Annotated in this window: 104 protein-coding genes, 1 pseudogene and 1 riboswitch (1 of these 106 running past the window's edge); of the genes and pseudogenes, 81 read left to right on the forward strand and 24 right to left on the reverse strand. The window is 32.5% G+C overall.

What is annotated here, in order from left to right; translation table 11 throughout:
- Window positions 1-112 precede the first annotated feature (112 nt).
- The 21 genes from B3040_RS12180 to B3040_RS12280 all read left to right on the forward strand — a co-directional run bounded on the left by B3040_RS12180 (window position 113) and on the right by B3040_RS12280 (window position 42,379).
- Window positions 113-787 (forward strand): S24 family peptidase, encoded by a 675-nt coding sequence (locus B3040_RS12180; protein ID WP_291573662.1) that lies wholly within the window; start codon window positions 113-115, stop codon window positions 785-787.
- Between the two features lie 151 nt (window positions 788-938).
- Window positions 939-2,882: a S8 family peptidase gene (locus B3040_RS12185; RefSeq protein ID WP_291573663.1), complete on the forward strand. Its 1,944-nt coding sequence runs from the start codon at window positions 939-941 to the stop codon at window positions 2,880-2,882.
- Between the two features lie 169 nt (window positions 2,883-3,051).
- Window positions 3,052-4,998 carry a S8 family peptidase gene (locus B3040_RS12190; protein ID WP_291573665.1) on the forward strand — a complete coding sequence of 649 codons (1,947 nt, stop codon included), beginning with the start codon at window positions 3,052-3,054 and terminating at the stop codon, window positions 4,996-4,998.
- A 14-nt stretch (window positions 4,999-5,012) separates the two neighbouring features.
- Window positions 5,013-7,307, forward strand: coding sequence for a S8 family peptidase (locus B3040_RS12195; protein ID WP_291573667.1), 2,295 nt, complete (start codon window positions 5,013-5,015; stop codon window positions 7,305-7,307).
- Between the two features lie 15 nt (window positions 7,308-7,322).
- Complete coding sequence (locus B3040_RS12200; protein WP_291573670.1) at window positions 7,323-9,224, forward strand: S8 family peptidase; 1,902 nt, start codon at window positions 7,323-7,325, stop codon at window positions 9,222-9,224.
- Between the two features lie 292 nt (window positions 9,225-9,516).
- Window positions 9,517-11,490: a S8 family peptidase gene (locus B3040_RS12205; RefSeq protein ID WP_291573672.1), complete on the forward strand. Its 1,974-nt coding sequence runs from the start codon at window positions 9,517-9,519 to the stop codon at window positions 11,488-11,490.
- Window positions 11,480-13,414 (forward strand): S8 family peptidase, encoded by a 1,935-nt coding sequence (locus tag B3040_RS12210; protein ID WP_291573674.1) that lies wholly within the window; start codon window positions 11,480-11,482, stop codon window positions 13,412-13,414. The genes B3040_RS12205 and B3040_RS12210 overlap by 11 nt, the downstream gene beginning before the upstream one ends.
- A gap of 12 nt (window positions 13,415-13,426) precedes the next feature.
- A complete protein-coding gene (locus B3040_RS12215) occupies window positions 13,427-15,493 on the forward strand; it encodes a S8 family peptidase (protein ID WP_291573676.1) in 2,067 nt (688 codons plus the stop codon).
- A 16-nt stretch (window positions 15,494-15,509) separates the two neighbouring features.
- Window positions 15,510-17,531: a S8 family peptidase gene (locus tag B3040_RS12220; protein ID WP_291573678.1), complete on the forward strand. Its 2,022-nt coding sequence runs from the start codon at window positions 15,510-15,512 to the stop codon at window positions 17,529-17,531.
- Window positions 17,532-17,562: 31 nt separating this feature from the next.
- Window positions 17,563-19,608 carry a S8 family peptidase gene (locus tag B3040_RS12225; protein ID WP_291573680.1) on the forward strand — a complete coding sequence of 682 codons (2,046 nt, stop codon included), beginning with the start codon at window positions 17,563-17,565 and terminating at the stop codon, window positions 19,606-19,608.
- A gap of 95 nt (window positions 19,609-19,703) precedes the next feature.
- The gene (locus B3040_RS12230) at window positions 19,704-21,641 is read left to right on the forward strand and encodes a S8 family peptidase (protein ID WP_291573683.1); all 1,938 of its coding nucleotides are present in this window, start codon (window positions 19,704-19,706) and stop codon (window positions 21,639-21,641) included.
- Window positions 21,642-21,706: 65 nt separating this feature from the next.
- Entirely contained in the window at window positions 21,707-25,444 is a 3,738-nt protein-coding gene (locus B3040_RS12235; protein WP_291573685.1) for a S8 family peptidase, read from the forward strand.
- 190 nt (window positions 25,445-25,634) lie between these two features.
- Complete coding sequence (locus B3040_RS12240) at window positions 25,635-27,554, forward strand: S8 family peptidase (RefSeq protein WP_291573687.1); 1,920 nt, start codon at window positions 25,635-25,637, stop codon at window positions 27,552-27,554.
- A 198-nt stretch (window positions 27,555-27,752) separates the two neighbouring features.
- Complete coding sequence (locus B3040_RS12245) at window positions 27,753-29,702, forward strand: S8 family peptidase (RefSeq protein ID WP_291573689.1); 1,950 nt, start codon at window positions 27,753-27,755, stop codon at window positions 29,700-29,702.
- Between the two features lie 216 nt (window positions 29,703-29,918).
- Window positions 29,919-31,397 carry a peptidoglycan-binding domain-containing protein gene (locus B3040_RS12250; RefSeq protein WP_291573691.1) on the forward strand — a complete coding sequence of 493 codons (1,479 nt, stop codon included), beginning with the start codon at window positions 29,919-29,921 and terminating at the stop codon, window positions 31,395-31,397.
- A 722-nt stretch (window positions 31,398-32,119) separates the two neighbouring features.
- A riboswitch (cyclic di-AMP (ydaO/yuaA leader) is annotated at window positions 32,120-32,354 on the forward strand.
- A gap of 6 nt (window positions 32,355-32,360) precedes the next feature.
- Window positions 32,361-33,140: a hypothetical protein gene (locus B3040_RS12255; protein ID WP_291573693.1), complete on the forward strand. Its 780-nt coding sequence runs from the start codon at window positions 32,361-32,363 to the stop codon at window positions 33,138-33,140.
- Between the two features lie 331 nt (window positions 33,141-33,471).
- The gene (locus B3040_RS12260) at window positions 33,472-35,763 is read left to right on the forward strand and encodes an MASE3 domain-containing protein (protein WP_291573694.1); all 2,292 of its coding nucleotides are present in this window, start codon (window positions 33,472-33,474) and stop codon (window positions 35,761-35,763) included.
- A gap of 209 nt (window positions 35,764-35,972) precedes the next feature.
- The gene (locus B3040_RS12265; RefSeq protein WP_291573696.1) at window positions 35,973-37,772 is read left to right on the forward strand and encodes a S8 family peptidase; all 1,800 of its coding nucleotides are present in this window, start codon (window positions 35,973-35,975) and stop codon (window positions 37,770-37,772) included.
- A gap of 298 nt (window positions 37,773-38,070) precedes the next feature.
- Window positions 38,071-38,769, forward strand: coding sequence for a response regulator transcription factor (locus tag B3040_RS12270; RefSeq protein ID WP_291573698.1), 699 nt, complete (start codon window positions 38,071-38,073; stop codon window positions 38,767-38,769).
- The gene (locus tag B3040_RS12275; RefSeq protein WP_291573700.1) at window positions 38,766-40,259 is read left to right on the forward strand and encodes a sensor histidine kinase; all 1,494 of its coding nucleotides are present in this window, start codon (window positions 38,766-38,768) and stop codon (window positions 40,257-40,259) included. Before B3040_RS12270 ends, B3040_RS12275 begins: the two co-directional genes overlap by 4 nt.
- A 320-nt stretch (window positions 40,260-40,579) precedes the next feature.
- Window positions 40,580-42,379: a heme NO-binding domain-containing protein gene (locus tag B3040_RS12280; RefSeq protein ID WP_291573702.1), complete on the forward strand. Its 1,800-nt coding sequence runs from the start codon at window positions 40,580-40,582 to the stop codon at window positions 42,377-42,379.
- A 170-nt stretch (window positions 42,380-42,549) separates the two neighbouring features.
- On the opposite strand, the gene B3040_RS12285 is transcribed toward B3040_RS12280, so the two are convergent.
- A complete protein-coding gene (locus tag B3040_RS12285; protein WP_291573704.1) occupies window positions 42,550-43,464 on the reverse strand; it encodes a radical SAM protein in 915 nt (304 codons plus the stop codon).
- Window positions 43,465-43,803: 339 nt separating this feature from the next.
- Between B3040_RS12285 and B3040_RS12290 the strand changes: the two genes are divergently transcribed.
- Window positions 43,804-44,256 (forward strand): hypothetical protein, encoded by a 453-nt coding sequence (locus B3040_RS12290; protein ID WP_291573706.1) that lies wholly within the window; start codon window positions 43,804-43,806, stop codon window positions 44,254-44,256.
- 67 nt (window positions 44,257-44,323) lie between these two features.
- Here B3040_RS12290 and B3040_RS12295 read toward each other — a convergent pair whose 3' ends face one another.
- Window positions 44,324-44,518, reverse strand: a complete 195-nt coding sequence (locus B3040_RS12295) for an alpha/beta-type small acid-soluble spore protein (RefSeq protein WP_291573708.1) — start codon at window positions 44,516-44,518, stop codon at window positions 44,324-44,326.
- A 325-nt stretch (window positions 44,519-44,843) separates the two neighbouring features.
- Here B3040_RS12295 and B3040_RS12300 point away from each other — a divergent pair, with 325 nt between their 5' ends.
- Both B3040_RS12300 and B3040_RS12305 read left to right on the forward strand, forming a co-directional pair.
- Window positions 44,844-45,284 carry a hypothetical protein gene (locus B3040_RS12300; protein ID WP_291573710.1) on the forward strand — a complete coding sequence of 147 codons (441 nt, stop codon included), beginning with the start codon at window positions 44,844-44,846 and terminating at the stop codon, window positions 45,282-45,284.
- A gap of 158 nt (window positions 45,285-45,442) precedes the next feature.
- On the forward strand, window positions 45,443-45,919 hold the full coding sequence (locus B3040_RS12305; protein ID WP_291573712.1) for a hypothetical protein: 477 nt from the start codon (window positions 45,443-45,445) through the stop codon (window positions 45,917-45,919).
- Window positions 45,920-45,990: 71 nt separating this feature from the next.
- On the opposite strand, the gene B3040_RS12310 is transcribed toward B3040_RS12305, so the two are convergent.
- The 3 genes from B3040_RS12310 to B3040_RS12320 form a co-directional block, all read right to left on the reverse strand.
- Window positions 45,991-47,061 carry a transporter gene (locus tag B3040_RS12310; RefSeq protein WP_291573714.1) on the reverse strand — a complete coding sequence of 357 codons (1,071 nt, stop codon included), beginning with the start codon at window positions 47,059-47,061 and terminating at the stop codon, window positions 45,991-45,993.
- Window positions 47,062-47,283: 222 nt separating this feature from the next.
- Window positions 47,284-48,507 (reverse strand): ABC transporter permease subunit, encoded by a 1,224-nt coding sequence (locus tag B3040_RS12315; protein WP_291573716.1) that lies wholly within the window; start codon window positions 48,505-48,507, stop codon window positions 47,284-47,286.
- A complete protein-coding gene (locus B3040_RS12320) occupies window positions 48,507-49,418 on the reverse strand; it encodes an ABC transporter ATP-binding protein (RefSeq protein WP_291573718.1) in 912 nt (303 codons plus the stop codon). The genes B3040_RS12315 and B3040_RS12320 overlap by 1 nt, the downstream gene beginning before the upstream one ends.
- A 428-nt stretch (window positions 49,419-49,846) precedes the next feature.
- Between B3040_RS12320 and B3040_RS12325 the strand changes: the two genes are divergently transcribed.
- The 7 genes from B3040_RS12325 (at window position 49,847) to B3040_RS12355 (ending at window position 56,675) form a co-directional block, all read left to right on the forward strand.
- Window positions 49,847-50,563 carry a CBS domain-containing protein gene (locus B3040_RS12325; RefSeq protein WP_291573720.1) on the forward strand — a complete coding sequence of 239 codons (717 nt, stop codon included), beginning with the start codon at window positions 49,847-49,849 and terminating at the stop codon, window positions 50,561-50,563.
- Window positions 50,564-50,977: 414 nt separating this feature from the next.
- Window positions 50,978-51,883, forward strand: coding sequence for a putative selenate ABC transporter substrate-binding protein (locus tag B3040_RS12330; RefSeq protein WP_291573722.1), 906 nt, complete (start codon window positions 50,978-50,980; stop codon window positions 51,881-51,883).
- Window positions 51,884-52,213: 330 nt separating this feature from the next.
- Complete coding sequence (locus B3040_RS12335) at window positions 52,214-52,981, forward strand: phosphonate ABC transporter ATP-binding protein (protein WP_291573724.1); 768 nt, start codon at window positions 52,214-52,216, stop codon at window positions 52,979-52,981.
- Window positions 52,974-54,614: a PhnE/PtxC family ABC transporter permease gene (locus B3040_RS12340; protein WP_291573726.1), complete on the forward strand. Its 1,641-nt coding sequence runs from the start codon at window positions 52,974-52,976 to the stop codon at window positions 54,612-54,614. Before B3040_RS12335 ends, B3040_RS12340 begins: the two co-directional genes overlap by 8 nt.
- A 307-nt stretch (window positions 54,615-54,921) precedes the next feature.
- A complete protein-coding gene (lepB, locus tag B3040_RS12345) occupies window positions 54,922-55,449 on the forward strand; it encodes a signal peptidase I (protein ID WP_291573728.1) in 528 nt (175 codons plus the stop codon).
- 98 nt (window positions 55,450-55,547) lie between these two features.
- A complete protein-coding gene (locus B3040_RS12350; protein WP_291573730.1) occupies window positions 55,548-56,117 on the forward strand; it encodes a flavodoxin domain-containing protein in 570 nt (189 codons plus the stop codon).
- Window positions 56,118-56,129: 12 nt separating this feature from the next.
- A complete protein-coding gene (locus tag B3040_RS12355; protein ID WP_291573732.1) occupies window positions 56,130-56,675 on the forward strand; it encodes a flavodoxin domain-containing protein in 546 nt (181 codons plus the stop codon).
- 103 nt (window positions 56,676-56,778) lie between these two features.
- On the opposite strand, the gene argS is transcribed toward B3040_RS12355, so the two are convergent.
- The gene (gene argS / locus B3040_RS12360; RefSeq protein ID WP_291573734.1) at window positions 56,779-58,548 is read right to left on the reverse strand and encodes an arginine--tRNA ligase; all 1,770 of its coding nucleotides are present in this window, start codon (window positions 58,546-58,548) and stop codon (window positions 56,779-56,781) included.
- 569 nt (window positions 58,549-59,117) lie between these two features.
- Here argS and B3040_RS12365 point away from each other — a divergent pair.
- The 4 genes from B3040_RS12365 (at window position 59,118) to B3040_RS12380 (ending at window position 65,516) form a co-directional block, all read left to right on the forward strand.
- Window positions 59,118-60,395 (forward strand): hybrid sensor histidine kinase/response regulator, encoded by a 1,278-nt coding sequence (locus tag B3040_RS12365; RefSeq protein ID WP_291573736.1) that lies wholly within the window; start codon window positions 59,118-59,120, stop codon window positions 60,393-60,395.
- Window positions 60,396-60,412: 17 nt separating this feature from the next.
- Window positions 60,413-63,334: a response regulator gene (locus B3040_RS12370; protein ID WP_291573738.1), complete on the forward strand. Its 2,922-nt coding sequence runs from the start codon at window positions 60,413-60,415 to the stop codon at window positions 63,332-63,334.
- Between the two features lie 371 nt (window positions 63,335-63,705).
- Window positions 63,706-64,839: a CheR family methyltransferase gene (locus B3040_RS12375; protein ID WP_291573740.1), complete on the forward strand. Its 1,134-nt coding sequence runs from the start codon at window positions 63,706-63,708 to the stop codon at window positions 64,837-64,839.
- Between the two features lie 203 nt (window positions 64,840-65,042).
- Complete coding sequence (locus B3040_RS12380) at window positions 65,043-65,516, forward strand: hypothetical protein (protein ID WP_291573742.1); 474 nt, start codon at window positions 65,043-65,045, stop codon at window positions 65,514-65,516.
- Window positions 65,517-65,580: 64 nt separating this feature from the next.
- Here the strand turns inward: B3040_RS12380 and B3040_RS12385 are convergent, their stop codons facing one another.
- The gene (locus B3040_RS12385) at window positions 65,581-66,504 is read right to left on the reverse strand and encodes an alpha/beta hydrolase (RefSeq protein WP_291573744.1); all 924 of its coding nucleotides are present in this window, start codon (window positions 66,502-66,504) and stop codon (window positions 65,581-65,583) included.
- Between the two features lie 354 nt (window positions 66,505-66,858).
- Here B3040_RS12385 and B3040_RS12390 point away from each other — a divergent pair, with 354 nt between their 5' ends.
- Window positions 66,859-67,128: a hypothetical protein gene (locus B3040_RS12390; protein ID WP_291573746.1), complete on the forward strand. Its 270-nt coding sequence runs from the start codon at window positions 66,859-66,861 to the stop codon at window positions 67,126-67,128.
- Between the two features lie 36 nt (window positions 67,129-67,164).
- Entirely contained in the window at window positions 67,165-67,416 is a 252-nt protein-coding gene (locus tag B3040_RS12395; protein WP_291573749.1) for a hypothetical protein, read from the forward strand.
- 64 nt (window positions 67,417-67,480) lie between these two features.
- Here the strand turns inward: B3040_RS12395 and B3040_RS12400 are convergent, their stop codons facing one another.
- Together B3040_RS12400 and B3040_RS12405 are read right to left on the reverse strand one after the other, a co-directional pair.
- Window positions 67,481-67,786 (reverse strand): spore coat protein, encoded by a 306-nt coding sequence (locus B3040_RS12400; RefSeq protein ID WP_291573750.1) that lies wholly within the window; start codon window positions 67,784-67,786, stop codon window positions 67,481-67,483.
- Window positions 67,787-67,844: 58 nt separating this feature from the next.
- The gene (locus B3040_RS12405) at window positions 67,845-67,982 is read right to left on the reverse strand and encodes a hypothetical protein (RefSeq protein ID WP_349679178.1); all 138 of its coding nucleotides are present in this window, start codon (window positions 67,980-67,982) and stop codon (window positions 67,845-67,847) included.
- A 358-nt stretch (window positions 67,983-68,340) separates the two neighbouring features.
- On the opposite strand from B3040_RS12405, the gene B3040_RS12410 reads away from it, so the two are divergent.
- From B3040_RS12410 to B3040_RS12435, 6 genes are all read left to right on the forward strand, one after another.
- Complete coding sequence (locus B3040_RS12410) at window positions 68,341-69,276, forward strand: TIGR01212 family radical SAM protein (protein WP_291573756.1); 936 nt, start codon at window positions 68,341-68,343, stop codon at window positions 69,274-69,276.
- The gene (locus tag B3040_RS12415; protein ID WP_291573757.1) at window positions 69,277-70,005 is read left to right on the forward strand and encodes a 2-phosphosulfolactate phosphatase family protein; all 729 of its coding nucleotides are present in this window, start codon (window positions 69,277-69,279) and stop codon (window positions 70,003-70,005) included.
- A 380-nt stretch (window positions 70,006-70,385) separates the two neighbouring features.
- Window positions 70,386-71,144 (forward strand): threonine/serine exporter family protein, encoded by a 759-nt coding sequence (locus tag B3040_RS12420; RefSeq protein WP_291573759.1) that lies wholly within the window; start codon window positions 70,386-70,388, stop codon window positions 71,142-71,144.
- On the forward strand, window positions 71,141-71,590 hold the full coding sequence (locus tag B3040_RS12425; protein WP_291573761.1) for a threonine/serine exporter family protein: 450 nt from the start codon (window positions 71,141-71,143) through the stop codon (window positions 71,588-71,590). Before B3040_RS12420 ends, B3040_RS12425 begins: the two co-directional genes overlap by 4 nt.
- A gap of 690 nt (window positions 71,591-72,280) precedes the next feature.
- Entirely contained in the window at window positions 72,281-72,883 is a 603-nt protein-coding gene (locus tag B3040_RS12430) for a DNA-3-methyladenine glycosylase family protein (protein WP_291573763.1), read from the forward strand.
- A gap of 506 nt (window positions 72,884-73,389) precedes the next feature.
- Window positions 73,390-73,947 carry a 4Fe-4S binding protein gene (locus B3040_RS12435; RefSeq protein ID WP_291573766.1) on the forward strand — a complete coding sequence of 186 codons (558 nt, stop codon included), beginning with the start codon at window positions 73,390-73,392 and terminating at the stop codon, window positions 73,945-73,947.
- Between the two features lie 279 nt (window positions 73,948-74,226).
- Here the strand turns inward: B3040_RS12435 and B3040_RS12440 are convergent, their stop codons facing one another.
- A complete protein-coding gene (locus B3040_RS12440) occupies window positions 74,227-75,666 on the reverse strand; it encodes an MATE family efflux transporter (protein ID WP_291573768.1) in 1,440 nt (479 codons plus the stop codon).
- Between the two features lie 741 nt (window positions 75,667-76,407).
- Here B3040_RS12440 and B3040_RS12445 point away from each other — a divergent pair.
- From B3040_RS12445 to B3040_RS12565, 25 genes are all read left to right on the forward strand, one after another.
- Window positions 76,408-76,629 (forward strand): DUF1659 domain-containing protein, encoded by a 222-nt coding sequence (locus B3040_RS12445; RefSeq protein WP_291573770.1) that lies wholly within the window; start codon window positions 76,408-76,410, stop codon window positions 76,627-76,629.
- A 2-nt stretch (window positions 76,630-76,631) separates the two neighbouring features.
- Entirely contained in the window at window positions 76,632-76,805 is a 174-nt protein-coding gene (locus B3040_RS12450) for a hypothetical protein (RefSeq protein WP_291573772.1), read from the forward strand.
- A gap of 12 nt (window positions 76,806-76,817) precedes the next feature.
- Window positions 76,818-77,036 (forward strand): DUF2922 domain-containing protein, encoded by a 219-nt coding sequence (locus B3040_RS12455; protein WP_291573774.1) that lies wholly within the window; start codon window positions 76,818-76,820, stop codon window positions 77,034-77,036.
- Between the two features lie 431 nt (window positions 77,037-77,467).
- Window positions 77,468-78,001: a methyl-accepting chemotaxis protein gene (locus tag B3040_RS12460; RefSeq protein ID WP_291573776.1), complete on the forward strand. Its 534-nt coding sequence runs from the start codon at window positions 77,468-77,470 to the stop codon at window positions 77,999-78,001.
- A 263-nt stretch (window positions 78,002-78,264) separates the two neighbouring features.
- Window positions 78,265-78,429 (forward strand): hypothetical protein, encoded by a 165-nt coding sequence (locus B3040_RS12465; protein ID WP_291573778.1) that lies wholly within the window; start codon window positions 78,265-78,267, stop codon window positions 78,427-78,429.
- Between the two features lie 86 nt (window positions 78,430-78,515).
- On the forward strand, window positions 78,516-78,680 hold the full coding sequence (locus B3040_RS12470) for a hypothetical protein (RefSeq protein WP_291573780.1): 165 nt from the start codon (window positions 78,516-78,518) through the stop codon (window positions 78,678-78,680).
- 494 nt (window positions 78,681-79,174) lie between these two features.
- Entirely contained in the window at window positions 79,175-80,890 is a 1,716-nt protein-coding gene (locus B3040_RS12475; protein WP_291573781.1) for a sensor histidine kinase, read from the forward strand.
- Between the two features lie 767 nt (window positions 80,891-81,657).
- A complete protein-coding gene (locus B3040_RS12480; RefSeq protein WP_291573784.1) occupies window positions 81,658-82,005 on the forward strand; it encodes a hypothetical protein in 348 nt (115 codons plus the stop codon).
- 41 nt (window positions 82,006-82,046) lie between these two features.
- Complete coding sequence (locus B3040_RS12485) at window positions 82,047-82,607, forward strand: hypothetical protein (RefSeq protein WP_291573786.1); 561 nt, start codon at window positions 82,047-82,049, stop codon at window positions 82,605-82,607.
- 37 nt (window positions 82,608-82,644) lie between these two features.
- On the forward strand, window positions 82,645-83,076 hold the full coding sequence (locus B3040_RS12490) for a GNAT family N-acetyltransferase (protein ID WP_291573789.1): 432 nt from the start codon (window positions 82,645-82,647) through the stop codon (window positions 83,074-83,076).
- Window positions 83,077-83,120: 44 nt separating this feature from the next.
- Window positions 83,121-83,567, forward strand: coding sequence for a hypothetical protein (locus B3040_RS12495; RefSeq protein WP_291573792.1), 447 nt, complete (start codon window positions 83,121-83,123; stop codon window positions 83,565-83,567).
- A gap of 66 nt (window positions 83,568-83,633) precedes the next feature.
- Window positions 83,634-84,266 carry a hypothetical protein gene (locus tag B3040_RS12500; RefSeq protein WP_291573794.1) on the forward strand — a complete coding sequence of 211 codons (633 nt, stop codon included), beginning with the start codon at window positions 83,634-83,636 and terminating at the stop codon, window positions 84,264-84,266.
- 44 nt (window positions 84,267-84,310) lie between these two features.
- Complete coding sequence (locus B3040_RS12505; protein ID WP_291573796.1) at window positions 84,311-84,490, forward strand: hypothetical protein; 180 nt, start codon at window positions 84,311-84,313, stop codon at window positions 84,488-84,490.
- A gap of 53 nt (window positions 84,491-84,543) precedes the next feature.
- A complete protein-coding gene (locus B3040_RS12510) occupies window positions 84,544-84,759 on the forward strand; it encodes a hypothetical protein (RefSeq protein ID WP_291573798.1) in 216 nt (71 codons plus the stop codon).
- A gap of 209 nt (window positions 84,760-84,968) precedes the next feature.
- Entirely contained in the window at window positions 84,969-85,256 is a 288-nt protein-coding gene (locus B3040_RS12515; RefSeq protein WP_291573800.1) for a hypothetical protein, read from the forward strand.
- Window positions 85,257-85,318: 62 nt separating this feature from the next.
- The gene (locus tag B3040_RS12520) at window positions 85,319-85,690 is read left to right on the forward strand and encodes a hypothetical protein (RefSeq protein ID WP_291573801.1); all 372 of its coding nucleotides are present in this window, start codon (window positions 85,319-85,321) and stop codon (window positions 85,688-85,690) included.
- Between the two features lie 152 nt (window positions 85,691-85,842).
- Entirely contained in the window at window positions 85,843-86,043 is a 201-nt protein-coding gene (locus B3040_RS12525) for a hypothetical protein (protein ID WP_017414947.1), read from the forward strand.
- Between the two features lie 57 nt (window positions 86,044-86,100).
- Window positions 86,101-86,472: a DUF5412 domain-containing protein gene (locus tag B3040_RS12530; RefSeq protein WP_017414946.1), complete on the forward strand. Its 372-nt coding sequence runs from the start codon at window positions 86,101-86,103 to the stop codon at window positions 86,470-86,472.
- A gap of 115 nt (window positions 86,473-86,587) precedes the next feature.
- Entirely contained in the window at window positions 86,588-86,944 is a 357-nt protein-coding gene (locus tag B3040_RS12535; protein ID WP_291573805.1) for an SdpI family protein, read from the forward strand.
- 173 nt (window positions 86,945-87,117) lie between these two features.
- Complete coding sequence (locus tag B3040_RS12540) at window positions 87,118-87,411, forward strand: hypothetical protein (RefSeq protein WP_291573808.1); 294 nt, start codon at window positions 87,118-87,120, stop codon at window positions 87,409-87,411.
- Window positions 87,412-87,450: 39 nt separating this feature from the next.
- Entirely contained in the window at window positions 87,451-87,651 is a 201-nt protein-coding gene (locus B3040_RS12545) for a hypothetical protein (protein WP_291573810.1), read from the forward strand.
- Window positions 87,652-87,721: 70 nt separating this feature from the next.
- Entirely contained in the window at window positions 87,722-88,732 is a 1,011-nt protein-coding gene (locus B3040_RS12550) for a methyltransferase domain-containing protein (RefSeq protein WP_291573813.1), read from the forward strand.
- 149 nt (window positions 88,733-88,881) lie between these two features.
- On the forward strand, window positions 88,882-89,472 hold the full coding sequence (locus tag B3040_RS12555) for a hypothetical protein (protein ID WP_291573815.1): 591 nt from the start codon (window positions 88,882-88,884) through the stop codon (window positions 89,470-89,472).
- Window positions 89,473-89,608: 136 nt separating this feature from the next.
- Window positions 89,609-89,950 (forward strand): hypothetical protein, encoded by a 342-nt coding sequence (locus tag B3040_RS12560; RefSeq protein ID WP_291573816.1) that lies wholly within the window; start codon window positions 89,609-89,611, stop codon window positions 89,948-89,950.
- Between the two features lie 79 nt (window positions 89,951-90,029).
- Window positions 90,030-90,536, forward strand: coding sequence for a VanZ family protein (locus tag B3040_RS12565; protein WP_291573818.1), 507 nt, complete (start codon window positions 90,030-90,032; stop codon window positions 90,534-90,536).
- A 139-nt stretch (window positions 90,537-90,675) separates the two neighbouring features.
- On the opposite strand, the gene B3040_RS12570 is transcribed toward B3040_RS12565, so the two are convergent.
- From B3040_RS12570 to B3040_RS12580, 3 genes are all read right to left on the reverse strand, one after another.
- On the reverse strand, window positions 90,676-91,185 hold the full coding sequence (locus B3040_RS12570) for a hypothetical protein (RefSeq protein WP_291573821.1): 510 nt from the start codon (window positions 91,183-91,185) through the stop codon (window positions 90,676-90,678).
- A gap of 378 nt (window positions 91,186-91,563) precedes the next feature.
- Window positions 91,564-92,586 (reverse strand): PTS transporter subunit IIC, encoded by a 1,023-nt coding sequence (locus B3040_RS12575; RefSeq protein ID WP_291573823.1) that lies wholly within the window; start codon window positions 92,584-92,586, stop codon window positions 91,564-91,566.
- Window positions 92,587-92,865: 279 nt separating this feature from the next.
- Window positions 92,866-93,666, reverse strand: coding sequence for a rhomboid family intramembrane serine protease (locus B3040_RS12580; RefSeq protein WP_291573825.1), 801 nt, complete (start codon window positions 93,664-93,666; stop codon window positions 92,866-92,868).
- 435 nt (window positions 93,667-94,101) lie between these two features.
- Between B3040_RS12580 and B3040_RS12585 the strand changes: the two genes are divergently transcribed.
- The gene (locus B3040_RS12585; protein WP_291573827.1) at window positions 94,102-95,109 is read left to right on the forward strand and encodes a hypothetical protein; all 1,008 of its coding nucleotides are present in this window, start codon (window positions 94,102-94,104) and stop codon (window positions 95,107-95,109) included.
- A 115-nt stretch (window positions 95,110-95,224) separates the two neighbouring features.
- Here the strand turns inward: B3040_RS12585 and B3040_RS12590 are convergent, their stop codons facing one another.
- The 4 genes from B3040_RS12590 to B3040_RS12605 form a co-directional block, all read right to left on the reverse strand.
- Window positions 95,225-95,596, reverse strand: a complete 372-nt coding sequence (locus B3040_RS12590; RefSeq protein ID WP_291573829.1) for a pyridoxamine 5'-phosphate oxidase family protein — start codon at window positions 95,594-95,596, stop codon at window positions 95,225-95,227.
- A gap of 363 nt (window positions 95,597-95,959) precedes the next feature.
- Complete coding sequence (locus tag B3040_RS12595; protein WP_291573831.1) at window positions 95,960-96,166, reverse strand: zinc ribbon domain-containing protein; 207 nt, start codon at window positions 96,164-96,166, stop codon at window positions 95,960-95,962.
- A 20-nt stretch (window positions 96,167-96,186) separates the two neighbouring features.
- Window positions 96,187-96,717, reverse strand: a complete 531-nt coding sequence (locus B3040_RS12600) for a DUF5673 domain-containing protein (protein ID WP_291573834.1) — start codon at window positions 96,715-96,717, stop codon at window positions 96,187-96,189.
- Window positions 96,718-96,754: 37 nt separating this feature from the next.
- Complete coding sequence (locus tag B3040_RS12605; RefSeq protein WP_291573837.1) at window positions 96,755-97,210, reverse strand: hypothetical protein; 456 nt, start codon at window positions 97,208-97,210, stop codon at window positions 96,755-96,757.
- A 211-nt stretch (window positions 97,211-97,421) separates the two neighbouring features.
- Between B3040_RS12605 and B3040_RS12610 the strand changes: the two genes are divergently transcribed.
- Window positions 97,422-97,673: a TIGR03905 family TSCPD domain-containing protein gene (locus tag B3040_RS12610; RefSeq protein WP_291573840.1), complete on the forward strand. Its 252-nt coding sequence runs from the start codon at window positions 97,422-97,424 to the stop codon at window positions 97,671-97,673.
- An 82-nt stretch (window positions 97,674-97,755) separates the two neighbouring features.
- Here B3040_RS12610 and B3040_RS12615 read toward each other — a convergent pair whose 3' ends face one another.
- Window positions 97,756-98,427, reverse strand: coding sequence for an HD domain-containing protein (locus B3040_RS12615; protein ID WP_291573842.1), 672 nt, complete (start codon window positions 98,425-98,427; stop codon window positions 97,756-97,758).
- A 574-nt stretch (window positions 98,428-99,001) separates the two neighbouring features.
- On the opposite strand from B3040_RS12615, the gene B3040_RS12620 reads away from it, so the two are divergent.
- Together B3040_RS12620 and B3040_RS12625 are read left to right on the forward strand one after the other, a co-directional pair.
- The gene (locus B3040_RS12620; protein ID WP_291573844.1) at window positions 99,002-99,466 is read left to right on the forward strand and encodes a hypothetical protein; all 465 of its coding nucleotides are present in this window, start codon (window positions 99,002-99,004) and stop codon (window positions 99,464-99,466) included.
- Window position 99,467: 1 nt separating this feature from the next.
- Window positions 99,468-99,923, forward strand: coding sequence for a hypothetical protein (locus B3040_RS12625; RefSeq protein WP_291573846.1), 456 nt, complete (start codon window positions 99,468-99,470; stop codon window positions 99,921-99,923).
- 173 nt (window positions 99,924-100,096) lie between these two features.
- Here the strand turns inward: B3040_RS12625 and B3040_RS12630 are convergent, their stop codons facing one another.
- Window positions 100,097-100,951 carry a SagB/ThcOx family dehydrogenase gene (locus tag B3040_RS12630; protein WP_291573848.1) on the reverse strand — a complete coding sequence of 285 codons (855 nt, stop codon included), beginning with the start codon at window positions 100,949-100,951 and terminating at the stop codon, window positions 100,097-100,099.
- An 85-nt stretch (window positions 100,952-101,036) separates the two neighbouring features.
- Between B3040_RS12630 and B3040_RS12635 the strand changes: the two genes are divergently transcribed.
- A complete protein-coding gene (locus tag B3040_RS12635; protein ID WP_291573849.1) occupies window positions 101,037-101,816 on the forward strand; it encodes a VIT1/CCC1 transporter family protein in 780 nt (259 codons plus the stop codon).
- Between the two features lie 128 nt (window positions 101,817-101,944).
- On the opposite strand, the gene B3040_RS12640 is transcribed toward B3040_RS12635, so the two are convergent.
- From B3040_RS12640 to B3040_RS12650, 3 genes and pseudogenes are all read right to left on the reverse strand, one after another.
- The gene (locus B3040_RS12640; protein WP_291573851.1) at window positions 101,945-102,616 is read right to left on the reverse strand and encodes an ABC-2 transporter permease; all 672 of its coding nucleotides are present in this window, start codon (window positions 102,614-102,616) and stop codon (window positions 101,945-101,947) included.
- Window positions 102,616-103,476: pseudogene (locus B3040_RS12645) on the reverse strand (ABC transporter ATP-binding protein). Before B3040_RS12645 ends, B3040_RS12640 begins: the two are co-directional and overlap by 1 nt.
- A 60-nt stretch (window positions 103,477-103,536) precedes the next feature.
- Window positions 103,537-103,914 carry a GntR family transcriptional regulator gene (locus B3040_RS12650; RefSeq protein ID WP_291573853.1) on the reverse strand — a complete coding sequence of 126 codons (378 nt, stop codon included), beginning with the start codon at window positions 103,912-103,914 and terminating at the stop codon, window positions 103,537-103,539.
- 215 nt (window positions 103,915-104,129) lie between these two features.
- Between B3040_RS12650 and B3040_RS12655 the strand changes: the two genes are divergently transcribed.
- Window positions 104,130-104,615 carry a hypothetical protein gene (locus B3040_RS12655; RefSeq protein ID WP_017414915.1) on the forward strand — a complete coding sequence of 162 codons (486 nt, stop codon included), beginning with the start codon at window positions 104,130-104,132 and terminating at the stop codon, window positions 104,613-104,615.
- Between the two features lie 403 nt (window positions 104,616-105,018).
- Here the strand turns inward: B3040_RS12655 and B3040_RS12660 are convergent, their stop codons facing one another.
- Window positions 105,019-106,455, reverse strand: a complete 1,437-nt coding sequence (locus B3040_RS12660; RefSeq protein WP_291573855.1) for a C39 family peptidase — start codon at window positions 106,453-106,455, stop codon at window positions 105,019-105,021.
- Between the two features lie 278 nt (window positions 106,456-106,733).
- On the opposite strand from B3040_RS12660, the gene B3040_RS12665 reads away from it, so the two are divergent.
- The 7 genes from B3040_RS12665 (at window position 106,734) to B3040_RS12695 (ending at window position 114,370) form a co-directional block, all read left to right on the forward strand.
- Entirely contained in the window at window positions 106,734-108,557 is a 1,824-nt protein-coding gene (locus B3040_RS12665; RefSeq protein ID WP_017414913.1) for a peptide ABC transporter substrate-binding protein, read from the forward strand.
- Window positions 108,558-108,782: 225 nt separating this feature from the next.
- Window positions 108,783-109,727 (forward strand): ABC transporter permease, encoded by a 945-nt coding sequence (locus B3040_RS12670; RefSeq protein ID WP_017414912.1) that lies wholly within the window; start codon window positions 108,783-108,785, stop codon window positions 109,725-109,727.
- Entirely contained in the window at window positions 109,727-110,689 is a 963-nt protein-coding gene (locus B3040_RS12675; protein ID WP_291573856.1) for an ABC transporter permease, read from the forward strand. The genes B3040_RS12670 and B3040_RS12675 overlap by 1 nt, the downstream gene beginning before the upstream one ends.
- A gap of 10 nt (window positions 110,690-110,699) precedes the next feature.
- On the forward strand, window positions 110,700-111,752 hold the full coding sequence (locus B3040_RS12680) for an ABC transporter ATP-binding protein (RefSeq protein WP_291573857.1): 1,053 nt from the start codon (window positions 110,700-110,702) through the stop codon (window positions 111,750-111,752).
- A complete protein-coding gene (locus tag B3040_RS12685) occupies window positions 111,739-112,929 on the forward strand; it encodes an ATP-binding cassette domain-containing protein (RefSeq protein WP_414632538.1) in 1,191 nt (396 codons plus the stop codon). Before B3040_RS12680 ends, B3040_RS12685 begins: the two co-directional genes overlap by 14 nt.
- A gap of 571 nt (window positions 112,930-113,500) precedes the next feature.
- Window positions 113,501-113,716: a hypothetical protein gene (locus B3040_RS12690; RefSeq protein WP_291573858.1), complete on the forward strand. Its 216-nt coding sequence runs from the start codon at window positions 113,501-113,503 to the stop codon at window positions 113,714-113,716.
- 246 nt (window positions 113,717-113,962) lie between these two features.
- A complete protein-coding gene (locus tag B3040_RS12695) occupies window positions 113,963-114,370 on the forward strand; it encodes a hypothetical protein (RefSeq protein WP_291573859.1) in 408 nt (135 codons plus the stop codon).
- A gap of 103 nt (window positions 114,371-114,473) precedes the next feature.
- Here the strand turns inward: B3040_RS12695 and B3040_RS12700 are convergent, their stop codons facing one another.
- Window positions 114,474-115,343: the 3' portion of a serine hydrolase domain-containing protein gene (locus B3040_RS12700; protein ID WP_291573860.1), read on the reverse strand. It continues 267 nt past the right edge of the window; 870 of the gene's 1,137 nt are visible here — the last part of the coding sequence; the start codon falls outside the window, past its right edge; the stop codon is at window positions 114,474-114,476.

Consider the following 115,343-nt stretch of genomic DNA (forward strand, 5'->3'; position numbering starts at 1 on the left):
CAACTTTAACTTGACTCAAACTCTAGGGGACTTTTTTATACTGATTAACCAAATTTATGATATAATATAATAATTAAAAACTTATTACTTAAGCTTATGAGGAGAAGATATTATGAGTGGAATAGGTGAAAGAATAAAAAATGCCAGAAATGCTAAGGGTATGACACAAAAACAATTAGCTAAGAAACTAGGAGTTGCTGAAAGCTTTATTAATGAGGTAGAGAGTGGAAGAAAAGTTGTAAATGAAAACCTTATGGATAGAATAGGTAAAGTTTTAGGTGGAGACCTAGAAGATATGAGCTCCATGATGAATACTCTTATTATGGAAGAAGAAAAGGTAAAGACAGCACCTAAAAAGGTTAATAAGCCAGCGGAGGCAATTAATGATGTTTGGAATGATGCTTTAGGCTCAGTTTTAAAATCTGTTGGAATATATGGCTATGATTTAAGTAAATCATCAGGAAAAAAAGAGTTGCCTATAATTTCAAATAAGGTTGAAGGTTTTGCACAGGATAAGGTTCTATATCTTCAAATAGAAAATGATGATTTAATTGGATTTAGAATAGCTAAAGGAGACTTAGCTTTTGCAAATCTTACTTCAGAAATAGAAAACAATGCAATTTGCTTAATTGATCACAATGGAGAAAGAGTGTTAAGACAAATCAAAAAATTAGATGCTAATAAGATATTGTTAATTAGTAACAGAGGGTCTTTAAGAACAGAAACAGTAAGTCCCAAGGATATAAAGGTTATTGCAAAATTAAACAGACTAGAAATAAAGTTATAGATAAAGTAACTTAAGAAACATATTAATAAAACTATAAGAGTTATATAAAAATAAAATATAAATATAACCTAAAATTTCATAAAAATCATGCACAAATTTTCACTCCCTATGATAAACATATCATAGGGAGTTTTTTCGCTGGGAGGATTTTATGGAAGAGTTCAATCTAAATATAGAAGACTTAACACCAGGAACAATTGAAAGAGAGAGTTCAAATAGCCCAATATGTAATGAAGCCTATTATAGTGAAGATTATCTTAATTATCTAGTTGAATTTGAGGGAGATATATCAGGTCAAATAGAAAAGTTGGATTATGTTTGTGCCTTTAGATTCTCACCCTTTTATTATGTGGCAGCAGTTAGAAATGGCATGCTTCCAAGACTTTTTCAAGATGTTCCCGGGATTATTAATGCAGATACTAGTTTGCCCTACACACTAAGTGAAGTGGAGCCTGTGGTTGCAGCTAATATTACAAAGTTTCATGGAAATGCGTTCTTAAACCTAAGGGGCGGTGGCACAGTAGCAGCAATTATTGACACAGGAATAGATTATTTAAATCTACAGTTTAGAGATGACAATGGTAACACAAGAATAATGGCTATTTGGGATCAAAGTATTCCAGGAACGACTCCAAATCCAGATGTAGGTTATGGCACAGTATATACTAGGGAGCAGATTAATGAAGCAATTAGAACCTATGAGAATGGAGGAGATCCTTACACCATAGTTCCTCATAAGGATGATATTGGACATGGTACTCATATCGCAGGTTTAATTGGAGCAAAAGGGTTAAATGGAGTTGTTGGAGGGGCACCAGATTGCAGTTTTGTTGTTGTCAAGCTAAAGGAAGCAAAAACAGTGGCCTTAAAACTTGCTGGCATCGATGAGCGGAAGGGTGCTATATATGAAGGCTTAGATTATTTAGAAGGTGTTAGATATGTATCTAACTTTCAATCGAGAATAGATAGACCTATGGGAGTACTACTAAGTTTAGAAACCAACCTCTCTGGCCATGATGGAGTTTCTTCATTAGAGAGATTTATAAATTATTTTGCATCTAGAAAGGGGTTGGTTTTTATAGGAGGGTCAGGAAACCAAGGTGACAGTGATACTCATGCAGGTGGTATTTTCACTAAGAGTCAACAGTTAAGAACCGTAGAGATCTTTGTGGATGAAAATGAAAATAATTTAGTATTTGTTATTTGGGTAGGCAAGCCTGATAGAATTTCTGTGGGGTTGGTATCACCTAGCGGCGAAATTATAGCCCCAGTTTCCCCAAAGATAAAAACAGAGGAGAGCTTTAATTTAGTTTTTGAGGGAAGTACAGTGCTAATAACAAATAACATACCAGAGGACTCCACAGGAGATCAATATATCTTTGTAAATATACAAAGACCTAAAGGAGGAATATGGCAATTAAGACTCAGAGGAGAGTATATAGTTATAGGGGATTATAATATATGGCTACCACAAAGACAGCTTCTTCAACCATTAACTAGATTTTTAGATGCAAGTCCTTATATAACAGTAACTACCCCTGGTACTTCAAGGTCAGTAATAACAACTGCATTTTATAATCAAAATAGCAATACTATTCTTCCGGCTTCTGGAAGAGGGCCTACAAGATTAGGTGAAATGAAACCTGATATTGCGACAGGAGGATTTATGGCGACCACTGTAGGACTAAGTAATACTACAGTTAAAGTTAGTGGTTCTAGCGTAGGCTCCGCTGTACTTACTGGAGCAGTTTTGCTTCTATTAGAGTGGGGTATTATAAGGGGAAATGACCCTGCTATGTATGGACCAACAGTGAAGTCTTATCTTACAAGAGGAGCAAGAAGAAGGCCAGGGGATGTATATCCCAATAGGGAATGGGGGTATGGACTTCTAGATTTAGAAGGAACCCTTGAGAGCTTAAGAGGTGGAGATAGTATGGTAGCTTATAGGGAAACAGCAGAAAATCAAATGAAGTTATGGAACTTAAACAAAAATATTACTTATAGTTTAAACAAAGTTTATTATAGTGAAGAGTTATCTGTGGATATGTTTTTAAGTGTACCTATTAGCTTGTATTCAAGGGTTACTCATAAGTGAAATTCTTATATTTAGGGATCTAAGGGCATTATTCCATTTATAAAGGGATTCATATTTATACTCTTATAATTTTTGGTGGTGAATAAGATGGCTTTTATTCTGAAATTTATATACAAAATTAAGTACTATAAAGATTATTTTTTCATTAATAATAAGCAGGAGGTGAAAAATGAGTACACAGGAAAAATATAGTGGAGTTAGTAGCAGAGAAATATTTTTTAGCTCTCAACTAGGAAATCCTAAGGAAATTTTACTGTTAACAGTTGAATATATTGGCGATATTGAAGAAGAACTTGCAAGGCTTGGTTTTGCGCGAGCACTACCCATAAGTGATTTTAGTGCTATTGTATTTGTGGAGGCTGGTAGAGTTCAGGAGTTAATAAGATTAAGTGAAACTATACAATATGTAGATCCATTAGCACCATATACATTAACTCAAATATCACCTATAGAAGCCGCTAATATTCTTGAGTTTAGTCAGGGAGGAACCTTAGATTTAAGGGGTACTGGAGTAGTAGTAGGGATAATTGATACTGGAATAGACTATCTTAATAGGGAGTTTATGACTGAGGATGAAAGAACTAGAATAGATAGAATCTGGGATCAAACCATAGAAGGTGGAAGGGCACCCTTTAATATTGGGTACGGTAGTGAATATACTAGGGAGGATATAAATAGGGCTATTGAAACTCAAAAAAGTGGAGGAGATCCATACTCCATAGTTCCTTCTAAAGATGACAATGGTCATGGCACTGCAAATGCTGGAATCATTGGGGCAAGAGGTTATAGTGATATGGTAGGAGCTGCTCCCGATTGTGAATTTATAGTAGTTAAACTAAGAGAAACTACAAGTCCATATCTTCAAAATTTAGGAATATATGATGAACCAGGTGTATATAGAAGTTCAGATATAATAACAGCTATGTATTATTTAACTGAGGTCCAAAGAAGTTTATTAAAACCTATGGTAGTTTTTATACCATTAGGTAGCAATTTTGGTGGTCATGATGGAAGCTCTGCAATAGAAAGACTAATTGACTTACTGTCTATAAGAAGGGGATTAGTTTTTGTAACTGGCACAGGAAATCAAGGGAATACTGAAACCCATACAGCAGGGGTTATAGCTAGAACAGGAGATACAGCTATCATAGAAATAGATGTGGACCCAAATCAAAGAGGATTAGCGCTTAATATTTGGTGTAGTTATCCTGAACGAATATCTATTGGAGTTACTTCCCCTACGGGAGAAGTTATGGAAAGAATACCAGCCAGATTAAATGGAAGAGGAAGAAAAACCTTTCTTTATGAAAAAACCGTAGTGAATGTGATATATTATTTTCCAGAAAACACCACTGGGGATGAATTAATTTTAGTAATATTTAATGATTTGAAGCCCGGTATATGGAGGATAATCCTATATGGTGACTATATTGTTAATGGCAAGTATGATATTTGGATGCCTCAAAGGCCAATTGCAAAGCCAGGAACTAGATTTCTAAGTCCTACAAATGCAATGACTTTGACAATTCCATCCACTAGTGGAAGTGTTATTGCTACTGGGTATTATGATCAGAGCAATAATGTACTTGGACCTTCTTCAGGAATAGGATATACAAGAGATAATAGAATTAAACCAGATTTAGTAAGTGGGGGAGTAGAAGTGCTCACTACAGCGGTAGGTGGAGGAACAACAATAGTTACAGGGTCTAGTGCTGCGGCAGCAGTATTATCAGGAGCTGTAGCTTTGTTATTACAATGGGGTATAGTAAATGGAAATGATCCCAAAATGTATGGAGAAGAAATAAGAAATTATCTTATAAGAGGAACAAGGAAAAGACCAGGAGATGTGTATCCAAATCCAGAGTGGGGATTTGGAATGCTGGATCTCGCTGGAGCCTTTGATGCTATAGCAGGACAGGAAAATACTAACTTAGCTAGATTAAAGCATTATGAGAAGGAAAAGATTCATTTAAATGGTAGAGTAAATGGTGAAGAAATTTTCCAGGGCCAACAGGAAAAAGAGATAAAGGAATCGTATACTAATGTGTTATCCTCTCAAATATACAAAAGAATTCCGAGGGAATTATATAATAGATTAAAACCTAGTAGGTTTTGAGGAGGTAATTAGGTGTGATAAGTAATCGAGAAATTACACAGCCTACTCAACAGGAATTGCCGATAACAAATGGGGTGGTAGAAACACCATTAATATCAAATGGAGGTATATCAGAAGTTCAAGGTGCTCCAGCTACGGCAAATCAAGGAGGCGAGGAAATTCCAGCGATACCAACTGAGCTATTACAACAGATTGAAACACAACAGGAAAACCAACAAGTTCAAACAGAAATTACAACTGAACCAATTCAAGTAGAAGGGCAGGGCCAAGCAATAACGGCACAGCCGGCAGAAATAACAGAAATACCGCAAACAACTCAGGTTCCAACTTCTATATTAGCAAGTTTAGATGAGCCACCAGCAGTAGAAGGCATACCATTACTTGGAGTAACAAAAGATGCTGAAGGAAATATAACTGAATGTGGAGATTTATTTCTAAGTGAGTACTATGAAAGTTATTTGGTGGAAATAGAGCCGGGATTTTATGAGAGTATGAAAAAAATAAGTTATGCCTGTGCTTTTTCCATAAGCACTTTGATGGCAGCACTTTCAGTACAAAAAGGGAGGTTGCAGCAACTTTTACAGGAAGTACAGGGGCTAGTTTATATTGAAAGAAGCTATCCTTATACATTATCAATTTTATCTCCAAGTTCTGTAGCTAATATAAATCAGTTCCATGAAAATCAGTTTTTTAGATTGACAGGCAAAGGTACAATTATCGGGATTGTAGATACAGGTATAGACTATTTAAATGAAGAATTTATGACCTTAGACAAGCAAAGTAGAATCCTAGAGCTTTGGGATCAAACAATACAGTCAGGAAATTCACCTGCAGGGTTTAACTTTGGAAGTGTTTATAACCAACAGCAAATTAATCAAGCTATACAGGCAAGAAGAGAGGGTGGAGATCCTTATACTATTGTCCCCCAAAGAGATACTATAGGTCATGGCACCTCTATGGCTGGGATTGCAGCAGCAACTGGGGTGAAAATTCCACGAGGAGCAGCTCCAGACTGTGAAATTATATCTGTAAAGCTAAAGTATGCGAAAGCTAGTACCCTCCTTAGGAGTGGGATTGTAGACCCTATGGTCCCAGTGTATGAAGCTGCAGATATAGCACTAGGGCTTAGATACTTAATTGAGGCACAAATCAAATATGGAAGACCTATGGTGATTTTAATTCCTTTAAGCAGTAATTTTGGAGGTGCAGAAGGAAACTCTGCATTAGAGAGATTTATCGATTACTATTCTGTTAGAAGAGGAATAGTATTTATAACAGGCAGTGGGAATCAGGGAGATACAGGCACACATTCCAGCGGGTTTTTTAGGAAATCAGGGGAAGTAAGAAGTATAGAGGTAAATATTGATGAGGTAGAGACTATAGTCCATTTGGAGTTTTACGGAAATTCACCAGATAGATTTGGTATTGGAATAGTATCCCCTAGTGGAGAAATAATTGAAAGAGTACCAATAAAATTAAAAGGTGAAGAGATTTACAAATTAGTTTTTGAAGGAAGCACCATAAGGATTGAATATGCCTTTCCCGAAGAAAGAACAGGAAATGAAGTGATTCATATCTTTATTGAAAATGCACGAGGTGGTATATGGCAAATTCGTGTTTATGGAGAATATATTGTGGACGGGAGATATGATTGTTGGCTACCTCAGAGAGAACTACTAAAGGGAGATACTAGATTCATAAACCCCAATGCCTACACAACCATTACAGCGCCAGGTACTGCCTACAACATTGTAACCACAGCCTTTTATAATCAAGGCAATAACTCTATAGAGCCAGATTCAGGTAGAGGGTTTACCAGGGATAATAGGGTTAAGCCAGAAGTTGCAACGGGAGGAGTAGATGTAGTTACTACTTTTTTAAATGATGAAACTATTACAATAAGCGGTTCCAGTGCAGCGGCTGCGATTCTAGCAGGAGCTTCTTCACTACTTTTAGAGTGGGGAGTGGTTCAGGGTAACGACCCATCCATGTATGGACCCACTGTGGCAGCGTACTTCATAGCTGGAGCAATTAGAAGGGCTGGTGATATTTATCCTAATAGGGAGTGGGGCTATGGGACTTTAAATTTATTGGGAACCTTTGAAAATTTAAGAAGTAATAACATGAATTATAGATATGGAAATAAGAGAAAATCTTTAGAGTATCATGGAGAATTATTAGGAAAAAGAAGTCAGGAAGTTGTTGAAAGTAGTATAAGAACTGAAAACTTAGGAATAGAGGTTTTTACAAAAACTCCAATGAGCATCTACAGAAGATTAAAGGTTTATGAAGAAAATAATGAAGATTAGGGAGGGAAAAAGAGTATGAACTGTGAGCATTCAGCAGAAAAAAGAGAAACTATAGATATAGAGCAAAGTGAATTTGCTACTGTAATTCAAACCTCCCAAGGTTGTTCAGAAAAATACTTAAGTGATGAATACGTAACTTTAATAACTCAGTTTAGTGGTGATATTGTAGAAGCATTTTCAAAAATAGATTATGCTTGTGCATACACGTTTTCTAGGTCTTATGCCATAGTGTCTGTTAGGAAGGGAATGGAACAGCAACTTTTTAATGATGTAAAAGTACTCATAGCCACTGAATATAGTGGGGCATTTTTCCCTAATGCATTATCTCCAATAAATACTGCCAATATTTCTTTATTTCATGAAAATCCTCTTTTAAATCTAAGGGGAAGTGGTGTACTTGTAGGGATACTAGACAGTGGAATAGATTACTTGAATATTGACTTTATGACAGAGGATGATAGGACTAGAATTGTAACCATATGGGATCAAAGTGTTCAGACAGGACCAGCACCAGGAAACTATGGTTTTGGAACAGAGTATAATAGGGAACAAATTAACCTAGCTATTCAGGCAAGTTTAACAGGAGGAGATCCATATGCTATAGTAAACCAGAGAGATGATACAGGACATGGAACAGCAGTAGCTTCTATTGTTGGGGGGAGGGGTCGAGGAGAAGTGGTTGGAGGAGCTCCAGATTGTGAATTTGTTATTGTAAAACTAAAACAAGCAAAAAAGTCATCTTTAGAAGTTGCTGGTATATATGAAACAGAAATTTCTACACCTGTTTATGAAACCTCAGATATATTACTTGGTATGAATTACTTAGCAGAGCTTAGAGAATCCATACAAAGACCCATGGTTATACTAATACCTTTAGGCTCTAATTACGGCGGTCATGATGGTGGTACTGCAGTTGAAAGATATATTGATGTTGTTTCCTTGAGAAGAGGGTTAATAGTGGTTACAGGTACGGGAAATGAAGGTGCAGGTGAAGGTCATGCCAGCGGTATACTACAGAAAACAGGGGATATACAAATTGTAGAGATAAATGTAGATCCAGCACAAAAGGGTCTTGCCATATTTTTCTGGGCAAAAAAGCCAGATAAGGTATCGGTAGGGATTATTGCTCCTAGCGGAGAATCAGTGGAGCGAATACCCATTAGAAGAGGTCAAAGTCAACAGTTTAAACTTTTATTTGAACAAAGTACTATAAATGTAGATTATTTTTATCCTGAAAATATAACTGGTGATATTTTTATTAGAATATTTATCAAAGATGTAAAGCCTGGAGTTTGGCAACTTAGAGTTATTGGGGAATTTATTGCAAATGGAAGATATGACTTGTGGCTACCTAGTAGAGTGCTTCTGAGCCCTCAAACCAGGTTTTTAAATCCGGATCCTCTTGTTACTCTTCAAATTCCAGCTACTGGGAAAAGTGCTATAGTAACTGCAACTTATAATCAAGATTTAAATATATTATATCCAGCCTCAGGAAAAGGTTTTACAAGAGATGGAAGAATAAAGCCTGATCTTACCTCAGGGGGGGTAGATGTTTTAGCAGCAACAGTAGGTGGTGGAACAGCTACTTATACAGGTTCCAGTATGGCCGCAGCTGTTCTTGCAAGTGCAGTAGCCTTAATACTTCAATGGGGTATTGTGGAGGGCAATGACCCTAACCTTTATGCTAGAAAAGTGAGAACTTATTTAATAAGGGGAACTAGAAAAAGACCAGGAGATGTTTATCCTAATGAGGAGTGGGGATATGGGATTTTAGACTTAGAGAACACTTTTAATGTAATTAGAAATATTCAAACCAATGTACCAGTGATAAGAGAAAATAAAGAGGAATATGTGGAAGTCTTTAACCATAATGTTCACAATAGAATACCACCAGAGATTATTAATAGATTATTGTAAGTATAACAATAAAGTAAATACTTTATGAGAAGTAAGAATTATATTTAATTATTTAATCATGGGATAAAGTACAGAAATTAAATTGGGTGTTGACCAAGGGCTTATTTCAAGAGAAAAAAATTTAGATATAAGAAAATTTAAAGTAATAAGATTAAACTTTATAAAAACTATAAGAATTTTTAGGATTCTTATAGTTTTTTAGTTATAAATTTAATCTTAAAACACAGTAGCTATAACAAAAACCGTTAAGTGGCATAAGATGTATATATAGAATATTGTGGGAGGGGTAACATTGGAAAAAAGTGATGGATTACTAAACCTGCTTTTAAATCTACCACAAGGGATAAAATCCAAGTTGGCACCAGTATTTGGGGAAGAAACCCTGGCATCACAACAGATCGAGCTAGCGATTTTGTATGGAGACAATAGGGAGGCTGTGAATGCCCAAGTTCAAGCCTTGGGAGGAACCTTTGAGGATTTAGGTTTTGGCTACGGAATTGTCACAGTAAATATTAATGTGGTAAGAGATGTTGCAAATATAAGGGAGATACTTTATATAGAGCTACCTAAAAATTTATTTCTTACCTTTGAGCCAAGTAATAGAGCAGCTTGTGTTACTGAAGCTGCACAAATTTATGGATTGAACGGAAATGGAATTTTAATTGGATTCATTGATTCTGGAATAGACTATACTCATCCTGCCTTTAGAGATGCCAATGGAGATACCAGGATAGATTATATTTATGATTTAGATGATAATGGAAAAGTTTATAACAGAGAACAAATTAATGCTGCCTTAAAATCACCAGATCCCTTTGCAATAGTACCTCATGTAGATAGGGCTGGGCATGGAACCCATGTAGCAGGTATTGCCTGTGCGGGTGGAAACATAGAAAGAAGATATATAGGTGTGGCACCTCAAAGCTCCATTGCCATGGTAAAGATGACGAGAGAAGGAAAAATGAATTATGCTAAAAGCACTCAGCTTATGAGAGGCATAAGGTTTCTTGTGACTAGAGCAGATGAACTTAATAAACCTCTTGTTATTAATATAAGCTTTAGTACTAACGACGGTGCTCATGATGGAAGAAGCCTTTTAGAGCAATACATTGAAACTATAGCTAACTTGGAACGAGTAACCATAGCTATTGCAGCTGGAAATGAAGGAGATAAGGCTCATCACAGTGGAGGAGATCTAAGAGAAGAATTAAGAATAAATGTTAATATTGCTAATGAAGAGAGAGGGATAATTTTCCAATTATATAAATCCTTTTTAAAAGATGTAAGTTTAGATATTGTGGCTCCCAATGGAAGTAGAACAGGGGTATTGAGGCTAACAAGACCTTTTACTGAGGGAAGTATTAGAACAGATGCTTACTACATCTATAATAGTGGTCCTACTCCCTTTAATATTAATGGGGAAATTGTTATAAGTCTTGTGGCTCAGGCAGAATTTTTAAGTGCTGGGGTGTGGACTTTAATTATGACTAGTCCAGGAACTAGAATAAGGGGCAGATATGATATGTGGCTTCCTATAGCAGAAGGATTAAATCCAAATACTAGGTTTTTAAATCCTAGTGTCTATAATACTGTAGGTATTCCAGGTACAGTACCAGCTGCAATTACTGTAGGAAGCTATAACTATATTAATGGAACAATATCAAGTTTTTCAGGAAGAGGAAATGAGATTTTAGTTCCTGTAAAGCCTGATGTCATTGCCCCAGGAGAAAATATTGAAGCTCCAATACCAGGTGGGGGATATGATTCTTTATCAGGAACCTCTATGGCAACTCCAGCGGTGGCAGGAGGAGCAGCTCTTCTTATGCAATGGGGATTAATTATGGGAAGAGATCCCTATCTTTATGGACAGAGACTAAAGTATTTTCTTTTGAAAGGTGCTAGAAGGACTAGAACAGATGTAGATTACCCAGGTCCAACTTGGGGCTATGGAACCCTATGTGTAAGAAATGCTATAGAGGTTTGGAATGAGGAGGTTGCTTCAAGAAGTGTAGGAATTCAGCAGAGAACTACAACTTTAATAGATGAACCTTATAAGGAAGAAGAGGAAATAAAAGCTATAAATAGTACCCTAGAAAAGGAACTTATAGAGCTTGTTGATGAAAATAATAAAAAGAAAGATATGGTAATTAAGGATAAAAGACAACTGAAAAGTCCTAATAGTTTGTATTTAAGTATACCTCCTGAAATTTATACAACTTTTGTAGAAAGTATCAATGAAAAAGGAAGGAGTTTCCATGACAAATAGTTTAAGGAAAGAAGTTTATAGGGAAGTTGAAAATGGGGGCATGATTTTAAGCGAAGCTCTTGAAAAACAAGCCAGCAAGTTCTTTAAAGATTACTATGCTAATGAGGAGTATGAGAATTATTTTGTTGAATACTCAGGAAATATAGTAGAAGCTTTTGAAAAAATAAATTATGGAGCAGTGTTTGCAGAAAAATCTATGTTTGCAGCAGTATCAGTTAAAAAAGACATGCTTGGGAATCTAATTAGAGATGTTCCACAAATCGTAAATATAGAAAAAAGTAGCCCCTATAGTCTATCAGACCTAGTGCCATCTTTTAATGATCAAGGAAGAAATGTAGATAGTAGCAACAATTTAGGGCTAGATGGAGAGGGTGTAATAATTGGAATAATAAGCACAGGAATAGATTATTTAAATGAAAACTTTATGACACAAGATCGAAGAACAAGAATATCAGCAATTTGGGATCAAAGTTTAAGTTCAGGATCTCCACCAGTACCTTTTAGTTATGGATCCGAATTTGATAAAGAAGAAATAAATAAAGCAATCAGGACATATTTCTCAGGAGGTAATCCCTATGAAATTGTTCCACATAAAGATGATGTAGGGCATGGCACAGCCATTGCAGGAATTATAGGTGCAAGTAGAGTAAGAGCAACTGATGAAGTATTTGGTGTAGCTCCAAAATGCGAATTTGCCATAGTAAAGGTGAAAAGGGCCAAAAAAATCACCATGGAAGAGTATGGTATAGATCAAGGGTTGCCTAATGTATACGAATCAACAGATTTAGCATCTGCCATTAGTTACTTAGCTGAACTACAAAATACTTTGATGAAGCCAATGATAGTTTATTTAGCCCTTGGAAGTAACTTTGGAGCTCATACTGGAAGAGCTGCATTAGAAAGGTATATAGATTTTTTTTCACTTAAAAGAGGCTTTTCAATAATAACAGATACAGGCGATGAAGGTAATGGTAGCACTCACACTAGTGGAGAGGTATCAAGCACAGGAACTATGAAAACCATAGAAATTAATGTGGATAAGGAAGAGAAAAACTTATACTTATCAATTTGGTTTAGGAACCCAGATGTTTTTTCTGTTGGGGTAGCAGCGCCCAGTGGCGAGGGGATTAAGCGGATATCTATACCTGCCACTAATGGGTCTCAAGTGAAATTTACCTTGGGCAGTACTACAATTACCATTTTATACTCCATACAAGCTCAAGCTATGGCAGATAAAATGATTGGAATATTGATAGAAAATGTAAGCGGTGGAGTTTGGAAAATTGATTTGACTGGAGAATATGTAATTTATGGTGGCTATGACGTTTGGTTGCTTCAGAGGCCTCTTTTAAAGAAAGAAACTAGAGTATTAGTGCCTAATGAATATACTACTTTAACAATTCCCTCTACAGCTATAGGTACATTAACTACGGCTAATTATCAAGAACTAACTAATATTAGAACCCCTGAACCAGGGAAGGGATTTACAAAAGATGGAAGAGTAAAGCCCTCTGTTTCAACATTATCTAATAATATTATTACTGTAGGGTTAGAAAAAAAAATAGCAGTAGTAAGTGGGAGCGCAGCGGCAGGAGCAATATTGTCAGGATTATCAGTGCTTTTATTTGAATGGGGATTTGTACAGAGGAAGGATCTTAATATGTTTACTCAAAAACTTAACAGTTATATTATTCGTGGTACGGTAAAGGAACCTGGGGTTATTTACCCAAATCCTACCTCAGGTTTTGGATTGTTAAGTTTTAAAGCCGTATTTGAAAGCTTAAGCAACCATGGGGGAGAAGAGGTTGTAGCGGGACTTTGTGACCTCTTAAGGGGAGCGATATACCAGGAGAAAATCTACTGGAATATACCAACAGATTTATTTAAAAGGTTAATCTGGAGTTGTAATCAAGGAGAATTATAAGGAGGGGAAGCTGTGAAGGATAAAGATGGAGGTTATATTAGGAAAGAATATAAAGGACATAAAGATGAAGCTGATTTACTTAGGGAGAGAGAGAAAACTGGGGCCATAAAATGGGAGAGAACCTTTAATAGAGAGTTAAATCAGCAAGAAGGAACAGATACACAAAATACTCCAATTGAAGATTTATCTCCAACGGCAATAAATAAAAAAAGTGATAAAGAATATTACTTAAGTGAGGATTATGAAAGCTATTTTGTAGAATATATAGGAAATATTGAGGAGGCTATTGGTAAGCTAGACTATGCTGCGGTGTTCTTACCTGGAAAGTTCTTTGCGGTAGTTTTTGTGAAAAGAGGAATGCTAAATAGACTTCTACAGGATGTTAAGGAAATTGTAAATGTGCAAAGTAGTTTCCCCTATACCCTGTCGGAATTAAGGGTAGTTAATGATACTTATGACTTGAATGCTATTGATAAAGGAACTGTTACCTTAGAAGGAGATGGGGTAGTAGTTGGGATTATAAGTACAGGAATAGATTATTTAAATCCAAGGTTTATGACTAATCAAGGTGAAACTAGAATAGAGGTAATTTGGGATCAAAGTTTGCAACAGGGAGTTCCACCCGTTGGGTTTATTCAGGGTACTGAATTTACTACAGAAAAAATTAATGAAGCAATAAGATCTCAAGCAATAGGGAGAAATCCTTATGATATAGTCCAACAAAGAGATGAAGTTGGCCATGGAACTGCTATCGCAGGGATTATAGGCGGCAGAAGGCTTGATGAGAATGAGGAGTTTAAGAGTCTAGTGCCAAATTGCACCTTTGCCATTGTAAAGCTAAATAAGGCTTTAAATGTAGTGAAAGAAAGCGCAGGAATAAAGGCGGTAGATGTGGAGGTTTATGAAAGTATAGATTTAACTGCGGCCATTAGATACTTAGCAGAGTTACAAGAAAAATTAAAAAAACCTATGGTGGTTTATATAGCAATAGGAAGTAATTTAGGAGGACATGAAGGAGATACGGTTTCAGAAAGATATATAGATTTATTCTCCCAAAGAAGAAGTTTTTTAGTTGTAACAAACAGCGGAAGTCAAGGTGATAGTGATACTCATGTAGGTGGAAATCTTACTGAAAATGAGAAAACAGCAGTGATTAAATTACAAGTAGATGAGAAGGAGGGGGATTTACTTTTATCTGTTTATACCTTAAGGGTAGATACTTTTTCCTTTACCATCAAATCTCCTACTGGAGAAGTTAGTGAACCAATAGAAATTCCTAAGGAAAATCAGTTTCTTTCTTTTTCTATTGGTGAGACCCAAGTAAGTATTCAATTTTTTGTGGAAAGGCAAGGTTTTGGTGAAGAGCGAGGGGAAATTTTATTTAAAAATATAAAGGGAGGAATTTGGGAGTTTAATTTAACTGGTGAAATGATAACCACTGGAAGATATGACAGTTGGTTACTCCAAAGAGAACTTTTAGAACCTGGAACAAGGTTTTTAAATCCTGATCCTTATATAACAGTAATGTCCCCAGGAACTGCAAGAAATATTGTAACTTCTGCAGGGTATAATCAGCAGACCAATACTATACTTCCTCAATCAGGAAAAGGCTTTTCACGGGATGGGAGAGTTAAGCCTTCAGTGACTAATCCTGCAGTAAATGTTTTAACAACTGGATTAAATGACACTTTACAAGTGGTAAGTGGAATGGCAGTACCAGGGGCAATTTTAACAGGGATAGGTGCTCTTATAATGGAATGGGGAGTTGTGCAGGGAAATGATATTAATATGTATCCACAAAAACCAAGAAATTTCATGGTTGGAGCAACTACAAAGCAAGAGAAATTAGCTTATCCAAATCCAGAATGGGGATATGGTGTAGTAAATATAGAATTACTTTTTGAAAACTTACAGAAATCTATTAGTGATAGGGATTTTATTCAAGATAAGATAGAGGACAATTTATTCCTTGTACAAGAAGAGAGTGGATATAGAGAGAATTATAACATTGGGAAAATGTATGTAAACATTCCTATAGAAATCTATAAAAGGTTGGGATTACAACCAAAAGTAAGATAAGGGGATGAGGGAATTAATGTGGAAGGATAGTGTTATAACGCAGACTTTAAGTAACTATGGTGCTAAAACCTTAAGAGAAGAAGGTTCGATGAATGGAATACAGGAAGTAGTAACAATTCAACCAAATGGAGAAGACCAAGAGCAAATAAAAGAAAGTGTTAGTAATGCTGAAGGTTCTAGCAACAAGAAAACTCCTAGAGAGTACTACTTAAGTGAAGATTATGAGGTTTATTTTGTTGAATATATAGGAGATATCAAAAGCAGTATAGATAAAATTCCATATGCGGACATATATTCAACAGGAGAGTTTTATGGATTTTTATTTGTGGAGAATGGAAGACTTATGGAGGTTTTAGAGGCAGTACCTGAAATTGTTAGTACACAAAGAGGATTCCCATTTACACTTTCGGAGCTAAATGTAAGTAATAACTTGAACAATAGTATACCTTTAGATATACAACCTACAACTTTACAGGGGCAGGGGGTAATAGTTGGTATTATAAGCACAGGCATAGACTATTTAAATCCTAGATTTACAAACGCTGACGGAAGTACGCGAATTGTTGGGATTTGGGATGAAACTTTAAATGATGGAATACCGCCAGATACCTTTGTAAGAGGAACTGAGTTTAGTTCTGAACAGATTAATGAGGCATTAAAATTAGAGAGTGCAGGAGGCGATCCATATACTATAGTAAAGCATAAGGATGAAGTAGGACATGGCACTGCCATTGCTGGAGTTATCGGGGGAAGAAGACTGGGAGAAGAAGAGGGATTTGTTAGTGTTGTGCCTAAATGTGAATTTGCCATTGTGAAGCTTCAGGAGGCTAAAGAAAATACATTGAGGGCAGATGGTATAAAAAGAGGGGATAAGAATATATACCAAGATACAGATATATCAGCAGGAATAAGGTATCTTAGAATGGTTCAAACCAACTTAAGAAGGCCTATGGTAGTCTATGTAGCTCTAGGAAGCAACTCAGGTGGACATGGAGGGGAAACTGTAATAGAAAGGTATATAGATTTTGTATCACAAAGAAGGGACTTTGCAATAATTTGTAATACAGGAAATCAAGGAAATGCAGATGGGCACGCTAGTGGTACTTTTGAAGGTTCTGGTGATAGGGAGGTTGTACCTATAGGTGTTGCTAAAGGTCAGGGAAATTTGATATTTGCCATTTACATTAGTAAACCAGATAAAATAACTATTGGAATTACTTCACCTAATGGAGAAAGTGTAGAGCCTTTAACTATCCCTACAAAAAATGGAGAAAGTTTTTCTTCTGTTCTAGAAGGCAATAACCTCATAGTAAAGTATTCCGAAGAGAGTCAAAGTGGTGGGATTCAACGTGTAGATGTATTAATAGAGAATGCTGCAGAAGGAACTTGGAATATAAGTCTTAAGGCTGAAGTTATAACAAATGGAAGATATGATTTGTGGCTTTTGCAAAAGGAGTTATTAGAGAAAGAAGAACGATTTTTAAATCCAGACGAGGAAATAACTTTAATGACTCCCTCTACGGCACAAAGCTCCTTAACAACATCTTATTATAATCAAAGGGACAATAGTATAATACCTGAATCAGGAAAGGGTTTTACGAAATATGGATTGATTAAGCCATCCATAGCAGTTGGAACAGAAGGCATAATAACTCTAGGATTAAACAATGATTTAATTCTGGCTAGTGGAGCGGCTATGGCAGGGGCATTAATCACAGGGGCTGCAGCCATGATTTATCAGTGGGGAGTTGTAGAGAAAAATGATATAAATATTTACCCACCCAAGTTGAGGAGTTACGTTATTTCAGCAACTCTAAGGGAAGAGGAAGGAATATATCCTAACCCATCCTGGGGCTATGGAAGATTTAGTTTTAATAAGCTTTTGAATAATCTAAGTCAAGTAACTAAAAAAAACAAGAAAAGAAATATTTATCATGACTTAACCAAGAAAGCAAAAAATGAAACCTTTGAAGAAAGCTATGAAAACAACTTATATACAAATATCCCAGGGGAAGTATATAACAGGCTTATGAAATAGTTACTAGATGGAGTTAAGGGGGAAATAAGTTATGGTCAAGAATACTTTGGGATTAGTAGGTTTATCTAAGTATAAAGGAGAAGTTTTAAAGAAGGATAGTATACTTTCATCAGAGAAGTGTTTAAAAGAAAATATTAAGAGATATAGAGAAAATACAAATAACAGTATCACCATGAAAAGCCCTAGTGAATATTACTTAAGTGAGTATTATGAAGTTTATTTTGTTGAATATATAGGTGATGCTATTAGTAAAATAAAGAACATTAACTTTGCTAATATATTTTTAACAGGAAAGTTTTTTGCCCTTTTGTTTGTAGAGAATGGAAGACTTAATGAAGTTTTAAAATTAGTGCCAGAAATTACAAATATTCAAAAGGGCTTTCCTTATACCCTTTCAGAGCTGAGGATAAGTAGTAACTTATATAGCAGTAAGACAATTGATAAAGAAAATATTATGCTTCAAGGAGAGGGAGTAGTTGTTGGAATTATTAGCACAGGAATAGATTACCTAAATCCAAGGTTTATAAAGGCTAATGGAAACAGTAGAGTACTAAGTGTTTGGGATCAATCTTTAGACCAAGGACCAGTACCAAATGGGTTTCTTATAGGTACTGAGTTTACTGAAGAAATAATTAACGAAGCCTTGAGGAGAAGAAATATGGGGGAAAATCCCTATTCTATAGTTAATCATAAAGATATGGTTGGCCACGGTACTGCTATTGCTGGGATTATAGGGGGAGCAGCTATTGAACCGGGAGATGCCTTAGTTAGTGTAGTTCCTAAGTGTGATTTTGCAGTAGTAAAGTTAAAAGAAGCTAAGAGCAATACCTTAAGACTAAGTGGTATAGATAGACGGGACATTCCCATATATCAGGATTCTGATATAGCAGCAGCTATAAGATATTTAGCCGAGCTACAGGAAAAACTTAAAAGACCAATGACGGTCTACTTAGCTCTAGGAAGCAATTATGGAGGGCGTAATGGACAAACTGTGCTTGAGAGATATATAGATTACTTCACACAAAAAAGAGATTTTACTGTAGTTTCAAATACAGGAAGCCAAGGCAATGCTCAGGGGCATGCTAGTGGTATTATATCAAGAATTGGAGAAGAGAGGATTATTCCAATTAATGTAGATAATAGTGAGGGGAATTTATTCTTTTCTATTTATATCTTTAAGCCTGACAATATATCTATAGGAATATTAGCTCCAACGGGAGAAAGAATACAAACTTTAACAATTCCACAGGTAAATGGGGAAATTATAACCTTTAATTTGGGTAAAAGCACAATAATATTACAATACTTTAGTGATGGATATAGCAATGGGGATGAAAGAATTGATGTGTTAATTAGAAATGCAGTTGGAGGGGCATGGATAATTAATCTTTTAGGTGAATATATAGTTAAAGGGAAATATGATATGTGGCTAATTCAAAAGGAGTTATTACTGCAAGAAACTAGATTTTTAGAAGCAGATATGAATATAACCCTAATGACTCCAGCTACAGCAATAAATGCTTTAACTACCTCTTATTATAACCAAAAAAATAACACTATAGTTCCGGAGTCAGGGAGGGGTTTTACCAGAGAGGGAATTATTAAACCCTCCGTTGCAACGGCAGGAGTTGATATTTTAACTGTAGGGTTAAATAATCAGCTTATTGTAGCAACTGGAGCTGCTATGGCAGGTGCTTTACTTACTGGAGCAATAGCAATGATATATGAATGGGGAATTATAAGAGAAAATGATTTAGAGCTTTTCCCTCCAAAGATGAGAAGTTATATTATTTCTTCAGCTGTTAGAGACGAAGGGCAAATATACCCTAATCCAGAATGGGGCTTTGGAAGATTAAGTTTTAAAAAGCTTCATGAAAATTTAAGTCAGCTATCTAGAAGGAATGTAAAAGATATAGATTTTAAAGAAAAAGAAAAAGTTCAGACTATAAATATCGATAAACTAACGAAAAAATCCAATAGTAATGTTCAAGGAGAAGATGTTGATTATAAAGGAGTATACATTCATATACCCATAGAAATCTATGAAAGAATAGGTATGGATATAAAGCATATATAGATTAGTTGTTTCTTAGACTTATAGCTGATGAAAATATATAGAGTGTTAGTTGGATAAGTACTATGTAGATGCTACCAATAGAGGGGAGAGAGGTTATGGAGTTTAGGGAATTGGATTACTTAAATCATAGGGTTAGTCAGATTCAAGAAAAAGCTATTGAGAGTGGTGGGGATTTGTATCAGCTAAGCAAAGATAAAATACAGGAATTAAATAAGCTTTATCTTGATGAGGACTATGAAAGTTATTATGTTGAATATACAGGGAATATTAAAGAAGCAATAGACAAATTAGATTATGCAAAGATATTTTTTCCAGGTAAGTTTTTTGCAGTAGTTCTTGTAAGGTATGGAATGCTGGCTAGGCTCGTACAAGAGGTAAAGGAAATTACAAATATAATAAGATTCTTCCCTTTTACTTTGTCACAATTAAAGCCTTCAGACTTTCCACATGATCCAAAAGTGATAAATAAGGGAAGCATTGACTTAAATGGGGAAGGTGTAGTTGTTGGAATTATTAGTACAGGAATTGATTACTTAAATAAGAACTTTATAACATCAGGTGGTAAAAGTAGAGTGGTATCCATTTGGGACCAAACTTTAGATCAGGGGCCGATTCCTTATGGATTTGTTCAAGGGACAGAATTTAAAGTAGAGGAAATTAACAGAGCTATAGAAGAACAAAGGTTAGGAAGAAATCCATATGACATTGTAAACCATAGGGATGAAGTTGGGCATGGTACAGCTATTGCAGGAATTATTGGTGGAAGAAGTAATGAAAATCCAGAGGAACTTGTAAGTGTGGCTCCTACTTGTGAGTTTGCTATAGTTAAAATTAGGGAAGCTAAGAGAAGAACTTTGGAGACCATTGGTCTAGAAAACCCAAGGGAAAAAGTTTATGGATCCTATAACATAGCCTCTGCTATTAGGTACCTATCAGATTTGCAGCTAAGACTAAATAAACCAATGGTAATCTATGTTCCAGTAGGAAGTAATCTTGGAGGTCATGATGGAGGCACTATAATTGAAAGGTATATAGATTTATTTTCCCAAAGAAGAACTTTAGCTTTTGTAGGAGACAGTGGGAACCAAGGTAATACTGGTACTCATGCCAGTGGACAGTTAAACAGAAGTGGAGATAAAAAAAATATAGAAATTAATGTGGCTAATGAAGAGAAGAATTTAGAGGTTTCTCTCTACATCATCAGAGCAGATAAATTAAAAATTGGTATTACTTCTCCTACAGGAGAGCAACTGGAGAATATTAGTTTGCCAAATAACCTAGGAGAAGTAGCTTCAGCTAATTTAGGTGGAAGTAGCATTTCAGTGGAGTATTATCCTGAGAGTCAGGGAATACCAGATGGCAGATTAGATATTTTAATCAGGAATATAACAGGTGGAACTTGGAACTTAAGTCTTACTGGGGAATTTATTACCAATGGAAGATACGATGCCTGGCTTTACCAAAAAGAGTTATTGGCAGAGGGGACTAGATTCATTAATCCAGATCCTTTTACCACTATGATGACCCCATCTACAGCTATAAATATTATAACTACAGCCTCTTTTAATCAACAAACAGGTAAGATTCTAGAGGAGTCAGGGAGAGGTTACACTAGAGATGGAAGAATTAAACCTTCTGTTGCCACAGGGTGTGTTGATGTTTTAACTACAGGCTTAGACAATAAATTAATTGTAGCTAGTGGACCAGCCATGGCTGGAGGAATATTAACAGGCGCTGTGGCATTATTACTTCAATGGGCCTTAGTACAAGGAAATAACCCAGAAATGTATCCTCAACGACCTAGGAATTATATTGTTGGAGGAGCTATAAAACAACAAAACATGGCATACCCAACACCAGAACTCGGATATGGGCAGCTAGATATAGAAACTTTGTTTAGAAATTTAGTAGAATCATCTCTAAGAAATAATAAACAGGAAGAAAAAAAGGTTATTAGTGAAAAAAATATTACAGTGTTAGGCCTATATATAAATATACCTAAAGAAATATATAAGAAATTAAAAATTAATTAGTTATGCCTTATGCACGGAAAACACAGATGTATGAATCTTATCAATCCTTTGGGAGGTAAAGCCTTGTGAGTGTTAATAAAAATACATTTAAAAACATCTATAGAGAAGTTCAAGAGGGAAACCAACAAATAGGAGCTACAGTAGACCAGGCTAGTACTTACTACTCAGATGAGTCTTACGAAAGTTATTTTGTAGAATATACTGGTGATATAGGCGAAAATGTTAGAAAAACAGGCATAGGAGATATATTCTTTTTTAATAAATTCTTTGCACTTCTCTTTGTTAAGAAGGGGGAATTAAGTAATTTGTTGAAAATGGTTCCTGAAATTATAAATGTAGAAAAAAGTTTTATTTATACCTTATTACCTTTTAAAGTTGAAGAAGATCTTCCAGACTTAACCGTTATTAATAAGGAAAATACTTCATTAAATGGAGAGGGAGTTATAGTTGGCATTGTAGGCACAGGTATAGATTATTTGAATCCAAGGTTTCTTAATGAAAGAGGAGAAACACGAATCCTATCTATTTGGGATCAATCTTTAGATACAGGACCTAAGCCAGCAACTTTTTTTTATGGCACAGAAATTAATAGAGAAGATATAAATGATGCTATAAAAATAAAGGCAATTGGACAGAACCCTTATGGATTGGTTAATCATAAAGATGATGTAGGACATGGAACAGCTGTAGCTGGAATAATAGGAGGAAGAAATTTAGGCGGAAGAGATTTATTTAAGAGTGTAGCTCCAAATTGTGAGTTTGCAATTGTAAAGCTAAAAAAAGCTAAGAGAAGTAACTTACAATTAATAGGAGTTGAGGACTATGGTGGAAATGCATACGATTCAAATGATATAACAGCCTCAATGAGATACTTATCTGAATTACAACAGAGACTAAAAAGTCCAATGGTAGTTTATCTCACTGTTGGCACAAATTCTGGAGGACATGATGGAGGCACTGTTGCAGAACGATATATAGACTTCTTTACGAATAGAAGAGATTTTACCATAGTTACTAGCACTGGTGGAGAAGGGAATGCCGCCACTCATAGTAGCGGGAATCTCTTAGAGACAGGTGGAAGCAATATGGTAGAAGTGAAGGTGGCACAGGGAGAAAAAAACCTATTCATGTCTATCTATACTGCAAAATCTGACAGAGTTTATATTGGAATAACAAGCCCTAAGGGAAATACCATTGAGCGGATAGATATTCCCTTTATTAGTGGAGCAGAAGTAAATGTAGCACTAGAAGAAAGTAATATCTATATGCAATATTTTCTAGAGGAAGAAGGTATTGGAGACCAAAGAATCGATATACTCTTTAAAAATATATATGAGGGAATTTGGAAGATAAGTATTATTGGAGATACCTTAACAAGCGGGAGTTATAACTGTTGGCTGCAACAAAGAGAATTATTAGAAGCGGGCACTAGATTTCTTAAACCCAATGCAGCAATTACCTTAATGACTCCCTCTACAGCAAACAATAGTATAGTAAGCTCTTCTTATAACCAAATAGAAGGCACTATTTTACTTGAATCTGGGAGAGGTTTCACAAGAGATGGTAGAATTAAGCCTCAATTAGCCATAGAAGCTAAAAATATACTAACCCCAAGTTTAAATAATAGCACTATTGTTACTAGTGGACCTGCTGTGGCAGGGGCAATGCTTACAGGAGTGGTAGCATTACTTTTTCAGTGGGGTATTGTAAAAAGCAATGATATCAATCTTTTTCCACAGAAAATTGTAAGTTATCTAATAAAGGGAGTTGAAAGGAAAGAAGGGGCAACTTATCCTAATGAAAGAGAGGGGTTTGGTGTTTTTAATTTTCAAAAATTTTTTAATGGGCTGGGAATAGGGGCTAGAAGTGCTTTATTAGATAAGGGAAACAATAAGATGGGAACCAATGAAATAAAAGGTAATATGAGAGAAGTAAATACTAAGAATACTCAAGAGGATATATTTAAAAATTATTATCTTAACGAAGAGTATGAAAACTACATTGTGGATTACACTGGAAATATTTACGATAGTTTCAAGAATATAGATTATGGAGTAGTTTACTTTTCAGAAAATTTTGGGGCCATGGTATCTATAGAAAAGGGGATGGTTGGTAGACTTTTATCTGAAGTACCAGAAATAACAAATATACAAAATAGTTATTTATTCAATCTTTCCAATTTACAAACATCAAATGAACCTTATGTGCCATTAACCTTTGATAAAAGTGGATTAAACTTAGAGGGGCAGGAAGTTATAGTTGGAATTATAGGAACAGGTATTGATTATCTAAGGGAAAGGTTTATGACCCAGGACGGAAGAACTAGAATTTTAAATATTTGGGATCAAACTGTTGATACTGGAGAAGCACCTTTGGGAACTTTTGGAACGGAGTTTACTAGCGAAGAAATTAATAGGGCTATAAAGGTAAACAAGGATGGGGGTGACCCTTATTCTATAGTTAATCATAAGGATGATAATGGATATGGTACTGCCGTTGCCGGCGTTATTGGTGCAAGAAATTTAGGTGGAAATGATGACATAATAAGTTTGGTACCAAGATGTGAGTTTGCAATTGTTAAATTAAAGGAGGCAAAAACCAATACCTTAGAGTTAAGTGGTGTAATGGAGAGGAATGGTAAGATTTACGAGACTACAGATATTGCTATAGCCTTAAGATATTTAGCAGATATACAAGCTAAAGAAAATAAGCCCATGGCGGTATTTGTGCCTTTAGGAAGTAACTGTGGGGGTCATGATGGTTCAGATGCTTTAGAGAGATATATAAGTTTTTTAGTAAATCAAAGAGGGTTTGTAGTTGTAACCACTAGTGGAAATCAAGGTAATACTGATACTCATACTAGTGGAACACTGTTAGGTACTGGAGATGTAAAAACTATAGATGTAATTATTGCAGAGGAAGAAAAAAACTTTTGTATGGGGATTTATTTAAACTTAGCAGATAGAGTTTCAATAGGATTTATAACTCCTGACGGAACAATAGTAGAAAAAATACCAGCTCCTTTAGGTCAAGAAGATATAGTAATTATTAATGTGAAGGATACTTTGATTGAAATCCGCTATCTTATTCAGGAACAAAGTCAAGGAGATCAAGCCATAATCATTTCCATGAAAGGCGTAACAAGTGGAGTTTGGCAAATTCAACTTTTTGGTGATGCCATATTAGGGGGAAGATATGATGCATGGATGCATCAAAGAGAGTTATTAAAGCCAGATACAAAGTTTTTAAGATCAGATGAATATATAACCTTAATGACACCGTCAACATCAGAAGGAATTCTTGTGGGATCCTACTTTAACGAGATTAAAAATAAGATAGCACCAGAATCAGGAAGAGGCTATACAAGAGATGTAAGGATAAAACCTGGTATTGGTATAGGGGGCACAAACATACTTACTCTAAGCCTAAAGGGCGAAGCTGTGGTTGCAAGTGGAGATGCTATATCAGGAGGGATTTTAACAGGAGCTACTGCTATATTATTGCAGTGGGGAATTGTAGAAAAGAATGATATTAATATGTTTCCATCTAGAATAAGAAACTATTTAATTGCTGGAGTAGAAAGAGAAGAAGGAGTCACTTATCCAAACAGAGAAGTAGGTTATGGAGTTTTATCTATTAGTAAGTTATTTCAGATATTAAGTGAGATTTCCATAAAGCGTGGATCATTACATGAAAGTAAGAATGAAAATTTAACTTATCAGAATCTTTATATCAATATTCCCAAGGAAATATACCATAAAATAACAAAGGATTTAAGTAAGTGTTATAAATTAGAAGAATAAATTTTCACAAAGCATATTTTTTTTACAAAAACTTCAATTTATATGGTGAATGGATGAAAAATTTATTTAAGGTGACAAGTATCTAATTTAAGGTTTAAATCTATAATGATATTGAGAGGATAATGTAAGCACCAGGTTTACATTATGAATTATACGGGATTTGGAACTATTGTGAAAAGGTGTTGAGAGGATGATATTTGGGGAGGATAATTGGAAAAAAGATTACTTTGAAATCTTGTCAGAAGGTGAAGTAATAACTCACAATAAAAGGCAAATGGTTATAGTAGAAAATAAACAAAATTATTTGGATGAAAATTATGAAACTCATATTGTTGAATATTTTGGAGATATAAGAAAAGCTATTGAAAATTTAGATTATGCATCAGTAATTGAATCTGAAAGTTTTTATTCTACAATCTCTATAAAAAGAGGAATGTTACCAAATCTCCTTAAAGATGTAGAAGAGATAGTTAATGTAGAAAAAAATCATTTATATACTCTTTCAAAATTAGAAGTAGTGAATAATGCTTATGATAATAATGCTATTGACAATAAGAATGTGAATTTATATGGAGAGGGTGTAGTAGTAGGAATTGTTGGATCTGGAATAGATTACTTAAATGAAAGATTTATTACAGAAGATGGCGAGAGTAGAGTTATATCAATTTGGGATCAGACCTTAGAAGTAGGGACTGATTTATCTCAGTTAGCCATAGGATATGGAAGTTTGTTTAGTAAGGAAAAGATACAAGAGGCTATAGGAATAAAGAAACAGGGAGGTAATCCCTATGATATTGTGCCGCATAGAGATGAGGTAGGGCAAGGCACAGCTATTGCAGGAATAGTAGGGGCAAGAAATTTTGGAGCTTATGATGATATGAATAGTGTGGCTCCAAAATGTGAGTTTGCCATTGTTAAGTTAAAAGAGGCAAAAAAAATAAATTTAGAATTGAATGGTATAGGAGAAAGAACTACTCAAATCTATGAGGGAGCAGATATTGGCTTTGCTATAAAGTATTTAGCAAAGTTACAATTAGAGATAAAAAAACCAATGGTGGTATATTTGCCCTTAGGCACCAATTGTTCTGGCCATGATGGACATAGTGCTTTAGAAAGATATGCAGAGTTTTATGAAAGAAGAAGAGGTTTTATTTTAGTAACTGACTGTGGTGATGAAGGTAATAGTGAAACTCATACCAGTGGAACCTTAGCCCCTGTAGGAAAAAGTAAAGTAGTTGAATTATCTGTAGATGAGAAAGAGACAAATTTTTGTATATCTATTTGGATATCAAGACCCAATAAGGTTGGAGTTGGTATAATAGCGCCTTCAGGAGAAACTTTGGAAAAGCTTCCTATTCCAAGTTACCAAGAGGGTGAAGCCAATGTAAATATTGGTAGTTATCAAATAAGAATACAAACAGCTATACAGGAAGAAACAGGAGGAGAACAAGTAGTTTTTATTTATGGAAAAGGAAATGTTGGTGGCATTTGGCAATTTATAATCACTAGTGAATATGCAATTGATGGAAGATATAATTGTTGGATTCTTCAAAAAAAGTTATTAAAAGAAAATACCAAGTTTATAGTTCCAGACCCATATATAACTTTAACCATCCCATCTACTGGAGTGGCGATAGGAAGTACAGCTTATTATAATCAAAAAAACAATACTGTGGTAGCTGAATCTGGGAAGGGGTATACAAGAGATGGAAGAGTAAAACCCGGGGTGGCATCACCAGGGGTAGATATATTAACTGTAGGGAAAAACAACAGCATGATAGTGGCAAAGGGCGCCGCTGTAGCTGGTGGAATATTAACGGGAGCCACAGCGCTATTGTTAGAATGGGGAATTGTTCAAGGAAATGATGAAAATTTATTTGGCGCAAAAGCAGGTAATTATATAATTAGAGGCACGAAGACAATTGAAGGAGTAACCTTTCCAAATCCAGATTGGGGCTATGGGATATTATCTATTAGAAAGTTATATGAGGTTTTAATTAATACTTCAAATAATAAACTTATTGAAGCCACAGCTTCGAATAAAAGAGGTGAAAAGAAGGGGAACATTTATATAAGCATACCAGTAGAGCTATATGAAAGGTTAATATAACTCATTTATATATTGAAGTTTTTTTCTTAATAAAATTATATTCTTTATTTAATGGATGTTAATAACAAAAGCTTGAATATAAAAGTTAACCTATTATGAAGGTTTCAATGTTGCTAAAGAATAGTTTGATGAATGTTAAAGGCTTAGAACATCTGATTTAAAAATTTAATCAGTAAGGTATAAGGGGATGAAAGATATATGCACATTGACAACTTGAAGTACGAAGAAGAAAATTATGAGGGTTTAAATAAAAATATAGAAACTAAAGTAAGTCTGCTTAAAGATAGTATTTTAAATCGAGAAAATTACAGTACAGGTAAATCAAAATTTCTTGAGTTTTACATGAGTGAGGATTATGAAAATTATATTATTCAATACAATGGAGACATTTTAAAGGCTCTAGAACCCATAAGCTATGCTAGAGGGTATGCAGCAGGACAAAATTATTTTGCAGCTATAGCAGTAAGAAAGGGGAAACTTCAGGAGCTACTTAAGGCAGTACCACAAATTACTAATATAGAGAAAAGTTATCCCTTCACTCTTTCAGATTTAAAGATTATTAATGAAGGTAGTAGTACGAAAATTTTCACTAAAAAACCTGAATTTTTAAATGGGGAAGGGGTAATAGTTGGAGTAATTGGTACGGGTATAGATTATTTAAGTGATAGATTTATGACTCAAGATGGAAGGAGTAGGGTAATAACAATTTGGGACCAAACAATACAAACAGGACCTACCCCTGAAACTTTGAGATATGGAACTGTTTTTCTAAATGATAAAATACAAGAAGCAATAGAATTAAAAAAACAGGGAGCAAATCCCTATACTATAGTGAGTCATAAGGATGAAGTTGGGCACGGCACAGCCATAGCTGGAGTTATAGGTGCAACAAATTTAGGAACTAAAGATGAAATTGCAAGTATAGCCCATAAATGTGAGTTTGCAATTGTAAAGCTTAAGGAAGCTAAGAAATCTACTTTAGAAATGAATGGAGTTAGTGAGCGGTTAACAAATATCTATGAAAGTACTGATATAGCCGCAGCAATTGAATATTTAGCTTTACTACAAGAACGATTAAAGAAACCAATGGTGGTTTATTTACCCATTGAAAGTAATTGTGGTGGTCATGATGGTCAAACAGCAATAGAGAGGCATATAGATATTTATAATATGAGAAGAGGTTTTGTAGTAACTTGTAATACTGGTAATGAAGGAAATACAGCCACTCATACTAGTGGAACTTTAGCCCAAAAAGGGGACGTGGGTAAAGTAGGTGTAGAAATTGGAGAAAGAGAAAATAAATTTTGCTTATCTATTTGGATTACCAGACCAGACAAGATTTCCATGGAAATTATATCTCCAACAGGAGAAAAGTTAGAAAAAATTCAGGTCCCCAAATTAGATGAGGGACAAATAGAAATAAAACTAGGAGAAAGTACTATTGTTATTCAGTATTTCATACAGGAACAAAGTGGTGGAGAGCAGGTTATTATTCTTATGATGAAAAATATTAAGGGAGGAATTTGGCAGATAAATCTTATAGGAGATGTGGTGGTTAATGGGAGGTATGATGTATGGATGCATCAAAGAGAGTTATTAAAAGGAGATAGTAGATTTTTAAAACCAGATCCATATACGACTTTAACTATACCTTCCAGTGGAAGAAATATACTTTGTACGGGCTACTATGATAGAAAAGATACCACTTTGGTTGCTGAATCTGGCAAGGGATATACTAGAGATGGAAGAATAAAACCTACAGCGGTTATAGGAGGAACTAATATACTGACTACAGGGCTTAATAATAGCAATATTATTACTAGTGGAAGTGCAGTTGCGGGAGCTATCCTCACTGGTGCAGTAGCACTTTTGCTTCAGTGGGGAATTGTAAATAAAAATGACACTAACTTGTACGCTTCTAAGATTTATACTTATTTAATTCGCGGAACTATAAAAAAAGAAGGGATAGTTCATCCTAATCCAGACTGGGGATATGGAATATTAACCTGTGAGGAGTTGTTTAAGAATTTAGGAAGACTTCCAGACAATATTACTCTCGGGGAAAGCTTGAATTATTTTAAAAGTATAACCCTTGAGAATATGTATTTTAATATTCCTTGTGAAGTGTATAGAAGATTAATACTATAACAGAATGAAATTTAAGTTTCTTGTAGAGAATAAATGACTTAAGATAAGTTTATATATATTAAGATATTAAGATTTCAGGTAAAGAACCATATATATTATAAAAATCACTCACAGCTTTATAGGAAAGCTTAAGAGTGATTTTATTATTTTTATTATTGAACTTTTTTATATTAACACTCATATAATATTATGAAGCATTATGTTAAGGAGAATACTATGGCGGATGTTGGAAGACTTAAAGTTCAAGTTTTTCAAGGTAATACTTATGTTCCAATTAGGAATGCAAGGGTAACAGTTATTCCGAGAGAAAGATATAATAGGGAAACAGCTCAAATCCAAACGGATAATTCGGGGCAAACTCAAGTTATTGATTTAGTTGCACCACCGAAAGAACTTTCACTTGACCCAAACAATACTACTCAACAACCTTACAGCACTTGCGATGTAATTGTTGAGGCAGAGGGGTTTGAGAGATTTCAGGTTAATGGCTGTCAGATACTTCCTGATACTGTAGCACTACAAATTTGTAACTTAACACCACTTGGTGCTATAGGGGGAGCAGGTACAACTACTGGAGGAGCTGTAAATGGTGGAACAGGAGGAACAACTAGTGGTACAATACCAAATGGTGCTACTAATGCAATAGGCGGAAATGAAACTAATTTAGCAAGGAGTTGGTGGGGAAGAGAAATTCTTGAGCCTACCGAAATTATAGAAGTTCCAGCAAATCGGCTATTTGGAAACTTCCCACCTAAGATTCCAGAAGATCCAAATAAACCATTACCACCACCACCAAGCGGTTTTGTAGTACTTCCTGAACCAGTAGTTCCAGAATTTATTATTGTGCATGCTGGAGTGCCTACTAATACAGCAGCTCCTAACTATACAGTAAGGTTCAGAGATTATATAAAAAATGTGGCTAGCTCGGAGATTTATGCTACCTGGGATGAAAAAGCAATTAGAGCTAATATATATTGTATTTTGTCCTTTACTTTAAATAGAATTTATACGGAATGGTATAGAGGAAAAGGTTATAAGTTTGATATAACCAACTCAACTGCCTTTGATCATGCCTTTACTTATGGAAGAAATATATTCGATAACATTAGTAGAATAGTTGATGATCTATTCACCACTTATGTGCAAAGGACAGGGGCAAAACAGCCGTTACTTACGCAGTATTGTGATGGAAGGCAAGTGCAATGTCCGGGGTGGCTTACTCAATGGGGAAGCCAATCCTTAGCAGAACAAGGGAGGACACCATATCAAATACTAACTAACTTTTATGGAGCAAATATTCAGCTAGTTCAAGCAAAAGAAGTATCAGGAATACCACAATCCTATCCAGGATTTAATTTAAAGATTGGTAGCTCTGGAGCACCAGTAAGGACAATTCAAACCTTTTTAAACAAAATAGCTGAAAACTTTCCAGCTATTAAAAAAGTTGCAATAAGTGGAAATTATGATCAGGCTACCGCTGATTCAGTTAAAACATTCCAAAGTATATTTAACCTTCCACAAACAGGGATAGTAGATCTTGCGACTTGGTATAGCATTTCTAATATTTATGTTGGTGTAAGTAAAATAGCAGAACTTAGAAGAAGTGCACAGCCAACTATTGAAACCGCTAGATTTTATCCACCAGTGCCCTATGAAGGAATGATTAATGTTCCTAATATAAAGTATCCAATTTAATTGTGTTTTAAGATATAGCTTCTACAGCCTGTTCACCTGTGACTTTATGTAAAATTAGGGTTTGTAGAAGGAAAAGTTTTCTTTGAAAGTAATTAAATAAGTTTAATTTAGTCACTACTTAATATTCCTAAATATTACTAAGCAAGTCCCTTGAGGCAACAATGCCTTAGGGGATTTTTCGTGTATTAATTATGGGTAAGTGCAGAGAACTTTTGTGATAACTTGCAATTAAAAAAGCTAGACATGGGTAAGGTGGAATTGGGTTGTTCTGTGCTCCGACACAGAACTAAATAGAGGTGGGAAGGAATTGAATTATCTCGTGCGGAGACACGGGATTAAATATAGGTGAGAAGAATTAGGTTGTTCCGTGCTTTGACACGGGATATAGGTGGGGAGGAATTGGATTGTTCCGTGCTTTGACACGGAACGAGATATAAGTGAGAATTGAATTGGGTTGTTCTGTGCTCCGACACAGAACGGAATATAGGTGAGGATGAATTGAATTGTTCCGTGCTTAGACAGGTCACGGGATAGAGGTGAGAAGGAATTGAGTTATCCCGTGCGGAGACACGGGATTAAATATATGTGTATATTTTTTGTTTTTTTACTTATACTAAGTTTTGGATTTAATTTTTAGTAGTAATTGTATGAAGATATTCCACCAATTGGGGGTTTTAATCAAGAAACTTTTCCAGTATAATGTTATAGGAGTAGTTTATACAATTTTCAGTAGGCCTAATGCCATTTTGGCAAGGGAGGATTTTATTTTGGGGTGAATCCTAGAATTTGTAATGATAGTTTTAAGGTTAAACTTGGAGTCGGAGCTTTGTATACAATAAGCAAATACTCTTCAGTGGATAAGTTTAATTGTTTAACTTTGAACATTCTTTATAGATTTAGGTAGGGTATCTCTTTCCGAACCCGTCAACTAACTTCCTAGGCACTAAGAGAGGAGTAAGAAAAATGAAAAGAAATATTTTATGTGTTTTATTGGCTACATCACTATCCATAGGTGCAATGATTATGGCAGGTGAGAAAGCTTCTGAAAGAAAGGAAGTACAGCCGGTGGCACAGGTACAGGTGACTCAAGATAGAAGATTATCTAGAGGGGGAACCTTTAACGACAGTTTAAATGTTAACGCAGAAGAAAATATAGAGGCCGGAAAAACAGAACAAAGTTCACAGAAGGTTGAAACGCAACAAACAGAAAAAAATTCAAATGAGGCAGAAAGTGATGCAGCCTCGAAAGAGAAACAAAAACCTAAGATTGAAACTCTTGACTGGTGGGAAGAAGCTCAATACATATTTCCACGAGGTGCGGTAGCTGAAATCCAAGATGTTTATACTGGAAGAACTTTTAATATAAAGAGAACCTTTGGAACTAATCATGCAGATTGTGAAGCTTTGACCAGTGAAGATACTGAAGTAATTAAAGAAATCTGGGGAGGCTTCTCTTGGGAAAGAAGACCGATTATTGTTAATATAGAAGGTAGAAGAATTGCTGCATCTATGGCGGCTATGCCTCATGCAGGAAAGGATTCGGCACCAGCTCTAGCTGTAGCTACTAATTTATCAGCAGGTTATGGAACAGGTCAAAATCTTGACTTAGTTAAAGGTAATGGAATGGATGGAGTCTTTGATGTGCATTTCTTAGGAAGTAAGAGACATAAAGATGGTAAAGTTCAGGCAGTAGTTGACCCTCAGCATCAAGAAGCTATAGAAATTGCAGCAGGAACAAAGTAAAATCATTTTCTTATGTTTTAACCAAAAATAGCTTACTTAACTTTAAGAATGCTGTTTAGTGAAAGTATTAGCATAAAAAAAGTGTAAGATTTCAAATTTAATTTATATATAAACAAACAGAATACAACAAAAAATCCTCTGGAGACTTCAGGGGATTTTTTGTTGTATCTATATAGGTATAGGATGAAAGACAACTGTAGCAAATTATGCTGAAAATTCTTAATATATTAGTTCTATTTTTGTAATTTTGTAGTAAAATATGTTATATACGGTTAATATTTATATTTTATAGTAGATGCCATGGATTCTAGGCTTTTTTTGGGGGGGGACTATGAATAATATGGATTTAAAAAGGAAAGATATTCAAGAAATGCACAAAAAATCAGCAGTAATAATAACTTTTATAATTAGCTTTGCTTATATATTATCTTTAATCATATGGAAATTCTTATGGGTAGGAAATGAACACTTAATTCATTCTTTAATGGGGTTAACCTGTGTATTTGTAGGAATTTCTACTTTTTTGTTAAGCTGGAATACCTATGATTATGAAAATTTGAGTAATAGGATGATTGGGTTTGGATTTTTAATTATTTCTTCTTTTGATCTACTTCATATTTATTATTATGAGATTATCTATAAGTATAGCAATATTCCTAATGACTTGGCGCTGAAGTTTTGGATGATGAGTAGACTAGTTCAAGGATTAATTCTATTTATCCTTAGTTGTTTACTGGAATTACAGCAAAGTGTGAAATGTAGTTGTCTTGCTAGGCTAAGTAAAAGGCAGGCTAATCCTAATAAAGGAAAGCATATATCAGCTATCCTATCAATGGTATTTGTATTAGTTATTTGGTATTTGTTATATAATAAGCCTTTTTTTACTCTTTACACAGGAAATAGAGGTACTAGTACTAAAATTATTCTTGAAATAACAGTGATTGCTTTATTAATTTTAACTTTAATTAAGCTTCATAAAAATAAAGCCTTAGACGAAAGATTAAGTTTAAAGTATGTATTTTTGAGCTTATGTGTAATGATTGTCAATGAAGTGATATTTATATCAATGAATTCAGCAAATTCCTTTTTAATGTTATATGGACATGTTATAAAAATTGCAAGTTATCACTTCCTTTATAGGGGAATCTTTGAGAGTGCTGTAAAGTACCCTCACAGAAAAGTAGAAGAAGTAAATGACAAACTAATAGATATTTTGGATGCTATTCCCATAGCCTTAGTTACTTATGACGAAAGCAATAAATTATCTTTTGCAAATAAAAAGTTCCAGGAGGTAATTGGCTGGAGCCGTGATGAGCTTGTAGGATTAAGTCCAGAGGAGTTTTTTAAAGTTATTCCTAAGGATGAAAAAAATGAGGAACAAGCAATAGTTGAGCAAGTTCTGGAGAATGAGAGCAATATAAATGGAGTTATAAGAACCTATAGAAATTCTAAAGGAAATAATGTGAAGCTATTGGTTAATGCTCATAGAATAAATAGTGGGGCACTAGTATTCTTCAATGATGTAAAGGCAGAGCAACAAATTGCAAATTTAAACCTACAAACTCAAACAATTTTAAATTCTATAGGAATTCCTTCCGTGATATTAGATAATAAGAATAGAATCACTGCATATAATATGGCCTTCACAAATTTGATTCATAGAGAAGATATAGACATTATTAAAATGAGTATTGATGAACTTATAGAAATGCTAAATGGCAAGAAGAAATTATTGGATAGCAAGTATGAAAATAATATGTTAGTTGAAGAACTGTATGAAGGTTTTTTTGATTGTGAAAATGAATTACGAAAAAATATTTTAATCAAGGTCTCAATGATTTACAACATTGAAAAGGAAAAAGTTGGGGGAGCTTGTATAATTCACGATATAACTAACGAAAAGGAAAATCGACAAAAGTTAATTAACCAAGAGAAATTGGCTCTTTTAGGGCAAATGTCTGCCACCATAGTACATGAAACAAGAAATTTTCTAACCACAATAAAGGGCTGTAGCCAACTTATACAAGCCTATTCTAAAGAAGAGAAGATTAAAGAATATGCAGAAAAAATTAATAGCAATACAAATGAAGTTAATAAAATAATAAGTAATTTGTTAACTATGTCTAAGCCTAGTCAAGCTGTTATGGAGGAAGTCTCAATAAATGATTTAATAGTATCTTTAAAAAGTACTTTAGAGACTTCAACTATTACGAAGGGAATAGAGGTTAACTTTAATTTAAATTACGATGAAAGATATATACTTTGTGATGAAGGTCAGTTAAAGCAGGTAATGTTGAATTTGTGTAAAAATGCAGTGGACGCTATGTGCGGCAACGGAGAAGCTGTGTTAAACATAGAAATAGGATTAAAGGAAGAAAATGAAGAGTTGTTTATAAAAATATCAGATAATGGAGTAGGAATTTCTAAAAACAACTTATCGAAAATTGGTATGCCCTTTTTTACAACTAAAAAAAATGGCACAGGATTAGGACTAAATGCCTGTTATGAGATAATTAAAAATCACAAGGGCAAGATTAATGTGGAAAGCGAAATTGACAAGGGTACAATTTTTACCATTGTTATACCTTGTATAACACATGAAGATTTAGCAGAAATTATTTAGGTTAAAATGATTATAAGATAACTTTTATGGACGGTAAGGATTAATAAGAGTTAGGGAAGCTGTACAATTTTATTAATAATACAAAGAATAAATTCCAATAACTATAATATAGGGTACACTAGAGATTTTTTAACTCTAGTGTACTTTTTTATAACAAAAGTCTAAAGACCGCATAAAATAGATATATAGAATAAAGTGGGGGGATTGAAGTGTTTGTAGACCCTAGAAGTTTTAATAGAATGCAAGAACATAATTATACGAAGTCATACTGTAATAAATATAGAGAAAGTAATGATAAATTTACGGAATTTTATTTAAGCGATGATTATGAAACTTATATTATAGAGTATACAGGAGATATTTTAAAGGCCTTTGAAAAGATAGATTATGCTGCAATTACAGTTACAGGACCTGTATTTGCTTTAGTTGCTGTACCTAAAGGGGAACTAAATAGACTCCTTGATGATATTCCTGAAATTATTTATGTGGAAAATAGTTTTCCTTATACCCTATCTCCAAGTGAAGTCGTTGACACAAATAGCTACTATAATTTTATGGAGGGAACAAATTCAGGTTTAAACGGGGAAGGGGTTATTGTTGGAATTATTAGCACAGGAATAGACTATTTAAATCCTAGATTTACAGATGTTACTGGAAACACCAGGGTTATAGCTATATGGGATCAAACCTTGAAACAAGGACCTAAACCTAGCTCAATTGCTTATGGTACTGAATTTTCTAGTGAGAACATAAATGATGCAATAAAGTTAAAGAACAATGGAGGAGATCCTTATACAATTGTTAATCATAGAGATGAAAAGGGAAATGGTACTTCAATTGCAGGGATTATAGGAGGAAGAAAGCTAGACCCAAAAGATTTATTAGTAAGTGCAGCGCCAAAGTGTGAATTTGCTATTGTAAAATTAAAAAATGCCAAAAAGAGCACTTTGGAACTAAATGGAATAGATAAGGAGGGTGTAGACGTATATGAAAGTGCAGATATTCGCACCGCATTACTATACCTTTCAGAACTTCAAATCAAGGAGAATAAACCAATGGTAATATACACTCCCTTCGGAAGCAACATAGGGGGACATGATGGTGATGGTCCTATAGAAAGATTCATTGATTCTTTAATTCAAAGAAGAGGTTTAGAAGCAGTTGGAAATACTGGAGCTGAGGCTATGGCCCACACTCATACTAGTGGAGTGATATCGGCTACAGGAAAGGAACAGATAATTGAAATAAGTGTAGATCCAAGGCAAAAGAACCTTTACTTTATTATTTGGGCAAAGAGACCTGATAAGATAAGCATAGGACTTACACCACCAACTGGAAATGGAACAGGTAGAATCCCAGCAATTTTTACAGAAGGAGAAGAGGTAAGGATTCAAATCGGTAGTAGTGTGGCAACGGTAAGATACCAGGTATCATTTACAAATGGTGATCAGTATATTGGCGTATTGATTAGAAATGTACAAAGTGGAGTTTGGAAAGTAAATGTGTACGGTGATTATATAGTAAACGGAAGATATGATGTTTGGTTATTTCAAAGATATCTACTCTATGAAAATACAAAGTTTTTAATTAATGACCCATTTATAACTTTAAGGCTACCTTCTACTGCAGTAAATGTATTGGCTACTTCCTATTACGATAGCAAGACAAGAGTGCCAGTACCTATGTCAGGAAGAGGCTTTACTAGGGATGGAAGAATTAAACCGGATGTATGTACTGGAGGTACGGATATATTAACAACGGGATTAGAAGGAAAAGATATTGTAATTAGTGGAGCAGCAGCAGCGGGGGCTATTGTGTGTGGAGCAGTAGCTCTAGTTATGCAGTGGGGGCTTGTTCAAGGTAATGATAAAAATTTATTTACACCTAAAATAAGAAGTTACATTATAAAGAGTGTAATAGAAGTGGATGGAGTGATTTACCCTAATCCTCAGTGTGGGTATGGGATGTTAGATTTCAAAAAGTTATATGAGACTTTAGGGGTTTTATAAGATAAGTCCGACTTAATAATTTATCATAAGTACTCCATAGGTATACCTTTGGAGTACTTAATTTTTAGGTAATTATGAGTTAATAGGGGAAATGAGGATTTTGAAATACAATTTTATTAATTAACACGAATATGACATAAAAATAGTCTATAATTATAAGTGAAAATATTTAACTAAAAACTATATACTAATTTTAAAATACATTGATGTGTAAATGTTAGGAGACGTGGGGTCAATATAAGAGAATGGATAAAGTACTAATTAATTTATATTAATTATAATAGTAGAGGTGAGTTTATTGAATAAGTCAATTTTGATTGTGGATGATGAAGATAACATAAGAAATCTTTTAGCTGTGTACTTAAGAAAAGAAGGCTTTGAGATTTATCAGGCAGATAATGGAGTAGAAGCCTTAAATATAATTAAGAGTAATCAAATAGATTTTGTAGTGATGGATATAATGATGCCAGTAATGGATGGCTTCGAAACTTTAAAAATCTTAAGAAAAGATAGCAATGTTCCAGTAATGATGCTCAGTGCTAGGGCGGAAGATGAAGATAAGCTTTTTGCTCTTGGGTTTGGAGCAGATAATTATGAGACAAAACCTTTTAGTCCTAAGGTTTTGGTTGCTAAAGTTAAAGCACAAATTAAGCGGATTTATGAAAACGAAGATAAGGACCAGCATAAAAACTTAGAGGGTTTAATCTTTGGCAGTTTATACATTAGTGAAAAGGCTCACAAAGTGGTTTTGAATAAGGAAGAACTTAATTTATCACCAACGGAATTCTCCCTTCTTATTTACTTTGTAAATAATAAAGGTATAGTGCTCACAAGGGAGCAAATTTTAACTGCCATTTGGGGGTACGACTTTGAGGGTGATTTAAGAGTAGTAGATACCACAGTGAAAAGACTAAGAGAAAAATTAAAAGAAAGTGCTAATTTAATTACTACTGTGAGAGGGTTTGGGTATAAGTTTCAAGGGGACGGTGAAATATGAGACCAGAAATTACAGTTAAGAATAGCATAACAAGAAAGTTGTTCTTTATAACCATAATTATATTTATCTCTTTTTTAGCATTTACCCTTATTACTCAGAGAGTGTTTTTTGAAAAGATGTACTATAATAAGAAGAAAGCAGATATTGAAGCTAATGTGGGCAAATTTAAGCAAACTTTAGCCATGGCTAAAAGTGAAGAAGAAATTTTAATAGCCATGAAAGAATATGAAGATAAATACAATACTTTTATGGCTATAGTTGATACTGAAAATAATATTACCATAGTGTTTAATACAGGACATAAGAAAATAGATACTGATAAGCAAACAATGGTTAGAAACATTGTAAATGAATTTAAATATAATAGTGAATTACAACAAGAGTTAAGTAATAAAGGTAAAATTACTTTTGGAGTAACGGATCAAAAAACTGATACAAAGAGTTTAGTTTCAGTAATAATACAAGATTCCCAGATAATTCTAGGATTTACTTCTATGCAATCTATAAAGGAAGCAGTAGGAGTTATCGAAATATTTTATAAGTACTTTTATATAGCTGCAATAGTGGTAATAGTATTTTTGTCATTAGTTTTCACTAGAATGATAACTAGGCCTCTTAAAAGAATTAATAAGGTGGCAATGAAAATGGCTCACTTAGATTTTAGTGAAAAGTGCCTAGTGAATTCAGAAGATGAAATAGGAAGTCTTGCAAACTCCCTTAATTTTCTATCTTCAGAACTTCAACTTTCATTGAATTCGCTTCAAAGTGCTAACACAAAATTAAGAAGAGATATTGATAAAGAGAGAAAGCTAGAGACCATGCGGAAAGAGTTCATTGCTGACGTATCCCATGAATTGAAAACACCTATTACTTTGATTAAGGGTTATGCAGAGGGCATTAAGGACGATATGTTTTCTAAGGAAGAAGTGGATTACTCTCTAGATGTAATTATTAGTGAATCTGATAAAATGGGGAATTTAGTGAAGGATATGTTAGAGCTATCTACCCTTGAGAGTGAAAACATAATTTTTAAAACGGAAGTTTGTGATATCGGACAAATTATAGAGGGCACTATAAGAAGATTAATGCCTTCAATTCTAGAAAAAAACATAGATGTTCACATAGATTTGGCAGATAACTTAAGATTAAAGGGTGATTGCTTTAAACTAGAGCAAGTAGTTACAAATTTTTTAACTAATGCTATAAGGCACACAAACATAGGAGGACATATTTGGATAAGTACAAAGGTGAAGAAGGAAAAAGGCTTTGTGTATTTTGAAAATAGTGGGGGACATATTGAAGAAGAGGCTCTAAGTAAGATTTGGGATAAGTTTTATAAAGGAGATAAATCAAGAAGCCGAAAATTGGGGGGAACTGGTCTTGGGTTATCTATAGTTAAAAAAATTGTTGAGCTGCACAAGGGAACCTATGGAGTTAAAAATACTGAACAAGGAGTCATGTTTTATTTTTCTGTGGATAGAGAAGGATAAGTAAGACTAGTATTTAGAACAATTAATGAAGATAAGGTTCAAAGCTTAAATATTCTCTTGTTTTTTTAGGGGCTAGATAACTTAGTTTACAAGTAAATTTATTTTAAATAAATAATATACAATAGTGGAAAGTTTTGATAATATATTAATGAGTAATAATTATTATTAATTATAATTGATTATTGATTAATTTTGTTTATTTAAAGTTATTAATATAATTGAGCGATGAACTTATGTTAAAGTAATATTTTCAACCTATAAGCTTACTTATCAATAAGTATTAAACAGAAATTTTTAATTAATGAAATGAGGGGATAAAGATGAAAGGAACAGTAGTGTCCGTTTGGATGCAAACTTGTAGAAAACTGTATGGAGATTCCAGTGTGGATAGCACCATGGAATATGTTGGTTGGGGAAGTGGAAGAGTATTTTCTCCAGTAGAAGATGTAAATGATAGTGATATTAAAAAGTTTATGGAGAAGATGTCATCTAGTCAAAAGGTTAGCACAGAACAGCTATGGAGAGCTATTGGTAATGATAATATTAATTCCTTTGCTAAGGTTTATCCAGTATTTTTTAAACATGAAAGAACATATGGATTTTTAAAATCCCTTTATGATATACATACAGTTATGACACAAAAAATTCCTGGAGCAAAGCCTCCAGTGGTAGATATTAAGCCTGTGTCTTCAAGAGAAGCGGTGATGAAGTACCAATCTAAGAGAGGAATGTTCGATTATTTCTTAGGAATGCTGGAGGGGAGTTTTGCATACTTTAATGAAAAGTATGAATATAACATAGAGAAGAAAAATGAGGACTCTATGGAAATTAAAATAACCTTTAGTGAGGATATTTATCAAAAGAAATCTTATTTATTTAACAAAGTAACATCCTTAGGCTTTATTAAATCTATAGCAGGAAAAGCTACCTTAGTTACTTTCCTAGTAACTTTATTGGGTTCTTTAGGTGTTTTAGGAGTTGATAATATAGTTAAAGCACTGATTTTAACAGGAGTATCCTCAGTAGCTACTTTGGTTGGAGTGGGATTACTTCTTAAGCCAACAAAGGACTTAGTGAGATTAGGGGATAAACTAAATAATAATATATTCTTTGAAGATAGAGATATAAATACAAAGGATGTCTTTGAAGATATTTTTGCAAGTATTAAAACTCACATGAAGAGCATGAGTTCTGATTTTGTGGTATTTAATGGTATTACCGAGGAAATGAGAGACTTCTCTGAGAAGCTTGGAAAGATTTCAGATAATATGGACAAAACTTCTAATGAAATTTCTCAGGTAGTGGAGCAGGTGGCTAGTACTTCTGTAGATCAAGCTCAAAATACAGAACAAGCAGCGTCTATCTTAAATGATAATATAAATGCCCTTAAAGTTATTGTAGATAGTGAAAACAATAATAAAGAAGAGTTAGAAGGAACTATTGAAAAAATTAATTCAAGCTTTGATAAAGTTGAGTCTGTAAGCAACAATATAGAAAAAACTTTAAACAATTTCCAAGAAGTTAAGGTTAAAGGCGTTCAACTTGGGGACAAGGCTAAAGATATAACTAACATAGTTTCTATAGTTGCCCAAATTTCTGATCAAACAAATCTGTTAGCATTGAATGCGTCAATAGAGGCCGCAAGAGCTGGTGAGCAGGGTAGAGGCTTTGCTGTAGTTGCTGAGGAAGTAAGAAAACTTGCAGAGCAAACTAAGAATGCTGTAGAAGAAATTAATTCAAACCTAGTACAGTTTGTGCAAGATATTGATGGTTTAGTAGATAATATTGAAGAACAATATGATACTCTTCAACAGGAAACTAAAGGCTTAGAGGAAATTAGAAAAGTAAGCTATGAATCCACTATGTCTGTAAGGACAGTTTCTAAATCTATGATTGAAACTATAAATGATTTAGATAAAGAAGCAAAGTCTATTGCTACAATGTATGAAACTATAGAATCTCTTGCTGCTATAGCAGAAGAGAACTCAGCTTCTACAGAAGAAGTAAGTGCAAATGTAAGTTCTTACACAGAGGAAATTAGACATTTAATTCAGTCAGTTAATGAGTTTAAAAAGATTGCTCAGTACTTTAAAGAGGACTTAGATAAGTATAAGTTTTAATTAAAAGCTCCCCAGAGAAGATTTTCTGGGGAGCTTTGTTTATATAAAATAAGCATAGAGAATAAAGGTTTAAATACAATTGCATATGAACTAATTAATTTTTAAAATAATTTTCACAGAAATAAAATAAATAAGGACTTAGGGGCAAAATGTTTCCGAAAAGTTTGAGACTATACACCACTTAAGTTAAAGTCTGGCACATAAACTTCTGAGGAAGTACCACTTTCTTGTATAAAGGCATTTTTATAACCAAGTTCTAAACAGTAATCAATTAAGCTGTCATAATGCTTTGGATTTAAAGTCTTATCAATTTCAGGAAAGTCTTTAGCACCGTACATAGGAGTGTATTGATTCATTAGACTTAAGTACACAGAATCACCAAAGGTTTTATAGATGTAATCCACTACCTTTTTTGAGTCAAATAATAGATCTGGAAGCATCAAATGTCTTATTATAACTCCTTTTTTCATCATACCATTTTCATCAAATTGTGGCTCTCCTATTTGGGTTACCATTTCTTCTATGGCTTTTGAAGCTATATTAAAGTAGTTTGGAGCTTTTGAGTATTTTATTGCGTATTTGTCATTAAAATATTTTAAATCTGGAATATAAATTTGAATATAGCCTTCTAAGGCTTTGAGGGTTTCTACTTTTTCATAACCATTAGAATTATAAACAATAGGAACTTTTAAGCCCTTTTCTCTAGCTAATTCTATTCCTTCTATAATTTGAAGAGCATAGTGGGAAGGGTTAACTAAGTTGATGTTGTGGCAACCTCCTTCCTCAAGCTCAAGAAAAATTTCACTAAGTCTTTGGGTAGTAATTTCCTTACCCTTAGCCTCATGACTTATTTCATGGTTTTGGCAAAACACACAGTTTAAATTGCAGTTAGAGAAAAATACAGTTCCAGAACCTTTTTCACCAGAAACACATGGTTCTTCCCACATATGAGGGTAGGCTTTAGCAACTTTTAAGGTAAGAGAGCTTTTGCAAACTCCAAAGTTTGGAGAAGTTCTCTTAGCATTGCAGTTTCTAGGACATATATTGCAATAGTTTAAGTTGTCTACGATTATATTGTTAGGCATTTATAAGTTTTCTCCTTTTTTATCTTTATAATTATTGACTAATAAACTGTTAATAATATAGCTATTATTAACCATAATAAATTAACTACATAATATTTTATAAACAATAGGTAAATTGTTTTGGTATTATAATAACACATCTTTAGCATAAGGAAAATTATATATTATAGCATAGGATTTGATAAAGAGCCTGAAGATTGGATGCTGTAGAGTTTAGCACATAAATTTACAAAAGGCCAAAAATTAAACATAATATAAGGAAATAATAATATAATAGTATTAAGTTATATTTTTACATAAAACCACAGTATTGGTAACAATCTAATTGGAGGACACTGTATGTCAGGTTTATGGGAAAATTGCTTTTTACTTAGAATCGGAAACACTATTTTTATTATAATAGCTTTAGTTACATTTTTCTCTATTATAGTCAAGTTTTTTAAAAGCCTTTTTGGGAATCATTCTAGCAGTGAAAGTGTCTGGAAAAATATCGTTATATATATTTGTGGATTTTCTATAGTTTATCTTTCAGGAGTAGCATTAATATCAGCCGTAGGTAATGGATATATTATTTTAGAATTACAAGGAGCAATAGAGGCCTTGGAAAAAGGAGCTTCATATAAGGTAATGTTTATAAAGCAAGTTCAAGGAAATTTTCAATATATTATTAATAAGTTAATTCAATTAGGAGTGGTTTACTTCCTCTATATAAAAGTAGCTAAGTCAATAAATCTTGAAATTGAGAAGTTAAGGGAAAGAGTAGTGCGGTGGGATCTTAAAAATAAATTTTAATAAGGCATCTGAAAATGTCAATATAATACCCCCTGAGGAAAGTTTCCTCAGGGGGTAATGATTTAAATTATAGGTTTTTTTCGTAAGCTTCAACCATTCTCTTAACCATTTGGCCACCTATTGAACCCGCTTCTCTAGAAGTTATGTCTCCATTGTAACCTTCTTTTAAGTTTACTCCTACTTCTTTTGCAGCTTCCATTTTAAATCTGTTTAATCCTTCTCTAGCCTCTGGAACTAATACTCTATTGCTTCTGTTTGACATATTAAATTCCTCCTTTATTGTATAAATTTCTTAGTTATAAGCTAATGATAGAAATAGTTTTATCCCTACCCAAAAGCCCTGGAGAACCAAGTTACATTTAGTTATAAGCAAATATTAACTTTAGCTCTTTCTAACTAAGTGTTATTATTATATGCGAATATCTATCATTTAAACTATGAACCTTATGGAAAGTAAACCAAAATAATGCAACAAAAAGTTTTCAGAATATTAAAACAAATATAATGAAAAAGCTGATATAATAGTACAAATAATATAAGGTAAATACATTGTAATATTTATTAAGGGGTTGAATGGGGGAGATTTTATGTCAGGTATTTGGGGAAACTATTCTTTTATTAAAGGGTTTAATTCAGCTATAAGTATAATAGCATTGTTAGCATTTATAGCTATGACAGTGAGACTTTTTAAAGGGGCATTTATCAATCATTACAGTAGCGAAAGTTTTTGGAGAAATGCTAGAATACATTTTTATGGAATTGGTGTACTCTATATATGTGGAATTATATTAGCAGGAACCTTTGACAATGAAGGCGTTATTACACAATTAAACCTTGTAGGAAACTCTACATTTAATGGAGTACCTTATAAAGAAGTTTTACTAAAGAAGATTTCAACAAACTTCGAATATTTAATAAAATGGTTAGTAGCATCAGGAATATTTTACTTTTTATATGTTAGAATAGCTAAAAAAGTTAAGCTTGAGGTTGAAGAAATTAGAAGAAATGTTGTGCATAAAAGACTATAAGTAAACCCCTAAGGAAGTGTTCCTTAGGGGTTAAATAATTTTCGGCATATTCTGTAAATTCCATTGTAGTTATGTAAAAATATGGTATAATAAAAACATAAATAAAATTTCTTACATAGCTCATAATCTTATAAGTGTATAAAATAGGGGGGAAGTTTATGTCAGGTATTTGGGGAAATTATCTTTTACTTAAGATTTGTAACACTTTACTAATAATAATAGCTTTATTGATATTCGTCGTTATTGTAGTAAAGCTTTTTAAGAATGCTTTCATTAATCACTGCAACAGTGAAAAAGTGTGGAAAAATATTTTGCTATATATTTCAGCAATTGTTTCACTATACTTAGCGGGTAATTCAGCTATTATAGCCTTATATAATGGATACGCCATTGATGAATTAGAAACAATAGGAAGAGTAGGGCTAGAAGCAATTGGGATAGTAGGGGAAAATTTAGATGCTTATAGGGATATTTTATTAAGTCGCATTCAAAATAATTTCTACAATTTAGATAAGTACTTGTTAATAGCTGGAATATTATACTTTTTATATACTAGGATAGTTAAAGCAATCAGGCTTGAAATTGAGGAGCTTAGAAAAAACGTTGTACATTGGAACTTTAAAAATAAATCATAAAAAATAAATCCTCCGAGGAGTTTTTCTTCGGAGGATTTTATATATATTTAAGTATATAATTTTTATAGACTCTATCTAGTTCTTTTCATCTTTAAGTAGAACATAACACATTGCACAGAAAAAATTAAGCTAATGATCCCAAAGCCAGGATAAAGATAAGTTATCAAAGTTTTAAAGCCTATTTGAGATACTGGGATAGCTATTAACAATACTAGAAATATCCCCTTTTTATAAGGGATTTTATATTTGTTTTCAAGAGTTTTTCCTACACTGTAAATATTTGAAACCTCAGTTGAAAACATTTCACACCAGATTACTATAAGCAGAAGCACTTGAATCAGTGGACCGAATCTACTTGCTACATGAAGCAGTGGAATTTCATATTTAAATATACTTGGTATATTTACAAGTAGCATGGAATTAATTAATCCTGCAAGAAGTGTTAAAGTAAGGGCACCAATTATAAGTCCAGTGATTATAACTCTCTTCTTTTTCATTTCCTTTGTTAGTGGAACGATAACACCACTGGAAAATAACATATTAAAGCCGGCATATAAAAAGGATGAAATTATCCATTGATTAGGAATCAAAATTGTTTTATGCACAGGTACTCCCTTTAAATACTCTAGGGACATTGTTCCTTTAGAATAAACAAGATATAGTACAAATACTGTAATTATAATTGTTGTAAGAGAAGGAACTATAAAGGAGTTAATGGCTATAAGTCCTTTTGTATCATTAAGCAAGGTAACTAAGGCTACCACTACCATAATTAAGATCCCAATATATCGTGGAAGTCTAAAGTATTGATAAAGTAGGGCACCGCTTCCAGCTAGGATAATGGCAGCCCCAGAAATTAAAAAAAAGCTAGTTAAATAATCTGTTATTTTTCCCAAGAACCCTGGGCTAACAAGGTTTATAAAGTCTGTATAGGAATTTAAATTATATTTTACACTGATAGATACCATTATAGAGCTAAACACCATATAAAAGACTGCACAAATAAGAAGTCCCCAAAAGCTCATGTATCCATAGGTTGAAAAAAACTGAGTTATTTCTTGACCAGATGCAAGACCAGCACCTACTATTGTTCCAATAAACACTGTGGCTACTTGAAAAACATGTTTTATATCTCTTCCCAAAAAATCTCCCCCATAAATTTATATCTGTTACTAATATATAAGAGGAAGTGGACAAATATGAGAAATTAAGAGAATTTGTGGACAATAAAAAGAAGAATGAGGACAAAACTATAGAAAGGCTTAAAAAAAGACCTTTAAGTTTTTTTACTTAAGGGCCTTTTAGGAAATAATAATCTCAATAAAAAGGAGGTAAGATTTATTCTTTTGAATAGCAGTTTAATATTAAATTAATATATCTTTCTTAGTAAACACAAAGTGTGCTATTAAGTAGCAAACTACTGTCCATCCAAGGAATATCATTACAGCTAATCCTAAGGTGGAACTAGGATTGTTAAACATTAAGGCAGTATGTCCTTTAATAACAGCACCCATATCTACATAAGATGTAAATACGTAGATTGCAAATTTCTTTAGGAAACCTACTAGGTTGAAAATAATAGTCATGGCAATTAAAGAAACAGTAGCAAGTCCCATGGATACCATACTACTCTTGAATAGTGCTGATACAAGGAATACAAAAGATGTACATGCTAATATATATAGTCCTTGGGTCAATAATAGTTCTATAGTATATTTCCACATAGGAATTATTTGAGAACTACCAGCTATAAGAGCTAGTGGATGGCCACCATTTGGCAGAAATACTGATTGATCAAAGGCATATCTTGCTCCAACCATAACTGGATATGAAGAATTTCCGAAACCATAAATCAAACCAACTACAAGAAAAGAAATTACTTCTACAGACATAATTAATCCTATAGCAGCTAAAGTTACTGCGATAAATTTCGAGAAAATAACTTTTCCTCTAGATACAGGCTGAGTTAATAGAAGCTTTAAGGTTGGAGGAGTACACTCTCCAGATACCATATCAGATGCAAAAATTGCAATTCCTATTACTAAGAATACCTGACCTAGAATACTTATTAATTTTTCAAGATATGAAAAGGCATTGAAATCATACTCTTCCATAGGTTTAATATTGTTATCCTTCAAGTATTTTAATTGTTGAAGTTCTTGCTCCCAACTGCCTTTTAATTCTTTGGAATTACCTTGATCTTCTTTTAGAGTTGTTTCAAGTTCTTTTATTCTAGTGTTCAAGTTTTCTTTCCAATCTACTTCTTTTCCACTTAAAGCTTTAAGTTTAGAAAGCTGATCTTTTAAGTGAACAGTATTTTCATCAAGATTTTTTAAGTATTCTTCTTTTTTTGTGGCATCATTTCTTACTTCTGGGGGAAGATTATTTTTTTGTTCTTCATTGAACTTGATATTTTCTTCAATATTTTGAATTTTAAATTCTGGTGTATTATATCTCTTCATGTTTTCGGAGTCTTTATAAAGACCAAAGGCTAAAACAATAGTAAGCAGCATAAAAGCTATAACAACCACTAGGGTTTTAACTCTCTTAAATAGCTTAAATAATTCATATTTAATTAGTGTTAACATTATCTAATACCTCCTTCCACAAGTTCCATATATCTTTGCTCAAGTCCATTATGCTTTTTATACACTTCATAAATATCTATGTTTTCACCAACAAGAGCTTTGATAACTTCTGGTGAAGAGTTTTTCTCAGTTACAACGGTAAAGGTATTATCTAGAGCAGAACAGCCTCTTACCATCTTTATATTTTGAAGTGCGGCAGTAGCTTTAGAGGAATCACCTACAACAATGGTTAGAGTTTCTGTTTGGTTATTTATGTTTCCATCAGCAATACTTTCTATTGCTTTAATTTCTCCATGGTTGATAAAGGCTACTGTATCACAGAGTTGTTGAACTTCGCTAAGAATATGAGAGGATATAAGTACAGCTGCATTAGTTTCCTTAACAGCCCTTTTTACTATTTCTCTAAAATCAATAATTCCAGTGGGGTCAAGACCGTTAGTAGGCTCGTCCAAAATAAGTAGTTTTGGCTTTGATAAAAGAGATGACGCTAGTCCAAGTCGTTGTTTCATTCCAAGGGAATATTTTCCTACCTTATCATCTATTCTTCCAGATAAATTAACTAACTCAACAATTTCATCCACATTTTTTCTTGGGATCTTTTTTATGTCAGCAATCATATTTAGGTTTTGCCTTCCTGTAAGGTAAGTGTACATTTCAGGATTTTCAACTACAGCGCCTACATTAGTTAAGGCTTTAACCCTATTAGTTCCAATGCTATTATCGCATATGCTAATATTTCCTTTATCCGCAGCGATAAGCCCTACCAGCATTCTAATAGTAGTAGTTTTACCAGCACCATTGGGGCCAAGAAATCCAAAAATTTCACCTTCTTTAATAGAAAAACTAATGCCTTTTATAATTTCTCTTTTACCTAGTTTTTTATAGACATTATTTACTTCAAGTACATTCATCAATAATTCTCCTTTCGACCATAGAATTAAAAAGTTAATTACATTTTAATATGTGATATAGAATAATAGCATTTACATAAACAGGTTTAACTTATTCAACGACTTTGGAAGGAGAGTTAAATTTTTTTAGGGAGTTTTGGGGAATATCCTTCCAAAATGCCGTTAAATAATTTTTGTGGAAAATTTCTTTACATACTTCACTGGAAGTTTGCTTAACACTACAAGAATAATTATAGCACCTATTATCCAGCAATTACCTGAATATTTACATAAAGTTTTCTTAAGAATTCCTTAAGAAAAGGTTAAGTATGGAAAGAATTAAGAAGAGAGCTTCAGATTTATAATTGAAGAGGTATTCATAAAATCATAAGGAAAGTGGTATAATTAAATTATTACTATTGAAGAAGAATAATTTTAAGGAGATGTACATGGATAAGAAGAATTCAGAAAGATTTTTAAGTGCTTTCATAAAAATTGAAGCTAAGCTTAAAGAAATAGTTGGCAATGATGTACACAAGGCTTTTTATCAATTGGTTGATAGGGCTGCAGTAAAAAATCCTGGCATTGAAAAATATAGAGGGACATTAAAAGAGTATGCCGAATTACGTAATGCTATAGTTCATAAAAGGATTGAGGATGAAGCTATTGCTGAACCACATATAAAAGTAGTTGAGGATTTAGAATTTATATGTGAGATGCTTACTAAACCTCTTACTCTAGAAAGTGAATTTCTTCAAAAGGTAGTAAAGTGTAGCTCTTATGACAAACTTAGTGTAGCTACGAGAAAAATGTTTAAAAATAACTTTTCTAAAATTCCAGTGTATGAGAATAGAAAATTTGAAGGGTTACTTACCACTGATAGTATAGCTAGATGGGTGGCTTACAACTTAGAAAGTGGAGTTGTATTTACCGAAGATGTAGATGTAGGAACAATTTTAGAATTTAGTGCGAATAAGCAAAGTTATACCTTTATCTCAAAAACAGCTACAGTATTTGAAGCTATAGATGTGTTTGAACATTGGTATAAAAAAGGACTTCGACTTAATGCAATTATCATTACAGAGTCAGGAGATAAGAATGAACCTCCATTAGGGATATTAAGTTTGTTCGACCTTCCTAAATTATATGATAGAATTTCTAAATAGGCTTATATTAGAGCAAAACCTTATACCTCTTCTATTTAATGAGGTATAAGGTTTTTTATATTGTACTTTAATGTAGAAAAAAGTCGAATAGATCAAGCCTCATCTATTGAGATTTTCAATTATACAATTTATTCTTCATATAATATAATTTATAAAGATATTAATTCAATATATTTTATAAGATTCGTAAAAAATTTGTAATTGGTGAAAATTTACTTTTGTATTTTCAAAACAATAACTATAAGGTAGAGCTTTCTATCTATTATGAACCAGTAATATGTATGAATTTACCTGACAAGAATAAAACTATGATTATTAAAATAAAATTGAATTTTTAGGAAAAATTTTTTGTTAAATAAAGCTTTAGATTAATCTTTAGAAAAAGAAATACTGATTATATGGAGGAAAATTTTTATGAAAAAAGTAATAGCAGCAGTTCTTGCTGGATTAATGATGTTTTCAGTTACCGCTTGTGGAAAGGGTGGACAGACTGAAACTGCTAAAAAAGAAACACCTACCTTTAAAATAGGCGCAATTCCAGATCAGGCTTCTGCAGAGTTAAATAGAAATATGGATGAAATGGCGAAATACTTAAGCGAGAAAACAGGGCTTAAGGTAGAGTTTGTACCTTCAGTAGATTATGCAGCATTAGTTACAGGGTTTGAAAGAGGAGAAGTTCAAATGGCTTGGTTTGGTGGACTTACAGGAGTTCAAGCAAGAGCTGTAGCGCCAGGTTCAGAGGCTATTGCACAAAGACCAATGGATGCCAAGTTTAAATCAGTATTCATAGCCCAAAAAGATTTAGAAGTTACTAAACTTGAGGATTTAAAAGGAAAAACTTTTACTTTTGGTAGTGAAAGTTCAACATCTGGAAGCTTAATGCCACGTCACTTCTTAACTGAAGCAGGAATTGACCCAGAAAAGGACTTTAATGGAGGACCAAATTACTCAGGCAACCATGATAAAACTATTGCACTTGTGCAAAGTGGTTCCTTCCAAACAGGAGCGCTAAATATATCAGTTTGGGAAAAATCTCTTAAGGAAAATAAAGTAGACTTAACTAAGGTTAAAGCTTTCTATACAACTCCAGAGTACTTTGATTATCACTGGACAATTAATACTCCAGAAAATATAGATAAAGTATATGGAGAAGGAACAAAAGAGAAGGTAAAGAAAGCAATAATAGACATGAAAGTTGATGGGGGCGGTTCACAAGCTGAGGTTTTAAAATTCTTCCAAACAGATAAGTTTGTAGAAACAAAAAATGAAAACTATAAAGCTATTGAAGAAGTAGGTAAAAAACTAGGAATGGTAAAGTAGTTTAATAGTATAGAATTATTTATATGAACTTGTTCAAAATGAACTTGTTCAAAATGAACTTGTTCATTAACTATAAGTAAATTACTCTTAATAAATGACTTTGGAGGGGCGCAAGCCTTGCCAAAGTTATTGTTTTAATATAGGTTTTTAGTTTGGCAGATTCTAGGTTTTCATGGTATATTATTTGAAGAAAAACAAGAGAATTTAAAATGAAAAACAGTCTAATTAGGACTAAAATTACTTGAATAAGCTACTTAATTTGGAGAAGCAAAAATTTAGTTTCTGATAATTTGGAGTTATAAGAAATGTAGGTAGATAGTGGGTGAAAAAATGAACACAAAAACTAATAATGTATTTGAAATTAATAATATATCAAAAAATTATGAAAGAAAAGTAGCACTAGAGTCACTTTCTATTAAGATAGAGAAGGGTGAGCTTATTGCTTTAATAGGACCTAGTGGAGCTGGAAAGACTACTTTATTAAACATTTTAGCTACAGTACTAAAGCCTGATAAGGGAGAAATATTTTTAGATGGTAGTAATATAAAAAGTTATAAAGGAGTAAAGGAGTTAGCAAAGAAGATAGGAATTATCCGTCAGCAATTTGATTTAGTAGGCTCCTTGCCTGTTATTCACAATGTGTTAGCAGGAAGACTTAAGGATTGGGGTTTTTTAAAATCTTTATTATCTTTATTGATTCCACAAGACAAGGAGTTAGCAATTAAGGCACTAGAAAGAGTGGGAATAGGAGAAAAGGCCTATGAGAGAACTTCCAAGTTATCGGGAGGAGAGCAACAAAGAGTAGCTATGGCAAGACTTTTAGTACAAAATCCTGAAGTAATTTTAGCTGATGAACCTGTATCCTCTCTAGATCCTGCTCGTGCTGAGGATATTTTATATACCTTAACAAAGCTTATAAGTGAAGAGGGGCAAACGCTTATAGCAAGTCTTCACTCTGTTGAATATGCAAAAAAGTATTTTAATAGAATAATTGCTCTGCGTGAAGGAAGGATATACTTTGACCTTCCGGCAGAAAAGGTAACAAGTGATATGCTTAAGGAATTATATGATTTGAAGGAGTTGAAGGAAGATGCGTAGTCTTAAATCAACCTTGGATTATCATAAGAAAAACATTTTAACTGTAATTCTTCTTTTAATGTTTATTTGGAGCCTTTTTTCGGTAACATGGAGCCCAGAGCTTATACATGCTGGTGGAAAGGCCACAATACTGCAGATTCTTAACGCTATTTTACATCCTAGGATAACTCCGGACCTAATAGAGCTTGCTATTGTTTCTACTTGGAGAACTCTAGCCTATGCAGTAGCAGGAATGACCTTAGCCTTTATATTTGCCTTTGTCTTTGGTATTTTAGCTTCTGGAGTTATGTCGGAAGGTGAAACTTCAAGAAAAATTTCTAAAAGTATATTCAGAGGGATTTTAGGCTTTATGAGAGCTATTCATGAATTAGTTTGGGCTTGGCTCTTTGTTGCAGCTATTGGACTGACACCCTATGCAGCCATTTTTGCCCTGGCTATTCCCTATGGAGGAACTTTAGGAAGGATTTATGCGGATATTTTAAATGATGTTTCTAAGGAGCCCATTAAAGCCCTAAGATCCTCAGGAGCTTCAAAACTTCAGCTTTTAATATATGGTTATCTACCTCTAGCTAAGGTAGATATGATTAGCTATACCATGTACAGATTCGAATGTGCAGTTCGTTCTTCAACTATTATGAGTTTTGTTGGCTTGGGAGGTCTTGGTTTCCAAATTCAGTTGTCTCTTCAAGACTTAAACTATAATGAGGTTTGGACTTTTATGTTCTTCCTAACAGCTTTAGTAGTTTTAATTGATCTTTGGAGTAATGTGCTTAGAAATAAACTAATTTCGGATAATCAGGGTAAAAGAAGAGTTAACTTTAGTAAGTTTTCACTAATTCTAGCTACAATAATAATTGTTGGTTCTTGGATATTTATAGTTGTAGTAGATAAGGCAGATTTTTTTGGACTATTTACAGAAAAAAATTATATGTATACTAAAAAATTCATAAGTGGCCTTCTTGGAGTTAGGGAAGCAAATCCAGCCTTTTTAAATAGTGAAAACTGGGGAAAAGCTCTGAAGCTTACATATGATACTCTTCAAATGAGTGTTATGGCTATTGGGTTTGCAACTATTGCAATGCTATTTACTGTAATTCCAGCGGCAAGAAATGTGGCTGATGGAACCTTAACTTTAAGTAAAAAGTGGTATAAATGGATTAGTTTTGGGGTAATACGATTTGTTTATATATTTTCAAGAGCAGTTCCAGAGTTAGTTTGGGCAATGATTATAGTATTTATATTTAAACCAGGGATTCTCCCAGGAGCCATAGCTCTTGCTATACACAATTTTGGTATCCTTGGAAAACTATGTGCAGAAGTTATAGAAGATTTAGATTTAAGGCCAGTTAGAAATATAGCGTCTTCTGGAGGAACACCATCACAAATGCTTTTTTATGGAGTAATTCCAGCGGCAATGCCTAAGTTTATAACCTACATTCTCTATCGTGGGGAAGTAATCCTTCGTACTACTATAGTAGTAGGTTTCGTGGGAGCAGGAGGCCTTGGACAGCAGTTTAAATTAAGCATGAGTTACTTTAAATATACAGAAATAACCTTACTATTACTTTGTTATTTATTACTTGTAATTCTTGCAGATTTATTATCTGAGGGATCAAGGAAGCTAAGTGAGTAAGAACACAAAACCGCAGAAATAAAAGTCTGCGGTTTTGTGTTTTACTTTTGTAGGTTAGTATAAACTATTTTATATGATCAGGAATAATTATCCATAGGGTTATTACAATGTAATATTACTGGTGATATAATTAATATAGGTATTAAAACTTTAGGGGTTTTAATGAATTTAGGAAAAGGGAAATGAAAAATTAAGAGATTCAACCATTGCAATGATTGCAGTTATGGCGGTAATTATTGTATTTTAAAATAAAGATGGGACATAAAATGGAATTAGGAGACATATTAGATGAGATAGGAGGGGTAAAATGAAGAAGTTAAGTATAAAGCGCAAGGAGGCAATTCAAACCTTAGGGCTTTTGATAGGTATACTATTAGTGAGAGTTTTTCTAATAGATAATGTAAGGGTAGAAGGACAGTCTATGTATCCTACTTTAAATATGGAAGAGTACAATGATAGGGTAGTTGTAGAAAGATATAAGCATTATACAAAGAATTACAAGAGGGGAGATGTTGTAATTCTAAAATCCCACAAAACTAATAATGATATATTTATAAAGAGAATCATAGGTCTCCCAGGAGAAACTGTAGAAATTAAACAAGGCAGGATATATATTAATAATAATTTATTAGAGGAAGATTACTTAAGTGATAATATGAATACTAATCCACAAATGAAGGTAATAGTTCCTCAAGACCATTTATTTGTTTTAGGAGATAATAGAGTAAATAGTACTGATAGTAGAATTATTGGCACAGTAGCTATAGACGATATTTTAGGAAAAGCAAGCTACAGATTTAACCTTATACACTTGGACTTTGAAAAATTAAAATAGGATATAGAGAAAAGGCCTATCTTTTATAGCGTAGTTAAGATATAAAGATTAAACTGGTTTAACTGTTACATATTAATTTTAAAAGTGAGGATGTATTTATGTTAGAGGGTAATAATAAGGTTCTAGTAATTTACAAATCAAAGTATGGAAGCACAAAACGTTATGCAACATGGATTGCTGAAGAGGTAAAAGGGGACTTGGTTGAAAGTGCTAAAGTTAAAATTGAAGACTTAGGAAAGTACCACACTATAGTTTTTGGAGGTTTTTTATATGCTGGAAGTATTAAAGGAATAAAGATAATTACTGATAACTTTCAAAGTATTAAGGACAAAAACGTAATAGTATTTGCTGTAGGGTCTTCCTCTGAAAAATCCAAGGAAGTAGAAAAGGTTTTTGCTACAAATCTTAATGGAGAACTTAGGGATGAAGTAAAGCATTTTTATCTTAGAGGGGCACTAAACTATAAAAATATGGGATTTATAGACAAAGTTATGATGGGGATGCTTAGAATAATGCTTAAAAAAGCTCTTAAAGGAGAAGTCTCCGCTGATGAGAGAGCTGAAATGGATGAAATACTAAAGGCTTATGATAATCCGGTAGATTGGACAGATAAGAAGGCTATTGAGCCTATGTTACAATGTATAAATAAAAATTTAAGCAAACACTAGAGGGGGATGTTTATGTCACAAGATGTTAACAAGGTACTTGTAATCTACAAATCAAAGTATGGAAGTACAAAACGTTACGCTAAGTGGATTGCTGAAGGGGTTAATGGAGATTTAATTGAGAGTTCTAAAGTTAAAAGTGAACATTTAAAGAAGTATGACACTATAGTTTTTGGTGGATTTTTACATGCGGTAGGAATTAGTGGAGTTAAGATAATTACTGAGAACTTCAAAAACATAGCAAATAAGAATCTTATAGTATTTGCTGTAGGTTGTACGCCAGAAAGAGAAAAGGACATAGAAAAAGTATTCTCAGCAAACCTTAAAGGTGAAATGAGAGGAAAAATCCAGTGTTTTTATTTAAGGGGAGCTTTTAACTATGAGAGTTTAGATTTTGTTGATAAGATGATGATGAATGCACTAAAAATAAAGCTTAAAAAGATCAAGGAAGAAGATTTGGACGAGGATGCTAAGGGTTTGTTAGAGTGCTATGATAATCCGGTAGATTGGACAGACAAGAAGTTTATTCAGCCCATAATAAAGTGTATAAATAAAAATTAAGATTTATTTTTTAGGTTATTTGAAAAATGGTTTCTTCATTGTATGAAGAAACCATTTTCTTTTGTAATATTTATACTAAAACTTTAAAAATCCTAAAGAACTATTACATTTTCTCAGGGGCCTCTATTCCAAGTAGGTCAAGACCAGCTTCTAATACCTTTTGAGTTAAGGTAATTAAGTTTAGCCAAGACATCTTCTTCTCCATATTTTCCTCTGCAATAATTCTATTATCATGGTAGAACTTATTAAATAAGTTAGATAAGTCATAGATGTAATCGCAAATTTTATTTGGAGATCTATCTTTAAAACTTAAGTTTACTACTTCATTGAATCTAGAAATTTTCAGCATTAAATCTCTTTCAGTGTTGCTGTAAGGGTTAAGAATTTCCTTAGAATTTGAAAGGGTTATTCCTTCAGCTTCAGCTTTTCTTAGAATAGATTTTATTCTAACTACTGTGTATAAAAGATAAGGGCCTGTATTTCCCTCAAAAGAAGAGAACTTATCCATATCAAAGATATAGTCTTTAGTAGCCTGGTTTGAAAGGTCACCATATTTAAGTGCTGCAAGACCTACTTTTCTTGAAATTTCTTCAACTTCTTCAGGTGTCATAGTATCAGTTTCTTTTAATTTATCTTTTACGTTATCTTTAATAATTTGAATTAAGTCTTGGAGTCTCATAACTCCACCTTCTCTTGTTTTGAAAGGTTTGCCGTCTTTTCCGTTCATAGTACCAAAGCCAATGAAGTCAAGAGTTGCATCTTCCTTTATAATATTAGTTTTCTTCGCACATCTAAATACTTGCTCAAAGTGTAGTCCTTGTCTTTTATCAACTACATAGATAATAGCATCAGGATTGTAATCCTTAACTCTCTCCACGATAGTAGCAAGGTCTGTAGTGCTATAAAGGGTAGCTCCATCAGATTTTAATATTATAATCGGAGGAACTGTATAAGTATCAGTTTCCTTAGCTACATCAATAACTAAAGCACCTTCACTTTCATAAGTAAAGCCTTTTTCCTTGAACAATTCTACCATTTCTGGAATGTATTTTTGGCAGTCACTTTCTCCCTTCCAAAGGTCGAATTCTACGTTTAAGTTTCCATAGTTTTTCTTTAAATCTGATATAGAAACATTTAAGATATGTCTCCAAAGAGCAACATAACCTCTGCGGCCGTTTTGAAGTTCAAAGGTAGCTTTTCTAGCAACTTCCATGGCCTTCTCATCAGATTTTGCAAGACTGCTAGCAGCAGGATAAATTTCTTCTAACTCGTCAATGGTAAAAGGTGCTATTTCAGGATACTCACCTACATAGTTTTCATCAAAGTAAGGTAGATCTGGATTACGTCTTTCTACTTCAGAAATTACCATGCCAATTTGAAGTCCCCAATCGCCTAAGTGAACGTCTCCAATCACCTTGTGGCCTAGATAGCGACCAATTCTTTTTATACTTTCTCCAATGATAGCAGCACGAAGATGCCCAACGTGTAGAGGTTTTGCAACATTAGCTCCGCCATAGTCAACAACTATAGTCATTGGATCCACATCACTAGAACAGCCAAGCTTTTCATCACCATACATATTATTTATGTAACTTGATATAAAGCTATCTTTTAAGTTTATATTTATAAATCCTGGGCCAGCGATAGACACATTTTCAAAGTTCTCTTCATTTTCAACTGCTGAAACAACTTCTTTAGCTATATCAATAGGAGACTTTTTATATTTTTTTGCAGCTGCCATTGCACCATTACATTGAAACTGGCAAAGGTCTGGTCTGTTTGATACAGTAACAGTACAAAGCTGCCTATCATAACCACATTCTTCAAATTTATCTTCCATTATAGTACTAATTTTTTTTATAAGTTTTTCCATAGTTTCCTCCTTATATAAGAATACTTATTATATTATATCTCTAAAGATAAGGGTTTTAGTCATTAAGTTTATAAAAGGCTAAAAATTTCTTAGTCTAGGCTTACTTGAAAAGGAGGGTTTACTAGATATCCTCCATATAAATAAATTATTTAACAAAGTTTGGGTGGTTAGTAGTAAATCTAACATATAAGAGATAGAATTACATAAACCTGTTTATCATTCATGCAAAAAATCTAAATGTTTTAAGGGAATAAGAATATTATCATATATTAGCAAAAATTAGAAGTTTATTCCAAGAAAAATACAAATAACCCCTTATTTAATGATGAATCCTTCGAATAATGTAAGGGATAATAGTATCAATAAAAATAATACACTAAAATTTACTAATAATACAACATAATATTTTTTCATAATATATAAGTATATTTTAGAAAATTCAATTAATTCCGTAAGAAAACTAGAAAAGATATGCTAATTAAGAGTAAACATTTTCAAGTGATTTGACATCCATTTCTAGTAGTGTAAAATATAACATGTATAGTTATGAGGGAAAACGGGGGATTAAAATGGTTAAAGAAGCTAATTACAGCATACTTATTGTGGATGATAACCATAATAATTTATTCACATTAAGAGAACTCATTAAGGAATATATAGATGCAGAAATCCTTGAGGCAGATTGTGGAGAGCAGGCCCTTACCATACTTTATGATAGAGCTGTAGATTTAATTATACTAGATATTCAGATGGAAGGTATGGATGGTTTTGAAATAGCCTCTTTAATTAAGAATAGAAAAAAGACTAAGGATATACCCATAGTATTTCTCACTGCTGCCTACAAAAATGATGAGTTCAGAAGTCGGGGATTTGAGCTTGGAGCAGTGGATTATTTAGTTAAACCAATTGATGAGTATCAACTCATAAATAGAATAAATGTATATCTTAAACTTATTGAAAAAGAAAGAAATTTAAATTTGCTTTTAGAACAAAGAGTTAGTGAGCAAGTAAAAGAACTTAGAAAAGCCAAGGAAGAGGCCGAGGCAGCAAATGAGGCTAAAAGTATGTTTTTAGCTAACATTTCTCATGAGCTTAGAACGCCTTTAAATATATTATTAAGCTCAGTACAGCTTATAGATCTTTATTTACATAATGACAAACCTTTAGTAAAAGAAAAACTAAGTGAGAAAATTGATATGCAAAGACAAAATTGTTACAGACTTTTAAGGCTTGTAAACAATTTAATTGATATTACAAAAATGGACGCAGGTTTCTTTTCTCTAAACTTTTGCAAGTGTAATATTGTTGAAGTGGTTGAGTCTATAACTATGTCTGTGGTTGATTATGTCAATAATAAGGGAATCAATTTGATTTTCGATACAGATATAGAAGAATTAATAATGTGCTGCGATTTAGATGCTATTGAGAGGATTGTACTTAATCTTTTATCAAATGCTATAAAGTTTACTCCAGTTGGAGGAGTTATTTTTGTTAACATCAGATCCTCTGAAGATAAAATAACTATCTCTGTAAAAGATACAGGAATAGGTATGGCTCAAGAAACCCTAGATAAAATTTTCGAAAGATTTAAACAAGGAGAAGAATTGCTTACAAGAAGAAGTGAGGGTAGTGGCATTGGACTAAGTTTAGTGAAGTATTTAGTAGAAATGCATAATGGACAAGTGTATGTAGAAAGCAAGTATAAGATGGGTAGTGAGTTTTTTGTGGATTTACCTATAAACAAGACTATACAAAGTGAATTTACTAGTAGCATACATAAGGAATGTAAGTTAAATAATAACGTAGTTGAGAAGATAAATATTGAATTCTCTGATATATACATATAAAAATGAGGAGAGGTAACATGAAAGTACTCGAAAAGATAAGTGTAAGAAAAAGACTTATGGCTGTATTAGCTATATGGATATCAACTTTTATTTTCTTTGGAGCTTTAGCTATTAGGGAAATGAACGTTTTAGGTAATGTAACTAGGGAATTATACTATCATTCTCTTCCAGTTGCTAATGCTGCAATAGAGGCAAGGGTAAATATCATTAAAGTTCAAAAGGATATTAGAGAGTTAATATTATCAAGAAATAGTATAGAACTAGAGATTCTAACAAAAAAGATTGAAGAAGCAGATAAAATAATTTTGGATAACTTAAACATAATTAAAGCTCAAACCCAAATAGAAAATACTAGAGACTTAGAAATAGAGGTAAGAGATACTTTTAGGCAATGGCAGGAATATAGAAAAAAAATTATTGCTACTGTTAGAGCAGGAAATGTAGGAGAAGCTAATGAGCTAATAAAGAGTGTTAATAATAACTTTGTGGGAACCCTTGAAAGTTTATTAGACTCTATAGATAATAACTCTACTATTAATGCAGAAAATTTAACAAATAAGTCAAAGGAAATAGAACAAAGGGAAGCTATACTGCTTATTTCAACTATATGTACACTTATCATAGTATTTATAATTATCTTCATCTTTGTAACTAAAAGTATTTTATTACCAATAGATAAATTGCAAAGTGTTATGAATACAGTGATTAATTCAGGGGAACTTATCACCGTAGATATAAAAGGTAATAATGAAATCTCATTAATGTCGAATTATTACAATGATTTGGTAAATAAGTTAAGGTATAGTTTTTTTATAAAGGATAATCAAAATCAGTTAAATGAAAAGGTTTCAGTTTGTGATACCATAGAGGAATTTGCTGAAACCACTATAAGTCACTTAGCTAGAGCTACTTCTTCGGCAAAGGGAGTTTTTTATGTATATAATAGAAGTAAGAAGCAGCTAGAACTAAAGGGTACATTTGCATTTTCTGAAGAAGATAAGCCTATAATAAAAATTATAAAAGGAGAAGGAATAATAGGACAAGTTGCTCTTGAGAAAAAGTCCATAATGCTAAAAAGTACAGACAATATAAACACACTTATCTCCACAGGAACATTTATGGAGAAAGTTAATAATATATATGCATTTCCATTAATGTATAAGGAAGAACTTTATGGAGTTATAGAACTTGCTTCCTTGAATAGCTATGAGGAGAAGACCATTGAATTCTTGGAATCTATAAGTAATGTCATTTCAATTAATTTATATTCAGCTATGCAGAGGGAAAGAATAAAAGAGCTTTTCAAAGTATCTGAAGATGCCAGAAGGGAAGCCAATGAAAAGTCAAGAGAGCTAGCTAAGGCAAATGAAACCCTATATAGGCATCAGGAATATTTACAGCAGCAAAGTGCAGAGCTACAGCAAAGCAATGCAGAATTAGAAGAACAACAACAACTTTTGCAACAGCAAAGTGAAGAGTTACAGCAAACTAATGCGGAGCTAGAAGAACAACAGCAATTGCTACAGCAGCAAAGTGAGGAAATGCAGCAAACTAATACAATATTAGAGGAGCAGCAGGAACAACTTAATGAGCAAAAAACTCTTTTGCAAGAGCAAAATAGAAGACTTGAGACCTACACTGTTGAACTCTCAAAGAAAACTCAAGAGTTAGAGCTCACTAACAAGTATAAATCAGAGTTTTTATCAAATATGTCCCATGAACTTAGAACTCCTTTAAATTCTATTATCCTATTGTCAAAGTTACTTTTAGATAAGAGTAAGGAAAGATTAAGTGTAGGAGATGAAGAGAAGATTGCTGTTATAAATAAGTCTGGACAGGAACTTTTAAGGTTAATAAATGATGTGCTAGATCTTTCTAAGGTAGAATCAGGAGTAATGAGTTTAGATAAGTATAATTTTCATTCTAGAAGCATCTCTAAAGAGATAAAGGATATGTTTGTAAATGTAGCCATAGAAAAAGGTCTAGAATTCCAAGTAAAGGATAAACTGATTAAAGATTTATATGGGGATGAACATAAGATATCCCAAATTTTAAGAAACTTAATTTCCAATGCAATAAAGTTCACTGAAAGGGGACAGGTAGAGCTTGAAATTCAAAAAGACACATTAGATAAAGACACAGTTCTATTTACTATTAGAGATACTGGAATAGGAATATCTAAGGAAAAACAAGCTATTATTTTTAATGAATTTCAGCAGGGTGATGGATCAGTATCTAGAAAGTACGGTGGCACAGGTCTTGGATTGTCTATATCCAGAAAGTTAGCAGAACTAATGGATGGAGAAATAAAAGTTAATAGCATACCGGGACAAGGTAGTGAATTCTTATTGAGAATTCCTAATTTAATTGTAAACAGTTATAAATCCAATAATACCTCAGGTAAGAAGCCTCACAAGGAAGATGCAGATGGTATTGGATTTTTACCAGTGAAGGATATTGAGACAGAAAAGTCTAAGTTTTATACAAGTAATGGTAATATTGAAAGTGAAAACTGTTATAAAGACTCTAAGAAATTATTACAGTCAGTAAAAGAAAGTAATTTAAGTCTTAAAGGTAAAACTATTCTTATTGTGGATGATGACCCAAGAAATATATTTACTTTAGCCTCAACTTTGGAGGAGTATGATGGAACTGTTATAGAAGCAAGTAGCGGAAGATCGGCACTAGATAAGCTTCATAAGAAGAAGATAGACTTGGTGCTGACGGATATTATGATGCCAGAAATGGACGGCTATGAAGTCATAACACATATAAGAAAAGATGAAAATTATAATAATATTCCAATCATAGCAGTTACAGCTAAGTCCTTAAAGGAAGAACGAGAAAAGTGCATAGCTGTAGGGGCTAGTGATTATGTATCTAAACCTGTAGATTATGATAGCTTGATAAGAATAATCAAGGCATGGATTGATAGATAGAAATAAAACTTATTAAGTGTAAATTTGGATATAATTGTATTATATGATAACAATAGTCTAGTATAAATAATGAATTACTAGACTATTATTATTGAGATAAATAAAAAATAAAAATATAATATAGCACTATATACTTTTAAACTTCCTTTTATCTATATATAATATAGCTTAGAAACTAAAAAATTAACTTGCAACTTATGGCTTAAATTATAATTTAGGAAAGAGCTAAAGTCTAAAATTTTTTAATTGTAAACTAAATCAAAACTTAGACTATAATAAATCTAAGTTGGTTTTCACAAGGTTTATGAAGGGAAGAAGGATTTGTCTTACCAGTTGTTAAGTCTTTTATTCTACTTTTTAGGGTGATAATTATGAAGATGCAGATAAGTATTAAGGAAAATAATATTAAAGAAGTTTTAGTTATGGGAAATATAAGCTCAAGAGATGAAATAGATGCACTAATTGGAGAATTAAATGAAGGAGAGTGTGAGAAATTTCATATTACCTTTTTTGATGCTAATATGATACATGTTGATATAGTTGAAAAGCTTAATTGTTTATATGAAAAAGCTTTATGTAATATATATATTTTTAAGAGATATTTATATTCCTACCTGTATAATCTAGGAATTAGAGCAAAGTATGTTGGCAATAAGCTCTTAAATAAGTGTTATGGAGAGAATGAAAACACGGAAAAACTAAAAGAAGCTGAAGTAAGAGAATTTCTAGAGGATATTAATAAGGCCTATGGATATGATTATAGAGGTTACCAAATTCAAAGTATAGTTAGAAGGATAAATATATCTATGATTAGATCTAATATAAAAAGTTTAAGTGAATTCCGTAAGGCCGTGATTTCGGACAGTAACATTTTAGAGCAGCTATTTCTAGATTTCTCCATAAATACAACAGAATTTTTTAGAGATCCAGAGGTGTTTAAGGTTCTAAGAGAACAGGTGCTTCCAAAGCTTAACACCTTTAATCATATTAAAATTTGGTGTGTAGGTTGTTCCATTGGAAAGGAACCCTACTCATTAGCTATTATGTTGCATGAGTTAGGCCTGCTTAATAAGACTCAAATTTATGCCACGGATATAAATCCCTATGTCATAGAAGAGGGAAAAAATGGTTTGTTTGCTAAGAGAGATTTAGAAAAGGAAATTATGAATTACAATAGTGCCCAAGGAGAAAAGAGTTTTCTCGACTACTTTGATGTAACGGATCAATATATCAAAATTAAAAGCTTTCTAAAGGAAAAAATATTATTTTTCTCTCATAGTCTTATAAGTAATGGAAACTTAAATGAATTTACTTTAATCCTTTGTAGAAATGTACTTATTTACTTTACACCAGAACTTCAAGGACAAGTTTTAGAGAATTTTTATAATTCTCTTGATAGAAGCGGATTTTTAGTGTTGGGAAAAAGTGAAGGTCTCATGCTAAATGATGGAGAGAGGTATTTTAAAGATTATATGGAAAGAGAAAAGATATTTATAGTAAAATAGATTATACTTAATTACTTTAAGAAATATAAGGAAATAGCGAAATTATTGGATTAAAAGGTCTGAGAATTAAATATAGAAATTTTATGAAATAACTTGAAGATAAGAGTCACCTCTCAATATTTTACAAATATTATGTTAGTAAAGATATTGAAAAAGGTGGCTTTTTTATTTTACAGGTTCATAGGAATTTCTGGGGGTGATATATGAGAAAGGGGTATAGCATAGTAATTTTAATTATAGTTACCGCAATTGCTTCAATGGGGATTACTAAATTAGTTTTAAACCATACTGAACCTAGTTTTTACAAAATTGATTATCTAGCAAGGGATATAAAAATTGAAGATTTCCAACTGGTCTCCATAGGTAAAAGTGTATATATTCCTATGGGACTTAAGATACAGTATAAGGGAAATAAAAACGTAAAGGTAAATTTTTTAATTATTGGGTTAAAAAAAGGTGAGGAATATCTTTTTAGTATGACTACGGGTAACTTTGAATTTACAACAGAAAATAGGGAAAAATACTTACCATCCAATACGTATCTAAGGAAAATAGATATATCTAAAGATGCAAATTTAGATTTAATGGTGGAATACGAAATTGGTATTGATGTAGTAAGAGAACATATAAAGATAAATTTAGAAGATTATAAGAACAAGGACATATTAAGGGATTGATATACTATATTAAAAAAGTAGTAGCCTCCAAAGGTCAGTGGAAGCTACTATTTCTGTGTTTTATCTATAATAGGGACTTAATCCATTGAATAGTATCTCTCATAACTTGCTCGTTATTGAGTTCATTAAGCATTTCATGTCTCCCCCCAGTGTATAGCTTATAGGTGACACTTTTAATATTTAAAGTTTTATAAGTGTTATATAAACTTATTATGCCTTTCCCGTAATTACCTACAGGGTCTGCATTTCCAGCGAAGATATAAATAGGCAAATCTACAGAGATGTTATTTAAGTTTTTTTCCTTATGAATGGTTTTCATACCTTTAAATAAATCATAGAAAAAGGATACAGGAAACAATGTGCCGCAGTAAGGGTCTGCTATATACTTCTTAACTTCTTCTTCATCCCTTGTAAGCCAATCAAAAGGAGTATTAGCAGCAGTAATCTTTTTATTATAACTACCAAAGGCAAGTTTATCTATAAACTTGCTTTTATGCTTTCTGCCTTTAGACTTCATAATAGATTTAGTAAGGAATATTCCTAAGTTTACAGCCGTTGGAGGCTTTCCATTAGTACCAGAGAGAATAACCCCAGCTAAGCCGTTTCCATAGAGCTCTATATACCTTTGAGCTAAAAAGGAACCCATGCTATGTGAAAAAAGTATTATTTTCATTTCAGGATTTTCTTCTCTTATAATATCCGTAAGCTTTTTCATATCTTCTACCATATCCTCAAAGCCGTCATTATCACTTATATATCCAAGTTCCTCCATGGAATTTGAGGATTTGCCATGACCTCTATGGTCATTTGCATAAACTAAAAAGCCTTCCTCGGTTAGTCTTTGGGCAAAGAGCTCATATCTTATAGCTCTTTCACTCATGCCATGAGCAATCTGTATTACAGCTTTTATTTTAATACTAGGAATCCATTTGTGGACGTTAATTTCTATTCCATCCTTATTTTTAAATGTAAAATCTTCTCTGATCATTTTAACACCTTCTAAATTAATTATTATGTGTATTTATAAGAAACTTAAAATTTAATGTCCTAAGTTTTACGTGGTATAGCATAGGTAAGTTAATAGTAACGTAAATAATTGTGTTGGTACTGAGTTTGTCAAAATTAGATTGATATTATTTTACCACATTTAGGTAAGAGTTTAAATTCAAAGTTCTAGATAGAGATAAAGATTGATATATATAACTTAGTAAGGAGCCTCTTGAAAATTTATACCTGAAGTTTTTCAAGATGTTTTGAGAAGAATGTTAACTTATTCTGTATACATATGTAATAAATTTACTTATAATATAATTAAAGGAATGTATGTTAAGGAGGAAATTATATGAGCTTTGCTATTAATATTTTATTACTAATATCAATGTTTTTTATTGGTTTTGGATTAGGACACACAACCTTTAAGAAAAAATCTTGGTACTATGATGTAATGCTTGTACTTTTAATAATTGTTTCTACTTTTATAGGGGTAAGCACTTACATTGTTGATGCGTGGGAAGTTCAATTAAGAATGCCACAAACTTTACAAATGATTTTTTTAGGAGTTTTAGTTAGAAGAATATTAGGTTTCCGCTTAAAATCTATTAAAGTTAATTAATATGTGTTTACAGGTGTATTCAAAGGAGGCTATAAATTGTGGGCTTTAATACTAATCATATTAAATATTCCTATATATAAATGGTTGTTTAAGAAGTTTTTTCCTAGTAGTGGGGAGTTTTCAGAGGCTTTAAACTATTATTTTACACCTGATATATTTTCACTATTTAAGGGCAATTACACAAAGGATGTGCTAGCAGAATTTAAACTAGGAGCTTTTGTGTTTTGTTGTATTATTTTAACTGCATTAGAATATGGCGTAATTAAATTTGTTTATAATATTTTCTAAGTAAATAAATTAAAATCCTCTAAACCATAGGGTGGGCTTCACCAAAGTAGTTTAAGGGGATTTTTTATTTCATCTTCTCAGCAAGAGTTAGTGAGGTTTCTGTTACTTTCATATCAACTTCAAACTGCTCTTTTAGATTGTAGGCGTGATAATATCCATTTTTCATCATATAGTTTGTAATAGTTGCATGGGTTGCAATGACATGTCTTAACTGGATTTTAAGAACTTCTCTTACCTTTGGAGACGTGGTTTCAGTTAATGCCATGGAATAGTTTATTACTCCGTTTTTAGCTGCTATTAAAAAGTCAGTGGCAATAACTTGGTCAGTAAGTTTATCCATGCCAGTAAGCATTTCAACTAGTGTATTCATAAATTCACCGCCCTGTATATCTTTTATTTATTCTCAGATTGTTTAACATTGTAAGTGTCTATATGTTAGGAAGTCTATCCCAGTCACTTCTAGCCTCTTCCATTAGAGTTTTTAATTCCTTTATATGCTCTTCCCCTAAGATAGCATCTTGGTTTAATATACCCTTTAGTTCTTCATCAGAAACCAACTTTGACATGGTGAGGGATTTTGTTAAGCATAAGTTTTTAAAGATTAACATCTCATGTAGTTTAAGGTTTATTGCGTTTTGTAGTTCAGTAAGCTTAGTAATAGAAAAATTTAAAACTATGGAAATTTTTATTTTATAGGGGTAAACTATTACTTAAAGAAGGAAAAAATGTAGAGTAGTGGGGACAATATAATAAAATGTGCATAACTAATTAAGTTATTTAAATTACTGTGGATTAATTTATCTATAAGGAGATATTATATTAAGTTTTAGCAATTATACTAAAAGTTTAGATGAGATAATAGATAATTATGAAGTTAGTTAAAGATAAATGAAGGGGTTAAAACTATAAAAGGTGAGGTTACATATGACAAAACAATGGAATAGTAAAAGATATCATAGCCTTAATTATTTTTTAAGGGAAAAGTTTGGGGAAAAGGTTTTTAAAATATCTTTGGATGCAGGATTTTCCTGTCCTAATAGGGATGGGACCATAAGCAAGGGTGGTTGTGTTTTTTGCTCTGAAAGAGGTTCTGGAGATTTTGCTGGAGATAGGTGTTTTTCTATAACTAAGCAGTTTGAGAATATAAAAACTATGATGAATAAGAAATGGAAGGATGGAAAGTATATTGCATATTTTCAAGCCTATACCAATACCTATGCACCAATAGAAGTGTTAAGGGCAAAATATGAAGAAGCAGTAACTCAAGATGATGTAGTAGGACTTGCTATTGCTACGAGACCAGATTGCTTAAAGGATGAAGTGTTGGACTTACTAGAAGAATACTCAAAGAAGGTATACACCTGGGTAGAACTTGGGCTACAGACCTTTAAGGATGATACTGCAAAGCTAATAAATAGAGGCTATAAGCTAGAGGTTTTTGAGGAAGCAGTAAAAAAGCTTAGAGAAAGAAATATAGATGTGGTGGTTCATGTGATTTTTGGTCTTCCAGGAGAAAGCAGAGAAGATATGCTTAATACTATAGAATATTTATCACAGATGGATGTGCAAGGAATTAAGCTTCACTTGCTTCATTTAATGAAAAATACTCCACTAGAAATCTTATATAATAAGGGTATGCTAAAGCTCCTAGAAATGGAGGAGTATCTAGAATTAATTACAACGGCTATAACTATGCTTCCAGAAGAAATTGTAGTTCATAGACTTACAGGGGATGCCCCAAGGGAACTTTTAATTGGTCCAATATGGAGTCTTAGAAAATGGGAAGTTTTAAATGCCATAGATAAAAAGCTTCAGGATGAGGATTTATATCAAGGAAAGAACTTTATAGGAGGTATCTAAATGAAAGTAGATATAATTATTTCAGCATCAGATATAAAGAAAGAAAAACTTAAGGAAAAAGTGGTAGTAGTAATAGATGTGCTTAGAGCTACCACTGTTATGGTGACAGCACTTAATAATGGCTGCACAGAAGTAATTCCAGCAAGAGAAATAGAAGAAGCTTTAGAAATAGTTGGGAATGAAAGAGAAAAATATATATTAGGTGGAGAAAGAAATGCCCTAAAAATAAAAGGTTTTGACTTTTCAAACTCTCCTTTAGATTATACAAGAGAAAACGTAGAGGGAAGAACTCTTGTGATGACTACTTCTAATGGAACAAAGGCTATTAAAAACAGCGAAGGGGCAGAGCATATTTTTATTGCTGCCATGATTAATGGAAAAGCTGTAGCTGAAAAACTTATAGAACTTAATAAAGATGTGATTTTTGTTAATGCAGGAACTGCTGGCGAGTTTTCTATAGACGATTTTTTAACTAGTGGATATATTATAAATTGTTTAAAGCATATAGCTAAAGAGGAAAATAGAGAAGAGCTAGTTTTAACAGATATAGCAACTACTTCTCATTATATTTATGAAAATAATCAAGACCTGTTTGGCTTTGTAAAATATGCAACTCATTATAAGAGAATAAAGGAGCTTGGACTTCAAGAGGATTTAAAATATTGCTTAACTAAGGATATTGTCCATATAGTACCTGAATATAAGGATAACAAGATAAAGGTGGATTAGAAATTATCAGTTTGAGTTACTTTTAATATTCTAAGGAGTTAAATTTATACATTACAATTCTGTATAAAAAGAAAAAGCCCTACTTGGAGGGCTTTTCCCCTATAAAGTTAGTAAAATATCTCTAGGTCCAAAGGATGGAAGGACTTAGAGTGGGAAAATGGGGATTTTCCCGAACTTATGTTCGATATGATTATAAAATAGAAAGTTTTGCTTGTCAAGAAGTTTTATCAAAGAACTTTTAAATTTCTCTATCAATTAATAATAAATTAAAATGAAAACAGATAAAGAAGGTGCTATAATATCTTTGGCATAGGTTTCAAAGAAAAAATTAGTATAGAGGCTATGTATAAGTGAAAAACTTTTTATTAAGGAGAAGATTTATGGAGGCAAAAAAAGTTTTAGAAATTGCACTTTCTGCAGGACAAATGCTCATTGGAAACGGTGCTGAAGCTTATAGAGTGGAGGAAACCATTGAAAGAATATGTAGAGCGTATAACTTAGAATGTGAGTGTATGGCTACGGCAAAGGGCGTATTTATTTCTGTTATAGATGAAAATGAGGAAAAGGTAACTTCTTTAAAAAAGGTTAGGACAAGAAGAGTAGATTTATATAGGATAGAATTAATTAATTCTTTTTCTAGAACCCTTCAACAGGGAAATATGTCCTTTGAAGAAGCGAAGAAAACCTTAAAGGATATTGAAGGGGCACCTTACTTTAGTTTTCCCTTGAGACTTTTTGCAGCTAGTATGACATCCTTTATTTATTCCTTGTTCTTCAATGGGACAATCTATGATTCTGCTATATCGGCAACCATAAGCATAGGAATTTATTATATGTTGGAAAAAGTATCTGGTATAGGCTTTTTTCAATTCTTTGAATTCTTCTTCTCAGGATTTTTTATTGGAATTGTAAGCTCCTTTATAGAGAGAATAATGCCTTTTGTAAATAAGGATAATATTATAACTGGAGCAATTATGATTCTCCTTCCAGGGGTGGCACTTACAAATGGAATCAAGGATATTATCTATGGAGATTTTACTTCAGGAATTGCAAAGTTTGGTGAGGCAATGCTGATTATTACTGCCATAGGAGCTGGAATTGGTACAGCACTATCGCTTAAAGTGGGGGTAGGGTTATGATTAAACAAATAATACTAGCTTTTCTGGGAAGTATATTCCCAGTAATACTATTTAACATTGATAGAAAAAAGATAATATGGACTGGATTTTCAGGTGCATTCGGATGGGCAGTTTATCTTATTGTGTACAATTATAATAATAGTCCAGTAATGGCTTCCTTTTGTGGGGCTTTCACTGTAGGTTTATATAGTGAGATATTAGCAAGAAGATTAAAAACTCCAACTATGCAGTTTTCTATTCCAGGGATTTTTCCCTTAGTACCAGGTATAACAGCTTATAATACTGTGAATTTTATTGTAGAACAAAGATATAATGAAGCTTTTTCAAAGGGTATGCAGGTGTTAGGGGTTGCAGGGGCTATAGCTTTTGGTATAATGCTTGCCACAACAACCTTTAACCTTATTATGAAAATAATAAAATTAACAACTAGGCAGAGGAACTTTTAGTTCTTCTGTCTTTTTTACTTTTTCTCATTAAAAGTATTTCATAAACTATAGTATAAAAAGTGAAGCTGCCCACGAAAATCCCTTGGGTCTTATTATCCATGCTAGAAGTTGCTAGAACCATAATAAAAGGAAAGCATAAGAATATTTGAAGAAAACGAAAAATAAAAAATTTATTCATATCATCACCTATATTAAATCATCTTTGTTATAAAGGAAATACAACCATATGTTATGAATTAGTTTATTTACAAAGTATGTATTAAGAAAAAGGACTTATTACTTATCAAATAATAAATCCCTTAGCAATGTAAAAAGTAAAAATATGGAAGTTTATATATCTTATTTTTACATTTTCCTATGCAAAATTCAATAAAAATATTACAACAAAATCTTATTATTTACTTATAAATTTTGACGATTAATATATTATCATGTCTTTATTGGTCATTTCTTAATCTAGCTTTCAAACACTTTATTTGATTGCTCTTTGTGCAAAACTACAAACTCATATTGCTTTATTATTTCTAATATTAAATTATATTTCATTTAATAGTCTTATAAGCTGACTCTCTTCATCTTCATCTTCATCTACTTGAGAAAGAGAGTTGATAATTAGTATGCACGTATTAATTCAAATTTCTACTGGTTAATGATATAATCTAAGTAAAAATTCTAAGATGGAGAATACAAATGGAGATTTTTAAATACGGAGATAAAGAAATAGAATACTTAAAAAAGAAAGATAAAAAGCTTGGTGCAGCTATTGAAAAAATTGGTATTATAGAACGTAAGATTACTCCTGATCCTTTTGAAGCCCTAGTTTCAAGTATTGTTAGTCAACAAATCTCAAGCAAGGCTGCGGAAACTGTTTGGAATAGATTTACTAATGTTATTGGAGTAGTTACACCAGAAAATATTGAAAAGGTGAGCCTTGAAGAGATTCAGGGTTGTGGTATGGGCTTAAGGAAAGTAGGATATATTAAAGGAATTGCTGAAGCTGCCATTTCTGGAGAGGTAAACTTTGGAGAGCTTAATAATTTAGCTGATGAGGAGATAGTAAAAAAGCTTTCTGCCTTAAAAGGTGTAGGTGTTTGGACCGCTGAAATGCTCTTGATTTTTTCTTTGTGTAGACCCGATGTAGTAAGCTATGGGGATTTGGCTATTCGCAGAGGAATGATGAATTTATATGGACATAAGGAGCTTTCAAAGGAAAGATTTGAAAGATATAGAAAAAGATATTCACCTTATGGTTCAGTAGCATCATTGTATTTATGGGCCCTTTCAGTATTATAGCATGAGATTAAGTTGATATAGCTTAATATAATAATGCCATTAAAGTAGCAGATGTTTTATAAGGGAATTCATCCATAAAAGCCTTAAGGGAACCAATCTAGGTTTAGGTATGCGTTATTTAGAATTTTGGTTCCCCATATTTGAAAATTCAAACCTGATTTATAATATGGTTAAGCTTTAAAGGTATATGATTGTATTTAATTATATTATGTGTTATTAGGTGTGAAAGTTACATTAGTAGTAAAATAGTCATAGGTTAGAAGTGATAGTTTGATTATATATACCAGAAGGAATTCTAAAAAATACCATAATAAAGTTTTAATACAGTGGTTGACATATTAGCACATATATCGTAATATTTGAATATAATGATTAATATAAATTACATGTGCTCTTGAAAAGATTTTAGGAAACCTTATCGCTAAGGTTAAACATAGTAGTTATACTAAGTTGACTTCGGTTTTTTTATGTAATAAATATATCAATTAATCTAATGGAGGTACATCATGGAGAAGAAAAAAAGAAAGTCGCATCAAGGTTGGTCATGGATACTCATGGTAACTTTTTTAACTTTATCAATACTAGACTATAGGTTCGGAATTTTAGGGGTGGTATGCATGGGAGCACCCATGTATCACGCTATTAGAGGACGTGGAAAGGTTCATTGTTCTTTTTATTGTCCAAGAGGGTCTATTCTAGGAAAGTTTCTAAAAAATATAAGTTTAAACAACAATTTACCTAAAGCTGCTAAATCAAATTTGGTAAAAAATCTTTTATTAACTATCATGATTACTTTACTTACGATAGCTTTATATCATGCTAATCATGATGGTTTTAATTTTTTAAAAACAAGCTTTGCGTTATTCAGATTTATGACTATATCTTTACTAGTAGGTACAATAATGGGGATTATTTTCAAACCAAGAAGTTGGTGCCAAGTCTGTCCTATGGGCCATGGTACAGCATTAATAGATAAGGTAGTAAAGAGTAAAACCTCTAATAGCAAAACATCGATTAATAAGGGGGAAGGTCTAAATGGTAAGAATAAAAAAGTTGCTAGCTAGTGGATTGGTGCTTTGTGCAGTGTATGGAATCTATGTGCTTATAAATTTAAAACCTATGTAAAGAGAAATATTGCAAAATAATTTTAGTGCGTGAAAAGTATCTTAAACGTATATAGTTATAATTAATAAGTTATAAAAACCTCCAGTTATGATAAAAGTAAATTATCGTAACTGGAGGTTTTATTTTTGGTGAAAAAGAAGTTCAGTATTTTAGAGTAGATAGTCTAGTATTATTACACTAATAATACTTTCTTCGTAATCCCTATATTACTGGATTAACTATGATATAGGTTCAACTTCTTCAGAAGCCTCCTCATTTGATATAGTGTTTTTAGAACTTGTTTCATGAGTAAGCTCTTCCTTAGGAGCCTCGCTGTTATTAAAGCTAACCTTCACAAGAGATTTGTTTTTCCATTTTCCAGATCTATAATAAATCACTGTGGCTATGGCTCCAAAAGTCCAACCAGCGGGTATGGACCACCAAATTCCATTACTTCCAAGGAAGGAAGAAAGAATATAAGCTATTGGGAGCCTTATAAGCCATAGGGATAATATAGAAATTATCATTGGGAAAATGGCTTCTCCGGCCCCTCTGTGGACGCCATTTATGATGAACATAGCACCTACTACAAAATAGAAGGGAGCAACTATATTTATATAATTAGCACCTTCAACGACAACTTGAGGCTCATTAGTGAAAATTTCCACTAAAGGTTTAGCAAATAATATTAATATTAAGGCTATACCAATAGACATTACAGTTGACATTATTAAAGTAGTATTCAGCCCTTTTTTTACTCTTTCTGGTTTATTCGCTCCAATATTCTGGCCTACAAAGGTGGAAATAGCTGCACCAAAGTTCATTATTGGCATAGATGCAAAAGAATCTATTTTTGAAGCAGCGGCATAAGCAGCCATAGTGTTTCCACCAAACCCATTAATAAGTCCTTGTAGCATCATCATTCCGAAAGAAAATACCATTTGTTGAATTCCTGAAGGAAGACCTATTCTAATACTATCTTTTAGAATAGCTTTATCAAATTCTAAGTGTCTTATATTAATTTTAAATACCTTATGACGTCTATTTAAGTAGATTACGGCTAAAACAAAGGATATAGCTTGGGAAATAATGGTGGCCCATGCAGCTCCACCTACCCCCATGTTAAATTCTAAAATGAATAGAAGATCTAAAACTATGTTTATTACTGAAGAGATAATTAAGAAGTATACCGGTGTTTTGGAATCTCCAAGTCCCCTTAAGATAGCACTTACAGAGTTGTAACCAAACATACCAATAAGTCCAATAAAAGTTATATCCAAATACTCCTTGGATTGAGCAAAGATTTCTTCAGGTACATTTATAAGCCTTAAAATAGGACCCCCAATTATAAGGCCTAGAATAGTTATAAAAATAGAAGCAAAAAATAAGGTTATATAAGCTGTGTCTATGGTTTTCTTAACCTTATCCATGTCTTTGGCTCCAAAGTATTGAGAAATTAAAATCGTTGATCCCATGGTTACTCCCATTATTAAAGAAATAAGTAAGAAAATTATAGGAAAGCTAGTGCCTACTGCTGCTAGTGCATCTTTACCTAAAAACTTTCCAACAATGATACTATCCACAGTGTTATAAAGTTGTTGGAATACGTTTCCCACCAGCATAGGAAGGGCAAAATAAAATATAAGTTTAGCTTCACTGCCTCTTGTCATATCTTTCATTTAGATGTCCCCCTTTTAAGTTATCAGATTTAAAAATATTTAACATGAGAAAAAAATTAAGGCTTTAAATAAGCCTGTGATTAGTTTCCTTAGTATTAGAATTTTCCTGTGTTTAATTCTAGTATTAAATTATAAAGCTTCAGATATTATAGTAGGTTTTCCTAAAGTGAAAAACCTTTAGGGAAACGAAATATATGTGACTATATTATTATACTATAAGAATGCTTGTTTACTCAATTTACAGTTGTGAATAAAATGTAAAATATGAAGAGGACTATGAAAAACTTTGCCAAACTTCATAGGGGTTTTAGAAACACATTCATGTGTTTTAATTCATTATACTTGTAGGTGTAATTTGAAACCTGTGAAAAGTTATGTTTAGGGAATTTGTGAAACTCGTGTATAAAATTTATTAACACGAAAATGGGTAGTTATCCACAACTAGCAAGACTATAAAACCCTGATTGTGGAGGAATTTTCATAATAATCACAAATTTAATCCACATTATCCACAAAGTTATTAACAATTGCTATCCACAATATTGTTCACAGCTTTTCCCGTGACAAGAATGTTTTATTAAATAAGATATTGTTAGACTATTAACTAAGACAAATTTGCTTTAAGCCACAAGACCGAGATATCCTACAAATAATAAAGATGTTTTAAAAATAAAAAAGTTTCAAAAATCCATGAAATCTCTCTTTAAACTGCATATCTAAATATTGAAAGGAGTTGGTAGTATGATAAATTCAATTAAAAAAACATCAGCAGTTATCTTAACTTACAAGGTGGGGGTTAATGGAAAGGGGGAAGATGTATTTACATCTCAAAGATTCGCAAAAGTAAATAAGGCAGCCACTGTAGAGGAAATACACAATTTTGCAAAGGCTATGGAAGCTTTATTAGCTTACCCACTATATGAGGTTAAAAAGGCAGAAGACTTCAGTATAGTAGAGGCTTAGTTATGAAAGGAGTAGTTTATCTAGTGAAGGAAGTTATAAAGTCATTTCTGGATAATCTACTTATAAGGGTAGTAGGTTTAGTTAAAAGCTCAAGGGTAAATCAACTTAAAAATATAAGCTTTGAATTTACCAATGGAGAAGAAACAAAATTTATTTTAATTTATAAGAGAAAATAAGGAGGAGATTATATGAGTAAGGATTTATTAATGGGATTTTCAGATATAAAGGGAGCAAAGGTTACCTTAAGATTAAGGAACGTAAAGGATATAATCACTGAGCAGGAGATTAGTACTGCTATGGATGCAGTGATGAATTCTAAGCTTTTCCAGGGGAAGAATGGAGAACTTAAAAACAAGGAATACGCTAGTATAGTTGAAACTAATAAAACTATATATGATGAGATTTAGTAAGGCTTCGATGTGACAAGCCTCCTAGGGGCTATGTGGAGGAATAAAATGAACAATGGATTTTGGTTATAGCCGAGTCTTTTAACAGAGAGGTGCATTTGCACCTCTTTTTTTTATGAGCAAAAGTAAGAGCCCTTTCATAAAAATAAAGGTTGTAGTTAGGAATATATAAATTTACAAAAATAATAGTACCTTTGTATAGTATGCAGATAAGAAGAGTTAAGGCTTAACTTCCGAATGAAGCTAATTGGTTTTCTTAAGACCTTTTGAAGTGAATAAGTTAAAGCTTGCTCTTTTTAAAACGAAAATATTAAGGTAGCAAAGCTTGGCGTGGGTATAATTTATGGTAACTTTTATTGGCTTTATGTAGAGATTCTGTTAATTGATTATGTACTAAGGGCATGCTATACTAAAATTGGAGGGGATCAATTATGAAAGAAGTGAATTTTGATAGTAAGAGTTTAGACAACCAGTCTGAGATTAAAGAAATATCTGACACCTTATTTGGTGCACTACAACAAACAAATGCAAGCTCAGAAGAGATATCTTCTACATCACAAGACTTGTCTTTAAGTATAGATAAAGTTATAGAACTTGTGAATCAAACTAGTGGAAAGATTGATGAGTCTAATAGCTTAATAACCCTTATTCAAGGAATTTCTAAAAACTCTAACTTATTAGGGTTGAATGCATCTATTGAAGCATCTAGAGCAGGATCTGAAGGAGCTGGCTTTAATATAATTGCAAAGGAAATGAGAAAGCTTGCTCAAAGCAGTACTGAATCTGCAGAGAAAATATCAAGAGCACTTTCAGACATAAAGGCAGCTATTGATTTAGTTGTAGAAGAAATCAATAAAGTAGGGTTAATAGCATCTTCTCAAGCAGCATCTACAGAAGAAATCACAGCGACTCTACAAGAAATTACCTCTACAGCTCAACTGCTAGTTAATAAGACTATCCACTAATTAATAGAAGTATTACTTAGTAATATAAATATATATAAATATTAGGGATTGTATATGATAAACTCATGTGCAATCTTATTTTTATGGACAGATAAGCAATTCATAGATAATAGCAGGAAAAATTAGTAAGGAAGAGGCTATAATTACAATAAAGCAATAGGAGAGATATTAGGACAAATTTGAGATGAGAAATATTTGAATAATTCTGAAAAATATCATATAATATAGTAAAGTATACTATTTAAGTAATTGGGGGGATTATAATGTCAATTGATGCATTTAAAAGGGCTGCGGCTAAGGATTCAGAGTTTAAGGGGCAAAACGCTGATGTAGAAAAATATAGTAGAAATAACTCATGGCTTGTTAATGCAGGAGCATGGGGAGTACTTTTATTAATTTGTCTTGCAGGATATTTTATTTTCTTTTAAAAATAAATAAACTTATTTACAATTTAAGATTTTCGTCTTTTCGTTGGATTCAGTTAAATATTTAAAGAATATTGGGAGATGGTATAATGTCAGCAGGCAATTTAAAAGCTCCAGAACTTTATAAGGAAGTTGAAGTCAAGGAAAATGGTACTACTATTAATAATCACAGAAAAAAACAGGGTAGTTGGAAGATTACAGCTATTGCAGGAGCTATAATTTTATTATTCTATCTCATAGTAACTGCTATGTAAGCAGCAATACAACTTTACGCACATGTGTATAAAGGGGCAATGGTAGTTAATGGGGAAATTCTATTTTAATCATATAATTTTATTATTCATTTAGAATTATAAGTGAGGATAAAAGTTAGCTAAGTGTTTCTATTCTAATATAATTAGATGTAGAAGCACTTAATTTTTTTGAAAATTAATTTGTTAAACGTGTTATGCAAGAAAACTGTAGATAAATGATAAATATTAGTCTAATTTACAGAAAAAAATGGAAATAATGAAGGAAATTTCATATTTTTGTCAAATATATCAAGTGAATTAAAGTGAAATGTATATGGAGGTTGTTTCCTTCGAGCATATTTTCTAAAATACATAGAAGGGCTTTGTGTAAAGTAAAAGGATAAGTTTTTTGCTAGTTCTATTTTGTTTAGTAATAAGTATAGCGATTTTAAGCTTATAAATCTCTATATAAACAACAATTACTAATTGTTATTACAATGGATAGGGTGATGACTATGGAATATGAAGATTTAACCAAGGATCAATTAATAAAATATATTAAGAATAAGGACGAGAAAATATCTCATCTAGAAAAACTTGTTAGAGAACAGGAGAAAACATTAAAAGTTCTCACCTTGAGTGAAAGTACTATGAGAGCTGTGATAGAATCAAGTATTGATGGAATTATAGTTAAAGATGAAAACTTCAATATCACTAATATAAACAGAAGCTTTATGAAGATATGGGAATTAGATGAAGATTTGTGCAATCAAACAGATAGATTTGAGTTAGTAGAACACTGTAAGAAGAAGGTAGTAAACCCAATAGAGTTTGCAGAAAATTTAGAGATTATAACAAGAGAAAATAAGGAACATTGGGATTATATATACTTTAAAAATGGTAGGGTTATTGAACAATTATTTGAACCTCTAATAATAAATGGGGAAACACGAGGTAATCTTTGGAGTTTTAGAGATATTACTAAGAGAAAAAAGCTAGAAAAAAGCCTTGAAACAAGTGAAGAGTTATATAAAAGACTTATTAATAAGCTGCCAGATGGCATACTTGTTTATGAAAATGGTAAAAGAATAGTAGCAAATGAGGCTGCACTAAATTTTTCAGCAAGAAAACTTAAAAGCTATAATATTGGAGACTCTTTGAAAATTCACCCTGACTATAGGCAGGTTGTAGATGAAAGAATAAGTAAGTTGTTGAACGAGGAAACTGAGGTGGATTTTCTAGAACAAAAAATTCTTTTAGATGATGGCACAGAAGGGGAAGTAGAAGTTGCAGGATTTTCCTTTAAGGAAGAGGACAGTTTATATGTAACAGCTATCATAAGGGATATAGCTGATAGGAAAAGAATTCATAAACTAGAAATGGATATTTTAGAAAAGTCCATACTTCTGAGTCATGCAGAGGAGTACAACAAATTAAAGACTCAGCTTTTTTCAACGGTATCTCATGAACTTAAAACTCCTCTCAATATTATTTTGGGAGGCATTCAATTACTACAAGATAAGTTAGAGAAAAACCCTAATGACATAAATAGCGGTTTTAGTATTAGCTCTGTAGGTAAATATTTAAAATCTATGAAGCAAAATTGTTACAGGTTATTAAGGCTTATCAATAATTTTATTGATATGAATAAAATAGAAAGTGGCTTTTTCAAGCTAGATTTAGAAAATAAAAACATTATAGAAATCATAGAAAATATTACTCTATCTGTTGTGAGCTATGTCGAAAGCAAGGGAATTAGTATAATCTTTGATACAGAGGTAGAAGAAAAAGTAATTGCTTGTGACGAAGATAAATTAGAAAGAGTCATACTTAATTTACTTTCAAATGCCATAAAATTTACAAACCCAGGAGGGAGTATACAGGTAAATATTTATGATAGGGGTAACAGTTTAATAATATCAGTGAAGGATAGCGGTTTTGGCATACCAAAGGATATGCATAGTAAAATATTTGAACCTTTTACACAGGGAGATTCGTTACTTAGAAGAAGGGCGGAGGGAAGTGGAATTGGGCTATCTCTTGTAAAGTCTCTTGTAGAACTTCATGGAGGAAAAGTTAGTATTAATAGTGAGCTAGGAAAAGGCAGTGAATTTATCATCGAACTACCTATAAACTTAATTGAAGAGAGCCAGGACTGTGTTGATAGAGGAGATTTTATAGATAGTAAGGTAGAAAAGATTACTGTAGAGTTTTCAGATATATATGTTTAGAGGACTTACCATTAAAATATTATTAAGTCTAGCAGGGCAATAGGGTTATAGAAACAATATAAGGGGATACACTGAATATATTGTGACTCAAATTTCATGGGGATGAGCCAAGATTTGGTGTTTTTGAATATAATAATCATATACTTTAAACTCTTGTAGGTCATTGGACGGAGTCAAAGCCTTTACATATTTGAGAAAATGTAAAGGCTATACTTCATGATTTTAAGGCTGCAAAGGAGTACTGTATTGATTTAAAATGTAAGAAGAAATAATGCTATAGATAAAAAAGGGAGTGTGCAAAACTATATGTTGTGGCTTTTACATAAAGAAAGTGGCTTTATATAGTTAATTCATTTTTACAATGAATTTAATGAATTCAAATAAAGATAAAATACTATATTTTACATTTATACCATGATATAATTAAAGTGTAATCATATATTTAACTAGAGTTTTTAATTTAAAAAACGGTTCTTAAAATGGATAAATTAACTATAAAATATTTACATACATTTATTAATAAAATATTATAAGAAGCTTGCATTAAGTCGCTGAATAGTCATAAGAAATTCAGCGACTTTTTTTATAGAGAATTTTACTGCTTTAACTTTGAAAAGTTCTTGAGGAGCCTTGAGGTTCAAGGTTTTTAGATTACATGTAAAAAAATAAAGATATTACAGGTAGCTAAAAAGGTGGCATAAATACATACTTTTGTTCTAATAGTTTTTGTAAATGTAAAAAAGTACTTAAGGAGAGAGGTGCTCAGCATGAATTTAGAAGAAATCATGAGACTAATAATTGGTATATTATTTGTGTTTATGCCAGGCATAGGAATTCCCTTAGTAGCAATAATTGTTTTGGTAACTACAATTGCAGACAAGAATCAAATACCTATTAAAGATACCTATTGTGAATTACCTAAAGATAAATATGAAATAGTTGATGAAAAGAAGTTTAACTTAATGATGAAGGTAAGAGGGTATTCCTTTTCTCTACTAATTTTCTTAACCTTATATCTTCAGGTATGGAGCTTAATTGCAATGATTTTAGCTGTACTTCATATGATGATATTTAATTATAGGCTAGAGAAGTATTATAAGTTAAGACAGGTTTAAATCATAGAAGTGAGTGAAATGGGATAAAGGGGAGAGAAAACATGAAGAAAAAAATCTATTATATATTAATTATATTAGTTTTGATTTATGGAGGATTTAGTTTATATTCAAGACCTTATACAATAGCCGAGGATAAGAAGCAGTTGGAAGAGAATATAGTAAAATTTATTAATAGACCTATAGTAATTACAGACAAAGTAGAAATAAAGCAGGAACTAAACCTTCACAATAAAAAATTTGTTCTATTCTTATATAATAATAAGTTAGCAAATGTAGAGTTAATAAAGGGTCTTAACAATAAGTATAAGATTGAGAAAGCTGAGCTTACTGACAAATACTTTTACGATGAGATAAGAACTACTAGTGATGGCAAGTACTTAATCTTAAAAGGTGAGAATTACAACAGTAAAATTGCTTACGTAAGAGTTTTATTAGACAACAATGAATATAAAATTGATATACCACAGCAGGCGTACTTTATAACATACTGCAAGGTTCCAATGGAAACAGAGAAAACCTTTATAGGGGCTGGAAATTTAAAAATCTATAATAACGAGGATATAGATATTACTAATGAAATGAACAAGATTTTATTTAAGTAATTCAGAGTAGTAAGAAAGGTTTTTGGGGGGGATAAACATGAAAATAAGATTATTAGCAATTGAAGATTATGAAAAGGTATATGATTTATGGACAAATACAAAGGACATGGGTATGAGGAGTTTGGATGATTCTTATGAAGGCATAGAAAGATTTCTAAAAAGAAATCCTACCACCAGCTTTGTGGCTGAGAAGGATAATGAAGTTGTAGGGGTAATCCTATGCGGTCATGATGGAAGAAGAGGGTACATTTATCATACGGCAGTTAATGCTGATTACCGTAGAAAGGGTCTCGGGGAAACCTTGGTGAATGCTGCCCTAGAAGCTTTAAAAAAGGAAGGAATAAATAAAGCTGCACTTGTGGTGTTTAGTACCAATGATGTAGGAAATAGGTTCTGGGAATCAATTGGCTTTGAAAAAAGAGAGGATTTAGTTTACAGAAACATAAGTATAAATAAGAATAACATTTAGTGGATTTTTGTTTAGTAGGTGCTGAGGGGAAGGGGCGAACTTGCATGGAAAAGAAATTATTCAAACATAATACAGGTTTAATTTTAATTATAACGGTTTGTATTGTAACAATAAGTTTTATTGGAATAAAGGTCTTTGCAAACAATAAAAACAATAGTAATTTAACTGCAGAGGAAGTTAAAAAGGTTGAAAAAAACCTAAACATAATAGTATCAGGACCACTTACCAAATCTTCAAATCCCTATGATCAAATTAAAGCACATAAACAAGAGTTTAATGAAATTGTAGAATTAGGAAAACCAGTTGTGAGTTACTTTATAGAACAATTTAAAAGTGGGAAATTAGATGGGAACAGTGAGTGGGTTACAGCATGGATATGCAATGAAGTTCTAGGAGAGGAAAATCCAATAAAGATATGGTCTGAGGATAATAAAAATGGTTGGGATTCAGGTAGGGATTGGTATGAAAAATATCTTTTACTAGAGGATTAGAGCCTTAAAGGGCAATGGCAGACTTTATAAGAATAAAATAAACAATTCAAATATGGAGGGAGAGAATTGAAAAGTAAAGAACCCAAAAGTCTTCTTGATGTATTTAAAATTTGTGCCGTTGGATTAGCCATTGTATTTTTAATAACCAAAGGAATCGAAGGCTATAGGGCAGATAAAAAAGAGAAAGAAAGTCGTATGCTATATATATTAACCTTCACAGATATGTATTATAACTACAAAACTGAACCAATAGAGGCTTGGTTGAAAGTAGATGAAAACTATATGCCAGACAGAGAAAAACTTAATACTTACTTTAAGGATGAAATTAAAGTAAATAAAGAAGTGTATAAGGATGAAAATACAACTATATATTTAGATACCATAAAAGGTGATGACAACAGCTTTTTAAGATTTTATTTTACTAAGGAAGACAAGGTTGAAAAAAACAAAGGTGAACTGGTTACTATTACCAAGGAATTAAAAGAAAATGAGCATACAATGTTCTATAATCATGAAAATTCACCCCAAGTTTATGACAAAGAAGGGAAAAGCATGGGCAATGTCAGTCTATATAATGAATTTGGAAAAGGCGAAGACTTTATTATTTCTGTAAAAAAGGAAGACTTAACAAATATGAATTGGCCCATTAGCTTTAAGATGAATTTAACTAAGGTTTCTTACGAGAGAAAGAAACAATAAGTCTTTCTAATAGTTTTACTAGTAATTAAGGGTGGGGGAGAGAAATGGAAGTAAATTATACTGTAATCCTTGTAACTATCATTAATGTAGTTCTTTTGACCGCAGTTGGAGTAGTTTTGTACAAGGCAGCGAAGAGCTTTAAAAGATTTGTAGAGAGAAACAGAGAAATAGATAAAAAGGTTGATATTATTTTAAAGAAGTTAGAGGAAAGTGACAGTAAGTAAGTTTTCATCTAATAATGTGAGTATAACAGCTTGCCAATTTAGGGAGATGAATTATGGATAAAAGATTTTATATTATTATTGGAACAATATTTTTAATTTCTAGTGGATTTATATACTCTATTGAAAAGTTAACCTCATATATTCATTGGTATTTATGGACAGGTCAGAAGATGATGGAAATTCCTATACCTGGAACTAATATTTTTATTTGGGCCTTTGTAATTATTGGGTTAGGATTTTTTGTGCTTGGCTTTAGAAAAAAAGAGTAGAAAAACAACATTTTATTCATATATAAAAGCAAGAGAATATATAAACACTGTGGATTTGTTTTTCAGAAGGCATGAAAATAGGCATGAATTAAGGTTGAAATAGAAAAAGTTGTGGAGTTAGGCATTTGAAAATAAATAACAAGTCAAAATAGACAAACATACTGATTTATTTATTTTTTAAAAATGCCTTAAGCAAAGGGAGTTGTAAAATGGGGGTTAAAAGAGGGGTTAGTGAAACAATAAATTCAGTAAAAAATCTAGATAACGAATTTCAAGACATATTAGAAATAGCCAGAGGATGTAAGCTTTCAAACTGCAGTCATACAACTGAAGCTGATTGTGCAATTAAGAAGGCGATTTGTGAAGGAGTTCTCTCAGAAGAAAGGTTTAATTACTATTATAGAGTAAAGCATGAAGCAGAATATGTTTCTGAGCAAAAGAATAAAACTAAGGCTATTGATTATATGAAGCAAAAAAAACTCTTTCAAAAGTCTTAATTAAAGAGAAGAATCCTTTGATATAACTTTTAATATTACAATTGAATAAGGGAGGAATTGCCTTGAAAAAACTTAGGGGTATTGTATTGTTTCTACTTTTAACCTCTTTGATTACAGGATGTTTTAGGTCAACAAAAAATAATGCTACTCCAGAAGAGATTTTGAAGGATGATCCAAATGCAGACTTTTTTATTATGGATAACACAGTGTACAAAAATGCAGAGGATGTTCAGTGGGTAAAGGACATATCTATTAAAGAAGAAAGTGCCTTAGGAAGAATAAATAAAACTAAGGTAAAGAGAAATTTTAAAAACTGGAATGCAACAGTGCTAAGCATTAGCACTGAAATTTATAAGTTTCAAGGCAGAGATGACATAGTTTTAGCTAAGAAAGATGATAAATATATACCATATATTAGATATGTAGAAGGATAGGTAAGATTATTCTAATAAGGTATTAAGTATTTAATAGAAAAGGGGGGAGTTTAAGGGAATGGAAACAAGTCACATTGGTTAATAGGTAATTTTTTTAACAAGTAAGCTCAGCTAGAAGGCATATTAAAATTACAATGAAGGGAGCTATAGACATGAAGAATTTTATTAGAGAGTACCTATTTAAATATATTTTTCTCTTCTTCTTTTATATTCTTTTAGGAGTCCTTATTAAGGCATTAGATATGAACACTGCAAAAGCGCTAGGCTTTGTATGTGGAATGATATTGTATGATGTATTAGCCTATATCTATAGAAGATTTAAAAAGATGAAACCTGAGGTTCAACAGTCGTAGGTTATATACTAAAGATGGTTTCTTATAAGTTGATAGTTATGTATTAAGGGGGAAATCATGAAAGAAAAAACAAAGAAACGTCTCGCTACAATATTCATCGTTGTCGCAGCAATGATTGGTGGGGTAGCTTATTTCATTAACTGGGCATTTTATGATATTCAAAGAATTCATGGTCAGGAGTATCTTACTGAATCAACCTCACCAAATGGAACATATACTGTAACTGCATCTTTAAATAATGGAGGGGCTACTACAGGGTATTCAGTTTTAGGTACATTAAAGAATAATAAAAGTGGTAAGTCGAAGAACATCTATTGGCAGTATCACTGTGAAAAAGCTGATATGGAATGGCTCAATGAGGACATCATACAGATAAATGGAGTAGAACTTAAAGTTAAAAATGAAGTTTATGACTATAGAAAAGATTAGTCTAAGCTTTGTTTTTCAAGGTATAGCAATATAATAAATTAAATTTTAAGGGTTATTATATAGATTAGGTAAAAGGGGTGATGTTGTGGTATGGTTTTGGATTTTTATGATGGTGATGAATTTATTAATTTCCTTTACAATGATTGGCTTTGGTAAGTATTTTACTAAAGGTGGACCCAAAGATGTTAATGGAGTTTTTGGATATAGAACTTCTATGTCTATGAAAAACAAGGAAACTTGGGAGTTTGCTCACCGTTATTGTGGAAGGCTGTGGTTAGTGTTAGGAACTGTTATGCTAATTGTTTCTATCATAGCTATGTGCTTTGTAATTGGAAAGGAAATAGATGTTATAGGAACCTTTGGGGCTATAGTTTGTGGTGTGCAACTTGTGTTTTTAGTTGGATCTATATTTCCTACAGAGATAGCTTTAAAGAAAGAATTTGATAAACAGGGAAATAGAAAACAAGCATAATTTTATTTAATAATGATTTTTAAAATAAAGTATTTTGGATAATTTGTGAGTTATAGCTATGTGATAAATAAACGTAATAAAGTAAGGGTTAAAATATAGAAGTTTCTTAGGAAATTTACCTATGATAAGTTATCATGTGAAAAACATTTACTAGGGGAGAAAAGGAGAGAACTATGAAGATAAAAATTAACTTATGGTCATTTATAGTTTCTTTTGTGTGTATAGCACTATTTTTTATAGCAACATCATCACAGTCAATAATTGATTTTACAACCACTTGGTTAAATATGCACCCATTAACTATAGTATTGGGTATAGCTATAGTTAATTGTGTGCTGGGGTTTATTGGGCTATCTGAGGCCACTAATTGGAAGAAGCTATTAAGAGGATTTTCAACTATAATAATTACTTTAGGGTTATCTGGCCTCATAATTTTAATTTTATTTATGGGATTTATGCTGTCATAAGCATTTATATAAGTAACATGATACAAAAGGAGGACTTTGATGAGTTTAGATAAAGATAATGACAATAAAAATATTACTGAAGATGAAAGTCAGTCCGATATGAAAAGCACTTACCTTGCTCTTGGCATAGCATTTGGTGCTTCCTTTGGAGTTATATTTAATAATATAGCTATAGGTGTGTCTTTAGGAATTATTATAGGAGTGGTGCTTGGTGCTAATATAGAGAATAATAAAAAGTAAATTAAAGTACAATTGTCAGTGAAGATGAAATTAAAGAGGGTTTAAAATCAAATTTGTTGGGGGAATAAAAATGCATAAACAGTACATTCAAATGCTTGTATGTCCAAGTTGTCATAAGGATTTGCAATGGTATATACAAGAGGAAAGTGAAGAGAGAATAATTAATGGAAAAGCTTGCTGCTCATGCTGTAATTCAGAGTATGAAGTAAAGGATGAAATAGCAGTATTTTTAACTAGTGAATTATCTAGAAATGACCTTTGGAATAAGGGTGAAAGTGCTCTAGAAAAGTTTTTCAATGAGAATACAGAGATTTATGACAAGTTAATGAATACACCAGAAGAAGAGCTGAATGGAGCTGATTATTGGTACAAGGCTACCTATTTTGAAATGAGAAGAGATTTTGCTACAAGCACTAAAATGTTTAAAAATGCTTTTAAAAAGATATACACTGAGGATTATATTAATGGTTGGGAAAGTCAAATGGATTTTGTGATTAAAGATCTTCAAGGGGATGAACCAATAATTGATATTGCAACAGGTAAAGGCTACCTTGTTGAAAAGATTCTTACTGAGACAAGAAATTACGTTGTTGTCACAGATTTTAGCCCTACAATACTAAAGAGAAATAAAGAGTATTATAAAGCTAAGGGGCTATACCAAAGGTTAAGCTTAATTGCTTTTGATGCAAGAAAAACTCCTTTTAGAGATAACTCCATTGTAAATATGACTAGTAATATGGGACTTCAGAACATTGATCAACCTGGAGAAGTAGTAAAGGAGCTAAATAGGATTACTAAAGATAAATTTATGTCTGTAATGTTTTTTATAGACAAAGAGGATAAAAAACACATGGATTTATTTAGAGAATGGAGTAACACTGCTTACGTAACAAAGGAAAATGCAATAAAAACTTTTAGAAATTCTGGATGGTATGTTGAAATTTGCAATTCCTTTTTAGCAAACATAAAACCAACACCTGAAAGTGAAATCATAAAAGGTGCAGGAATTGATGTATTCCCTATAGAAGACACTGAAGTTGAATTTTGTGTAATTAAAGCAAGGAAGCAGTATGCCTTATAACCTTAAGGATATAAGCAGATATCTTGTTTTGTGGGAATAGTTAATACTCAGTTATAAGATGAGTTTAATAAGGGTAAGAGCATTTAGTAGATAGGATATAATTATATAGTATGACTAATAAGTTAAATAATATAGGTAGGTAAAGTTTAATGAATAAGAAGATAAAGCTAGGTATTTTGGGCTTATCAATTGTTTTATTGGTTTTGGTAATTAATTTCAATAATGGTGCAAAAAGTCCAAAAGAAGCAATAAAACAGCGTAATTCTAAGCCTATAAGCATAATACATGAGGAGAAAACTAACAGAGGTTGCATAGTATTCTATGAAATTCCAGGTGAGGATAGCCTTTCAACAGCCTTTGTTAGAAAGAGCTTAGGTAGGCATAAAGTTGTTTATGATGGTGTTCAAGGAGATATAAGTTTAGCAGCTAAGAAGTTTGGCATAACTAATACGTATTTTCCAGCCATAGAGAAAACATCTTTACCCATATATTTTGGTGTAATTGGCAATTCAGAAGTTAATCAAGTGAAAGTAATGGAAGAGGGAAGAAATATTGAGAGGCAAGCAAAAATCATTGAGGTTAAAGGGAAGAGAATATGGCTAGTATATATGAACAGATTTCAAGGCTCAAACTTTGACATCCTGGGACTTTCAGCAGATGGTAAGGAGCTTATGAAAATAGATGGAAATATATCACCTTACTATGCAGAACAGAAGCCTTTTAAAAGCACTTACAAATAGTTGGCAAGGGCATTTTATCAGAAGAGCTGTTTTAAAAAACTAGATGGAAATTTCTATCTAGAACTTTAGCTCCCCTGAGCAAAGTGCCTATGATTAATTTAAGTTTACTTAATCATAAATATTGGGAGGGGTTAATATGGTAATTGAGCCTTTAAATGATGTTATGTCATACTTTCATTTTGTGTTTATAGCATATATAGTGCTATTTATAATTGTAGTGACTAATTTTTATAAAGCACTACATATTAGGAAGTTATCAGAGAATAAACCTAAGGGGAGCTTTGCTGAAAAGATTGACTTATTTATTGATATTCTTTGTGGGGCAGCAATGGCTGCAGGGCTTATGTTTCAAGGAGTATTAGCAGACAATAATGCCTTAGGTCATAATGGGTGGTTTAACTGGCTTTTAGGTATATCTATTGGAAGCCTTATCATTTTTATATTAAATGTAATTGTAGTTTTCAAAGAAAAAAAGTGATTTGAGAGTTATATGAAAGCTATAGCTGCATTGATCATATCTGTGTTTTAAAAATCAAAAGTTACTGGGGGAGAAAACATTGAAAAATAAGCCTATGAAAAAAAGAACTAAGTTTTTACTTTGGGTTTTATTTGTTATATATATATTAGTTCTTGTGAACGTAATTATTCTTAAAGATGGAAATGCTCTTATTGCAGCACAATATAGTGCTGATAGGTCCTTATGGGAGAGTATTGAGGCAATAAATTTTGTGCCTTTTAAGACAATTATTCCATATCTTAAAGGAGAGCCAACTATTCGTATTGCTGCTGAAAATATACTAGGAAATATCTTTGCTTTTAGCCCCCTTGGATTTTTATTGCCATTACTATTTAAAAAATTTTATAGGCTAAAAAGTATTTTTCTAACTTCTTTCGCAATAAGTCTTTTTATAGAGATAATACAACTAGTATTTTACTTGGGAAGTACGGATATAGATGACTTAATTCTAAATACTTTAGGCTCACTTATAGGTTTTGGAGTCCTTTGTTTACTTAAAAAGATTACTCAAAGAAAGAGCATTGGTCTTTCAGCGTATTCTAACTAAATTTAATCATGTATGTTTTAAAGTTCATAGAAATAACGAATATTTTATTGAAAATAAAGAAATGTCATGGAGATACAAGCAATTACTCTTAGAGAGGTAAGGTATCCATGACATTTAATGATGTAATAGTATTAAATTTTCACTGGTTAAATTTTATAGTAACATTTTTAGAAGCATCATTGCTTTTATAGAGTATCATAACTTCATCTTCACTTACCCAGGACATTTTATAGTTCTCATTATAAAATATTTTATATCCACTCAATGGAGAACAGGGTAGCTCTTTTTTAAAAATATAGTATTTTTGCTCATATATCCAGCTACTCCCATGGAGTAATGATGAACGCTCTTCAATAATTAATGCACTTTTTTCATCGGGAGAATAGAATACCATTTGAGTGCTTATTAAACTAGAGTATATATTCCATAGATTTAAACCCAAATATAGAAAAATAAGAATATGAATAAAGAAATAAAGGTTTTCTTTTTTTGCAACTATAAGTCCAATGATAACTATGATTAAAGTAACTATAGTTGTCAAATAATTGGTTATCAAACTAAGTCCATATTCGTGGTCTATTTTTAAAAGTACTAGCTTTACAATTATTAAAGTTATAAAGACTCCGTAAAGAACATGTTTCCTCTTCATTTACAACCTCCACAATAAGTTATATTAATTCACTGATTTAATCCAAGTTTATTCTCACATAGATACTATTCTCAGAAATTATGTTAGCTGAATATTCATTTATCCACTTGTTTTAGTCCTAAAAAATCTATTAAAACAGAGTAACCATAATTTCTTATGGCCAAAGTACCTTAATATAAATTTTACCAATGTAACTATACAAGTCAATAGAAACTAAATATAAACAAACAGTCTATGTAAAATATCTACAAAAATCTATCTGTAATGGTACAATTTTACTAGGAAAATAGTTGTTATATTAATCAATTCTTAATTATGACATAGTAAAGATATAAAAGGGAAAGTGCCATCCACTTATAGTTGTGGATGGCACTTTTTTTATAAATCTAGTTTCATATCTCCATATTTAATCCAGCCTTGTTTACGCATAAACTCTGAGATTAAAAGGCTGAGAAGTGCTGGAGCTATAATATGAAGAATTAATATTAATAAAAGAGAACTTGTTCCCATGGCCTCAATTGTAGCAAATTGCCCAACAAGTCCACTAGTTCCCATTCCTGCACCTACAGGAGTGTTTTTCATTTTGAATATGGCAGAGCCAATGGGGCCTAAGATGGCACTTGCAAGAGTTGGTGGAATCCATATCATGGGGCTTCTGATGATATTGGGTACTTGAAGCATGGAAGTTCCAAGGCCCTGAGCAATTAACCCACCAAAGCGGTTTTCTCTGTAGCTACAAACTGCAAAGCCCACCATTTGAGCACAACAGCCGATGGTTGCTGCACCAGCGGCAAGACCATCTAACTTTAAGGAAATTGCCAGAGCTGCACTACTGATTGGCAGGGTTAGAACCATTCCCATAATGGTAGAAACTAAAATCCCCATAGGAATAGGCTGAAGCTCTGTGGCATAGTTAATCATTGAGCCTAAAGTAGTCATTACTGAAGACATAAATGGACTTACAAAGGCAGCTGTAATTCCTCCAGCAATAATAGTAGTAGCTGGAACAACTATTATGTTTAGTTTTGTTTTCCCATAAACGAGTCTTCCAAGTTCTGCTCCAATTAATGCTGCAACTAGAGCACCAACAGGTTCACCCACTCTAACCCCATAAGCACCGTTAGCCCCTGCAATTAGGGTTTGAGCTCCAAGAGTTCCTGTAATGATAGAGGAAAAAATAGTTAGTACAGGAGCCTTAACACCATAAGCTACAGCAGCTCCAATAGCAGGCCCCATCATTAACTGAGCTATTTTACCAAACTCCACTAGCATTGGTATGCCAGCCTTTTCTCCAATTTGTTTTAGAATTAATCCAATAATAAGAGAGCCAAAAAGTCCCTGAGCCATATAGTTTAATACATTAATTATATAATCTTGTATTGAATGTTTTTTCTTTTCCATAAGTACTCCTTATTTAAGTAATTTTATTTTAATATGTGAAATCCAAATTTAAAAGGGAAAACTTCCTAGAATGTAGCCTTAGTATTCTCTAAAATTGTAAGTTTTAGCAAACTTAATTTCTACCTATTTCAAAGTTTGTAACTATTAAACTTGTTAATAAGAATGATCCAGAATTAAAGGTGCTTAATGAGTTTAAGGTGCCAATTGAATAGTGATTAGAATTTAATAAGCTTTTTATAGATTAAAAACAGCAGGAACTTAACCGTACCTGCTGTTTTACTATTCTTCTTTAATATGTTCATGACTAAATAAGTGATCTGTACAGTAAGCATGATGGCCTTCACATTTAGAGCAGTATCTAAACTCTAGGTTTGGATGAGACTTTTCCGTAGCACCGCAAATAGTACATCTGTAGATGTATATAACTTTTGGGCTGTTATTTTTAAAGTTACGCCTATTAGTAGTAACTTTTTTTCTGGTTTTAACTCTTGAAAATATATCCTTTCCAAAGAATAAAAAGAAGTTTGCAAGGGCTGCTATAATTACTACCTTATCAGTAAGATTTCCACTAAAGAATGAAGATAATAAAAGAAGTACATCAACTAAAGCTAAGTACTTTATCTTCATAGGAATAATGAAAAAAACCATTACCTGATAGTTAGGATAAAAATAAGCAAAGGCTAAGAATAAGGACATATTTAAGTACACTGCAGTAGTAACCCCACCAGTTATAAAGGCTGCAATTATAGTTCCAACTATTCCTGTAAGATAATAAATATTAAACTTAAAGCTACCCCATTCTTCTTCAAGAGAAGAACCGATCATATAGTAAAAATAAAGGGTAAACAATATCCAGAGAGTTGAAGTAGCTGGAGGTATTAAAACAAAGGTAAAAAGCCTCCAAATTTGTCCACTGATTACATGTCTAGGACTAAGAATTAACCAGCTTCTTAAATGTCCCTCAGGATACACTACATTGGCAATTAGGTATACTGCAAAGTTTAAAATTACAATATATTTCATCAAATCTCTTATTGCATATCTTCCATATTTTCTTTCTAATTTGTCTAAGAAACCCATAAATTACTCTCCTTTATAGTTTATTTACAATGAACAAGTTCATTGAAGTAAGTTTATTTCTCGTAACCATATCCATAAAGAAATTTTTACCCTAATACTAAATTTTAAATCAAATATTTAATAAGTAGAGTTTTTCTACAGGATAATTAGTGTACGGCATATTAAGAATATTTTAGCACTAATTGAAGGGTTTAGTAAGGGGATTAGATTTAATATTGATAGGATTAATTTATGTAATGATTTCTTAAAAGGAATTAACTTAAATAAAAAAACTAATAAGAAAGTGTACATAAAAATTAAGGAGCAACTTTTAAAATACAAGTAAACACGAATTTATCTACCTTTTTAAAAATATACTCTTAATATGGGGAGTTAAGGTTTAATATTTAATACTCACTTTAAGGCAATAAGAAATATTAGAAAGTAGGTAATTGAATGAATTTAAAAGCATTTTGGAAAAACAAGGCCTTTAAAATTGTAGTTAGCTTTGAGGCATTAGTATTAGTAATAATTTTAGGATTTACTGTGTACAACCATAGGAAGAGTCCTGCAAAAATGGTAATGGGGGGAGCATTCCAAAACCAGGTTATACATAGTGAGGGCGAGAAGTTAGAGAATAAGGAGCCTTCAATGGATCTGGAAAAGTTCTTTCGACCTTCAAAGCTACCTGCAATTAATGATAGGGCAAAAGACTTTAAGTTTTTTGATGAGTTTTATGGAAAAAGTCCAGACAAGATTAAAATACCAAGTGAGCTATTAAAAACTCCTGAGGATACAATTATAAATTACTTTAGCATTCTAAAAGAAGGGGCTGGAAGTTTTGAAGAGGGAAAATCTACAGGCTGTGGAACTTTAGGTACGGCAACGGCTCCTTATCCAATAGCTTACAACTTTTTAACCGCGGATTATAGAAAGAAGCTTAGCTATAAACAGTACTTAGAATCCTTTAAAAATATATTTCACATAAGCCTGTTAAAGGTAAGAGAAGTACCTAAAAGAGAAGATCATCCCGATAGTATCCCTTATTTTATTGAAATTGAAACTATTGAAGGCACTGATAAAGGTATGGGTCAATTTGCCTATTATTACGGATTTGTTTACTTAACAAAAGAAGGTAAGGATTATAAAATTTCTGATGTGGATTTTCGAGGAGAAAATTATCTTTGCGCACCTTATCATGGGTGGTCTTATGATGCTGAAGCAGTAGTGGATATCAAATATGGAAATTGGTGCTCTTTGGTTAAGGAAAGGCAGCCAATGGAGCAAGAAGGTTATGTAAAAAAGGTTCCTTTCAAGGGAACAGACGGAAATGAGTATCTTATAAAGTTCTTTACCTTAACTAATGGCACAGATGTAGAAGTTGGACAGTATAAGAAAAATTCTAAGGGAGAATGGGAAGAAATAATTCTTGACCCAGAAAAGTGTTTAGAGAAGAAAAATTGATTATATGACTATAATTTGCTCAAATAAAAAATCTAAATTTTAAACAATAATTTAGTATTATAAATTAAGAAAGTAGCCATACTCCTAATTGGAGGGCTACTTTTCTAATACATATCTATAAAGTTTGAGTTATTGCTTCAGGTCTTATTTCAAGCACTGCTCTCGCCCAAGGAAAGCTTTCTTTTGTCTTATTAAATCTAGCCCCCTCATAAAGCATTGATGCAGTTCCAGTAATTAAAAATCCAGTTCCCTTTGAATGAAACCCTTCAACTTCACGGCTACCTATAGTTACAAGTACTTTATTGTTTTCTTGAAGATTAGCTTCAGTAACCTTCATTCCACCAACAGGAATAAGTAAACTTTCATCTGTAGTGATTTTTATATAGCTATTCCAGCTGTTAACTAGATGGGCACCTTCTTTGCCCTCTGTAACAATTGCAACTACACTTTCCTTACTTAATACTTCTAACAACTTTGCAGGTATCATTTTAATAGTCCCCCTTTATGAATTAGGTAGCGTTATAATTTTAATGAAGCCACATAAAAATAGAGTAGCTCTAAAAACACTACCTTAATACATTCGTATTTTATATTATACAAATATGGTGTAAGCAGTGATAAATTTATGTAATTGTTGAACTTTTCACTTAAATATTATTTTATCCAATGAACACTATAAATATAGCACTGTAAATCTAAAAAGGAAAGTATTCTTACTTAAAATGAAGCTGACCCTAAATGTTAGCTATAACTAGAGAATAAGCATAACATTTAGGGTTCATTACTAAGTGAAGATATGCAGCAACCTGCATAAAGTTCCTAAGTAATAAGCTGGTTTAAAAGGTCTATTTTAATAATCAAGACCTTTTAATGTACCATTATAGAAAAATTCAGTGTGTCTACAGTTGGGACAAACATAAATGTTAAAAATCAAATGTTCTTCAACATCAAAAAATGCACTAAATAGTCCTCTGTTATTGTCTTGGGAATCAAATCTGTACTCCTTTAAGTACTCCATTTCACTTTTACATCTTAGACATTCAAAGTTTTTTTCCATTTCTAATTACCTCCTATATTTTACAAAGTTTCTTTTAAAGCAATGTGTTTTTCTCCTAGGTATTGCGTGAGGATAGTTTCCACTTCTTTTGCGGATTTATCGGATATTTTCATTTCAATCTCATGGAATTTAGTAGCGCTGATAGTATCCTTGTTGTCCTTAGAAATAACCTTAAGAACTATGATATTAAAAAAGTCTAACTTATAACTCCATTGAACTATTTCTCTCCAAGGGTATAGCTTTCCATTAATTATAACTCCATTAGAAGTAATAAAATTATAGTCATAATATGCTATAGAGGATACTAACCAGGGAAGGGCTTTTGAAAATGGGTCAAGAAATCCTTGGAAAGTAATATTTAAAAGATTTAATCCATTTAGATTAGTGAAAAACTCAGCTATTCCTATTATTAGAAATATGGCAGCAGGAATTCTTGAATTTATAATTCTTATGATTCCTTGGCAATCTTTAGTATATTTATAGGAATTAATATATCTGAAAATGGACAAAAGAATTGAAAATATGGCTATGGACATAATAAAATAATTCATGGCATACCTCCATACCTTACTTATAAAAAGAGCATAATCATAAGATTGAGCCCTTATACAGATCTCTAACTAGTATTTCGTGCTTGTTAAAAGTTTCAACAAGTATTTCATAATCCTGTTTATAAAGATAGTCTATGTGTATTAATAAATCTTTTTTAGAAAAATTTGATAAGGGCATAACATAAAATTTGTTTCCAGCAACTTCAGCATAATTAATTTCATCAAATCTAATTTCATAGGGTTTAGAGAGTACCCATTTATAAACACATATATAGTTTGATGAAATTTTTATATAAGCTTTTTTAGAAAAGGTAAGGTAATGTACAGCAAGTATAATATCTAAGACTATTGAGAGGGAGTAAAGCAAAGGCAATGGATGAAATTTTGCAAAAAATAATAACTGAATTGTATTCAATATACCTACCACTACCCATATAATTCCCGTTGCAAAGTAAGTCCTAGCATTCTTAAATTTTAAATTAATACTATTCACTGATAACCCCCTAAATCATTAATTTAAATTAATACTATGTAATTATTATATCATCAATTTAGAGGGGAATAGTTCGAAGATTCAAAATTATTCCTGTAATTGATTGGTGAAGTTTAATCGGATTTATTAATAGATGTCAATAACTATTGATATTTTAGAAAAGTGCCTTTATATTTTTATATGTATATAAAAGAAACGGGGGATAATTAAAATGGAATACACTTATAAGACAACAGGTTGCTGTGCAACTGAGATAAACTTTCAGGTGGAAGATGATATTTTGAAAAAGGTTTCCTTTGTTAAGGGATGCCCAGGAAATACTAAGGGATTAGCAAGTCTTCTTGAAGGTATGGAAGTAAAGGAAGTGATTAAAAGATTAAAAGGAACTCCATGCAAGACGGAAACTTCTTGTCCAGATCAGTTAGCTTGTGCCTTGGAAGAACTAGTTTTAAAAATTAGCTAACAAATACCTTGATATAAAAACACCCCCCATACTTAAAATGTATGGGGGGATAATTGATTTACTGTCCGCTACAGGTTAATTCTTACATTGTTCCATCCCACTCATGGTAAAATTGTGATAAGAACTCTTCCATATATTCATGTCTTTTTTTAGCTACCTTCTTAGCAGTTTCTGTATTCATTAAATCCTTTAAAAGAAGTAGCTTTTCATAAAAATGATTTACAGTGGTGCCTTTAGAATTCTTGTAAGCTTCAAAGGTTTCATGAAGCTCTGGGTTAATGTCTGGGTTATACATTTCATGACCTTTGTGGCCACCGTAGGCAAAGGTTCGAGCAATTCCGATAGCTCCAATAGCGTCAAGTCTATCGGCATCTTGAACTATCATGCCTTCAATAGTACTCATTTCTGAAGCTACCTTAGCACCTTTAAAAGAAATTGTAGCAATGATTTCGCATACGCCACTTATAACTTCTTCTTCAACTCCTAGTTTTTCTAGAAATTCTCTTGCAACTCTAGGTCCTACGGTTAAATCTCCACCATGAAACTTGTGATCTGCAATATCATGAAGCAGTGCTCCAAGTTCTACTATATAGTTATTACAAAGCTCACTTTGAGCTAAAGACTTAGCATTATTCCAAACTCTATAAACATGCCAATAATCATGACCAGATCCTTCTCCATATAGAGTTTCTTTTACAAAATCTAGGGTTTTAAGAATAACTTCATTTTGTGTTTCAGTATAATTCATTATCATAAGTTTTTCTCCTTATAAATACTTTTTATATTCCTCTTAACTATTCTATTTTATTCCTTTATGTAGAGTATAGCAAATATCATTCCAGTTGATACAAATTAAGGTGAGTTCATATTATGAACATATTAGCGAATTTTATATAAATAAAGAATTTTTTCAAAGAAAGTATTAGTATAACTTAAAAAATACGGAAAAGGAAACAATGCTAAGAAAACTTAGGTTGCTTAAATTTATATTTCATTGAAACTATGAACAAGTAAAAGGAAAATAGACTAGCAAAAGAATAAAAGTAAAAATCAAGCTTTAAATTAGATAATTCGTAACTATCTGATGTTTAATTTTTGTATGAAAAGTTATATAATTATTACATAATATGGTGAATTTTACCTTATTGGGGAGTTTAGATTAGTTGTGCAACAACAGTAGGAGTGACTATTAAAGTTTGGGTGAAAATAATGATTTTTAGGAGGGGGTCATAATTAGTTTATAGTGGAGGAAAAATAGTAATTTATTTGGAATCTAATGTAGCTATAAGTAGTTGTAACTTGATAATTAAAAAGGGGGATATAGTAAAATGAAAAAGGATAATAAAGAGTTCTATGAGAACTTACCTGAGGGGTATTTAGAACAAAGAAGAAAAAGAGATTTACGCTATCTGTGGAGCTTGTATGCATATTGTGTTTTTTCAATATTAGTTACCTATGGCATACTATCAACTGAAAGGGGGACTATTGGAAGTCTACTTTTCTATATAATCATGGGCATTAACGTAATAACCATGATGACAAGCTTCACAAATAAGAGAATTTATAACAATATTCCAATGCCTAACCATGGCGATATAAAAATATTTACTAAAAAACAAGTACTATTATATGCATTACCTGTAATAATATTGTTGCCCTTTATATTCGGAACAATGTTCAGATACTTGGCCTTTATTGTGCCGGCCTATGTTGCAGCTAGCGTGTTTACTAGGCCTATGGATGCTTTTGATAGGGCAAGAGAACGGCACTATAATTCTCATGGGAGGGAATAAAATGAAGTCAGGTAACAAAGAAGCATATGAAAGCTTGCCTGAGGGGTATTTAGAACAAAGAAGAAAAAGTGATTTGCGTTATGTGTGGAGCTTGTATGTGCTTGGCATATTTTTAATATTAAATTCTTATGACATAATATCTGTTGAAAAAACCACTTTCTTTATAGGTTTAGTTGTAATGATAGGTATAAACACATTTGCTATGATGATGAGTGTCAAGAGCAAAAGAATTTACAATAATATTCCAATACCTAAATATGGAGAGGTAAAAGTATTTACAAAAATAGAAGTGTTTTTATATGGGTTACCTATAATAGTAATGGTACCTTTTATAGTGCAGAGATTTCATGTACTGTTACTAGTATATTTGATTTGTTTTGTAAATGCATATCGTACAGCTGGGAGTATTAATAGGCCAAAGGATGCCTTTGATAAGGCGAGAGAAAGGCACTATTAATTATAAGGGGGTTATTTTAATGAGAACAACTATAGCTGTGATTTTTATAATGGTTATTGCAGTATTATGTTCAGGAAATTATATAAAGAAAAATAAATAGTAAAAATGATAAATAGATATAAAAAAAACTAACTTAAACTCATGTACTAAAGATTTAAGTTAGTTCTTTTAATTTATTTAACTTTTCCCACAGGACTTACATAAACCACGAATTCATCTTCTCCATCTAGGTTTAAAAAGCTGTCTATGGCTTCTTGGTCATAAGCTGCTACAGCACAAGTACCACAGCTAATTGCTTCACAAGCAAGGTAAAGGTTTTGGCAAACATGACCAGCATCTAGAAGCATTGGTTTATGAGCATAGATATTATATCTCCATTCCCCTCTATAAGGAATTGCACTCCAAATAAAAGTTACAGCACTTTTCCCTACAAACTTTTGATCTAGGGTAACTGTTGAAAGTCTTTCCTCTAGGTTTTCGTCTTCAAATAAAAGTAATAGCTCATGAGTTAAAGCTAAGTAACGGTATACTCCATTTTTTAGTCCTTCTACTCTTCTAACAGCAAGGTAGGTTTCAAAAGGATGTCTTGCTCCAGCAGAGGGCACAGGTCTTATGGTAGCATAATTATTGCCACGAACGTCCTTCACTCCTTGAGTAGCCCAAAGTAAGAAGGATAATTCCTTTAAGCTTAAGCTTTCATCAGTATAGCTTCTATTACTTCTTCTATCTCTCAAAATATCTAAAAAACTAGTTTTAGTAAAAACACTATGGTCTACTTCTGGTAGTGATATAATTTTCCCATTTTTATCATAAGGTTTTTCTAAAGGTGGCTGAGGTAGTTTAAGTTCTTGATCGGATTGAAAATCATCATCTTCTCTAAAGTTAGATTTCATCCAATTACGTTGTTCTTTTACTCTATCCATTCTTAATTCCCCACTTCCATTTGACTTTCTATATAAATACAAACTTAAGTAAACTATACCATATTTTAACTGTAAGTTAAAGAGCTCTTCCTTGGTAGTTTTCATATAGGCAACAACAGAATTCCCTTAGAATTTATCCTCTAAACAAAGCATATTATTAAGAGTATAGCAAAAATTAGGGGGCTTTATTATGTTAACAAGAAACTTAGAAAAGGCTAAGGAAGCTTATAAAGCTAGAAACGTGGAAGAGAGCAAGAAGGCGCACTTAGGAGCAGCAGGAGAAAATCATAAAATGGAGGGAAATTACATTAAAAGCTTAGTCTATGGGGGAATGGATGGAATAATTACAACCTTTGCAGTGGTGGCAGGAGTTGTGGGAGCTTCCTTATCCTCAGGAGTTATATTAATTTTAGGCATGGCAAATCTTCTTGCGGATGGATTTTCTATGGCTATTGGAGATTATTTAAGCACCAAGGCTGAAATGGAATTTAAAAAAGGAGAAAGAGCTAGAGAAGCTTGGGAAGTAGAAAATTATCCTCAGGGTGAAAGGTTAGAGCTTAAAGAAATATACATGGCAAAGGGAATAAGTGAAGAGGATAGCAAACAGATAGTAGATATCATATCTAAACATAAAAAAGCTTGGGTGGATATAATGATGGTGGAGGAACTAGGAATATTAGAAGACAATGAATCACCACTTAAAAATGCGTTGGTAACCTTCTTTTCTTTTGTAGTTTTTGGTTTTATACCAGTGTTGGCTTATATTATAGGAGTAAAAATAGACTTCATACAGAACAATGTTTTTGCTTTTGACTGTGTATTAACTGGAATAACTTTATTTGTACTTGGATCTGTTAAAGCCAAAATTACAGAATTAAGTTGGATTAAATCAGGAATTGAAACTTTGTTAGTTGGGGGAGTGGCAGCAGGAATCGCATATGGCGTTGGGATAGTATTGTCGTTAATTTAAATTGAAAAGCAGCATGAGAGAGAGATAATTTTAGATGGAGATTAATAATATTTTATTAGCGTAAATTTTTCAACCAGTAAAAGCTAGAGCCCTCAAGATTTAAGGAAAGCTCTAGCTTTATTTATAAGTTATTCAAAGTCCTTACCTTTATATATTTTCATAGAAATTAGAAGAGAAATAAGAAAAATTATAAGAACTATAAGAATTAAAAAAGTTTTAGAAACTAATGAAGGTGTATTCAAAATAAGCCCTTGAATATTTTTTACCATGGCACTATTAGGATGAGAACTCACATAGTCTGCTAGAAAGCTAGGGATAAACATAAAAGCCATAAACAAAACTATATTTGCAAACTTCATTTTAAGTATTCCAAACTTAAGGTAAAGAGGATAAAAAATTGATGCGAACAAAGCCCCTCCAGTTATAACAACTACAATATCCTCTAAGGAGATAAGTCTTTCAAAGTTTGGAAGTCCAATATAGAATCCTAGGGAGCCCAATAATATTGAACAGATAATACTATATGCGGCAAAGGCAAAAATAGCCAGATATTTTGAAATTACAATATCTTCACGTTTCAGTGGTAAGCTGTTAAATATAATATAGGTCTTGTTTTTATCATCATAGCCACAGGAATAGTTAATAAGAATATAAACTACAGCAAAGGGTGCAAGCGTGTATATAGCACCTCCATTAGGAACTATGCTTTGAAAAGCGTAGGCTGCAAAGATTACATAAATAAACCCATAAAGTAAAATCTTCTTTTGTACTAAAAATTCCTTTAGAATTAAATTATACATTAGGCATTCCCCCTTACTGTGTAAACTAAAATATCTTCTAAGGTAGGTTTTTCAATAATGACCTCTCCATTAAACAGTTTTCTTATATGATGAGTATTGTTTGTTAATCCTTCAAATCCAAAGCTATTCTCACGAAGTGAAATAAATTCCTTGCGGATATCAGAATCTAAAAGTTCTTTTTTACCTTTAACAATAGCGTAATCCTCAATTATCTTATCCTTTGATTCTGAGAATACAATCTCGCCATTATTTATGAAGGTTATATAATCTGCTATTTTTTCTAAGTCATTTGTAATATGGGTTGAAAAGAAAATACTTACATTTTCATCTTGGATTATTCAATAAAGGATATCTAGAAGTTCACTTCTAAACACTGGGTCTAATCCAGCTGTAGGCTCATCCATTATTATAAGTTCAGCTTTATGGGATAGTGCAATGGCTAAAGAAAACTTCATCTTCATTCCTTTAGAAAGATCTTTGATTTTCTTATTCGAAGGTAATTTAAAGTCCTTTATATATTTCTCATAAACTTTATTATCCCAATTCGCATAAAAGGGTGCTAAAATATTTTTCATATCTTTAATGGTTAAATCTTCATAGTAATAATTTTCATCATATACAAAGCCAATTTTGGATTTTACTTCTTTCTCATTATCAATATTGTCTTTACCAAAGATATTAATAATGCCACTATCTTTTTTTATTAAATTCATTATAAGTTTAATGGTAGTACTTTTCCCTGCACCATTAGGACCTATAAAGCCCATGACAAAACCGGGTTTTAAGGAAAAACTCACATTTTTCAAGGAAAACCCCTTATAGGATTTATTCAAATTATTGATTTCTAATATATTTTCCATGGTAATTCCTCCTTTAGGAAAAACTTAATATAACCTAAACAAAACTTAATATCTATAAACTTAGTTATCTTCATTGAAAAGCAGCCTAAGCATTTCTTCAAGCTCTAAAAGAGTTAGTCCAATTAGTTTACTTTCTGTAATTACTTCAATTAATTTGTTTTCTAGCTCTTTTAGTCTTTTTTCTTTCAATAGTTCTTTATTTTGACTTGATACATAAGAACCTTTTCCAGGTACAGTTTCGATAAATCCCTCTCTTTCAAGCTCTTCATAAGCACGCTTTGTTGTGATAACACTTATTTGAAGCTCTTTTGCTAAAAGTCTTATTGAGGGAAGAAGTTCCCCCTCTGAAAGTTCTCCTTTCATTATGGCACTTTTAACCTGGTTAGTTATTTGTTCGTATATGGGTTCCCCTGATGAATTTGAAATAATAATATTCATAGCTAGCTCCTTTACTAAAGAGTATATACTGTATATAAATTATATATACAGTATATACTCTTCGTTTATGCTTTGTCAATAACCTAAGTAATATGAAAATAAAAAGTACAATTAAAAACAAAAGGCAATCTATGCACACATACTTTCGCAGAGGAATATAATGTAATAGGGACAAGCATCTATTTTTGTCTCAAAAAGATAATGAGGTGTAATATATGAGTGAAAATACAAGAATAAATTCTTATGATTCAGATAACAACAATGGCTGTGGAAGGTACTACAATGACAGAAGATTCTTTAACTGCCCATTCAACAGTGAACTAATTAGTTATAGTGTGGCTCCAGATGTTGAGTGCCCACTAATCCATCAGCAATTTGCTTTAAATTTAGTAAGAACTAACAATACAGGACAACAAACTGCTGAGACTATTTATACTGGCACTGCTTTTAGAAATTGCTTGAATGCAGCTGATCCAATATTTCCTTTTGGTACTATTATAGTAAGAAACTTGTCATCATTTCCTGTAACAATTAATGTAGCTGGAGAAGGGCCAACTCAAACAATAATAGTTCAACCAAATTCAGAAGAAGCAATAACTTCAAACTCTATAGGACGTGTAGATGTGGTTATACCAGCTGGACAAACTGTAAGATTATCATTTTTATTCGATATCTTCTTCCCAGCTAATCCATTTATTTAGAGACTTTATAAAAGAAAAAACTGGACAGGCTTAATAGCATTAAAATAAATTTAAGATAAGGCTTTCCCGTGGGAATTAAAACTTTGAAGCAGTGGAAAATTGTAAGGAGAATATTTTTTCCTTATAGGCTATTGAACAAAATGAGTTGTTCACTTTTTAGTATATCTGGCAGAGCTTCGGCTCTGCCTTTATTTTTCACCATAAAACAATAAGGTAATTATAATTTTATTAATACATATGAAGACTTAATAAATGAAGTTTAATCATATTTTGGAGAAATAATTTGTACACCCTTTTAGATAGGCGTCAAGTTTTCATCTAAGGTTATTAAAGAAAGTAAAGTGCTTGTTATATAATCTTAGAAATATAAAAAGCGTGCTAGAGCACGCTTTTTCACATAAGTTTAATTAATAGTAAGAATTCCATCAAAAATCACAGCATTCTCACAAACAATTCTAAAGTCATAAATTTTCTGGTTTTCTAAATTACTAATATTTAATATATTTTTATAGGGAATCCATAAAGAAGTGCTTTCTTTTTCTGCCATTAGACTGTTATCTAAAACTTCTTCAATGTTTAAATAATAACTATACCTTTCTTTCTTTTGGGGTTTGAACATGATACTACAAGGACCTTGCTTCTTAAGGTTTATTTCTTCATCTTTAGCAAAAAGCTTGTATTCTTCATAATCTATGCCGTGATTTTCTTTTTTTTGTCCAGTAGCATTAAATTGAACCTTAATTCTTTCAGGAGCAGGTGTTATGGCTTTATTTTTATGAATCACATAAGCTACTCTTCCACTCCAGGCAGCTAAGAATTCCTCAAGTGCATATCTTAAAGAAACCCCAACATCAGTTTTAGCAGCAGGATCGTTAACTACAACATATTCCTTACCTTCTTCTATAACAAACCCTTTAACTACAATGATATGACCAAAAGTAAAGGAGCAAGCTGCGTTGGTTATTACAGGAAGGATTTTATCACAATCAGGTTGTTTATAACGGACACTTACAATCACAGGGTTTCCTTTAATAAGCTCTCTCTTTAAATCTTCTATAGAATGAAAGTAAGCCACATAGGATTCTAATCCAAAGGAGGAGATATAAGCTGTATTGAATATCCAATTACCAAAGCCTTTATAATGTGAATCATAAAGACCAAAGGCTACTTCCTCAGGGGTTATGTCCACACCGTGAAATCTTAAAACCATTGAGGTACTTGTGGCACTACACATTACATGAGCGATTTTAGGATCTTTTGTCATTTGAGAGTAGGGGTATACAGGAAGAACTCCCTCATAGTTATCTATTACTCCCTTTCTAACACTATCCTTATAAACTAGAGGAATATTTTGACCAGCTAAAGTGTTTTTAATAGTAGCTGCTACAAGGCTTAGAGATGGAGTGGTTTTTCCATCTTCAGAGAAGAATTCTATTTTATATTGGAGAGCAGAAGCAGTGCTTCCATCACCGTTAACCTTTAAGGTATCTGTGCTCACAGAGGCAAGCTCATCAGAAATATTTTCACAGCTACTAAATCTATCACTATTTGTAGCCCAAGTGCCTAAGGAAAGCCAGCTACTCCACGTATCATCTATGAAGACTCTTCCCCATACTCTAATTTTAGTATTCTTTGGAGTAATTACATTCCAAGAAATAATTAAGGATTCAAAGGGCGAAGTGTTTATAACTGTTGAGATATAACTCCCTTCCATTGAATAAACCCCGTGATTACACTGCAATTCTATAGTGCCTTTTTCTGTTAAAAGTGAAGTGTTTATAAAGTTTCCTTCCATAAAGGACTCAGAGTTATTATGGATTATTAAATTGGAACTTTTCATATTAAATCATCCCCCCTAAAGTTAGTAGCATTTTAGCTGATTTTGAATATTTATACAGTATATTTATGAAAAAAATAATAAATTCATTATTAAACTATTTAAAGTCAAGTTTTAAAAAAGTATAAAAAATTAATCTTTTATACATATTTTATCTTCTCACATAATATCTATGTGGTAAACAAGTATATTTGCAACATTTTAAAAGGTTTTTATTTGAGTCGCACAAAATACACAGGGCTCATTAAAATAAATTAATGGAAATTATAAGGAGGCCACTCATGAAAAGAAAGTTAATAGCATTAGTAATGGTTGCTACAATGTTGCTATCTGGTTGTGGCAAAGGGAAAGTTCCCACAAGTGCAGACTATTCAACAGTATACTCAGGAGAGTATACTACTTTAAACTACTTAATAACTGCCAGTGAAAATGAGTTTGCAGCAGCGGCCAATGTAGTTGATTGTCTAGTTGAATATGATAAAAACGGAGTTGTTCAGCCATCTTTAGCCAAGGAATGGAAGGTATCTGAAGATGGATTAACTTGGACCTTTAAACTTCGTGAAGGAGTTAAATGGTATACCAATGATGGTAAAGAATACGCTGAAGTTACAGCACAAGATTTTGTTGACGGAATGAAGTATGTGCTTAATTCAAAAAACAACTCAAGTACTGCAAACATAGCCTACGGAGCCTTGAAAAATGGAGAAAAGTATTTTAAAGGTGAAATCACTGATTTCTCTCAGGTAGGAATTAAAGCAGTTGATAAGAATACAATTGAGTACACTTTAGAATCACCAAAACCATACTTCTTATCTATGGTTACTTATGTTTGTTTTATGCCTGCAAATGGTAAGTTCTTAGAAGAAACCGGAGATAAGTTTGGAACAGATAATACTAAAATACTATATAATGGAGCCTATATTTTACAAACCTACGAACCACAGAGCAAGAGAGAATTTGTAGCTAATGAAAATTATTGGGACAAAGACCATGTTTATATTAAAAAGTTAAACTACATTTACAACAAAGAAGCTGCCACCTTATCACCAGAGCTTTATCTGCGTGGAGAAATTACAGATACAACTGTACCATCTTCTTCTATAGATGAGTGGATGAAGGATGCAACAAAAAAAGAACAGGTAAGACCTGCTAGTACAAGTTTTTATTCTTTCTTCTATACTTTTAACTTTAATCCAAAATTTGCACCAGAGCATGAGCCAGATAACTGGAAGAGAGTTGTTAACAATGCTAACTTCCGTAAGTCCCTTGCTGCTGCTTTAGATAAAAAGTCTGCAATGTTAACTTCTGAGCCTTATGAGCCTGAAAGAAGATTAAGTAATACTATAACTCCAAGGAACTTTGTAAGCTTGAAAGGAACAGATTACACAAAACTTGGAGATTTAAAGAAAATTTCTGAGAAGGACACCTTTGATACTAAGGCTGCTTTAGATTATAAAACTAAGGCAATGGAAGAGTTAAAGGATAAAGCAACCTTCCCTGTAAAAGTATTAATGCCGTATAACACAGGTTCTACTGAATGGACAAATCGTGCTCAAGTAGTAGAGCAGCAAATGGAAAAGGCTTTAGGAAAAGATTATATTGATATAGTTTTATTGCCACATCAACCAACAGGTTTCTTAAATGGAACAAGACGTGCTGGAAACTTTGCATTCATGGAAGTTAACTGGGGCCCAGACTACTTAGACCCAGAAACTTACACAGACCCATTTACACCAGATAGCAACTACTGCTGGCCACATATGGCTGAAGGCTATGCAGAAGCTAATGGGAAGAGTAAATATGAAAACCTAGTTAATGCAGCTAAAGCAGAAACCTTAGATATGAAAAAACGTTATGAAGGTTTTGCAAAAGCTGAAGCTTTCTTAATCAACGAAGCCTTCGTAGTTCCTTATGGCCTTGGTGGTGGTGGATTTATGGCATCAAAACTTGATCCATTTACATCTCAATATGCGCCATTTGGAGTATCTAACTACAAGTTCAAGGGTATGGTTATCATGGAAAAGGCAATGAACACTGAAACTTATAAGAAGAATTTTGAAGAATGGGAAAAAGAACGTGCTAAAGCTCTAAAATCAGCAGAGTAAAAAATATAGTTTTCTCCATATTACTTATGGAGGAGCAAAGTATTCTATTAAAGCCGTTGAATAAAGTGAACTTGTTTATTAGTTAATAGAAGCAGGGATTGCAATTAGTAGTCCTTGCTTCTTATAATAACAAGTTAAATTCAAATAACAGATAATTGAACTAGATTAAAGTGTTCATTATTTTAAGATGTGTTAATACTACCTGTAACAAAGGGAGCTGATGGGATGTTAAAATACCTATGTAAAAAAGTTGGTCAATCTATATTCACACTATTTTTCGTTATTACAGCAGTGTTTCTTTTAATGAGATTAATGCCTGAAGAAGGGTATTTCTCAGGAAATTATGATAAGTTAGACACAGAACAAAAAGAAATCATCTTAACTAATATGGGACTTAGAGACCCACTGCCTGTTCAACTTGGGAAGTTCTATGTAAAGCTAGCAAAGGGAGATTTGGGAGAATCTATAAAGTATAGGCCCAAGGTTCCTGTAGGAGAAATAATTAAAACAAAGCTACCATATTCCATAGCCTTTGGAGTAGGAGCAATGGCACTATCTTTAACTTGCGGATTATCCCTTGGGGTAATGATGGCAAGAAGTAAAAAGAAATTTTGGGACAAGATTGGTACGGGATACATAGTATTTATTAATGCTGTACCCGCTGCAGTTTATTATTTGTTCCTTCAGTTATATGTTACAGATGGATTAAACTTACCAATGCTTTTCAATAAGAGTAATCCTTCTAGTTGGATACTTCCTCTAATATCTATGTCTCTTGGAAGTACAGCAGGATATGCCATGTGGATGCGTAGATATATGGTAGATGAATTAAACAAGGATTATATTAGACTTGCAAGAGCAAAGGGACTTACAAGTACAGTAATTATGTTTAAGCATGTTATGAGAAATGCTTTTATACCTATGGCTCAATACTTACCTTCATCTTTACTTTTAACTATTTCAGGATCACTATATATCGAATCATTATACTCTATACCAGGAATGGGAGGCTTATTGGTTGATGCAATACAAAGGCAAGATAATCCTCTAGTTCAAGCTTTGGTATTAATATTTGCAACCATTAGCATTTTAGGGCTTTTCCTTGGAGATATAATGATGGCTGTAGTGGATCCACGTATTAAACTTGAGAAGAAGGAAGGTGCAAGATAATGAGTAAAAAGTTTGATAAAACTGTAGATAGTATTAATGATTCCTTATTTGAACTGGCTGAGTATGATGCAGATGCAGCAGAGCGTACAGGGTACTCAAACTATTCCTACTGGCGCTCAACCTGGCAGGTGTTTTTAAAGAATAAAACTGCAGCTGCTTTATTAATTTTAATGTTTGTAATAGTTGCCTTTACAATTATACAACCCTATCTTCCAAATCAGAAACTACCAACACAGATATACACTAATAATTCAGGAGTACAACTTAGAAATCAAGTGCCAGGTGGGGAGTTTTGGTTTGGAACAAACTCTATAGGACAAGATTTATGGTCCCGTATATGGAGTGGAACTCGTACATCTCTATTTATCGGGGTAGCTGTAGGAATCTGTGAAGCTATTATTGGAATTTTTGTTGGTGCACTTTGGGGTTATGTAAGAAGTTTAGATAAAATAATAACTCAAATTTATAATATTATAGATAACATACCTACCACCATACTCTTAGTTTTACTTGCCTATATTTTAAGACCAAGCGTATCTACTCTGATTTTTGCTATATGTATGACCAGTTGGGTTGGTATGGCAAGATTTATACGTAATCAAATTATTATAATAAGAGATAGAGAGTACAACCTAGCTTCAAGGTGTCTTGGAACCCCAACTAGAAGAATTATATTAAAGAATCTACTTCCATATTTAGTGTCCGTAATAATGCTAAGAATAGCATTAGCAATTCCAGGAGCTATTGGATATGAAGTGTTCTTAACTTATATAGGGTTAGGACTACCACTAGATACACCTTCCTTAGGTAATTTAATTAATGAAGGAAGACTTATAATGATGTCACCTTCTCTTCGTTATCAGTTAATTTTTCCAGCTATAGTACTTTCTATGGTTACTATATCCTTCTACATTCTAGGGAATGCCTTTGCAGATGCAGCAGACCCAAGAAACCACGTTTAGGAGGTGTAAAATGGAAAATGTAATTTTATCAGTAAAAGATTTAGTTATAAAGTTTAACCTTCGGGGTAAGGTGCTCACAGCAATTAGAGAGGCTTCTTTAGATTTAATAGAAGGAGAGAGCATTGCAATAGTTGGAGAATCAGGCTCTGGTAAGTCTGTTTTTACAAAAGCCTTTATGGGACTTTTAGATGGAAATGGATGGGTGGAGTCAGGAAGTATTTTATACAAGGGTGAAAACTTAGCAGCTTTTAAGACAGAAAAGCAATGGGTTAAAATTAGAGGAAAAGAAATTGCTATGGTATTTCAGGATCCAATGACTGCCTTAAATCCACTTAGAACCATAGGAAGTCAAGTCGAAGAATCTGTGGAGCTTCACCAAGGCTTAAAGGGTGAAGGGGCAAAAAAAGTAGTTATAGAAATTTTAAAGGATGTGGGAATTTATAATGCAGAGGAAAGATATGACCAATATCCACACGAATTTTCAGGTGGTATGCGTCAAAGAGTAGTAATTGCAGTAGCAGTTGCTTGTAATCCCAAAATTCTAATTTGTGATGAACCAACCACAGCCTTAGATGTAACCATTCAAGCTCAAATAATTCAGTTATTAAAAAAAATACAAGCTAAATATAATCTTACTATAGTATATATAACTCATGATTTAGGGGTAGTTGCTAAGGTAGCAGATAGAATTGCTGTTATGTATGCAGGAGACTTAGTAGAAATTGGTACAGCTGAGGAAGTTTTTTATAACCCTCAGCATCCATACACCTGGGCATTGCTTTCTTCTCTTCCACAGCTTGGGGTAAAGGGTCAGCCATTATATTCTATTAAAGGAACTCCTCCAAATTTATTCAATGAAATAAAAGGGGATGCCTTTGCACCTCGTAATCCAAAGGCTCTAAAAATTGACTTTGTAGAAAGACCACCTTACTTTGAAGTAAGTCCAACTCACAAGGCAAAGACCTGGCTTCTAGATCCTAGAGCACCAAAGATTGAGCCACCTGAATTAATTAAGTCTTTAAGAGAACAATGGGGGGAGGGAATAGCAAGTGGGGAAAAGTAAAGCAAATAGGCATAAGAATTTAAAAGCAGTTAGTGGAAAGAAGTATCATAAAAAGGAAGTTATAGCTTCCAATTCAAAGAAAAATGTAAGAATTACAAGGCAAGAGGAAGTTGGAGCTACAAATAATAAGGAAATCAAAAAAGAAAGTCACGGAATTAGTAATAAAAAAGAGGATTCCGCTATAAACATAAATAGTGGTATAAATAAAAATGACTCTAAGGAAAGAAAAGTAATCAACAGTAAAAAGGAAAAGGAAGTCCTCTTAGAGGTAAAGGATTTAATGGTAAAGTTTGGGGATAAAAAGAAACCCTTTATTGCGGTTAATGATGTGAACTTTCATATTTATAAAGGAGAAACCTTTGGACTAGTTGGGGAATCAGGTTCAGGAAAAACAACTATTGGAAGAGCAATTGTAAGAATTAATGAAACAAGCAATGGAACCATCCTTTTTAAGGGTGAAAAGATAAATGGAAAAATTAGCTCAAAGTTAGATAAGGAAGTTACAAGGAAAATTCAAATGATATTCCAGGACCCCATGGCTTCCTTAAATGAGAGAGCAAAGGTAGATTATATAGTGTCAGAGGGGCTTTATAACTTAAAGTGTTATAAGGATGAGGCAGACAGAAAGGCAAAAGTAGAAAAAGCACTTCTTGATGTGGGGCTACTTCCTGAGTTTGCAAGCAGGTTTCCTCATGAGTTTTCAGGGGGACAACGTCAACGTATTGGAATAGCTAGGGTTCTGGCTATGGAGCCAGAACTAGTCATTGCAGATGAGCCTATTTCAGCTCTTGATGTATCCATTCGTGCTCAAGTGCTAAATCTTCTTTCAGACCTTCAAAAGGAAAAAGGATTAACTTACTTATTTATAGCTCATGATTTAGCAGTGGTAAGGTTTATAACTGATAGAATCGCAGTTATTCACAAGGGAAAGATTGTGGAGTTAGCGGAAACAGAAAAACTTTTTGAGAATCCACTCCATCCATATACCAGAGCCTTACTTTCGGCCATACCACTACCAGATCCAAGGGTAGAGAGAAATAAGGAAATAGAAGTATATGATCCTGCCTGTCACGACTATGCAAAAAATCCGCCTTATTGGGCGGAGATTGAAGAAGGTCACTTTGTTCTAGCTAATGAGAAAGAGTTAGAGGAGTATCGGAAGCGTTTAGGAAAGTAGAAGTCATCACTGAAGGCTGGGATCAGGGGATTTATAAGCTGTCTTCCATTAAAACAGTAATGTTAATTTAGCTTTCCAAAAGCTCATTAACTTTTTTAAGTTAATTTTCCATATAAAAAGTGCTAAGAAGATTATAAATAATTTTCTTAGCACTTTCTTAATTTAAAGCAATTTATATTTTAGAGTAGAACTTTATTAATTGCATCCCTTATAAGGAACTTCATATAAATAGTGTAGACATTAAATATGAAGTTACTTAACAAGGGCTAGTTTATATATTTAGAAGCAACAACACCGTTTATTTCTATAGTTTCTATTTTTGCTATATAAAATTTCAAAATCATCATTGCGCATAGCAGCGCCACCCCTTCACTTAATAAACGATATTTGTTAAATTATGTTACACCACAGGTATGATTAATTTTTAAACTTCTTCGTTTTAGATAAAGATATCTTGATAAGTTTTTAACTCGTTAATGAACAATTGAACGAAAGTTGCAAAAATCATGCTATATTTTAAATGTTTACTACTATATAATGTAATTATATCGATATGTTGGGAGGATGGGGTATGAATAAACTTAATAAGTATATATCCATTGGGTTAGTTTTTAATAGTGTATTTTTAATTTCTTCAAGATTTAGCTTACTACCTGATGTAATCGAAGGATTTACAGTGGGAGTTGGTGTTTGTTTCATATTTATGGGATTATATGACTCTAAGTATGATATTTCAAAACTAAGAAACTCCAAGATGAAATTCCTTAAGAGTATTTTGGGAAGATAGGATATTAACATATTTATATATGAGTTTTCTAAGAGAGAAACTTTATTAAAACCAAAATATTATCTATAAAATTAAGATTGAGAATTAACCAATGAACCTTTATTAAACACTTATATTAGTAAATTTTTTTATTTCTTATCAGCACGCAAAGTGTATAATTTTAGCGAACTAAATGAACTTATTTAGCAATTAAGGAATACTTTAAATAAAGAATATAACTTATAAATGGTTAAAGGGGATAGGAAAATGAGGGCTGTATCAAGGGATAGGTTCAAATTACTTTTTATATCAATAGCATTATTGGCAGGCTTATTCATAATTGGAAATTTAGCTTTTGGTAAATCTAAGGCAACAGGAATGTACACAAGTGGAGTAAAAGTTGTAAAAGTAGATGATACTGAGGCAATAAATATGAGCAAGAAATATGGTACAGCTTATGCTCATAAGGTAAAAGAAAATGATAAGCTTTATTTAAAATATTTTGGCTTGGAAAATGGTCAACCTAAGAATGGTACTTTTACAATGACTAGTGAGCAATACGAAGAGCTAGTTGAAGGTAAGGAGTATTGGTTCAATATTCAATATGATAATCCTGATGATGATAGCCTTGGTAAAGTAAAAACAGTTTATAAAGAAGACCCTATGAAAAAATAAATATGGAACTTCTAAGAAATAGAGCTTAGTGTAGGTCACACTAAGCTTTTATTATAAGTTGGGTAAAGTTATAATCATCTAGTGAAAAGTGATACTTATATTATTAAGGCAAAAACTCCCTCAAAATGCGCTGATAACAAAGTTCTTCAATTTTAAATAAAGAATGTCCTTCTTCCTTATATTGAATTCCCCCATTTTCGACAAATATAATTCCCAAATCAAGGTCTTTGTTAAAGAACATACCACTTAAAATTCCATAAGCATCTCCAGAATGACCAATGAAGGAATAGTTAGGATATAGATCTTCATTAGAGTAAAAACAAAGCCCTATTTTTTTAGCCTTACCTGATGTTGTTTTGCCTTCCCAGTGGATAGCTTGCATTAATCTAGCAGTTTCAGGGGAGAGAATCCTTACTCCTTCATATTCACCCATATTCATATGAGCTCTCATAAATTTAGACAAATCTAAAAGGGAAGTTCTAAGTCCACCGGCAGGAGAAAACTTAATACAATTCCCAACAGTGTGTGGGTTACTATAATCAAAAGCTTTGGGTGAAGTTGAACTATAATCATCAAAGGAAATGTAGTGAGTATCCATAGAATCATCAAATCTATATATTTTTGTTAAATCTTCAAGATGTTTTAATTTTGTAACATCAAAACTAGAATCCTGCATACCTAAGGGTTTAAAAATATGCTTTATACAATAATCATTAAAAGCCATTCCAGAGATTTTTTCTATCAAACAACCTAAGATTGTGTAACCAATGTTTGAGTAATCATAGTGCTGACCTGGAGAGTAGTTTGCCCAAATTTCATCTCTATAAAAATCCCCATCAGCACAAACTAGCTGTGGTAAATATTTTAATTCAGAGTTATAAATATTGTCGTAGAAATAATCATCTCCAACTTCAGTTAGTCCAGAGGTATGAGTAAAAAGGTGAATAAAGCTAATTGGAATATGGGGATACTT

This window comes from Clostridium sp. UBA4548, assembly GCF_002387895.1.
Taxonomy (GTDB): domain Bacteria; phylum Bacillota; class Clostridia; order Clostridiales; family Clostridiaceae; genus Clostridium_J.

What these genes read in the sequence shown, in the direction of transcription:
- B3040_RS12635 (WP_291573849.1), top strand. Translation starts at nt 101,037, where the DNA reads ATGTTAACAAGAAACTTAGAAAAGGCTAAGGAAGCTTATAAAGCTAGA.
- B3040_RS12405 (WP_349679178.1), bottom strand. Translation starts at nt 67,982, where the DNA reads ATGTCAAAGTTGGTTTCTGATGAAGAACTAAAGGGTATATTAAACCAA.
- B3040_RS12210 (WP_291573674.1), top strand. Translation starts at nt 11,480, where the DNA reads ATGACAAATAGTTTAAGGAAAGAAGTTTATAGGGAAGTTGAAAATGGG.
- B3040_RS12600 (WP_291573834.1), bottom strand. Translation starts at nt 96,717, where the DNA reads ATGAATTATTTTATTATGTCCATAGCCATATTTTCAATTCTTTTGTCC.
- B3040_RS12515 (WP_291573800.1), top strand. Translation starts at nt 84,969, where the DNA reads ATGGGGGTTAAAAGAGGGGTTAGTGAAACAATAAATTCAGTAAAAAAT.
- B3040_RS12660 (WP_291573855.1), bottom strand. Translation starts at nt 106,455, where the DNA reads ATGAAAAGTTCCAATTTAATAATCCATAATAACTCTGAGTCCTTTATG.
- B3040_RS12525 (WP_017414947.1), top strand. Translation starts at nt 85,843, where the DNA reads ATGAAGAATTTTATTAGAGAGTACCTATTTAAATATATTTTTCTCTTC.
- B3040_RS12200 (WP_291573670.1), top strand. Translation starts at nt 7,323, where the DNA reads ATGAACTGTGAGCATTCAGCAGAAAAAAGAGAAACTATAGATATAGAG.
- B3040_RS12315 (WP_291573716.1), bottom strand. Translation starts at nt 48,507, where the DNA reads ATGTTAACACTAATTAAATATGAATTATTTAAGCTATTTAAGAGAGTT.
- B3040_RS12180 (WP_291573662.1), top strand. Translation starts at nt 113, where the DNA reads ATGAGTGGAATAGGTGAAAGAATAAAAAATGCCAGAAATGCTAAGGGT.
- B3040_RS12225 (WP_291573680.1), top strand. Translation starts at nt 17,563, where the DNA reads ATGGTCAAGAATACTTTGGGATTAGTAGGTTTATCTAAGTATAAAGGA.
- B3040_RS12410 (WP_291573756.1), top strand. Translation starts at nt 68,341, where the DNA reads ATGACAAAACAATGGAATAGTAAAAGATATCATAGCCTTAATTATTTT.
- B3040_RS12250 (WP_291573691.1), top strand. Translation starts at nt 29,919, where the DNA reads ATGGCGGATGTTGGAAGACTTAAAGTTCAAGTTTTTCAAGGTAATACT.
- B3040_RS12400 (WP_291573750.1), bottom strand. Translation starts at nt 67,786, where the DNA reads ATGAATACACTAGTTGAAATGCTTACTGGCATGGATAAACTTACTGAC.
- B3040_RS12630 (WP_291573848.1), bottom strand. Translation starts at nt 100,951, where the DNA reads ATGAAAACTACCAAGGAAGAGCTCTTTAACTTACAGTTAAAATATGGT.
- B3040_RS12260 (WP_291573694.1), top strand. Translation starts at nt 33,472, where the DNA reads ATGAATAATATGGATTTAAAAAGGAAAGATATTCAAGAAATGCACAAA.
- B3040_RS12470 (WP_291573780.1), top strand. Translation starts at nt 78,516, where the DNA reads ATGTCAGCAGGCAATTTAAAAGCTCCAGAACTTTATAAGGAAGTTGAA.
- B3040_RS12375 (WP_291573740.1), top strand. Translation starts at nt 63,706, where the DNA reads ATGAAGATGCAGATAAGTATTAAGGAAAATAATATTAAAGAAGTTTTA.
- B3040_RS12285 (WP_291573704.1), bottom strand. Translation starts at nt 43,464, where the DNA reads ATGCCTAACAATATAATCGTAGACAACTTAAACTATTGCAATATATGT.
- B3040_RS12495 (WP_291573792.1), top strand. Translation starts at nt 83,121, where the DNA reads ATGGAAAAGAAATTATTCAAACATAATACAGGTTTAATTTTAATTATA.
- B3040_RS12505 (WP_291573796.1), top strand. Translation starts at nt 84,311, where the DNA reads ATGGAAGTAAATTATACTGTAATCCTTGTAACTATCATTAATGTAGTT.
- B3040_RS12585 (WP_291573827.1), top strand. Translation starts at nt 94,102, where the DNA reads ATGAATTTAAAAGCATTTTGGAAAAACAAGGCCTTTAAAATTGTAGTT.
- B3040_RS12295 (WP_291573708.1), bottom strand. Translation starts at nt 44,518, where the DNA reads ATGTCAAACAGAAGCAATAGAGTATTAGTTCCAGAGGCTAGAGAAGGA.
- B3040_RS12650 (WP_291573853.1), bottom strand. Translation starts at nt 103,914, where the DNA reads ATGAATATTATTATTTCAAATTCATCAGGGGAACCCATATACGAACAA.
- B3040_RS12695 (WP_291573859.1), top strand. Translation starts at nt 113,963, where the DNA reads ATGAGGGCTGTATCAAGGGATAGGTTCAAATTACTTTTTATATCAATA.
- B3040_RS12290 (WP_291573706.1), top strand. Translation starts at nt 43,804, where the DNA reads ATGTCAGGTTTATGGGAAAATTGCTTTTTACTTAGAATCGGAAACACT.
- B3040_RS12510 (WP_291573798.1), top strand. Translation starts at nt 84,544, where the DNA reads ATGGATAAAAGATTTTATATTATTATTGGAACAATATTTTTAATTTCT.
- B3040_RS12490 (WP_291573789.1), top strand. Translation starts at nt 82,645, where the DNA reads ATGAAAATAAGATTATTAGCAATTGAAGATTATGAAAAGGTATATGAT.
- B3040_RS12580 (WP_291573825.1), bottom strand. Translation starts at nt 93,666, where the DNA reads ATGGGTTTCTTAGACAAATTAGAAAGAAAATATGGAAGATATGCAATA.
- B3040_RS12300 (WP_291573710.1), top strand. Translation starts at nt 44,844, where the DNA reads ATGTCAGGTATTTGGGGAAACTATTCTTTTATTAAAGGGTTTAATTCA.
- B3040_RS12440 (WP_291573768.1), bottom strand. Translation starts at nt 75,666, where the DNA reads ATGAAAGATATGACAAGAGGCAGTGAAGCTAAACTTATATTTTATTTT.
- B3040_RS12245 (WP_291573689.1), top strand. Translation starts at nt 27,753, where the DNA reads ATGCACATTGACAACTTGAAGTACGAAGAAGAAAATTATGAGGGTTTA.
- B3040_RS12665 (WP_017414913.1), top strand. Translation starts at nt 106,734, where the DNA reads ATGAAAAGAAAGTTAATAGCATTAGTAATGGTTGCTACAATGTTGCTA.
- B3040_RS12655 (WP_017414915.1), top strand. Translation starts at nt 104,130, where the DNA reads ATGAGTGAAAATACAAGAATAAATTCTTATGATTCAGATAACAACAAT.
- B3040_RS12380 (WP_291573742.1), top strand. Translation starts at nt 65,043, where the DNA reads ATGAGAAAGGGGTATAGCATAGTAATTTTAATTATAGTTACCGCAATT.
- B3040_RS12320 (WP_291573718.1), bottom strand. Translation starts at nt 49,418, where the DNA reads ATGAATGTACTTGAAGTAAATAATGTCTATAAAAAACTAGGTAAAAGA.
- B3040_RS12365 (WP_291573736.1), top strand. Translation starts at nt 59,118, where the DNA reads ATGGTTAAAGAAGCTAATTACAGCATACTTATTGTGGATGATAACCAT.
- B3040_RS12350 (WP_291573730.1), top strand. Translation starts at nt 55,548, where the DNA reads ATGTTAGAGGGTAATAATAAGGTTCTAGTAATTTACAAATCAAAGTAT.
- B3040_RS12385 (WP_291573744.1), bottom strand. Translation starts at nt 66,504, where the DNA reads ATGATCAGAGAAGATTTTACATTTAAAAATAAGGATGGAATAGAAATT.
- B3040_RS12485 (WP_291573786.1), top strand. Translation starts at nt 82,047, where the DNA reads ATGAAGAAAAAAATCTATTATATATTAATTATATTAGTTTTGATTTAT.
- B3040_RS12305 (WP_291573712.1), top strand. Translation starts at nt 45,443, where the DNA reads ATGTCAGGTATTTGGGGAAATTATCTTTTACTTAAGATTTGTAACACT.
- B3040_RS12530 (WP_017414946.1), top strand. Translation starts at nt 86,101, where the DNA reads ATGAAAGAAAAAACAAAGAAACGTCTCGCTACAATATTCATCGTTGTC.
- B3040_RS12535 (WP_291573805.1), top strand. Translation starts at nt 86,588, where the DNA reads ATGAATTTATTAATTTCCTTTACAATGATTGGCTTTGGTAAGTATTTT.
- B3040_RS12415 (WP_291573757.1), top strand. Translation starts at nt 69,277, where the DNA reads ATGAAAGTAGATATAATTATTTCAGCATCAGATATAAAGAAAGAAAAA.
- B3040_RS12465 (WP_291573778.1), top strand. Translation starts at nt 78,265, where the DNA reads ATGTCAATTGATGCATTTAAAAGGGCTGCGGCTAAGGATTCAGAGTTT.
- B3040_RS12280 (WP_291573702.1), top strand. Translation starts at nt 40,580, where the DNA reads ATGAAAGGAACAGTAGTGTCCGTTTGGATGCAAACTTGTAGAAAACTG.
- B3040_RS12550 (WP_291573813.1), top strand. Translation starts at nt 87,722, where the DNA reads ATGCATAAACAGTACATTCAAATGCTTGTATGTCCAAGTTGTCATAAG.
- B3040_RS12390 (WP_291573746.1), top strand. Translation starts at nt 66,859, where the DNA reads ATGAGCTTTGCTATTAATATTTTATTACTAATATCAATGTTTTTTATT.
- B3040_RS12570 (WP_291573821.1), bottom strand. Translation starts at nt 91,185, where the DNA reads ATGAAGAGGAAACATGTTCTTTACGGAGTCTTTATAACTTTAATAATT.
- B3040_RS12475 (WP_291573781.1), top strand. Translation starts at nt 79,175, where the DNA reads ATGGAATATGAAGATTTAACCAAGGATCAATTAATAAAATATATTAAG.
- B3040_RS12670 (WP_017414912.1), top strand. Translation starts at nt 108,783, where the DNA reads ATGTTAAAATACCTATGTAAAAAAGTTGGTCAATCTATATTCACACTA.
- B3040_RS12590 (WP_291573829.1), bottom strand. Translation starts at nt 95,596, where the DNA reads ATGATACCTGCAAAGTTGTTAGAAGTATTAAGTAAGGAAAGTGTAGTT.
- B3040_RS12545 (WP_291573810.1), top strand. Translation starts at nt 87,451, where the DNA reads ATGAGTTTAGATAAAGATAATGACAATAAAAATATTACTGAAGATGAA.
- B3040_RS12555 (WP_291573815.1), top strand. Translation starts at nt 88,882, where the DNA reads ATGAATAAGAAGATAAAGCTAGGTATTTTGGGCTTATCAATTGTTTTA.
- B3040_RS12425 (WP_291573761.1), top strand. Translation starts at nt 71,141, where the DNA reads ATGATTAAACAAATAATACTAGCTTTTCTGGGAAGTATATTCCCAGTA.
- B3040_RS12480 (WP_291573784.1), top strand. Translation starts at nt 81,658, where the DNA reads ATGAATTTAGAAGAAATCATGAGACTAATAATTGGTATATTATTTGTG.
- B3040_RS12240 (WP_291573687.1), top strand. Translation starts at nt 25,635, where the DNA reads ATGATATTTGGGGAGGATAATTGGAAAAAAGATTACTTTGAAATCTTG.
- B3040_RS12275 (WP_291573700.1), top strand. Translation starts at nt 38,766, where the DNA reads ATGAGACCAGAAATTACAGTTAAGAATAGCATAACAAGAAAGTTGTTC.
- argS (WP_291573734.1), bottom strand. Translation starts at nt 58,548, where the DNA reads ATGGAAAAACTTATAAAAAAAATTAGTACTATAATGGAAGATAAATTT.
- B3040_RS12435 (WP_291573766.1), top strand. Translation starts at nt 73,390, where the DNA reads ATGGAGAAGAAAAAAAGAAAGTCGCATCAAGGTTGGTCATGGATACTC.
- B3040_RS12445 (WP_291573770.1), top strand. Translation starts at nt 76,408, where the DNA reads ATGATAAATTCAATTAAAAAAACATCAGCAGTTATCTTAACTTACAAG.
- B3040_RS12335 (WP_291573724.1), top strand. Translation starts at nt 52,214, where the DNA reads ATGAACACAAAAACTAATAATGTATTTGAAATTAATAATATATCAAAA.
- B3040_RS12190 (WP_291573665.1), top strand. Translation starts at nt 3,052, where the DNA reads ATGAGTACACAGGAAAAATATAGTGGAGTTAGTAGCAGAGAAATATTT.
- B3040_RS12460 (WP_291573776.1), top strand. Translation starts at nt 77,468, where the DNA reads ATGAAAGAAGTGAATTTTGATAGTAAGAGTTTAGACAACCAGTCTGAG.
- B3040_RS12420 (WP_291573759.1), top strand. Translation starts at nt 70,386, where the DNA reads ATGGAGGCAAAAAAAGTTTTAGAAATTGCACTTTCTGCAGGACAAATG.
- B3040_RS12220 (WP_291573678.1), top strand. Translation starts at nt 15,510, where the DNA reads ATGTGGAAGGATAGTGTTATAACGCAGACTTTAAGTAACTATGGTGCT.
- B3040_RS12560 (WP_291573816.1), top strand. Translation starts at nt 89,609, where the DNA reads ATGGTAATTGAGCCTTTAAATGATGTTATGTCATACTTTCATTTTGTG.
- B3040_RS12610 (WP_291573840.1), top strand. Translation starts at nt 97,422, where the DNA reads ATGGAATACACTTATAAGACAACAGGTTGCTGTGCAACTGAGATAAAC.
- B3040_RS12330 (WP_291573722.1), top strand. Translation starts at nt 50,978, where the DNA reads ATGAAAAAAGTAATAGCAGCAGTTCTTGCTGGATTAATGATGTTTTCA.
- B3040_RS12455 (WP_291573774.1), top strand. Translation starts at nt 76,818, where the DNA reads ATGAGTAAGGATTTATTAATGGGATTTTCAGATATAAAGGGAGCAAAG.
- B3040_RS12430 (WP_291573763.1), top strand. Translation starts at nt 72,281, where the DNA reads ATGGAGATTTTTAAATACGGAGATAAAGAAATAGAATACTTAAAAAAG.
- B3040_RS12230 (WP_291573683.1), top strand. Translation starts at nt 19,704, where the DNA reads ATGGAGTTTAGGGAATTGGATTACTTAAATCATAGGGTTAGTCAGATT.
- B3040_RS12540 (WP_291573808.1), top strand. Translation starts at nt 87,118, where the DNA reads ATGAAGATAAAAATTAACTTATGGTCATTTATAGTTTCTTTTGTGTGT.
- B3040_RS12620 (WP_291573844.1), top strand. Translation starts at nt 99,002, where the DNA reads ATGAAAAAGGATAATAAAGAGTTCTATGAGAACTTACCTGAGGGGTAT.
- B3040_RS12255 (WP_291573693.1), top strand. Translation starts at nt 32,361, where the DNA reads ATGAAAAGAAATATTTTATGTGTTTTATTGGCTACATCACTATCCATA.
- B3040_RS12595 (WP_291573831.1), bottom strand. Translation starts at nt 96,166, where the DNA reads ATGGAAAAAAACTTTGAATGTCTAAGATGTAAAAGTGAAATGGAGTAC.
- lepB (WP_291573728.1), top strand. Translation starts at nt 54,922, where the DNA reads ATGAAGAAGTTAAGTATAAAGCGCAAGGAGGCAATTCAAACCTTAGGG.
- B3040_RS12625 (WP_291573846.1), top strand. Translation starts at nt 99,468, where the DNA reads ATGAAGTCAGGTAACAAAGAAGCATATGAAAGCTTGCCTGAGGGGTAT.
- B3040_RS12640 (WP_291573851.1), bottom strand. Translation starts at nt 102,616, where the DNA reads ATGTATAATTTAATTCTAAAGGAATTTTTAGTACAAAAGAAGATTTTA.
- B3040_RS12680 (WP_291573857.1), top strand. Translation starts at nt 110,700, where the DNA reads ATGGAAAATGTAATTTTATCAGTAAAAGATTTAGTTATAAAGTTTAAC.
- B3040_RS12615 (WP_291573842.1), bottom strand. Translation starts at nt 98,427, where the DNA reads ATGATAATGAATTATACTGAAACACAAAATGAAGTTATTCTTAAAACC.
- B3040_RS12185 (WP_291573663.1), top strand. Translation starts at nt 939, where the DNA reads ATGGAAGAGTTCAATCTAAATATAGAAGACTTAACACCAGGAACAATT.
- B3040_RS12450 (WP_291573772.1), top strand. Translation starts at nt 76,632, where the DNA reads ATGAAAGGAGTAGTTTATCTAGTGAAGGAAGTTATAAAGTCATTTCTG.
- B3040_RS12575 (WP_291573823.1), bottom strand. Translation starts at nt 92,586, where the DNA reads ATGGAAAAGAAAAAACATTCAATACAAGATTATATAATTAATGTATTA.
- B3040_RS12325 (WP_291573720.1), top strand. Translation starts at nt 49,847, where the DNA reads ATGGATAAGAAGAATTCAGAAAGATTTTTAAGTGCTTTCATAAAAATT.
- B3040_RS12675 (WP_291573856.1), top strand. Translation starts at nt 109,727, where the DNA reads ATGAGTAAAAAGTTTGATAAAACTGTAGATAGTATTAATGATTCCTTA.
- B3040_RS12355 (WP_291573732.1), top strand. Translation starts at nt 56,130, where the DNA reads ATGTCACAAGATGTTAACAAGGTACTTGTAATCTACAAATCAAAGTAT.
- B3040_RS12690 (WP_291573858.1), top strand. Translation starts at nt 113,501, where the DNA reads ATGAATAAACTTAATAAGTATATATCCATTGGGTTAGTTTTTAATAGT.
- B3040_RS12370 (WP_291573738.1), top strand. Translation starts at nt 60,413, where the DNA reads ATGAAAGTACTCGAAAAGATAAGTGTAAGAAAAAGACTTATGGCTGTA.
- B3040_RS12340 (WP_291573726.1), top strand. Translation starts at nt 52,974, where the DNA reads ATGCGTAGTCTTAAATCAACCTTGGATTATCATAAGAAAAACATTTTA.